The sequence below is a fragment of the Prosthecobacter sp. genome (genome assembly GCF_044227185.1).
GTDB lineage: Bacteria > Verrucomicrobiota > Verrucomicrobiia > Verrucomicrobiales > Verrucomicrobiaceae > Prosthecobacter.
Genome location: NZ_JBGAFO010000017.1, coordinates 1 through 115,343, shown reverse-complemented (window position 1 = coordinate 115,343; position 115,343 = coordinate 1). Strand labels below are relative to the sequence as shown.

Annotated in this window: 86 protein-coding genes, 1 tRNA gene and 1 pseudogene (1 of these 88 running past the window's edge); 45 read left to right on the top strand and 43 right to left on the bottom strand. The window is 62.0% G+C overall.

Annotation, left to right across the window (positions count from 1 at the left end):
- Positions 1-2,507, top strand: the final stretch of a protein-coding gene (locus tag ACILSQ_RS28915; RefSeq protein WP_395747179.1) for an autotransporter-associated beta strand repeat-containing protein. The gene continues 3,688 nt to the left of window position 1, outside the view; only the last 2,507 of its 6,195 coding nucleotides appear in the window; its start codon lies off the left edge, out of view; the stop codon is at positions 2,505-2,507.
- A gap of 418 nt (positions 2,508-2,925) precedes the next feature.
- Positions 2,926-9,132 (top strand): autotransporter-associated beta strand repeat-containing protein, encoded by a 6,207-nt coding sequence (locus tag ACILSQ_RS28910; protein WP_395747178.1) that lies wholly within the window; start codon positions 2,926-2,928, stop codon positions 9,130-9,132.
- A gap of 282 nt (positions 9,133-9,414) precedes the next feature.
- Here ACILSQ_RS28910 and ACILSQ_RS28905 read toward each other — a convergent pair whose 3' ends face one another.
- The 13 genes from ACILSQ_RS28905 to rph form a co-directional block, all read right to left on the bottom strand.
- Positions 9,415-10,551 (bottom strand): transposase, encoded by a 1,137-nt coding sequence (locus tag ACILSQ_RS28905; RefSeq protein ID WP_395747177.1) that lies wholly within the window; start codon positions 10,549-10,551, stop codon positions 9,415-9,417.
- Positions 10,552-10,698: 147 nt separating this feature from the next.
- Positions 10,699-13,935 carry a TlpA family protein disulfide reductase gene (locus ACILSQ_RS28900; RefSeq protein ID WP_395747176.1) on the bottom strand — a complete coding sequence of 1,079 codons (3,237 nt, stop codon included), beginning with the start codon at positions 13,933-13,935 and terminating at the stop codon, positions 10,699-10,701.
- Positions 13,925-15,013: a squalene--hopene cyclase gene (locus ACILSQ_RS28895; RefSeq protein ID WP_395747175.1), complete on the bottom strand. Its 1,089-nt coding sequence runs from the start codon at positions 15,011-15,013 to the stop codon at positions 13,925-13,927. Before ACILSQ_RS28895 ends, ACILSQ_RS28900 begins: the two co-directional genes overlap by 11 nt.
- Positions 15,014-15,049: 36 nt before the next feature.
- Complete coding sequence (locus ACILSQ_RS28890; protein ID WP_395747174.1) at positions 15,050-17,401, bottom strand: hypothetical protein; 2,352 nt, start codon at positions 17,399-17,401, stop codon at positions 15,050-15,052.
- Positions 17,398-20,748, bottom strand: a complete 3,351-nt coding sequence (locus tag ACILSQ_RS28885; protein ID WP_395747173.1) for a hypothetical protein — start codon at positions 20,746-20,748, stop codon at positions 17,398-17,400. Before ACILSQ_RS28885 ends, ACILSQ_RS28890 begins: the two co-directional genes overlap by 4 nt.
- A 54-nt stretch (positions 20,749-20,802) precedes the next feature.
- The gene (locus ACILSQ_RS28880; protein WP_395747172.1) at positions 20,803-23,007 is read right to left on the bottom strand and encodes a hypothetical protein; all 2,205 of its coding nucleotides are present in this window, start codon (positions 23,005-23,007) and stop codon (positions 20,803-20,805) included.
- A 107-nt stretch (positions 23,008-23,114) separates the two neighbouring features.
- The gene (locus tag ACILSQ_RS28875) at positions 23,115-25,106 is read right to left on the bottom strand and encodes a BatA domain-containing protein (protein WP_395747171.1); all 1,992 of its coding nucleotides are present in this window, start codon (positions 25,104-25,106) and stop codon (positions 23,115-23,117) included.
- The gene (locus tag ACILSQ_RS28870) at positions 25,103-25,786 is read right to left on the bottom strand and encodes a hypothetical protein (RefSeq protein ID WP_395747170.1); all 684 of its coding nucleotides are present in this window, start codon (positions 25,784-25,786) and stop codon (positions 25,103-25,105) included. The genes ACILSQ_RS28875 and ACILSQ_RS28870 overlap by 4 nt, the downstream gene beginning before the upstream one ends.
- An 11-nt stretch (positions 25,787-25,797) precedes the next feature.
- Positions 25,798-26,700 carry a DUF58 domain-containing protein gene (locus tag ACILSQ_RS28865; RefSeq protein WP_395747169.1) on the bottom strand — a complete coding sequence of 301 codons (903 nt, stop codon included), beginning with the start codon at positions 26,698-26,700 and terminating at the stop codon, positions 25,798-25,800.
- A complete protein-coding gene (locus tag ACILSQ_RS28860; protein ID WP_395747168.1) occupies positions 26,693-27,151 on the bottom strand; it encodes a four helix bundle protein in 459 nt (152 codons plus the stop codon). The genes ACILSQ_RS28865 and ACILSQ_RS28860 overlap by 8 nt, the downstream gene beginning before the upstream one ends.
- A 63-nt stretch (positions 27,152-27,214) precedes the next feature.
- Positions 27,215-28,222: an AAA family ATPase gene (locus ACILSQ_RS28855; protein WP_395747167.1), complete on the bottom strand. Its 1,008-nt coding sequence runs from the start codon at positions 28,220-28,222 to the stop codon at positions 27,215-27,217.
- A 103-nt stretch (positions 28,223-28,325) separates the two neighbouring features.
- Positions 28,326-29,267, bottom strand: a complete 942-nt coding sequence (locus ACILSQ_RS28850; protein WP_395747166.1) for a histone deacetylase — start codon at positions 29,265-29,267, stop codon at positions 28,326-28,328.
- Positions 29,268-29,380: 113 nt separating this feature from the next.
- The gene (gene rph, locus ACILSQ_RS28845; RefSeq protein ID WP_395747165.1) at positions 29,381-30,166 is read right to left on the bottom strand and encodes a ribonuclease PH; all 786 of its coding nucleotides are present in this window, start codon (positions 30,164-30,166) and stop codon (positions 29,381-29,383) included.
- A gap of 152 nt (positions 30,167-30,318) precedes the next feature.
- Here rph and ACILSQ_RS28840 point away from each other — a divergent pair, with 152 nt between their 5' ends.
- Positions 30,319-30,999 carry a hypothetical protein gene (locus ACILSQ_RS28840; RefSeq protein ID WP_395747164.1) on the top strand — a complete coding sequence of 227 codons (681 nt, stop codon included), beginning with the start codon at positions 30,319-30,321 and terminating at the stop codon, positions 30,997-30,999.
- A gap of 12 nt (positions 31,000-31,011) precedes the next feature.
- Here ACILSQ_RS28840 and ACILSQ_RS28835 read toward each other — a convergent pair whose 3' ends face one another.
- From ACILSQ_RS28835 to ACILSQ_RS28825, 3 genes are all read right to left on the bottom strand, one after another.
- A complete protein-coding gene (locus ACILSQ_RS28835) occupies positions 31,012-32,505 on the bottom strand; it encodes a hypothetical protein (protein ID WP_395747163.1) in 1,494 nt (497 codons plus the stop codon).
- A gap of 584 nt (positions 32,506-33,089) precedes the next feature.
- Complete coding sequence (locus ACILSQ_RS28830) at positions 33,090-33,986, bottom strand: potassium channel protein - like protein (protein ID WP_395747162.1); 897 nt, start codon at positions 33,984-33,986, stop codon at positions 33,090-33,092.
- A 41-nt stretch (positions 33,987-34,027) separates the two neighbouring features.
- Positions 34,028-34,699, bottom strand: coding sequence for a response regulator transcription factor (locus ACILSQ_RS28825; protein ID WP_395747161.1), 672 nt, complete (start codon positions 34,697-34,699; stop codon positions 34,028-34,030).
- Positions 34,700-34,829: 130 nt separating this feature from the next.
- Here ACILSQ_RS28825 and ACILSQ_RS28820 point away from each other — a divergent pair, with 130 nt between their 5' ends.
- Positions 34,830-35,825 carry a serine hydrolase gene (locus tag ACILSQ_RS28820; RefSeq protein WP_395747160.1) on the top strand — a complete coding sequence of 332 codons (996 nt, stop codon included), beginning with the start codon at positions 34,830-34,832 and terminating at the stop codon, positions 35,823-35,825.
- Positions 35,826-35,827: 2 nt separating this feature from the next.
- Here ACILSQ_RS28820 and ACILSQ_RS28815 read toward each other — a convergent pair whose 3' ends face one another.
- Together ACILSQ_RS28815 and ACILSQ_RS28810 are read right to left on the bottom strand one after the other, a co-directional pair.
- A complete protein-coding gene (locus ACILSQ_RS28815; RefSeq protein ID WP_395747159.1) occupies positions 35,828-36,988 on the bottom strand; it encodes a hypothetical protein in 1,161 nt (386 codons plus the stop codon).
- Positions 36,985-38,292 (bottom strand): APC family permease, encoded by a 1,308-nt coding sequence (locus ACILSQ_RS28810; RefSeq protein WP_395747158.1) that lies wholly within the window; start codon positions 38,290-38,292, stop codon positions 36,985-36,987. The genes ACILSQ_RS28815 and ACILSQ_RS28810 overlap by 4 nt, the downstream gene beginning before the upstream one ends.
- A gap of 457 nt (positions 38,293-38,749) precedes the next feature.
- Between ACILSQ_RS28810 and ACILSQ_RS28805 the strand changes: the two genes are divergently transcribed.
- The 10 genes from ACILSQ_RS28805 to ACILSQ_RS28760 all read left to right on the top strand — a co-directional run bounded on the left by ACILSQ_RS28805 (position 38,750) and on the right by ACILSQ_RS28760 (position 49,605).
- Positions 38,750-39,004 carry a hypothetical protein gene (locus ACILSQ_RS28805; protein WP_395747157.1) on the top strand — a complete coding sequence of 85 codons (255 nt, stop codon included), beginning with the start codon at positions 38,750-38,752 and terminating at the stop codon, positions 39,002-39,004.
- A 129-nt stretch (positions 39,005-39,133) separates the two neighbouring features.
- Positions 39,134-39,400, top strand: a complete 267-nt coding sequence (locus ACILSQ_RS28800) for a GreA/GreB family elongation factor (RefSeq protein ID WP_395747156.1) — start codon at positions 39,134-39,136, stop codon at positions 39,398-39,400.
- A 102-nt stretch (positions 39,401-39,502) separates the two neighbouring features.
- Positions 39,503-39,871 carry a hypothetical protein gene (locus ACILSQ_RS28795; protein WP_395747155.1) on the top strand — a complete coding sequence of 123 codons (369 nt, stop codon included), beginning with the start codon at positions 39,503-39,505 and terminating at the stop codon, positions 39,869-39,871.
- Positions 39,872-39,948: 77 nt separating this feature from the next.
- A complete protein-coding gene (locus ACILSQ_RS28790; RefSeq protein WP_395747154.1) occupies positions 39,949-40,305 on the top strand; it encodes a PqqD family protein in 357 nt (118 codons plus the stop codon).
- Positions 40,306-40,338: 33 nt separating this feature from the next.
- Positions 40,339-41,442, top strand: coding sequence for a biotin carboxylase (locus tag ACILSQ_RS28785; RefSeq protein WP_395747153.1), 1,104 nt, complete (start codon positions 40,339-40,341; stop codon positions 41,440-41,442).
- A gap of 63 nt (positions 41,443-41,505) precedes the next feature.
- A complete protein-coding gene (locus ACILSQ_RS28780; protein ID WP_395747152.1) occupies positions 41,506-42,945 on the top strand; it encodes an alanine racemase in 1,440 nt (479 codons plus the stop codon).
- A 279-nt stretch (positions 42,946-43,224) separates the two neighbouring features.
- Positions 43,225-45,504, top strand: coding sequence for an urea transporter (locus ACILSQ_RS28775; protein WP_395747151.1), 2,280 nt, complete (start codon positions 43,225-43,227; stop codon positions 45,502-45,504).
- A 22-nt stretch (positions 45,505-45,526) separates the two neighbouring features.
- Positions 45,527-46,189, top strand: coding sequence for a tetratricopeptide repeat protein (locus ACILSQ_RS28770; protein ID WP_395747150.1), 663 nt, complete (start codon positions 45,527-45,529; stop codon positions 46,187-46,189).
- 582 nt (positions 46,190-46,771) lie between these two features.
- Positions 46,772-48,097, top strand: coding sequence for a phenylacetate--CoA ligase family protein (locus ACILSQ_RS28765; RefSeq protein ID WP_395747149.1), 1,326 nt, complete (start codon positions 46,772-46,774; stop codon positions 48,095-48,097).
- A complete protein-coding gene (locus tag ACILSQ_RS28760; RefSeq protein WP_395747148.1) occupies positions 48,094-49,605 on the top strand; it encodes an urea transporter in 1,512 nt (503 codons plus the stop codon). The genes ACILSQ_RS28765 and ACILSQ_RS28760 overlap by 4 nt, the downstream gene beginning before the upstream one ends.
- Here ACILSQ_RS28760 and ACILSQ_RS28755 read toward each other — a convergent pair.
- Entirely contained in the window at positions 49,558-50,424 is an 867-nt protein-coding gene (locus ACILSQ_RS28755; protein ID WP_395747147.1) for a hypothetical protein, read from the bottom strand. The genes ACILSQ_RS28760 and ACILSQ_RS28755 overlap by 48 nt on opposite strands.
- A gap of 31 nt (positions 50,425-50,455) precedes the next feature.
- Between ACILSQ_RS28755 and ACILSQ_RS28750 the strand changes: the two genes are divergently transcribed.
- Genes ACILSQ_RS28750 through ACILSQ_RS28740 form a run of 3 tightly spaced genes read left to right on the top strand, consistent with a single transcriptional unit; the run spans position 50,456 to position 52,337 of the window.
- Positions 50,456-51,754: a PQQ-binding-like beta-propeller repeat protein gene (locus ACILSQ_RS28750; protein WP_395747146.1), complete on the top strand. Its 1,299-nt coding sequence runs from the start codon at positions 50,456-50,458 to the stop codon at positions 51,752-51,754.
- 50 nt (positions 51,755-51,804) lie between these two features.
- A complete protein-coding gene (locus ACILSQ_RS28745) occupies positions 51,805-52,068 on the top strand; it encodes a hypothetical protein (protein WP_395747145.1) in 264 nt (87 codons plus the stop codon).
- On the top strand, positions 52,062-52,337 hold the full coding sequence (locus tag ACILSQ_RS28740) for a type II toxin-antitoxin system RelE/ParE family toxin (RefSeq protein WP_395747144.1): 276 nt from the start codon (positions 52,062-52,064) through the stop codon (positions 52,335-52,337). Before ACILSQ_RS28745 ends, ACILSQ_RS28740 begins: the two co-directional genes overlap by 7 nt.
- Positions 52,338-52,399: 62 nt before the next feature.
- Here ACILSQ_RS28740 and ACILSQ_RS28735 read toward each other — a convergent pair whose 3' ends face one another.
- The gene (locus ACILSQ_RS28735) at positions 52,400-53,530 is read right to left on the bottom strand and encodes an SGNH/GDSL hydrolase family protein (RefSeq protein ID WP_395747143.1); all 1,131 of its coding nucleotides are present in this window, start codon (positions 53,528-53,530) and stop codon (positions 52,400-52,402) included.
- 75 nt (positions 53,531-53,605) lie between these two features.
- Positions 53,606-54,184: a hypothetical protein gene (locus ACILSQ_RS28730; RefSeq protein WP_395747142.1), complete on the bottom strand. Its 579-nt coding sequence runs from the start codon at positions 54,182-54,184 to the stop codon at positions 53,606-53,608.
- A gap of 210 nt (positions 54,185-54,394) precedes the next feature.
- Here ACILSQ_RS28730 and ACILSQ_RS28725 point away from each other — a divergent pair, with 210 nt between their 5' ends.
- Positions 54,395-56,917 (top strand): hypothetical protein, encoded by a 2,523-nt coding sequence (locus ACILSQ_RS28725; RefSeq protein WP_395747141.1) that lies wholly within the window; start codon positions 54,395-54,397, stop codon positions 56,915-56,917.
- Between the two features lie 45 nt (positions 56,918-56,962).
- Here the strand turns inward: ACILSQ_RS28725 and ACILSQ_RS28720 are convergent, their stop codons facing one another.
- Entirely contained in the window at positions 56,963-57,214 is a 252-nt protein-coding gene (locus ACILSQ_RS28720) for a hypothetical protein (protein WP_395747140.1), read from the bottom strand.
- 331 nt (positions 57,215-57,545) lie between these two features.
- On the opposite strand from ACILSQ_RS28720, the gene ACILSQ_RS28715 reads away from it, so the two are divergent.
- The 3 genes from ACILSQ_RS28715 to ACILSQ_RS28705 are packed head-to-tail and all read left to right on the top strand — an operon-like array spanning position 57,546 to position 62,783.
- The gene (locus ACILSQ_RS28715; RefSeq protein WP_395747139.1) at positions 57,546-58,331 is read left to right on the top strand and encodes a hypothetical protein; all 786 of its coding nucleotides are present in this window, start codon (positions 57,546-57,548) and stop codon (positions 58,329-58,331) included.
- Complete coding sequence (locus tag ACILSQ_RS28710) at positions 58,328-59,269, top strand: CsgG/HfaB family protein (RefSeq protein ID WP_395747138.1); 942 nt, start codon at positions 58,328-58,330, stop codon at positions 59,267-59,269. Before ACILSQ_RS28715 ends, ACILSQ_RS28710 begins: the two co-directional genes overlap by 4 nt.
- 4 nt (positions 59,270-59,273) lie before the next feature.
- Positions 59,274-62,783: a hypothetical protein gene (locus tag ACILSQ_RS28705; protein ID WP_395747137.1), complete on the top strand. Its 3,510-nt coding sequence runs from the start codon at positions 59,274-59,276 to the stop codon at positions 62,781-62,783.
- 10 nt (positions 62,784-62,793) lie between these two features.
- Here ACILSQ_RS28705 and ACILSQ_RS28700 read toward each other — a convergent pair whose 3' ends face one another.
- Together ACILSQ_RS28700 and ACILSQ_RS28695 are read right to left on the bottom strand one after the other, a co-directional pair.
- On the bottom strand, positions 62,794-65,013 hold the full coding sequence (locus ACILSQ_RS28700; RefSeq protein ID WP_395747136.1) for a DUF1549 and DUF1553 domain-containing protein: 2,220 nt from the start codon (positions 65,011-65,013) through the stop codon (positions 62,794-62,796).
- Between the two features lie 70 nt (positions 65,014-65,083).
- Positions 65,084-65,650 (bottom strand): single-stranded DNA-binding protein, encoded by a 567-nt coding sequence (locus ACILSQ_RS28695; protein WP_395747135.1) that lies wholly within the window; start codon positions 65,648-65,650, stop codon positions 65,084-65,086.
- A gap of 87 nt (positions 65,651-65,737) precedes the next feature.
- Here ACILSQ_RS28695 and ACILSQ_RS28690 point away from each other — a divergent pair, with 87 nt between their 5' ends.
- On the top strand, positions 65,738-66,631 hold the full coding sequence (locus ACILSQ_RS28690; protein ID WP_395747134.1) for a site-specific tyrosine recombinase XerD: 894 nt from the start codon (positions 65,738-65,740) through the stop codon (positions 66,629-66,631).
- On the opposite strand, the gene asd is transcribed toward ACILSQ_RS28690, so the two are convergent.
- Entirely contained in the window at positions 66,616-67,518 is a 903-nt protein-coding gene (gene asd / locus ACILSQ_RS28685) for an archaetidylserine decarboxylase (protein WP_395747133.1), read from the bottom strand. The genes ACILSQ_RS28690 and asd overlap by 16 nt on opposite strands.
- Before the next feature lie 105 nt (positions 67,519-67,623).
- Here asd and ACILSQ_RS28680 point away from each other — a divergent pair, with 105 nt between their 5' ends.
- Positions 67,624-69,513, top strand: a complete 1,890-nt coding sequence (locus tag ACILSQ_RS28680) for a hypothetical protein (protein WP_395747132.1) — start codon at positions 67,624-67,626, stop codon at positions 69,511-69,513.
- Between the two features lie 155 nt (positions 69,514-69,668).
- Here ACILSQ_RS28680 and folP read toward each other — a convergent pair whose 3' ends face one another.
- The gene (gene folP, locus ACILSQ_RS28675) at positions 69,669-70,517 is read right to left on the bottom strand and encodes a dihydropteroate synthase (RefSeq protein ID WP_395747131.1); all 849 of its coding nucleotides are present in this window, start codon (positions 70,515-70,517) and stop codon (positions 69,669-69,671) included.
- Positions 70,514-71,326 carry a histidinol-phosphatase HisJ family protein gene (locus ACILSQ_RS28670; RefSeq protein ID WP_395747130.1) on the bottom strand — a complete coding sequence of 271 codons (813 nt, stop codon included), beginning with the start codon at positions 71,324-71,326 and terminating at the stop codon, positions 70,514-70,516. The genes folP and ACILSQ_RS28670 overlap by 4 nt, the downstream gene beginning before the upstream one ends.
- Before the next feature lie 70 nt (positions 71,327-71,396).
- Between ACILSQ_RS28670 and ACILSQ_RS28665 the strand changes: the two genes are divergently transcribed.
- Positions 71,397-72,050 carry an HAD family hydrolase gene (locus ACILSQ_RS28665; RefSeq protein WP_395747129.1) on the top strand — a complete coding sequence of 218 codons (654 nt, stop codon included), beginning with the start codon at positions 71,397-71,399 and terminating at the stop codon, positions 72,048-72,050.
- Positions 72,051-72,165: 115 nt separating this feature from the next.
- Complete coding sequence (locus tag ACILSQ_RS28660) at positions 72,166-72,990, top strand: L,D-transpeptidase (protein WP_395747128.1); 825 nt, start codon at positions 72,166-72,168, stop codon at positions 72,988-72,990.
- A gap of 302 nt (positions 72,991-73,292) precedes the next feature.
- On the opposite strand, the gene secD is transcribed toward ACILSQ_RS28660, so the two are convergent.
- Genes secD through tgt form a run of 3 tightly spaced genes read right to left on the bottom strand, consistent with a single transcriptional unit; the run spans position 73,293 to position 77,253 of the window.
- Positions 73,293-75,719 carry a protein translocase subunit SecD gene (secD, locus tag ACILSQ_RS28655; protein ID WP_395747127.1) on the bottom strand — a complete coding sequence of 809 codons (2,427 nt, stop codon included), beginning with the start codon at positions 75,717-75,719 and terminating at the stop codon, positions 73,293-73,295.
- Positions 75,720-75,763: 44 nt separating this feature from the next.
- Positions 75,764-76,114, bottom strand: coding sequence for a preprotein translocase subunit YajC (gene yajC / locus ACILSQ_RS28650; RefSeq protein ID WP_395747126.1), 351 nt, complete (start codon positions 76,112-76,114; stop codon positions 75,764-75,766).
- Entirely contained in the window at positions 76,111-77,253 is a 1,143-nt protein-coding gene (tgt, locus tag ACILSQ_RS28645) for a tRNA guanosine(34) transglycosylase Tgt (RefSeq protein ID WP_395747125.1), read from the bottom strand. The genes yajC and tgt overlap by 4 nt, the downstream gene beginning before the upstream one ends.
- A gap of 98 nt (positions 77,254-77,351) precedes the next feature.
- Between tgt and ychF the strand changes: the two genes are divergently transcribed.
- Positions 77,352-78,467 carry a redox-regulated ATPase YchF gene (ychF, locus tag ACILSQ_RS28640; protein WP_395747124.1) on the top strand — a complete coding sequence of 372 codons (1,116 nt, stop codon included), beginning with the start codon at positions 77,352-77,354 and terminating at the stop codon, positions 78,465-78,467.
- A gap of 63 nt (positions 78,468-78,530) precedes the next feature.
- On the opposite strand, the gene ACILSQ_RS28635 is transcribed toward ychF, so the two are convergent.
- Positions 78,531-79,079 (bottom strand): hypothetical protein, encoded by a 549-nt coding sequence (locus tag ACILSQ_RS28635; protein ID WP_395747123.1) that lies wholly within the window; start codon positions 79,077-79,079, stop codon positions 78,531-78,533.
- A 78-nt stretch (positions 79,080-79,157) separates the two neighbouring features.
- On the bottom strand, positions 79,158-79,829 hold the full coding sequence (locus ACILSQ_RS28630) for a hypothetical protein (protein ID WP_395747122.1): 672 nt from the start codon (positions 79,827-79,829) through the stop codon (positions 79,158-79,160).
- A gap of 145 nt (positions 79,830-79,974) precedes the next feature.
- Between ACILSQ_RS28630 and ACILSQ_RS28625 the strand changes: the two genes are divergently transcribed.
- The 6 genes from ACILSQ_RS28625 to ACILSQ_RS28600 all read left to right on the top strand — a co-directional run bounded on the left by ACILSQ_RS28625 (position 79,975) and on the right by ACILSQ_RS28600 (position 89,787).
- Positions 79,975-81,354, top strand: a complete 1,380-nt coding sequence (locus ACILSQ_RS28625) for a DUF1501 domain-containing protein (protein WP_395747121.1) — start codon at positions 79,975-79,977, stop codon at positions 81,352-81,354.
- A 43-nt stretch (positions 81,355-81,397) separates the two neighbouring features.
- Positions 81,398-83,590 carry a DUF1549 domain-containing protein gene (locus tag ACILSQ_RS28620; protein WP_395747120.1) on the top strand — a complete coding sequence of 731 codons (2,193 nt, stop codon included), beginning with the start codon at positions 81,398-81,400 and terminating at the stop codon, positions 83,588-83,590.
- A 13-nt stretch (positions 83,591-83,603) separates the two neighbouring features.
- Positions 83,604-87,212 (top strand): c-type cytochrome domain-containing protein, encoded by a 3,609-nt coding sequence (locus ACILSQ_RS28615; protein WP_395747119.1) that lies wholly within the window; start codon positions 83,604-83,606, stop codon positions 87,210-87,212.
- A 22-nt stretch (positions 87,213-87,234) separates the two neighbouring features.
- Complete coding sequence (locus ACILSQ_RS28610; RefSeq protein ID WP_395747118.1) at positions 87,235-87,942, top strand: hypothetical protein; 708 nt, start codon at positions 87,235-87,237, stop codon at positions 87,940-87,942.
- A gap of 132 nt (positions 87,943-88,074) precedes the next feature.
- Positions 88,075-89,448 (top strand): Gfo/Idh/MocA family protein, encoded by a 1,374-nt coding sequence (locus ACILSQ_RS28605; RefSeq protein ID WP_395747117.1) that lies wholly within the window; start codon positions 88,075-88,077, stop codon positions 89,446-89,448.
- 102 nt (positions 89,449-89,550) lie between these two features.
- Complete coding sequence (locus ACILSQ_RS28600) at positions 89,551-89,787, top strand: hypothetical protein (protein WP_294398876.1); 237 nt, start codon at positions 89,551-89,553, stop codon at positions 89,785-89,787.
- Between the two features lies 1 nt (position 89,788).
- On the opposite strand, the gene ACILSQ_RS28595 is transcribed toward ACILSQ_RS28600, so the two are convergent.
- Positions 89,789-91,039, bottom strand: coding sequence for a glycoside hydrolase family 71/99-like protein (locus tag ACILSQ_RS28595; RefSeq protein ID WP_395747116.1), 1,251 nt, complete (start codon positions 91,037-91,039; stop codon positions 89,789-89,791).
- Between the two features lie 52 nt (positions 91,040-91,091).
- Between ACILSQ_RS28595 and ACILSQ_RS28590 the strand changes: the two genes are divergently transcribed.
- Positions 91,092-92,141, top strand: a complete 1,050-nt coding sequence (locus ACILSQ_RS28590) for a serine hydrolase domain-containing protein (RefSeq protein ID WP_395747115.1) — start codon at positions 91,092-91,094, stop codon at positions 92,139-92,141.
- A gap of 10 nt (positions 92,142-92,151) precedes the next feature.
- Here ACILSQ_RS28590 and ACILSQ_RS28585 read toward each other — a convergent pair whose 3' ends face one another.
- On the bottom strand, positions 92,152-93,531 hold the full coding sequence (locus ACILSQ_RS28585) for a DUF4038 domain-containing protein (RefSeq protein WP_395747114.1): 1,380 nt from the start codon (positions 93,529-93,531) through the stop codon (positions 92,152-92,154).
- An 84-nt stretch (positions 93,532-93,615) separates the two neighbouring features.
- On the opposite strand from ACILSQ_RS28585, the gene ACILSQ_RS28580 reads away from it, so the two are divergent.
- From ACILSQ_RS28580 to ACILSQ_RS28570, 3 genes are all read left to right on the top strand, one after another.
- Positions 93,616-94,056, top strand: a complete 441-nt coding sequence (locus ACILSQ_RS28580) for a RidA family protein (RefSeq protein ID WP_395747113.1) — start codon at positions 93,616-93,618, stop codon at positions 94,054-94,056.
- A gap of 222 nt (positions 94,057-94,278) precedes the next feature.
- On the top strand, positions 94,279-95,637 hold the full coding sequence (gene miaB, locus ACILSQ_RS28575; protein WP_395747112.1) for a tRNA (N6-isopentenyl adenosine(37)-C2)-methylthiotransferase MiaB: 1,359 nt from the start codon (positions 94,279-94,281) through the stop codon (positions 95,635-95,637).
- The gene (locus ACILSQ_RS28570; RefSeq protein WP_395747111.1) at positions 95,634-96,143 is read left to right on the top strand and encodes a GNAT family N-acetyltransferase; all 510 of its coding nucleotides are present in this window, start codon (positions 95,634-95,636) and stop codon (positions 96,141-96,143) included. Before miaB ends, ACILSQ_RS28570 begins: the two co-directional genes overlap by 4 nt.
- 127 nt (positions 96,144-96,270) lie before the next feature.
- Here the strand turns inward: ACILSQ_RS28570 and ACILSQ_RS28565 are convergent, their stop codons facing one another.
- Positions 96,271-97,197 carry an FHA domain-containing protein gene (locus ACILSQ_RS28565; RefSeq protein ID WP_395747110.1) on the bottom strand — a complete coding sequence of 309 codons (927 nt, stop codon included), beginning with the start codon at positions 97,195-97,197 and terminating at the stop codon, positions 96,271-96,273.
- 205 nt (positions 97,198-97,402) lie between these two features.
- On the opposite strand from ACILSQ_RS28565, the gene ACILSQ_RS28560 reads away from it, so the two are divergent.
- Together ACILSQ_RS28560 and dnaE are read left to right on the top strand one after the other, a co-directional pair.
- Positions 97,403-98,134: a hypothetical protein gene (locus ACILSQ_RS28560; RefSeq protein ID WP_395747109.1), complete on the top strand. Its 732-nt coding sequence runs from the start codon at positions 97,403-97,405 to the stop codon at positions 98,132-98,134.
- 54 nt (positions 98,135-98,188) lie between these two features.
- Positions 98,189-101,710, top strand: a complete 3,522-nt coding sequence (dnaE, locus tag ACILSQ_RS28555; RefSeq protein WP_395747108.1) for a DNA polymerase III subunit alpha — start codon at positions 98,189-98,191, stop codon at positions 101,708-101,710.
- On the opposite strand, the gene ACILSQ_RS28550 is transcribed toward dnaE, so the two are convergent.
- The gene (locus ACILSQ_RS28550) at positions 101,707-102,360 is read right to left on the bottom strand and encodes a vancomycin high temperature exclusion protein (RefSeq protein WP_395747107.1); all 654 of its coding nucleotides are present in this window, start codon (positions 102,358-102,360) and stop codon (positions 101,707-101,709) included. The genes dnaE and ACILSQ_RS28550 overlap by 4 nt on opposite strands.
- A 97-nt stretch (positions 102,361-102,457) precedes the next feature.
- On the opposite strand from ACILSQ_RS28550, the gene rlmB reads away from it, so the two are divergent.
- Both rlmB and ACILSQ_RS28540 read left to right on the top strand, forming a co-directional pair.
- Positions 102,458-103,036: a 23S rRNA (guanosine(2251)-2'-O)-methyltransferase RlmB gene (gene rlmB, locus ACILSQ_RS28545; RefSeq protein ID WP_395747106.1), complete on the top strand. Its 579-nt coding sequence runs from the start codon at positions 102,458-102,460 to the stop codon at positions 103,034-103,036.
- A 38-nt stretch (positions 103,037-103,074) separates the two neighbouring features.
- The gene (locus ACILSQ_RS28540; RefSeq protein ID WP_395747105.1) at positions 103,075-103,740 is read left to right on the top strand and encodes an NAD-dependent deacylase; all 666 of its coding nucleotides are present in this window, start codon (positions 103,075-103,077) and stop codon (positions 103,738-103,740) included.
- Positions 103,741-103,747: 7 nt separating this feature from the next.
- Here the strand turns inward: ACILSQ_RS28540 and ACILSQ_RS28535 are convergent, their stop codons facing one another.
- The 5 genes from ACILSQ_RS28535 to ACILSQ_RS28515 form a co-directional block, all read right to left on the bottom strand.
- Positions 103,748-104,542, bottom strand: a complete 795-nt coding sequence (locus ACILSQ_RS28535; protein ID WP_395747104.1) for an intradiol ring-cleavage dioxygenase — start codon at positions 104,540-104,542, stop codon at positions 103,748-103,750.
- Positions 104,543-104,646: 104 nt separating this feature from the next.
- Positions 104,647-105,984: a sugar porter family MFS transporter gene (locus tag ACILSQ_RS28530; RefSeq protein ID WP_395747103.1), complete on the bottom strand. Its 1,338-nt coding sequence runs from the start codon at positions 105,982-105,984 to the stop codon at positions 104,647-104,649.
- Between the two features lie 54 nt (positions 105,985-106,038).
- Entirely contained in the window at positions 106,039-107,769 is a 1,731-nt protein-coding gene (locus ACILSQ_RS28525; RefSeq protein ID WP_395747102.1) for an endo-1,4-beta-xylanase, read from the bottom strand.
- Between the two features lie 35 nt (positions 107,770-107,804).
- Positions 107,805-108,857, bottom strand: a complete 1,053-nt coding sequence (locus ACILSQ_RS28520) for a formylglycine-generating enzyme family protein (RefSeq protein ID WP_395747101.1) — start codon at positions 108,855-108,857, stop codon at positions 107,805-107,807.
- Positions 108,858-108,933: 76 nt separating this feature from the next.
- Positions 108,934-109,353 carry a c-type cytochrome domain-containing protein gene (locus tag ACILSQ_RS28515; RefSeq protein WP_395747100.1) on the bottom strand — a complete coding sequence of 140 codons (420 nt, stop codon included), beginning with the start codon at positions 109,351-109,353 and terminating at the stop codon, positions 108,934-108,936.
- Positions 109,354-109,466: 113 nt separating this feature from the next.
- Here ACILSQ_RS28515 and ACILSQ_RS28510 point away from each other — a divergent pair, with 113 nt between their 5' ends.
- The 5 genes from ACILSQ_RS28510 to ACILSQ_RS28490 all read left to right on the top strand — a co-directional run bounded on the left by ACILSQ_RS28510 (position 109,467) and on the right by ACILSQ_RS28490 (position 114,823).
- Positions 109,467-109,811: a nucleotide pyrophosphohydrolase gene (locus ACILSQ_RS28510; protein WP_395747099.1), complete on the top strand. Its 345-nt coding sequence runs from the start codon at positions 109,467-109,469 to the stop codon at positions 109,809-109,811.
- Positions 109,808-110,854, top strand: coding sequence for a 16S rRNA (cytosine(1402)-N(4))-methyltransferase RsmH (rsmH, locus tag ACILSQ_RS28505; protein WP_395747098.1), 1,047 nt, complete (start codon positions 109,808-109,810; stop codon positions 110,852-110,854). The genes ACILSQ_RS28510 and rsmH overlap by 4 nt, the downstream gene beginning before the upstream one ends.
- Positions 110,855-110,885: 31 nt before the next feature.
- Positions 110,886-111,146, top strand: coding sequence for an antitoxin (locus tag ACILSQ_RS28500; protein ID WP_395747097.1), 261 nt, complete (start codon positions 110,886-110,888; stop codon positions 111,144-111,146).
- On the top strand, positions 111,133-111,564 hold the full coding sequence (locus ACILSQ_RS28495) for a type II toxin-antitoxin system VapC family toxin (RefSeq protein WP_395747096.1): 432 nt from the start codon (positions 111,133-111,135) through the stop codon (positions 111,562-111,564). Before ACILSQ_RS28500 ends, ACILSQ_RS28495 begins: the two co-directional genes overlap by 14 nt.
- A gap of 79 nt (positions 111,565-111,643) precedes the next feature.
- Positions 111,644-114,823, top strand: coding sequence for a LamG-like jellyroll fold domain-containing protein (locus ACILSQ_RS28490; RefSeq protein WP_395747095.1), 3,180 nt, complete (start codon positions 111,644-111,646; stop codon positions 114,821-114,823).
- 2 nt (positions 114,824-114,825) lie between these two features.
- On the opposite strand, the gene ACILSQ_RS28485 is transcribed toward ACILSQ_RS28490, so the two are convergent.
- Both ACILSQ_RS28485 and ACILSQ_RS28480 read right to left on the bottom strand, forming a co-directional pair.
- Positions 114,826-114,900 (bottom strand) — tRNA-Val (locus ACILSQ_RS28485).
- Positions 114,901-115,022: 122 nt separating this feature from the next.
- A pseudogene (locus ACILSQ_RS28480) lies at positions 115,023-115,343 on the bottom strand (hypothetical protein); the annotation flags it as partial.

Here is a 115,343-nt window from a genome sequence, read left to right as displayed (position 1 = left end):
CCACCTTCTCTGGAGTGATGAGTGGAACGGACAGTTCCATCTTCACCAAGACAGGAACCGGCAAGCTGACGCTTTCGGGAGCCAGCACCTACACCGGGACGAGCAACTTCAACGGCGGCAGCGTGGATCTGACGGGCAGCCTGGAGAGCAAGGTGGTCAATGTGGCCTCCGGCGTGATTCTGGACAGCAAGGCAGGAGGCCTCTCCGCCTCTGCCGACCTGACCAACAACGGCACCATCAACCTTGGGTCCACCGATGACACGGTCAAATCCTACACCAGCACCGGCACGATCAACGGTCCCGGCACGCTGAACGCGTTGAACTACAACCTCAACGATGGTTCGGTGGTGCATGCCAACCTGGGCGCGGGCACGATCACCACCAACGGCACGGTGGATCTCTATGGCACGAGCGCGGCGGCAACGATTGTGGTGAATGCCTCAAGCGTGCTGAACCTCAAGGCTCCTGAGCTGATCCTGAACTCCGCCAGCGTCACGGTCAACGGCACGCTGAACCTCGACTACACGCCGGCTGGCACGGAAACCTTCCAGACTCTTCTGGGCTCCGGCATCATTCATACCAACGGCAATGCGCTCATCGTGGCGGACGGCGGCAACTTCACCGGCACGCTGGACGCTGCCGGCGCCACGCTCACCACGGGCGGCGGCAGCGGTGGCGGTGGCGGCGGCGGCGGGCTGACCCTCGGCGGAGGCGTGACCACCACGCAGAGCACCGAGATCGACAGCGGCCTCACCATCAAGAGCGGAGCGACGCTGAACAGCACCACGATCACCATCGCCAATGGCAGCACGCTGGACCTCAGCGGCGGCGGCACGATCACCTTCACCACCCTGACCAGCGTGAAAGGTGACGCTCCGGCCATCATCAACATCGGCTCGAATGACTTCATCATTCCGGTGGGTTCCACGCTGCAGGGGAACATCATCTTCGTTGGCACCGGGCACGTGATCAACAATGGCACCATCGCGCCCGGTTTCTCCCCGGGCTTCACGGTGCTGCCGGGCGGCGCGCAGGCTGACAACGGAGCCAGTATTTTCAATGTGCAGCTCGCTGCAAACACCGGCGTGGACGGCGTGGATTTTGACCAGAAGCGCGTTCCTGGATCTCTCACCGTCGCTGGCACGCTGAATGTTTCCGGCACCAGTCCTGTTCCGGGTCCGGCCTTCCAGCCTGCGCAGGGCAACTCGTTCCAGGTGATCTCCACCAACACGGCTGACCTGGCCGGGCACTTTGGCTCGATCGCTCTCACGGGCAGTTTTGCCACGGTGACATATGATCCCACCGGAACAGGCGTCGTGAACCCGAACGCCGCGGGTTTTGTCTTCGACCTGAACACGGGTAAAATCACCACCACGGGTCTCAACGGCCCCACCAGCAGCTACGCTGATCTGGGAAGCAACGACAACCAGAAGGCTGCCGCGGCCGCCATCTTCGCCGTAGCAACGGCGGGACACCAGAACCAGATCAACTCGTCCACAACGGAGGGCAAGCTGGCGCTGCAGATCACGGACTCCATTGGCAACTCGGCGGGCGACCTGGCCAAGTACACGCCGGATTACTACGGCTCCCTGGCGGACTACGCCTTCATGGGCAACCAGGTGCTGGTGCGCAGCATCCAGGACCGTGTGTCGCCGATGAACTATATCCCCGCCGAGATCGGCGAGGACAGCCTGAGCCAGGTGCCGGAGACGATGTCGGTGTTCATGGGCTACACGTATGCCAACCTCAACACGGCGGACGCGGCGAAAGCCACGCGCAACGACTACTATGCGGGTGTGAACCTGCTGGCGTCGGAGGACTACGTGTTTGGCATCGCCGGCAGCATGAGCCAGGGCAGCATTCATGCGGCGCTGGGCAGCGCGACCTCCACCGGCTGGGGAGCGATGATGTTCGGCCGCTATGTGGTGGCGAAGAGCTTCACGTTCTTTGGCAGCTTTGGGTTCAACCAGCAGAGCATGGACCTCAAGAGGCAGACGGTGAACGGGACGGTGACGGGCTCGACGGATGTGACGAGCTACGTGGGCTTCCTGGGGGTGCAGTACAAAGGGTGGAAAGTGGGCGGGGTGTCGATCGCGCCGCGGGTGTCGCTGAGCTACTCGAACTCGCGGGTGGGAGGGTTCAACGAGACGGGGGCGATTGATGCGCTCAACGTGGGAGGCTACCACAACAACCGTTTCATGGCGGAGGCTGGTGTGTCGGCGCTGTGGAGCACGGAGCTGGCGGGGAGAGGGTTCAACCTGGAAGTGTCGGCATCGGTGCAGCAGTACCTGCAGAACACGAAGAGCCAGATGGCGGTGAACGTGGCGTCGGTGCCGTCAGCAAGCTACGGGGTGAACTTCGCAGGGACGGGGAACACGCAGGCGGTGGCGCAGGTGAACGCGAGCTACGCGATCGCGAAAGCGGTGACGGCGTATGTGGGTTACGAAGGGCACTTCGGCAACCAGAGCATGCAGTACGCGAAGGCGGGCATCCGCATCAACTTCTAAGCGGTTTGGAAGCTTTCCGCCGCCCGGCTGGATGACCGCCAGTCATCCAGCCAGTGGCGGGGAGCAGCTCAGACAGCTTTGATCCACAACAGGCGCGACCTTTTCATGGGGGTCGCGCCTGTTCCATGTACGGGAAATGGCTTATCCGAAAGGGGGGGTAGGGGGCTTTGCACGCTTCCAGTGCAGGCCGCTCCTGTCCTTAAAACCGGCCACCACGGGAGCCTTCATCACCATTGAACCCCAATGGGTTATCTTTCATTTTTGGGCGCGACCCGAAGGCGTGAGCGGGGGAGTTTTTCCGTCTCTGCTCAAAGCTATGACGCTAAGCCGAGCCTTACGGGATGATGAATTTTACATTTATTAGCAAGTGTTAGAAATGTCAACAATTGACATATTCTCAATATCAAACACACCAAACATGAGAAGGAAATACTCGCACCTCAAGAAAATCCCGCAAGCGGCGCTTGCGGCGGTTTTATCGCTCCATCTAGCGCTGCCGCAGAAAACGGTGGCTGATGTCGTGCCAGGAACAATCCTGACCGGCACCCACAGCATCACCAGTGCCGATGCGGACAGCAACGGCATCATCGATGGCAACAGCAGCACCGGCTACTTTGTGAGCTCGGGAACCTTGAACATCAGCGACGTGACGCTGCAGAACTTCTCCACGCATGGGGGAGACGGCAGCGGCGGCGGAGCGGGGATGGGAGGCGCATTGTTCATCAACACGGGAGCGACGGTGACGCTGAACAACGTGAATTTTCTTTCCAACACCGTCCAGGGGGGCAACGGGGGCGTGGGGCAGTATGGCGGCTCCCTGAACAATCTCTTCAACAATGGGGCGGCGGCCGCATCTGGCAGCAACGGCTACACGCCGCCGTATGACATGCTGGCGGACATCAACGGCGCAAACGGCAGCCGCGGCGGGAACGGGACCAGCAGCGCCGTGGGATTCGGCGGTGCCGGCGGAAACGGCAGCGACGGCACGCATGGTGGCAGCAGCAACCCGCTGCTGCTGGCGGCGGTGGTGGCGGCCACGATCGACCTGACAGCAGGCACGACAGAAACCGCGGCAGACGCGGCGAACCCGCTGACCGCAAACGTGGCAGCCGGTGATGCCGCCGAAGTGGCGGTGAAAGTGATCAACCTCGCGTCCGCGATCACAGCGGTGGTGACTTTTGACACCGCGCTGGCAGCGGGCCAGATCGGCTATGGAGGCACGGCAGGCTCCGGCGGCCAGGGCGGGAACAGCGCCTTTGGCTTTGGTGGCGCGCCCGGTGGCAGCGGTGGCGATGGTGGCGCAGGAGGGCAGCCGGGAGTGGGCTCTCTGCTGGCTGGAGTGGGTGGCGCGGCTGGTGGTGACGCCGGCAATGGCGGATCCGGCGGCATGGGCGGGTTTGGAGCTGGTGGCGGTGCCGGCGGTGCCGGCGGTACAGGCGGCGCGGGAGCGAGCTGGGGTCTCCCTTCCGCCCTTCTTCCGGTGTCTGGCAACCAGGGGTCTGTCAGCACGACACCCGCCTACTATGACCAGGTGCAGCGTCACGTGGGTGAAGATGACCAGGGCAACCCGGTGCAAAACACGGATCCCCAGGGAGCGAACTACAATACGACGGCGTCCTTTTATACCGAGCGAACGGTCAACGGCACGTACCATCCGGCAGTGACCACGGTCTCTGATCCCACCCCGAGCTTCTCCGGATGGAGCGAGCTTTCCGGAAGCCGTCCGGACGGCCTGGATGGCAGCGGTGGGAGCGGGGGAGTGGGAGGCTTTGGCGGCGGTGCCGGAGCCGGCGGCAGCGGCTATAACACGGTGGCCGGCGGTGGTTCTGGCGGCTCGGGCTTCGGCGGAGCCATCTTTGTGCGTTCGGGAGCCACACTGCACATCACGGGAGACGCGTTGTTTGACGGCAACGGCGCACGTGGCGGGCAGGGGCAGGCAGCGAGCGGTGCCAACACGACGGACGGTGTGAGCGGGATCGGAGTGGGAACGGACATCTTTCTGATGACCGGCGGCACGCTGCTGCTGGATCCTGGCGCGGGACATACCATCACCTTCAACGGGAATCCGTACAACACCTCGATCGCGGATGACAGCGCGTCGTCCATCATTCCCTCCGGCGGCACGAGCAAGATCCCCTCGGGTGCAGGCGCGGATGTGCACATCATGAGCGGGCTGGTGCAGTTCAACGGCGCCAATGTGTACTCCGGACAGACGATCATCCAGGGCGGCACGCTGCAGGCGACAGACGGCTCCGGCATCTACTGGGACAGCAACATCAACCTGGCGGGCACGACGACGTCTGACGCGGTGCTGATGGCGGACGGGACGGAAGGGAGCATCACGCGCTTTGTGGGAACCCAGAGCAACCGCCTGCAATGGACTGGCAGCGGAGGTTTTGCCGCCGTGAACGGCGACCTGACGGTGAATCTGAGCAACGGGCAGACGATGAAGTGGGCGGCGAACAGCTTTGTGCCGAACAACAACGCGCTGGTCTTTGGCTCCGTGTATGCCACGAACAAGGTGCTGTTTAACAACAACATCAACCTCAACAACGACAACCGTACGATCCTGGTGGTGGCGAATGATGCCACGCTGAGCGGAACGACCGCCAATGTGGACTATGCGGTGCTGAGCGGGGTGATCTCCAACGGCTCTCTGACGCTGGGGGATGCCACGCACAAGGGCACCGTGGTGCTGACGGGTGCGAACACCTACACGGGTGCGACGACGGTGAACGGCGGCGGACTGGCGCTGGCCTCAGCGGGCTCTCTGGTGAACACGATGGCGCTGACGCTGGCGAACGGAACGAGCTTTGACATCTCGGGTCTGATCGCCACGGGACAGACGCTGGCCTCCCTGACCGCAGGAACGAGCACCACGGTGAGCCTGGGTGCGAAGAACCTGACGGTGGGCGACAGCAGCAGCACCACGGTGGCGGGTGTCATCAGCGACGGCGGCATCTACGGTGGAACCAGCGGATCGCTGACGAAACAGGGCAGTGGCACACTGACGCTGACAGCCGTGAACACTTACTCGGGCGGCACGACGATCAGCGCGGGCACGCTGGCGCTCACTGGCAGCGGCTCGCTGGCGGCTGCATCTGCCATGAACATCACGGGGGCGGGCGGGACGTTTGACATCTCTGGCATCAACGCCAGCGGCGAGACGATCGGCTCGATCGCGGGAGTGAGCGGATCGAAGGCGGTGCTGGGCAGCAAGAACCTGACTGCGGGCGGATCGAGCGACACGACGATGGCAGGTGTCATCAGCGGCAGCGGCGGCTCCTTCACCAAGACCGGCAGCGGCAAGCTGACGCTGACGGCGGCGAACACCTACACCGGCGCCACGACCGTGGCCGCAGGTACGCTGGCGCTTTCCGGAGCGGGATCTCTGGCAGACAGCACCGCGGTGAGCCTGACGGATGCAAGCAGCAAGCTGGACATCTCGGCCATCAGCGCCGGCAGTGAAACGGTGGCCTCTCTCGCCAGCGTGGCGGGTTCCTCCGTGGTGCTGGGCGCGAAAAACCTGACGGCGGGTGACTCCAACAACACCACGGTGGCGGGCAGCCTCAGCGGGACGGGCGGGTCCTTCACCAAAACCGGCAGCGGCACCATGACCTTCACGGGCGCAAACACCTACACCGGTGCCACCACCATCTCTGATGGAACGCTGGCACTCTCGGCGGGCGGTTCGCTTTCGGATTCCAGCGCGGTGAATCTCTCCAGCGCCATGGGCGTTCTGGACATCTCCGGCATCACCGCCGATGGCGAAACGATTGCGTCGATCGCGGGCGTGACGGGTTCCCAAGTGTTCCTCGGTGCGAAGAACCTCACGGCAGGCAATGACGGCGACACGACGATGGCGGGAGTCATCAGCGACGGCGGCATTGTGGCGGGAACGGGCGGTTCACTGACCAAGCAGGGCAAGGGCAAACTGACGCTTTCCGGAGCCAACACCTACACGGGCGACACGACGGTGAACGCGGGCACGCTGGCCACCTCCGGCAATGAGCGCATCGCCAACGCCTCGGATCTCATTGTGGCCTCGGGAGCCACCTTCCTGCTTGGCGGCAATGAAACGCTGAGCAGCATTTCGGGCGCCGGCAGCATCAACCTGCAGTCCAACACGCTGGCCACGTATTCCAATGTGGACAGCACCTTCTCCGGCGTCATCAGCGGCACCGATGAATCGATCCTCAGCAAGACGGGCACCGGCAAGCTTACGCTTTCGGGAGACAACACCTACACGGGCATCACCAACTTCAATGGCGGGAGCGTGGATCTGACCGGCAGCCTGGCGAGCAAGGAAGTGAACATTGCCTCCGGGGTGACCCTGGACAGCAAGGCAGGCGGGCTTTCCGCAATGGCGGCGATCAGCAATGACGGGACGATCAACCTGGGCTCCACCGACGACACGGTGAAATCCTACACCAGCACGGGCACGCTCAACGGGCCCGGCAAGCTGAACGCGCTGAACTACAACCTGAATGACGGCTCCGTGGTGAACACCAGCCTGGGCAGCGGCACCCTCACCACCAACGGCACGGTGAACCTGTATGGCAGCAGCGCGGCGGAGACGGTGGTGGTGAATGCCGAGAGCGTTCTCAATCTGAAGGCGCCGGAGCTGATCCTGAACTCCGCCACCGTGACGGTGAACGGCACGCTCAACCTGGACTACACTCCCGGGGGGACGGAAACCTTCCAGACGCTGCTGGGCTCCGGCACCATCCATACGAATGGCAACGCGCTGATCGTGGCGGATGGCGGCAACTTCACCGGCATCCTGGATGCTCCTGACACCAACCTCACGGTGGGCAGCAGCGGCGGCAGCGGTGGCTCATTCACGCTGGGCAGCGGCACGACGACCACACAGAGCACGGAGATCGACAACGGCCTGACGATTGGCAGCGGCGCCACCCTGAACAGCACTACGATCACCATCGCCAACGGCAGTGTCCTGGACCTGAGCGGCGGCGGCACGATCACCTTCACCACGCTGACCAGCCTGGATAAAACCGGCGGCGTCATCAACATCGGCAGCAATGATTTTGTGCTTCCCGTGGGCTCGACGATCGCAGGGAACATCACCTTCATCGGTACTGGAAAGGTCATTATCCTGGGGACATTGTCTCCCGGCTTCTCGCCTGGCGTGACCGACCTGACTGGCGCGGGCCCCGCCCCGACACTCGGCGGTGTCTTTAATGCGCAGCTCGCCGGCCTCGGCGGCGTGGGCGGCACCGACTTTGACCAGGTGCGCATCGCCCCCGGTGCGACGCTTACGATTGGCGGCACGCTGAACGTGCAGGGGTTTGGAGGCTTTGTGCCGAAGCAAGGCGACGCATTCCAGATCATCTCCGGTCCCCTGGGCACGGTGCCCATCCTTCCTCTCGCCGGCACCTTTACGACGGTGACATTTGACCCGACAGGATCGGGCCCGGTGAATGCCAATTCGGCCGGCTTTGTTCTCGACGTGAACACCGGCCTGCTGACCACCACGGGGCTGAACAGCTCCACAAACACCTTTGCGGACCTCGGCGCCACCGACAATCAGCGCGGCGCGGCAGCGGCGATCTTCAACGCGGCCTTTGTGGGCCAGAACCAGATCGACTCGTCAAAAACGGCAGGCCAGCTGGCTTTGCAGATCATCGATGCCGCCGGCGGCTCCTCGGCCGACCTGGCCAAGTACACGCCGGAGTACTATGGCTCTCTGGCGGACTACGCGTTCATGGGCAATCAGGTGCTGGTGCGCAGCATCCAGGACCGCGTTTCGCCGATGAACTACATCCCCGCCGAGATCGGCGAGGACAGCCTGAGCCAGGTGCCGGAGACGATGTCGGTGTTCATGGGCTACACGTATGCGAACCTCAACACACCGGATTCGGCGAAAGCCACGCGCAATGACTACTACGCGGGGATGAACCTGCTGGCGTCTGAGGACTATGTGTTTGGCATCGCCGGGAGCATGAGCCAGGGGAGCATCCGTGCGTCTTTGGGCAGCGCGAGCTCGGAGGGCTGGGGAGCGATGGTGTTCGGCCGCTACGTGGTGGCGAAGAGCTTCACGTTCTTTGGCAGCTTTGGGTTCAACCAGCAGAGCATGGACCTCAAGAGGCAGACGGTGAACGGAACGGTGACGGGCTCGACGGATGTGACGAGCTATGTGGGCTTCCTGGGGGTGCAGTACAAGGGGTGGAGAGTGGGCGGGGTGTCGATCGCGCCGCGGGTGTCGCTGAGCTACTCGAACTCGCGGGTGGGAGGGTTCAACGAGACGGGGGCGATCGATGCGCTCAACGTGGGAGGCTACCACAACAACCGGTTCATGGCGGAGGCTGGTGTGTCAGCGCTGTGGAGCACGGAGCTGGCGGGGAGGGGGGTCAACCTGGAAGTGTCGTTGTCGGTGCAGCAGTACCTGCAGAACACGAAGAGCCAGATGGCGGTGAACGTGGCGTCGGTGCCGTCAGCGAGCTACGGGGTGAACTTCGCGAGCACGGGGAACACGCAGGCGGTGGCGCAGGTGAACGCGAGCTACGCGATCGCGAAAGCGGTGACGGCGTATGTGGGCTACGAAGGGCACTTCGGCAACCAGAGCATGCAGTACGCCAAGGCGGGCATCCGTGTGAACTTTTAGTGGTGTGTAGCTTCCCCGCCGTCTGTGTGGATGAAATGCGAGTCATTCATGCAGCGGCGGGGACAGCGCTCGTTTTTTGAGATTAAGATTGAGATTGAGATCAACGCAGGCGCGGTCTTCCTGAATGAAGATCGCGCCTGTTTTATTTGGGAGTGTTCTACATGGAGGAGGTGTAAAACAGTTCGGCGCAGCGCGCTTTGATTCATGCGGACGTGCAAGTGCAAGTGCCTGGGATGAGCTTTGCGAATCGCCAGGGCTGCCGTGTCGTCTTTTGCCTGGCAATCATTCCACGGGTCGCAGCCGCAACTGTCGCAGGGAGTAGAAGGGAGCGTGTGATTCTGGGATACGGTGACTGCCGTGTTTGCGCTTTGGACCGAAACGATCCCGCTGGGTCTGGAAGATGTCTTCGACGAACGCCTTGCTGCCGAGGACGAGGCCGTCGGTGAAGTAGCGCACGCGGAGGCGAACGAGCTCGGCGGGGCTGAGTTTGCCTTTGGCGGCGAGCACGGCGCGGGCGGATTCGGGGGTGATGCCGCGGCGCATGACGGTTTTGTTCTGGGCATCGCGCACCTCGCGGCCCTCATCGTGGAGGAGGCAGCGGTAGGCTTCGGCGGCACCGGCGGAGCGCCAGCCGTCCACGGGTTTGCCGAGGGCCTTGCACAGGCCGCGCTGGGCTCGGCGACTGCCGCTGAGGGCTTCGGCGTAGCCGCACCAGCGGTAGTCCTTGGGATCTTGGCACAGGCCGGCGCGGACGGGGTTGAGATCGATGTAGGCGGCCATGGTGCGGAGAGGCTCGCCTTTGCCTTCGACGAGCACGCTTTTGAAGCGGTCCATCCACAGCGTTCCCTTGCGTTCATGGCGCTTGTTGTACCAGCGGCTGAAACGCTCTTTGATTTCTTTGACGAAGAGGGAGAGATCGCAGAAGCGCTTTTTGAGGGCGGCGATGCGCTGATCGGCGAGGACGGTCAGGCCGCGGGAGCGGAGATCGGAGAGTTCCTCGCGGAGGAGGGCGAGGTAGGCACGGCTGTAGAGGATGGCGAGATGATCGAAGAGCTTCACCTCGCCGTGGGGACCTTCAAAGCGCTGCAGCCAGGTCTGCCGGTGGGGCACCTCGGCGAGGAGGTGGAAGTGATTGCTCATGAGGCAGTAGGTGACGACCTTGATGCCGGAGAACTCCGCCATGCGCCAGATGACGCGGCGGAGGGCTTCTTTTTCGATGTCGTCGAAATGAACCTCGCCGCCGCAGGTGCGTGACATGACGTGGTAGCAGTAGGATTCCAGGGGACCTTTGCCAAGGATGCGGTGGCGGCCACCGGACCAGGAGCGCGCGCCGGGATAGAGGCCGGTTTTGGCATTCACGCCGACAAGCTGCTCTTCGAGCGGGGGCGACTGGGGATGAGGGGATTGGGCGGGGCGCATGGGGCGGAAGATGGAAGGAAACGTGGCGGCGGCAACAACTAAATGCCTGGCATTATGTTTTTACAGACGAGGGCTGCGCGATCAATAACTAAATGCCTGGCATTATGTTAGGTGCCGACAACGCGAACCGGGAGCTTTTCGTGAGGCCTATTTCTGCAGGAGTTTCTTCACGGTTTCCGTGACTTCTTTGGCGCCTTCGGGGTCGTAGCCGGATTTGACGTAGGCGACTTTGCCGTCGGGGCCGATGACGACGGTGTGAGGGATGCCTTCGACGCCGAAGTTCTGGCCGACGCGCTGATCGGCATCGAGCGCGACTTCAAACTTCCAGCCGCGGGTTTCGAGGAAGGTTTTCACGGTGTCTTTGTCTTCGGCCTGGTTGATGCCGACGAAGCGGACTTGCTGCTTATCAAAGGCCGACATTTCGTCGATCATCTGAGGAAGCGACTTGATGCAGGGGCCGCACCAGGTGGCCCAGAAGTCGAGGACGATCACTTTGCCTTTTTCTTTGGCGAGATCAAAATCCCCGCCGCCGAGCAGGGGAAGAGTGAAGGGCTTTGCATCCTGATTGAGCAGGGGGGAGCTCTGGCCGCCGGAGGCGGGAAGCACGGGCTCGGGCGCGAATTTCAGCTTCCATTCCCGGAGGGCCACCATGGCGGCATTGTCAGGAGGCGTGGTGGTGCGGATGACATAAATCTGGGTGAGAGGCACGCGGCAGTCGCCGAGGAGGGGATGGGTGCCGAAGACCGCGTCTTCAGCGAAGCGACTCACCTTCAAGCCAAGACGACCGCCGTTGTTGAGCAGCAGCCAGTGGGTGATGACGGGGGGCTCGTCTTTCTTGTCGAGGGCGACGAAGGCGGCACTGACGGCGTCCGCGGGCTTGATGAGCCAGACGGCGGCTTTCACGCGGTCGCGCGGGACTTGAATGGTCTCCATTCCGGAGCGGACGGCAAAGTGATCCGCGGTGGCGGCCTCGATCACCCCGCGCAGCAGGTCTCCGTTTGCGGCGAGCAGTGCGTGCCGCGGCGGGTCTTCCTTGCGGAAGCGGGGGACGGTGAGGGCATTCTCCCGGGCGCGTGCATCGACGACGGGAACGGCCACGCGGCCGGGCGCAATGCGGGCGCTGAAGGAGGTGATTTTCACGGGGCGTTCGCCATTTCCCCAGAGGCTGAAGGGCTCGATGATGATGCCGCTGCCGGAGCGCATTTTGGGATTGAGCACGATCTTGCGCGCGGAGACGCCATTGAAGAAGACTTCGACGGTGCCTTCCGTCATGGCGATGCGGACGGGCACGGAGCCGTTGGTGCGCAGGCGAAACTGCCGGTCCATTTGATCGCCATTGGATTCGAGGCCGAAGCAGACCTCGCTGCCCATGTGGCCGAAGAGGAGATTGGTGCTGGGCGCGGCGGGATTAATGCCGTCGCAGAACAAACGCATGCGCATGGCGCAGAAACCGCTGTTGTGGAGGGTGAAGTTGATCTCATTGACCTGCATGAAGGAGGGATGCCCCCATGAACCGCCGGCATTGAAGGAGACCTCCGCCTTGCCAATGCGCTGCACCTGGTCGGCACCGCCGCGCACACGCTGCCAGCCGGGATCCTCGAAACCGTCGAGGTTCAAAGCGGCTCCGCCGAATTGAATGGCCTGGAGCTTGTCGGCGGGGAGGTGTTTTACAGCCGCGACCTCGGAGTCGATGTCCACCCGTTTTGCATCGATGGCCCGCAGCCTGCCGGGGACCACATCGCCGTCGTTAAGATAGAACAGGGCCTCGCTGCGCATGCCCGCGGGCTGCTCTGCCACGGCGCGGGTGATCTCCATCTCGCCCGAGCTGACCATGGCGACGGGCTTGAGAGCGCCGAAGGGCTTCCAGAGGGGCTGCGCCCCGCCGCCGGCAGCGAGGGTGCCGTGCAGGATGTTTTTGTTGATGGTGAGGGTGTCGAGGGATTTCAGATCGGTCTTCTTTTCGTCTTTTTCGAAACCTTTGAACTCCATGTGGTGGAGCGTGGTGATCTTGAAATTCACCGGCGCCTCGGAGAAGGTGGTTTTGAAGGAGGCCGCGTCATTGCGCACCTGCAGCAGGGTGCCATTGATCCATTCTCCATCGGTGAACCACATCTCCGTGAGGGGCTGCGCGGCCTGGAAAAAGGGCGAGGCTTCCGTGAGCATTTCCACAGCCAGAACCTTGTCCCAGGGCAGGCTGGTTTCTTTGCCGTCCTGGCCGAGCACTGTGAGCGTGGCGGAGTCTGCGCGTACGGCGCGTGCTTTGAGATAATGCCCGTCGGTCAGTTCGATGCGCGGCCGCACGTCGGTGATGTCGGTGGGAAGCACGCCATCCCACGCGCGGATGCGCAGGGCCTCCAGAGTCAGATTGGGCCCCTTGTTGAGCAGGGTGAGGCCGGTGGGACTGACATCTGTCGTGTTGGAGGAATTGCGCGCCTGTTCCTGCGCCTGCGCCACGGCTTCAGCCCGGCCCTGGACGGCTCCCTTCACCGCGCCGAGCAGCGCGCCAAAAAGCCCGCCGCCGGCTTTCGGCGCGGGTTTCTTTTCCGCGGCTTTCGGCTGCGCTGCGGTTTCGGCGGCATCCACCGGCTCCTTGCTGGTTTCGGCGAGCTTCCGGCCGTCGGCCCCATAGATGGCGCACAGGCCTGTTTTGCGGTTCCAGAACAGGGTGAGCGTGATGCGGCGCGAATCGCTGCCGAGTTTTTGCACACTTTCAAACACGCGGCCCTGCAGCACCACGTCATCGACCCACGTCTCCACAATGACGCGCTCGTCATCCGCGGTCTTGAGCTCCAGTTTAAACTCAGGCCGCGTGCTGGAGCTGAGCGTGAAGTGCAGCTCCACCAGCTCCGGTGCCTCCACGGGAAGGGTGGCGCGGCGGTTCCAGCCCACCTGCTGCAAAGCCGCGCCCGGAACCATGCGCCAGAGTTTTTCCTTGGGAGCAGCGGTGCTGCTGTTCGGCGGGGCGGGCTCGGTCCAGCCGTGAGTGCCGGCGAGGGTGGAAAGGAGAGTTCCGGCGGCTTTCAGGCGCTGCACGCTGACGACGGCCTCGCGCAGCACCTGGATGCTGCCGAAGCGCGCGGATGTCACGCTCAGGGTCCTGGCATCGAGTCCTGTGACGGAGCCAAACAGGCGGCTGCCATCGGCGAGGCGGATGCTGAAGGCTTCGTCTGTCTGGGCGTCCGTCTTGAAGCGGTTCACGCGCTTCAGCACGTCCACGCTCACCCGGAAGTTCTCGCTGAACATGGGCGTGCGCCAGATGGCCTGGCCGTTTTCGAAACCGACGAAATCACCGCCGATCCACTCGCCATTCTGCCAGTGCAGCTCGGAGCCGGGGCAGGTGATGCCCGCCAGCATCAGGAAAGCGACGAGATGTCTAGCGTTCATAGATGGGCAGGAAACGATAGTTTAACCCCAGGGCCAGAAGGGACATGCCGGTCTCATAGGCGCCGCTGCCAAAGCTGCCGTCCGCGGACTGGCTTTCCCCGAGCACGCGCGCGGTGGCGGCGTTCCATTTTTGCCAGGAGACGTAGTCGCCCTGGAACAAGGCCTGGGCCATGTAATAGCGGAAGTACTCCTTGTAGCCGCCTTCGGAGTGCTCCAGGCGGTCGGTGATGTGCTTGAGGGTGGCCTTGAACTCCTCGCTGTCCTTGTGCTTGGAAACGGCGGCCACGAGGGTGGCGATGGCGCTGCGGTTCATCGACTCGCCGAAGCCGCCGAAGCCGCCGGAATAGGCGACGCTGCCGTCCTTCCCGGTGCTGCGCCGCATGTATTCCAGCGCGGTGTTGACGACTTCATCGGGGACGTCCATGCCGGCATTGCGCGCGGCGAGGAGGCCCATAAGCACGGCTCCGGTGACGGAGGTGTCCGCATCGGTCGAGTTGGGCATGTACCGCCAGCCGCCCCAGCGGTTGGCCTTCTGTGAAGTGGAGGCGCAGCGGATGGCGAGATCCAGCGCCTGGCCGATGGAGCGCACCGGCTTGCCGCCCTCCCAGAGAAGCGACTCGTCCACGGCGCCATAGGCTTCGGAAAGGGAGAGCATGGCAAAGCCGTGATGGTACATGCTGTTGGGGAGGTAGCCGCTGGTCGCATCCTGGCTGCGAATGATGGCACGCAGCGCGCGGCGGATGTTTGGCGCATAGCGGCCGAAGTTTGGATCTTCACCGCTGGCGAGAAAAGCCATGAGGCAGATGCCGTCGATGCCGGCGCCATCGTGGCCTCCCTGCCAGCTTCCGGAGTCGCTCTGTTTGGAGGCGAGCCATGCGAGACCGCGCTCGTAGACGGTCTCCACCTCCTGGGGGATGGCGCCGCCGAAGCGGAGTGAGGGGTCCTGGGCGAGGGTGCTCAGCGTGAAGAGAAAGGTGCAGAGCAGAATGAGGAATGACGAATGGCGGATGACGAATGGCGCGGCGCTGTCGTGCGGGACGGCAGGCCGCGGTTTTGTCGTGGAGATTTCGTCATTCATTCGTCATTCCTCATTCTGGTTTCGCCATTTGATTTGTCATTGATCAAACATGATGCCGCCGTTGATGATGATCTGGTTGGGGTTGGCGCGTCCGCCCTGCTTCATGCGCTGCTCGTGATTGTTCTGGATGCCCTCCCAATACTGCACGGCGTCAGGGAGATCGCGTTCCTTGCAGAGCTTCCACTGCTCCGGTGTGAGGATCTTCTGCATTTCCTTTTCCGCGACGCCGGCCACGGGAACGAGGGCATAGTAGTACTGCAGGTACCACTGGAAGGACATGTAGCGCTCGATGTCCGGCAGATAGTCGGCCAGCACGCGCTGGATGGCGTCTTCGATCCTGGCGCATTGATCCGCGGAAAGCCTGCGGCGGCGGTCGAGCTCGGAGGCGCTCATGGCGGCCATGGCCTTGAGGCGGTACTGCAGGCGTTCATCGGACGCCTGCTGGAGAGTTTTCTGCTGGGATTCGGTCAGAGTGGTCTTGAGGGCGGTTTTCCAGATGTCGGTGTTTTGCGGCTGGATTTCATTGCGGCTGAAGCTGGCGCGCTCCGTGCCCGCCAGCGCCTGCATGACGTTTTTCGGCGTGGCGTTCTGAACGCTCTGGCGGATGAAGTTTTCCGCAAACTGGCGCCAGTAGGCCAGACTGGACTCCACCGCGCCTTTGGCCGCGGTGGTGAGGCGTGCGACGACCGGCCCGGGCAGGGAGAGCAGGCGGGAGGCTTCCTCGACCTGCGGCATCATCGCCTCGAGTGCCCGGCTGCGCTCCGCCACAAACATCTTGTAGAGGTGCTGCGAAATGGCCGCCTCCATGTCAGGCACCTCGGCGAAGGAGCCGTTCGTGTCCGGCATGGAATTGCGCGAGGTGGAGCCCTTGGAAAAGATCAGCTCCTTCCAATGAGCCCACTGCACGTCATCCAGAATGGCGCGCACCTTTTCCTCCTTCACCTTGCCCGCGTTCTGAAAAAGCTGGGCGGTGTTGTAGCTCCAGTACTGCTGACGGCGCTGATCGAGAAGGGGCTGCATGGTCTCCGCGAGGAGGGGCTCAAGCTGTGAGCGCTGGACCTGGCTGAGGCACACCAGCTTGTCCATCTCGGCAAGGCAGGCGCGCGCGATGGCCTGGCCGGTGCGCTGCTCGCGCAGCTTGTTTTCAGACGTCATGCGCGCGCGCTCCTCCTCGGTCAGCAGTTTTTTGACCCCCTGCGTCCAGATGGGCAGCTTCATGGCCTGGATGTCCTCGTTGATGCCGAAATACACGTTCCCACGGACGCGCTTGCGCTCGCTGGAGGAGTAGTTTTTGGCCTGCTGCAGCCAGCCCTTGCGCGCCTGCCGCAGGGACTCCTGGATGGCCTGTTTCGACAGCTTCTCCAGCGCGTCCTGGCGCTCCTTGCTTAGATTCAGAGACAGGACCATGCCGTCGATCTCCGCGCCCATGGCCATTTCCATCTGCTGCTCGGCCTGCTGTTCGGAAGGCTTGATCATGTCCGCCAGCTCGGACTCCGCCTTGCCGCGCTCCTCCTTGTCGGTCTTCTGCCACTGGGTGAGCATGTCTGAAGACAGGACCTTCGCCGCTGCTTCGTCCCAGGTCTTGTCCCACACCTCGCCGCGCGGCCGGTCAAAACGGATGGAGAAGTAATTGCGGCGCATGATGTTTTCCCGGGCCGCCGGCGGGAGAGTGCGCAGCATGCCGGTGGCGCGCTTTTTTTCGGCGCTGCTGAGCCGGTCCAGCAGGTCGTCCGCCGTCTTGTTCAAAGCCTTGACCTGGGCATCCGAGAGCGAGAGCTTTTGCTTCATCAGATCGATCCTGGCGCGGAGGTCTTCATTCATGGGCCCGCGTGATTCACGCACCCAGCGCTCCAGATGGGCGGAGATTTCCTTGTCCGTCTGCTGCTTCGCCTTCTCATCCGCCTCATGCCAGGTGGTGTAGCGGGCGGCGCCGAGCGTGGCCTGCACCGCGGCAAGCCACGCAGGGTCTTCATCGGGCGGGGTCCAGTCCTCCACGGGTTCATTGGGGCCTGCCACGTCCGGCTTCCACATGCCGATGTGGCGGATGGCGGCGGCGTCGGAGGTGCGTGAGAGATAGGTGCGCATCATCACCAGGGCGAGCGGCTGCCACGTTTTGACCGTGGCATCCACGGCCTTGCCGGACTCCGTCTGCAGCCTGGTTTTTTCCTCCGGGGAGAGCTTCACCGCTGTGTCGATGGCCTGGATGACGTCCGCCATCTGCGCGGTGAGCTGCTTGTGCTTTTCAGGCACGCATGACTGCACAAAATCCGCCAGCACCTTCTCCACCGCTGGGGAAAGAGGCTTCTTCAGCTCGGCGCGTGAGGGGATCTGCGCGCGGGTTTCGCCTCCACCGGCGATGACGAGGGCCACCAGCAGCAGCTTGATCATTTGCCAGCGCCTCCTGCTTCCAGCTTGTTGAAATAGGCGTCCAGCCCGGTCTTGAATTCTTCGGGCAGTTCGCGGCCGGCCTTGCCAGTGGCCTGGCCCACCGGGCGGGCGTTGACATTGGTCTCGGCATCGGATCCGGGGCCGAGATCTGAAAGCGCGGCCACGGCGCTCTCCGCGCCCGCGGTGCCGCCGCCGCCCGGATTGGAGCCCCCGCCGCCGCCGCCCTTGCCCTGGCGCTTGGCCTGCAGCAGGAGCTCGATGGCTTCCGTCTCCGCGGCGATGGCTGGTGCGCCGGTGTCCGGTTTGTCGAGAATGCCGGCGGCTTCATCCATCACATGCATCACGGCATTGAGCAGCTTGAGCTCCTTGCCAAATTTTTCATTCCCCTGGGGCAGACGGAGGATGTCATCAAACGCACCGCGGGTGCTGGCCTGGATGCCAAACTGCTTCGAGGCGAGGATGGCGGATTTTTTTCCGTGCTCTCCTTCCTTGAGGGCGGCCTTCGCGTTTTCCAGCTCGCGGGTTTCTTCGCGCAGTTTCATTTCATCGCGCAGAGACTGCATGACCTTGAGCACGATCTCCGGAGGCAGGCTGTCCGCGCTGCAACTGCTGCAGGATTTGCACTCGCTGGCCGCCACCATCTCCTCCGCCCAGCGGTCCAGGGTGTCCGCCCAGAATTCGGCGCCCGCCATGCTGTTGCCGCTGAGGTTCACCGCGGCCTGGTCTCCCAGGTAGGTGAGCATTTTCACCACCTGGGTCTCCTTCATCTGGCTGATGATATTCTTGAAATGCATGTCGGGCTTCCGTGCGAAGTAGGCCTCGAGGTCGCTCTGGATCACGCGCACGACTTCGCTCTGGGACTTCTCATTTTCGGCGATGGCGGCCGCATCCTTCACCGGCTTGCGCTCCAGGCCGAAGGCGCTGAGCGTCTTGGTGTTGAGATCCTTGGAGACCACCAGCTGCTGGCGCGAGGCGGCTTTGAGCCGTTTCACAAAAGTGCTGGCCTCCAGGCTCGCGAGGATGGAGCCCAGTTCATCCGAGACGCGCGCAAATTCGGCCAGCAGCAGCTTCTGCTCGTCGAGCGCATCCTGCATTTTCTTCTGCGCCTGGGAGGCCGGCGGCTGCTCCTGGGGCTTGTCCTCCGGCTTGTCATTCTTCTTGGCGCCGGGAGCCGCGGCCATCTGCGTGGTGGGCAGCTTCATGGCGCTGGGCTTGGGCGGCGAGGGCTTCGCGTTCGGGTCGGCCGGCTGCTGCTCGGCCTTGCTCATGGAGCCCTCCTTGTCGGAGATGCCGGGCATGTTGTCCTTCTTCTGCTCTTCGGTGGAGGCCTTGCCGCCCTGCGAAGCCTTGGGAAGGTCCGGACCGTTGGCAATCTGCGGTGCGCTGGGCTTGCTCTGACCGGCCTTGCCTTCGCCCGGCTTGCCTGGCTTGGAGGAAGACTGCTGGGAGGAATTGGACGGCGGATTGGCGGCGGTGGACTGGCTGGGTTTGCCAGCCTGCGCGTTGGAGCTCTGCTTCAGCAGGTCCGCCACACTGGGCATGCGCTTGGCGGAGATGTCCTGGAGGGACTTCAGCATGGTGGCCCAGGATTCGAGGCGCTTGGCGTCAAATTCGTCGTTGCGCGTGGCCTGCTCCACCAGGCTGCGGCCGCTTTGGTTCAGCATGCCAAGACGCGTGGCATTGGCATTTTCAGCGCTGGCCTGCTGGGCGATCTTGCGGCGGTTCTCCGGGCGGTCGAGCTCCGCGGGGCTGAGGGCGCGCAGCTCCTTGTTGGTGGCGTGAAGCTGCTGCTCACGCTCGTAGCTTTCGCGCGCGGCTTCGAGCCATTTGCCAAACTGCTCCGTGAGCCAGAGGGCGTGGTCGGTCTTGTTCAGCACGTGCAGCACGAAGGCGGTGGAGTAGGCGCGCTTGCGCTGTGGCAGATAGTCCTCCGCCCAGGCGCGGATCTCCAGGGTCTGAGGGGCCACGCCGTCACGGGTGGCGCAGAAGGTGGCCTTGGAGGACAGCATCTTCTTTTCGGGCTCGCCGGCGGCGGCAATTTTATCCCCCTTGGTCTTGTCATCATTGACGCTGCGCCATTCCAGGCCCGTGCGCTGGATGCCGAAGTCATCCTGCACATCGAGATCAAACACGACGACTTCGGAATCGAGCACCACCTGCTCCTGAGTTTCACGCCGTGCGGCCAGGCGCGGGGCTTCGTCTGCGATGGCGTTGATCTTTAACACAAGCGGTTCGCGTGGCGTGAGGCCGTCGCGGTCTTTCCACATCACATGCTTTTCAGCGTCGGCTGAGACCTTGTGGAAAGGGGTGGTCACCTTCGTGCCGGACACTTTTTCCGCTTCGCCATCCATCTCGGCCGAGGCGAGATCACGCGATGCGGTGGCTTCGAGGGAGGCCTGGGCTCCTTTCAGCACGCTCACCGAGCCGCCGCGTACTTCGATCATCGGCTCCGTCTTGTATTTCAAATAGTCCGGCAGGCGGGTGCGCACGGAAAGCGCGGTGAGCTCCGGCCGGGTGCGGGGCTGGACGCTCACGGTCTTGCGCACATCGCCCAGGGAGAGGGACAGGGCCGCATCTTCCTTTTGAGGCGGAAACGCCAGGGGATAGGCACCTTGCTTGAGGCTGCTCACCACGGCTGGCTGATCGCTGATCTGGGCCGTGGCCGCGGCAGGCGACCAGCGGGTGTCCTTGTTGAGCTGGACCTTGAGATCAAAGGGCTCTGCAAACGGCACCACCAGGCGGTCTGGCAGGGGCTCGATCTTCGCGAAGGTGAAGCGCTCCACATCCCGCCAGGGCGTGGCCCAGCGGGCGAGGGCGTTCCAGGCGGCGTCGGGCACGAGGGTGAGGGCCGCGACGGCGAGCATGGCGGTGATTCCGGCCGCCCAGCCCCACTGGAAATGTTTCGCCTCCGGCACGGCATGGGTGAAGTCCTTGTCCTTCACCGCATCGGCCGCCTGATCCATGGCCGCCTGCACCAGGCGCTCGCTGCGCCCGGCCGAACCCGCCTCGACATGCGCCAGCTCGACGATGCCCAGCAGTTGATCCCCGAGGCGTGGGAAGGTGCGCTTGAGCAGCCTCGCGGCGTCCTCCAGACTGCGCTGGCGCCAGACCCAGCGGTGCCACTTCAGCGGCAGGCCCAGCCCCAGCACGGCGGCGCCCGTGATGAGCAGCGTGGCGCGCAGCCAGACCGGCGTCTCCATCACGCGATCCAGCGCGAAGACCAGGATGTAGGAAAACACGATCCCGAAAGCGGCCGCCAGCAGCCCCTCGGTGAGTTTGACGATCCAGACGCGCTTGCGAAAATCCGCGAGCTTCGATTCGAGGATGACCGGCAGTTCTGTTTTCATAATCGGCGAATGTTATCCTGATGAAACGTCTCTGACGAGCTTTTGATTGGGGGATTAGAACGTTCCGGCGGCCTTTCTTCCTACCCAGAAAAGGCCCATGAGGAACACCAGCAGGCCCGCCCAGGCGGGGTGGGACCAGAGCTGCAGGCGGCGCTCCTGCACGGCGGGTTCGGGAATGGCGGAGATGGCGGCCAGGACGGCGGCGGGGTGGCTGGCATCCAGCACCTCGCCTTTGGTGAAGCGGGAGATCTCGCGCATGACGTCGAGCCGGGCCGGCTGGCCGCGCTTTTCACGGCTGGTGCCCTGGATGGAAATCTTGGTTTCCAGGGATGAGCCTGCCTCGGCGCAGCTGAGCTGCACCACGTGCTCGCCGGGTTCCACGGGGGTGAAGATGCCGTTAAACAACCCCCAGGCCTCCTCACCGGCGGGCATGAGGCGGATGCTGCTGACCTTGCCGCTGGGAGCGGCGATTTGTGCCATCACCACTCCTTCGCGCAAAGGCTCGCCGGTGATGCTCATGACGTTGGCGTTGAGCGTGAGGACGTCTCCGGTGCGGGGGCGGTCCGGGGAGTAGAAGAGGCGCATTTTGTCCCCGCTGCTCATGTTGCGCTGGTAGGCCATCCAGCGCACCACCTGGCCCCAGAAGCGGTAGTGGTATTTGTCCTCCACGCCTTTGCGCCAGCGCCAGGCGCCGTCCGTGCCCATGAAGAGAATTTTGCCCGCGCCGTAGGTCTTGGTGACGATGAGCGGCACGCGCCCAAACTGGTTGGACTCGGTGCCGTGGGTGGCCAGCACCTCGGTGCCGGCCTTGGGACGCAGGGCAGGGGCATACCACTGGAAGCCGGGGAGGCTGGCCCACACACGGGCGCTGGCCTCGTCGCTGTCTTCGAGCTTCGTCAGCAGGCTGTGACTGCCGGCCTCCGTGAGGGCAAACTTGCCCGGCGAGGAAGAGCCCCAGCCGCGGGGCTGTGCGGCGTCCCAGACCACCGGGAGGAGATCCGCCAGGGGGGTCTCCTGTAGCGTTGATTGGAAGCCATGAAAGCCCGGCATGAAAACCAGGCCGCCCGCCTGATCGCGCACGAGCTTTTGCAGGGCGGTGCACTGATCCGCGGTGAGCTGGCCTTTGGCGAGACCGACATCGCCGAGAAAGACCACGTCGTATTTTGTCAGCTCTTCTTCTTTGGGGAATGTTTTCAAATAACCGCGGCCTTCACCGACCTTGCCGAGGCCGGGATGCAGCAGCAGGCAGCTCACATCCACGCCGGGGTCGCGCTCCAGCGCATTGCGCAGGTAGCGGTACTCCCAGCGCGGGAAGGATTCGATGACGAGCACGCGGAGCTGCTCCTTGCGGATGGAAAGGGGCGCCTCCTGCGAGTTGTTTTCCGGGTAGCGCTCGCCGGGTGTCTTGGGAATCGTGAGCGTGAGCTTCACCTCACCGGGCTTGTCCGGCTTCCAGGCGATGGCGTCCTGAAAGCGGCTCATGGCCGGCAGCGTGATCTCCTTGGTGACGATCTCGCCGCTGGAGGATTTCATCTCCAGCACAATGGCTTCATCGCGCGGGAGCGAGCTGTCGATGGTGAAGGGAATGCGCAGCGGCTTGCCGGCGACGGCGAAGGTGGGCACGTCAAAGCTGCTGAGCTCCACATCCGGCAGGCGCGTCTCCGCGCCAGTGGGCACGGCAAACACGGGCACCTCGCGCATTCGCAGGCGGGTGGTGGCCTGGGAGGGCGCGACGCCGGTGTTCCAGTCGCCATCGCTGATGAGCACCACCGCCTTGAGGTTGGGCTGCTTTTCCAGGACGCCTGCAAGAGCCGCGTGAATGTCCGTGCCTTCAATCGGCGGTGTCTGCGATGACGAGAAAGGCTCGATCACCACGTCCATGCGCTGCTGCAGCGGCGCCCAGAGCTTGGGATCAATCAGGGGTTCGGCGAGTTCTTCGCGCGAGAGCGGCTCCGCAGTCGGCTTCGTCTTGTCGATGACGTCCTTGGTCGTCATGCTGCCCGAGACATCGTGCAGCACCGCGAGCGTGGGCCGCGTCTGCGGCTTGAAGGTTTCCAGCCACTCCGGCTGCAGCAGAGTGATGGCGATTCCGAGGGCAATGAGGAAGCGCAGCAGCTCCAGCCAGCCGATGATGGAACGGTAGCCACTGCGACGCCAGGCCATGAAGGCCAGGCCGCCCATCGCGACGACAAACGCCACCCCGACGCCAAAGGCGGCAGGCGTGGGATTGAAGACGAGCTGGGATGTGGTGGGGTTCATGAATAAATCTTTCTCCTCCTCCTCCTACTCATACTCTTGCTCCCCGGGAAGGGATGGATGGTGGTTGGAAATGAGCGGGCATGAAGTTTAGGGAGTAAGAGGAGGATTTAGTGGGTGGCAGGGATCTGTTCGCGCTTCGCCGGCATGCAAAGCAAAGCCTCGCCGAGCAGGGCGACGGCCATGATGAAGAGGAACGTGCGCCAGATTTCGCTCGCAAGGCTGGCGTTGTTTTCCACCTGGTCTTCGATGATGTGGTAGTCGAGGCCGGTGAAGAGTTCCGCGATGGCGGTTTTGCCCAGTGTTTCAGGAGAATCTTCGCTCAGGGGACGATTCAGCGCAACGAGGCGGTCCGCGTTGGTGACGATGCCGGCGCGCAGCGGCTGCTCGGAGGTGAGCACGGGCTGGCCGTTTCGCTTCCAGGCGCTCAGCTCGCCGCTGCCGAGGGAGGAGGGGCCGGCCTCGCGCTGCTGCGCTTTGCCGAGGCTGCGCGCACCCTCATTGAGCGCGCGGTGCAGCATCGCGAACATCACCACCCCATCACGCGCCAGGCTGGAGGAGCCGGACCCCGGCAGCGTGCCGAGGAACCACGCATTGCCATCGCCAGGAAGGTCCGCACGCATGAGCAGAGGGAGGTTGCCAGTCAGTCGCGCCAGAGGCGTGCCTTCACCTAGGATCTCGCAGCGCCGGGTGATTTCGAGATCGCCTACGGGCAGGGCCGTGCCGCTGCGGGTGTTGGCCAGAAGGCCAGTGTCATTGCGCCACCATTCCACGCTGGCGGGCTTGCTCTCGGTGGTCCACGCCCCCCAGTGCAAGCCGCCAAAAGCCTCCCCAGTGGCGGATTCAACGGGCAGGAAAAGAAGGCTGCGGCCGGTGGCGAGGTGGTTGGTGAGCTGCTTCGCGATCAAGTCATCCGCCTTCGGCAGAGGGGCATGCCAGATGATGAGCGCGACATCATCCCAGGGAATCTCCGCGGCGCGTGCGGCTGGCAGCACGGTGGCGGCGTATTTGCGCGTGGGGTCGGCGGCGGCTTCCAGCGCTGCCTGCAGCGGCGCGGCCTCGGTTTCATCATCGCTCACGATCACGGACTGCAGCACGGCGGGTTCATCAAAGACGAAATGATAGACGTTGTCCGCAGGCGAGGTGTCGGCGGGAAGTTCCACACGGCCCCAGCCACGCTTGGTGGTCTTGTCGATGGGAATGGCGTGGCCCTGCATCACGAGCTGGGAGTCTTTCATCTCCACCTTGATCGTGGTGCTGACATCATTGATCACAAAGCGCAGCGGCAGCTCCAGCGGGTCGTGTGAGGAGGCATCACGCGTGATGCGGAGGTCCAGCAGCACCTCGGCCTTCCCGGCGGTTTCATTGCGCATGACGCGCTGCACGGAGACGGCAAGGTTTTGCGCCGGCGGCTGCGCGTAGGTGAGCAGGTGAAGACGCAGCCCCTTCAGCGTGGTGAAGGCGCTGCGCAGCGCCTGCCACCGTCCGCTCGCGGCGTCCCAGTCGCTCTGGCGCAGATCGCTCAGCACCCAGACATCCGTGCGGCCGGTTTGGTTTTTGGTGATGTAGTCCAGCGCACCCTGCAGCAGCGCCGGCACATCGGCCGCGGTGTCCGTGGGGCCTGTGAGAGGCAGGTCGATGAGCGACTCCGGCTTCTCCAGCAACTGCGGCTGCAGGTGGCCGTTTTCGATGAGCACAAGCTTTGAGCGCGTGCCCACCGTGTCGCGCAAGGCCTGCGAGAGTTTGGCAATGCCAGCCGTGCGTTTGCTGGTGCCGGTGGCGAGGTTTTGCTGCTCCATGCTGGCGGAGCGGTCCAGAAGGATGATGATCGTGTCCGGCACGCCGCCCGTGAGGCCGAGCAGCCCACCGGCCATCGGGCGGGTGATGACAAACAGAATCGCTGCCACGGCCAGCACACGAAAAGCGAGAATGAGAATCTGCCGCAGCCGCGAAAGGCCCTTGTTCATCCGCTGCGCCATGTGCAGAAACATCATCGCCGCCCACTTCACCTGACGGCGCCGGTACAGGTGGATCAAATGAATGATCACCGGCAGCGCCGCGAGCGGCAGGGCGAAGAGCAGCGCTGGAACGAGGAAGGTCATGGGTTGTGCTGATCAGGAACCAAGGACCGCAGGTGCTTCAGTTGCCGGCGAACCCTCCATTGAACGAGACCCGTGGCTAGAAATACGAGGCTGATAAACAGCAGAAGCCAGAAGTCTTGGGGCTCCGCCAGGAAAGCCAGACTGAGCAGCCCAAAAAATCCCGCCATCAGCGTTATCACCATGGTCGTCAAAACAAACTTGTCTGAATGGCGCATTTCACGCTGAGCGCGTGCGAAGGCTTTCTCAGGCATCATCCCTTCTTCCGTGGTGAGGTGTGAGGAGTCGGGCTCTGCAGCTCTGGCGGATTGCTGTCGATGATATATTTCCTCCGCAATCATGAACGCCAGGATGAAGGCGGCCAGGAGTGACGACGTCATCGGCCACCGGGCGCCCTCCTCCTGAGCCCGCCACTTCAAGATGCCTTCGACCAGGCTCGCCAGGTTCTGCACAAAGATGCAGGCAAGCAAGGTGGAGCGTTGTGTGCCTCGCCTTCGCCAGATCAGGCATGCACAGACCATGCCTCCAATGATGGTAATGATTCCAGCCGGGACGTAACCGACAAGGCCCGGGTTATCCCAGCCGAAACCCAGCATCATGCCGCCTGAGGCGAGCAAAAGAATCACCAGCAGCATTTCGAAGAAATTGAACCAGGCGAATGACGAGGCTTTGGGCGGTGACATCCTTGGGTTCATCACCGTCCCCCTTTCTTCTGAATGCGCGCCAGAAGAAATCTGGCGAGCACGTCATCATACTTTTCGTGCAGCTTCACGCGGTGGTAGTCCATCCCGGTGGTGCGCACGAGTTCGTCGATGTCGTGGATGTACTGCCGCACCGCCTCACGGTAGTTGCGCGCGATGAGGCTCGGGTCCGCCAGCACCGCTTCACCGCCTTCCATGTCGATGAAGCGCGCGGGGCGGTCGAAGTCGAAGTCGAGCTCCTGCTGGTCGAGGAGGTGGAAGACGGCGATGTCGTGTTTGCGAAAGCGCAGGTGCTGGATGGCGGACTTGAGCTCGGCGGGCGGCACGAAGAGATCCGAGAAGACGATGACGAGGGCGCGCTGGCGGATTTTTTCAGCGGCGTCGTGAAGTGCCGTAAGCAGCGTGGTGCCGCCGACGGGCTGGAGGGTGGACATCTGGTCCAGCACCAGACCGAGGTGCGAAGCCCCGCGCTTGGCGGGGATCTCGACGGGTTTTTCCGCGAGGCTCCAAAGGCCCACGCCATCACCCTGCTGCGCGGCGATGTAGCCCAGCGTGCCGGCGAGCTTGCGGGCGTACTCAAAGCGCGTGGCTCCAGCCGGGCCGTAGTTCATGCTGCCGCTGGTGTCGATGAGGAGGCAGAGGCGGAGGTTGGTGTCGGCCTCGAATTCTTTGATGTAGAAACGGTCGCTGCGGCCCCAGGTGCGCCAGTCCAGGCGTCGGATGTCGTCGCCTGGGACGTATTTGCGATACTGCGCGAATTCCAGCGATGACCCTCGCACGGGACTGCGGTGCTTGCCGGAGACGCCACCGAGCATGGCCTGGCGGGCGTTCAATGGCAGCGCCATCAGGCGGGAGAGGACCGCCGACTCAAGAAAGGAGCGAGAAGCCTCAGCCATGATCGCCACCCTCCCATTTCGTCCTCGTCCTCCTACTCGAACTCGTCCTCGATCCTTGCGCTCTCGCTACACCCGATGCGTCATCAAATCGATCCACCAGCTTCGTCAGCATGCTCACAATCCGCACCAGCATCGCCTTGCCTTGCTCGATTCGCTTCGACCCACACGCTCGTTTGGCCACAAGCGCATCTAAACAAGCGGCGCACTCAGTCGTCGAACCTCTCGCATCGTCGAAAAATCGGGCGCGAAGCTGACTGACTCGTTTGCCGTTTCCCTCGGCGGTGTTGAGAAGCTGGGAAAGACTGGCGCGGTCAAGCTGATCGAGCACTTCAGTGAGCCGTGCCGTCTTCTTCTCGCGCAGTTCGTCAAAGAGATCTGTCAGCCACGAGATAAACTCGAGTTCGAGCTGATAGACATCGAGCTTTTCGTGGTCAAAGAGGGGGGCAGACATGGCGGGGCGGATTGATCGAGGACGAGTTCGAGTAGGAGGACGAGGACGAGTCTGCAAAGAAAATTACCCCGCCTTCGCCAGCTCATCCACCAGCCTCTTCGCCACATCCCTGCTGCTCACCCCGTCGCTCTCCGCCGTAAACGTCGTCATCACACGATGCCTCAGCACCGGCTCCGCCACTTCCATGATGTCCTCCAGCCGCACCATGTAGCTGCCGTACAACGCAGCGCGCGCCTTGGCACCCAAAATCAAATACTGCACCGCACGCGGCCCGGCGCCCCAGCTCACCAAAGGCTTCAACCACGCAGGCGCCTCGCTGCTCGCAGGTCGCGTTTTGCGCACGAGATCGACGGCAAACTCATAAATATGATCCGGCACCGGCACGCGGCGCACCAGATCCTGGAAGGCAATGACCTTGGGGCCGTGGAGGATGTGCTCCAGTTTCGGCAGGCTCATGCCCGTCGTGCTGCGGGCGATGGCGATTTCCTCGGCGCGGCTCGGGTAATCCACCCCGATCATGAACATGAAGCGGTCGAGCTGGGCTTCCGGCAGCGGATACGTCCCCTCCTGCTCGATCGGGTTCTGCGTCGCCAAAACAAAGAACGGGCTGTCCAGCGTGTACGTGCGGCCGGCCACTGTCACCTTGTGCTCCTGCATGGCCTCAAGCATGGCCGCCTGGGTCTTGGCGGGCGCGCGGTTGATTTCGTCGGCCAGCACGATGTTCGCAAACACCGGGCCTTTGGCGAACTCAAAAGCGCGTTTGCCGCCGGGCAGCTCCTGCAGGATGTCGGTCCCGGTGATGTCCATCGGCATCAGGTCCGGGGTGAACTGAATGCGGCTGAAGCTGAGGGACATCGTCTCCGCCAGGCGGGAAATGAGCAGCGTCTTGGCCAGGCCGGGCACGCCCATGAGCAGGGCATGGCCGCGGGCAAAAAGACAGATCGCCAGCTGCTCGACGACCTTGTCCTGGCCGACGATGATTTTCTTCAGCTCCTCGCCGAGCTGGACGTAAACTTTGCGAAGCTCATCAATGGCGGCGACGTCGTCTTGCGGAAGCGGAGTGTTGGACATGGTGATTTTTTAGGAATGCTGCCACATGGCACCAGAAAAGCGGTGCTCTGACAAGTGCGGCGTGTGTAAATAAACTATCAACGCCGCAGAAACTTGGGCTTGTTTATTCCCGCAGCAGCGTCTGCACATGGTGAGTCACGGCGCTCGCGAGCCCCTGAATGTTGTAGCCGCCCTCCAGGATGGACACGAGCCGGCTCCCGCTGTGGGTTTTGGCAGCTTCGAGCAGGAGCTTGGTCAGCGCCACAAAGTCCTCATCGGTAAGCCGGAACTGGCCCAGCGGGTCGTCGATGCGAGAGTCAAAGCCCGCGGAAATGAGGATGAGATCCGGTTTGAAGGCGTCGATGGCGGGCAGCACGAGGTCGGTGAAGGCGGCGCCGAGGGTGCTCATGCCGGTGCGGGCGGGGAAGGGGAGGTTCAGCGTGCAGCCCTGGCCCTTGCCGCTGCCGGTTTCGTTGGCGTGGCCGGTGAAGGGGTACAGCGGGCTCTGGTGCGTGCTGCAAAAGAGCACGCTGCCGTCTTCATAGAAGATGTCCTGGGTGCCGTTGCCGTGGTGTACATCCCAGTCGATGATGGCCACTTTCTGCGCCCCATGCTTCTGCTGCGCATGCCTCGCCGCGATGGCGATGTTGTTAAAAAGGCAGAAGCCCATCCCCTGCGCAGGGCGGGCGTGGTGTCCGGGCGGCCGCACCGCGCAGAAGGCGTTCGCCGCCTTCCCGGCAAACACCGCATCCACCGCATTCAAGACACCCCCCACCGCCTGCACCGCCACGTCATAGGACCTGGCACAAATGGAGGTGTCCCCGGTGCTGAGATCGTCCAGGCCGGACTCGACGTCCTTTTTGGCCGTGGCGATGTAGCCCCGGTCATGGCATAGCGCCAGTTCATCCACGGTCGCCGCACGCGGCGCGATGACCTGCGTCCTGCCCACCAGCCCCGAATCCGTCAGCGCCTTCGTGACCGCCACATGCCTCGCGATGCTCTCCGGATGCCCCGGACCGGGATCATGCTGCTGGTAAATGGGATCGAGGAGCAGGGCCGTTGGCATGAGTTTACAAGAGTTGACGATTGTTGACGATTGTTGACGATGCTTGGCAGTGGTTTGCCAAACAACTGCAAACCACCGCCAACCATTGCAAACAATCGCAAACTTCCCCCCCCTCAGCGTTTGCCAAAGAAGGCGGCCAGATTCTGCAGGTCCCTGCCTTCAGCCGGTTTCATGGCGCTGGTGATGGCGGCGTCCTGGATGGCGATGAGCTCTTTGATGCCTTTGCGCCCGTGCTCAAGCATGGAGTGAAGCTGCGCCTCGGTGAAGGTGGCCTCTTCCCCGCTGCCCTGGATTTCCACGAACTCGCCGTCTTCGGTGAGGACGAGGTTGCTGTCCACATCCGCGGCGGCGTCCTCGGTGTAGCAGAGGTCGAGCAGGGTTTCGCCATTGACGATGCCGACGCTCACAGCGGCGATTTTCTTTTTGAGCGGCTGGCGGGTGATCTTGCCTTTTTCCAGCAGGCGGTTGAAGGCCACGGCCACGGCGATGCAGGCGCCGGTGATGGCGGCGGTGCGGGTGCCGCCGTCGGCCTGCAGCACATCGCAGTCCACGCAGAGCGTGCGCGGCCCCAGTTTTTCCAGATCCACCACGGCGCGTAGGCTGCGGCCGATCAGGCGCTGGATCTCGGTGCTCCGGCCATCCGGTTTGCCGCGTGAGCTTTCACGATCTTTGCGTTCCAGGGTGGAGTAAGGCAGCATGGAGTACTCGGCGGTGAGCCAGCCGCCTTTGACGTTCTGCACCTTCATCCAGCGCGGCACTTCTTCATTGATGCACGCCGTGCAGATGACGCGGGTGCTGCCAAAGGCAATGAGGACGGAGCCCGCGGCGTGCGGGGCGACATCCAGTACATAATCGATTTTGCGGAGCTGGTCGGCGGTACGGCCGTCGGTTCTGGGCATGGCTTTGCTTAGCACGAAGCCGCGGTGCGCCAAAGCCTTTTATAAGCTTGTGCTGAAGCGATTGAACAAACGCCGGAGAGGTCCCGTCGAAAGGTACAACTCAATTGGCATTCGATATGCTAAAGGCAGATGACAGTTCAAACTTAATCTCCATGACGCGCTTTCCCCGCCCTGGCTGCTGGTTCCGTTTCACCCCGACGGATTGGAATTTCATTCGAGACACCCTGGCGCTGACGGAGCGCGGACGAGAGGGCTTCAATGCGATGATGGACGACCCCGAGGCGGTGCCGATCATCCTGGACAATGACAAGCTCTTTGACGCGGCGATCCTTTCGCGCAAGGCGGCCATGCTTTCCCCGGAGCTCTTCTTCTTCATCGTGGTCCGGCATTCGCTGAAGGAGTTTGGCATCAAGGAGCTGGCGGTGGCGGACTACATGGCCGTCGTCTGCGCGGACTTCGGCTGCTCGCCCACGAAGGGGCCGGATGACATCAACCACAGCATCGACAGCCTGTACAGCGTGGACTACCTGGAGGCGATTGAGAACGCGAGCCGCCATCACAAGTTCTTCCTGCACGTGCAGTGCGCGAACCAGTTCCTGGTGCTCACCTGCCTCTACCCAGACTTTCTCCACCGCCGTGCGGAGCGGCGCGGCGCCCCGGATGTGGACTACTACGAGCAGGTGGTGGTGAGCCATCTGGACGCCGCGCGCAAGCACGTGCTGGCGGATGAGTTTGCCATGGAGGAGACTTTTGAAAAAGTCGCCGAGTGCTTCCCCCCGGCCCGCAGGGCGCTGAACCACACCGTGCGCGAGTACCTGAGCCTGGGCCAGTAGGCCACTCCCGCACTACAGAGACGTGGTCTTGCTGGGCTCGATCCGCGGCGGAGCGGGAGAGGTGGTGAGCATGATGGCGATGTCCTCACGCCCTTTCCAGGTGCTGCGGCACCACTTGTTCTGCATCCCGCGCATGATGTCGGCCGCCACCTGCCGGCGGCCGATGGTCACGGCGAGAAGGCCGAGGTCGCTGCGAAGTTCGTAGCTGTCAGGCCACTGCACCACGGCGGCACGGATGGCGCGTTCCACAGTGTCGAGATTCAGGCGTGGCTGGATGTCAGGGAAATCGCCGTCGGCATAAATGTGGCGCAGCATCTGGGCCGCGAGCCCGCCTTTGTTGCTGGTCTGCAGTTCTTCGACGATCGAGGCGCAGATCTGCCGGCCCGTTTCGCCGCCTTTGACGAAGCACTGGCCCAGGACGATGGCGAAGGGGGCGTAGTCGGGGTATTTGCGCAGCCCCTCTTGAAACACAGGCGCGATTTCCTCGGGCGGACGGCCGGTGATGGCCTGCAGACGCAGCATGGTGTCATACCAGGCGGGGCTGGTCTTGGGAATGTCCTGCATCAGTTCCAGGCCCCGGTCAGCCGCCTGGCGGATGGTCGCAAAGGAGCCGCCGTTGTAGGATTCGAACAGGGCGTAGTGAAAAAGGAAACGAGCTTCCGCGAGCCGGGCGAAGGTGGAGCTGGGTTTTTGCTTCTGCCAGAGGCGGATGGCGTCATGAATCTCGCGCCAGGCGCTTTCGGATTTGGCATCCTGGTCCAGCGGGCACATGGCATCCATGATGATGTTCAGCGCCCAGTCACCGCCGGAGGTTTGCAGCTCGCTGCTGTTGATGGCGTTGAAGAAGTGCTCCAGCCGTTCAATGTTTCCTTCGCGCAGGCGCAGCACGGCCATGTGCTCGATGGCCTTGCGCTGCTGCGGGCCGTCAAATTCATCCCGCTCATGCGGGAAGTGGGTTTTCCCCACCACCTTCAGGCTCATGGCGGCGTAAAGCATGCAGCAGTGCTCATGGTAGCGCAGGTTCTCGCGCACCCAGGTCATACCGCGATCCTCCGCCAGCATCATGGCGTAGGGAAACTGGGTCTCGATGAGCTCGATGGCAGGCGCGGCTTTTTTGACGTCCCCATAGTAGAGGCAGGTGTAGGCCTTCGCCAGCAGCACCGCTCCCGCATCGTGGTAGGCCTTGTACTTCTGCGCCTGCTCCCAGGTTTGAAAATTGGTGATGGAGGCGGAAAGCCGCGAGCCTGCGGGAATGGCCGTCTTGAGCGCGTCATCCATGTCCTCCAGGTGCTTGGGGTTGCGGCTGGCGTACCAGTATTTGGCCGCGGCCTGCAGGTTGTCATGCTTGGCCCGCTGATCTGCGGTCTTGGATTCACGCAGCGCCTGCTCAATCACCTGCGACGGGAGCTGTTGGGAAAAAGCACTGGAGACCCCTCCGAGCGGCAGCAGAAGACAGGCACGGAAGAACAAGCACGACAGGGCCGGGGGAAAAGCCAAAACGTTCATTATGGAAATTATATAGCCTCCATTGAGCCTGTCAATCCACGCGGGCTTTAGACAGTGTTTGAAATCCTGCTGCAATGGCGGCTCAAAACGCCTTTGGAGCGCGGGCCTCCGAGCCCGCAGCACTCCGCTGCATGCAGCCGCTCCGCTTTTCCTTTTCATTTTCTCACAGTCCCTCCAGTGGCGCCGCTCAGCGCACTCTTGCTTGCCTCCTGGCTGGAGCCACCGCCTGCCTCCGGGCGTCTGCGATCTGCTGAGAGCTCGGAATCCCGCGCTTGATCCCAGAGGGATCACAGCCGGTAGCCAGGGATAAGCTCGCGTAGTTAGCGCCATCCCTGGAAAGGAGCGTCCTTTCCGGAGAGCAAACCCATCGCTTTCTTTGCACACCGCGCCCTCCAGCAGCGTCTCACCGCCCCCGCCGCAGAGAGCCTGTGCCTCCGCCACGCGCAACACACACCTCTGCCTGCACAGCACCCCATCCGCAGCAGTCGATCAAATCACCCTCAATAATCCATCGAACCCTAAGAGGCTAAACAAGGGTCACCGGCTCTCACACACCCGTTTTCAATATCCGTGGTTTGCACCCCTCACTCCAGACCCGTTTTCCCACGCTGCTCGGCTAGCTTGCCCTTCAGCGTGGCAAGCTCTTCTTCCAAATCGCCGATCTTCTTCTCCAGCACAGCGCAGTACTTCGCGGGATCCCGCTGCTGCAGCCGCTCGAGGAGATTGAAAAGCAGCACGACCCGCCACACCCGGGTCCAGAGACCGCGGAGGCGGTAGGCGCGCAGCAGTTTGCCCGCGCGCAGCATGCGGGTAAACCGGAAGGCATTCAGCACCCGCAGGAAGGCCACCAGCGGAAGCAGGATGATGACAAGATTGATCCAGTTCTTCAGGCAGTAGCTCAGCTTGTCCGGCGCGGCGGCGACCATCCAGAGGAACTCCATGGTGAAGCCGATCCAGATGACGCAGGTGGTCAGGTGCGTGGCCAGGGCCATGCGGGGATGGTTCTCCAGCGTCTCTCCAGCGGTGAGCTCGGCGCCGAGAACGGGCAGCACCAGCAGGGTGAGAACCACCATGGGCAGTGCCAGCTTCTGCTCCAGCCGCTCGGAGGTTTCCTCGCCTGTGGGCTGCCAGCCGACGCGAGGCAGCCACAGCCAGCCCTCAGGTTTGCTGCTGGCGGTGATCATGCGCAGCGGAGGCAGAAATACGGTGAAGAGCAGCCGCCTGAGACGATCTGGCAAGGCATCCGGGGTGGCGGAGAAGCCCGCGATGCCTTCAACGACAACGATGATCCAGAGGGTGATGAGCAGCGGAACAAACAAGGGCCGGGCCATCAGCCAGTCGCGAAATTCCACGCCGCTGTCGCCATGCGGCAGTACCAGGCCCAGCAGGACGAGAAAGGCGGTGGCGACGACGAGCATGAACCCCTGGCGGAAGGCACTGCCCTGGGGAGCCGGGCTGGAGATGCTCGATGCTGCGCTCATGTTCGAGACAAGATAGAACCAGCCGGAAGAAGTTGGCAAGATCAGGCGCCGCCCAGGGCGTAGCCCACGCCACGCACGGTGCGGATGAGCTTTTTGTCGCGGTCCTTGTCGATCTTGGAGCGCAGGCGCTGGATGTACACCTCCACAAGATTGGTTTCGGGGTCCATGTTGTAGCCCCAGACATGCTCGTAGATCTGCATGCGGCCAAACACGCGTCCGGGGCTGCGCATGAGGTGCTCCAGCAGTTCAAACTCACGCGTGCTCAGCTCGATGTCCTCTCCGCCACGGCTGACTTTGCGCTCAAGCAGGTTGATGCAAAGATCATCCACCCGCAGCAGGTGGCTGGAATCCCCGGCCTTCCGGCGCACCACCGTGTGGAGGCGGGCGGCCAGCTCTTCGACGAAGAAGGGCTTCGTCATGTAATCATCCGCGCCGAGGTTCAGACCCTCGATTTTTTCTGGCAGCGTGGACCGGGCGGTCAGCAGGATCACCGGCACATTGTTGCGCTTCTCCCGCAGGCCGCGCAGGATGCTGAGGCCGTCTCGCCCCGGCACCATGATGTCCAGCACCAGCGCATCATACGGCACCGTCGTTGCCATCTCCCAGGCCTCATCGCCGTCGTCAATGGCGTCCACCTGGATGCCCTGCTCCTCCAGCCCCTTTTTGGCAAAGGAGAGCAGTTTGGCCTGGTCTTCGACGAGAAGGATGCGCATGCGCCGGACGATGCGGCTGGATGGCGGCTTGTCCACCGGCAGCTCTCAAAATGAGGAATGAGTAAATCCGAATCACGGGGGAATGACGAAGGCTGAATGACAAAACGTTCCCTTTCTGCTAGTCATCCCTATGACGCCGCTGCTGGCATTCCTGCATTTTTTCTCTTCGTCGCCCGCACCGGCGGCGCTGCCTGCGCAGGGAATCCAGGCTGCCGCTGCGTATTCAGCCGCGCACGGAGGGCATGCGTTCCTGGTCAAACAGAACGGCAAGATCGTCCATGAGGCCTACACAAACGGGCACACCAAGGGGGAGCCCCACCGCATCTACAGCGGTACCAAGGCCTTCTGGGGCCTGACGGCCTTCGCGGCGGAAAAGGACCACCTGTTTTCCATGGATGAGCGGGTGTCTGACACCATCACCGAATGGCAGGGAGACAAACGCAAGAGCCAGATCACCGTGCGGCAGCTTCTCGATTTCAGCCATGGGCTCGAGCCCATGTTCAGCCTGCATGAGAACACATTCAAGGACCGCACCGCGGCCTCCTTGAAGGCGGGAGCAGTGGCCACACCGGGCCGCTCCTTCATCTACGGCCCCGCCGCATTGCAGGTCTTCCATGAACTCCTGGCCCGCAAGCTCCAGCGCAAGCAAACACCCACGCGCTACCTGGAGCGCAAGGTCCTGGGCCCGCTCGGCCTCGGCTCGCAGCGCTACCTGCCGGACCAGCAAGGCGCCCCGCTTCTGGCCGCCGGCTTCATGCAGACCGCACGCCAGTGGTCAGAGCTCGGCACCTGGATGCTGAAGCACGAAGACGTCCTCATGAAGCTGCAGGGCAGCAGCGCCAACGCAGCTTTTTCGTTCGGGTTCTGGAACAACCACGCCGCAGGCTCCAAATCATGCCGCGAGGTGGATGCGGAGGCCACGCTCGATAAAAAATGGCAGCAGCAGTCCTGGCGCAACGCCTGCCTCTGCCGCGCCGCCCCGCCCGATCTCATCGCCTGCATCGGCTCCTACGGCCAGCGCCTCTACATCGTCCCGTCCATGAAGCTCGTCATCGTACGCCTGGCAAAGGATTCCAAGCCAAACGACGCGCAGCTCCTCCGGCTGCTCTTTGCACCAGGAAACTGACCTCACCGCCCAACAGGAATCGCGGCCGGTACAGCCCCAGGCGCTCCAGGGCCGGCGTTGGTGGCGTCCTCCGGCACCGGAATCGCCTTCCGGATCATCGTCTTGGACACACCGTAAATGAGCGTGCTCTGCTTCGGCCGCCACTGGTACCCGATGCCAAAGGGGATGATCGGAACCTCATGCGTGCGATAATATTCGGCCAGGTCAGCCTGATAGTGCTGCTTGAACAGCGCGATCGGGCCGGGGTACCACCCGAAGGCCTTCACATCCCACGTCTCCTTCGGAAAATCCTTCCACATGATGCCGGAGTCGTCCTGCGTCATGGTGTGGCAGTGGGTCAGCAGGTAGTCCCGGATCGCGTGAAACTCACTCAGGTGCATGAGGTAGGAGGCGGATTTCGTGAATCCGTTCATCACACCCAGTCCGTCGCAGAATCGGAGAAAGGAGGCGTCCTGCTTGAGCGCCCAGTCGGCGATGTTGGTGGAAAAATAGTACAGCGTCTGCTGCTTCCCCTTCGAGCCAAGGAAAGTGATGCGCGCCCCGGCCGTCTTGGTCGGCTTGTCAGTGACGACCTTGCCCGCGCCATCCAGCCAGATGTTTTCCACATTTTGAATGTAGCACCCGCAGCGCGCCAGGAAGACATACAGCACGGGCAGCGTCCCGGTCAGCTTCGTGGCCTGCAGGTCCTTCTTCATGTCCGCGGTGATGAAAAAGCTGAAGCTCAGCGAGGCATTGAGCGTGGTGCGCAGATTGCGCAGGGAGGAGCCCAGCTCTCCTTCGCTCAGCTTCGTCACATCCGGCGGCAGGCCCACCGGCTCCACGGCCGCCAGCACATAGGTGGAGGCATTGGGGAAAAAAGTGTACGCGTGCAGGAAGTCGGGGCCGCTGAAGACATACAGCAGCGGCGAGGGGTCGCTCACAGCCTCCGGCAGGCCCAGCGGCGCCCATTCGCGGATGGGGCCGAGCTGCCGCTCCTCCGCGTCCGCCCAGGTGGCGTCGAGTTCTTTGGCGTGGGAGTTGAACTCCCCACGCTGCGCGAGTCCCGCGAGCGCGGAGCCTTCCTGCGGCAGACCGGCCAGGAAACGAGCCTGCTCATTGGGCGTGGGTGGCTCCGCAAAGGCGGCTTGAGCCAGAACGAGCAGCAGAACGAGAGTCTTTTTCATGGGGTGCGTGGAGTACGCGGTGAGACGAAATAAACAATCCAGCCGAGCAAAATTAGCGCCATTCCCGTCAGCGTTTCTTGCGGATGTTTTTTGGCCACGAAAATCATCATCCACAGGCTGATGCCGAGAAACAGGATGGGCGTGACGGGATAACCCCAGCAGCGGTACGGCCGCGGCAGGTCCGGGCGGCGGATGCGCAGCACGATCAGCCCCACCACCGTGGCAAACGAACCAAGCTGGATGCTGAACTGCACGCAGGTCAGCACCGTCTCAAAGCTCGCCGTGAGCAGCAGCGTCACCACGATGGCAAGCTGCACAAACAGCCCGGCCACCGGCACACCACGGTCATCGCTCACCGCCAGCGGGGCGAGGATGCGGAGATCCTGCCCCATCGTTTTCATCACCCGCGGGCCCACCCAGGTCATGGCGCTGATGCTCGAGACGAGCCCCAGGCAGATGAGGCCTGACATGATTTTCCCGCCGGTATGACCGAAGATGTGGACCGCGGCCACGTGCCCCACGTCCAGCTTGCCATCCAGCTCGCTCATCGGCGCCACGTGCAGGAAAACCGCATTGAGCCCCAGGTAAAGCGCTGAGACCAGCAGCGTGCCCAGCGCGATCGCCAGCGGCACGTTTTTCTGCGGTTCGCGGATGTCTCCCACGATGTAGGTCGCGGCATTCCAGCCCGCATAGGCATACATGACGTACACCAGGCTCACCGCGAAGGAGGTGCTGCCGAGGAGGCTCACATCCCCGGTCTGTGGCAGGAAATGCACCGGTTGGGATTTGCCAAACCAGAACCCGGCGCCGATGAAGACGACGATGAGCGTCACCTTCAGCCAGGTGGCGGTGTTTTGAAACCGCGCGGCGATGTGGATGCCGCCCACATGGATCAACGTGACGATCCACACCATGACGAGCGACCACGTCGCCGCGGGGGCGGAGGGGAAGATGCTGGCGAAGTATTTGCCAAAGGCCATGGCCGCCAGCGCGATGGGCGCGGCGAACCCCACCGTCACCGAAAGCCATCCGGAAAGAAAGCCGACCGCGGGATGAAAAATCTGGGAGAGGAAGTTGTACTCGCCGCCGGAGCGCGGCAGCGCAGCGGCCAGCTCGCCATAGCACACAGCCCCGCAGAAGGCGCAGACACCGCCCACGAGCCACAGCATCAGCAGGGCAAAGCCGGAGGGCAGGCCGCCCACCTGAAAGCCGAGCGAGGTGAAAACGCCGGTGCCGATCATGTTGGCCACCACCACCGCCGTGGCTGTGATCAGCGAAATGCCCTGGGTGCGTGGGGTGCTCATGGGGGCGATGGCTACGCGCTCGGCGGCGGGGCGTCAACATGCCCCTTTGAAGGACGCAGGGATTGCGGACCACTTAATGTTGCCTTTTCGGCGATTGAGCCGTAGTATGTTTTCGTGAAGCCGAACTCACGCCGCCCCATCTTTTCCGCCAACATGGCTGAAAGCAGTGTGATCAAGCCTCTGTACCACCGGCTGGCGGCAAGCCGAGCTTAAGCGGACAACCCCTCTGCAGGGATTGTCCGCGCTCTTCCGCAGGTGCCAGACCCTGCGCCCTTCATCTCCAGCCCGCGCCTTCATGGCGCGCAGGCTCCGCTCTGGCCAGCCTCCTCCCGGCATGCGCGTCGCGGTGTTTCACCCTGCGCCGTACCGTGGGCTGCCCGTCTGCGCACGCATGCTGCAGCCAGGCTCTTTTTCCCCTCCTCTGACACATTCACACACAAATCTCTTCTCTCTTTTTATGAAACTATTGGAACGAATTTTTAACCAGGATGACAAACCCGTGCGCGTTGGCAGCGCGCTGGCCTTTGAGCGGCCCACGTGGCTGGTCACCTGTGTTTTCAAACGCCACGAAATCTTCGGAAAGGTTTTCACCGAAGCCACTTACGAAGTGGCGGCGCGGACCGGGGAGTCGGCACGGGAGTCCGTGCGCTCCTACGTGCTCCGCACGCACCCTGAGGACTGCATCGAGTCCCTCCACGCCGTCCGGCAGTGACGCCCTGATGCCCCCTCTGTGACGCCGCATTCATCATGCGGAAGGCTCCTGCCATCCCCGGCAGGAGCCGCTTCCGCCTGCCTTCGTCACAGGCATTTCACCTCCATCCCTTTCTCCATTTTTTCCTCCATGAGCACTCTTTCCGTACATCACTATGACCACGTCACCCTGCGTCCTCTCAATGAACTCGCCACATTGCACGAGTTCGACATCACCATCCAGGTGGTGCCTGGACATGAGGCCGATGCTGACAGTGGCCGCATCTCCGAGGATGCGCCCCTCGGCAGGGCGGTCCTGCGTCGTACGGCCGGTGAAAAAATCGACCTTCAAGTCGAAGGCCGCAGCCTGGCGATGCTCATCCTGGCTGTGCAAAAATCAGCAGGCGGGGCCCGCTGAGCCAGGGGCAGTTCTGCGCCCAAAAGCAGGGCTTGCAGGGGGCGAAAAAAGGAATTCCTTTTCTCCATGAAGACGACATCCTCACAATTATTCCGGGGGGTGATGTTGATCGCCGCCCTGCTGGTGCCCGCCACCACCTGGTGGGCTGGTTTGCGCTGCTACCGTGCGCAGAAAAACGCTGAGAGCGCCCTCGTCGTGGAGAAAAACGCGCAGCAGCAGCCGGACGCCGCGAAACCCCGGCGTGAAGCACCCCCCATCCGGCTGGATTCAAACTCGGTCGAGTTTACGCAGATGCCGGTGCTGCGCACCTCATGGAACGGCCAGACCGATCCGGACAGCGTGTGGCATGACCAGCACCACCGCGCAAACCTCATGCTGGTGAAGCATGGTCTCCCTGCGCTGGATGTGTCGCGCCCCGTCCCTGACAGCCCCGCCCAGCCCAAAACCCTGCGCATCGGAGACGAAAAATAAACGCAAATTCATCTTTGCCCCCGCAGTGGTGTTAACCTGCCGGGTTTCTATGTGGTGTGATTCAATCATCCACCACCATGAAACTCGCGCCTCTTTCCACCCTGGCCGCTCCCCTGAGCCAGCCGCCCCATCTGGCGGCTCCCGGCGTTGCCGCTCCTGCCGCAGCTCCGAACACCGAAGCGGCCAGCTTTGACTTTCACACCGTCACCTGGCAGGCGGACGGGTTTGGTTTTGACGCCACCAGCGGCGAGTTTTTCACCGCCAGCCCCACCGCGCTCCTGGTCATGCAGTCCTTGAGCGGGGGGATGGCGCGCGCCCAGATCCTGGACCGCATCACCGCGCGCTTCGAAGTCGCCCGCAGCACCGCGGAGCGGGACCTCGAGCTCTTCCTCGCCGAGCTCGTCCACATCGGCCTCATCAAGGAGCCGAACTGATTTCTGTCCATCCCAACCCCGCTTCATCCTCCCATGAATGCCTCCCCTGTCATCGCCGTCACCGGGCTTCACCGCGGTGAAAATCCCCAGCCCGGCTCCGCCGTCATCCGCAGCCTGCGCCGCGTTTACCCCGAGCTGCGCATCGTCGGTCTCGTTTACGATTCGCTCGAAAGCGGCCTCTTCAGCGAAGAAGACGCCCCGGACGCCGCCTTCACCATGTCCTATCCAGGAGCCGGTGAAGAGGCCTTCTGGCAGCGGCTGGACGCCATCCGCGAGATCGAACGCTTTGATGTGTTGATTCCCTGCCTCGATGCCGAAATGGGCCCGCTGGTGGAGGCTCCTGAAAAACTGCGCGAGCGCGGCATCCACGCCTGCCTGCCCAGCGCCGCGAGCTTCAAATGCCGCGACAAATCCAGGCTGGCGGAGCTGTGCGAGCGCACGCACTGCCGCACACCGCAGACCATTGCCGTGAACGACGTGAATTCGCTGCACCAGGCGGCGATGACGCTCGGCGGTAATGTGTTTGTGAAAGGGCGCTTCTATGAGGCCAGGCATGCCATCACCCCCGCCGCCCGCGAGGCCGCCTACTGGCACATGCTGGAGCAGTGGGGCGCTCCGGTGCTCGTGCAGGAAAATGTGCAGGGGGAGGAATACAACGTCATTGGTCTGGGAGACGGCCGCGGCCGCATGCTCGGCTCCTGCTCCATTCGCAAGATGCTCCGCACCTCCATGGGCAAAGGTTTTGGCGGCATGGTCGTGCGTGATCCGCAGCTCGATGCCATCGCGCAGTCCCTCATCGCCGAGCTGCGCTGGAACGGCCCGTTTGAACTCGAGTTCGTCAAAGCCGAAGGCCCCGGAGGCGAGTACTGCCTCATCGAGATCAACCCGCGCTTCCCGGCCTGGTGTGACTTCCCCTCCACCCTGAACTGCAACCTGCCCGCCGCCGCGCTGGAGCTGGCCCTCGGCTGGCAGCCGCGCGAGCCGCTGCGCCACGCCATCCCCGGCAAGTTCTTCATCCGCCATGCCATCGACATGACCGGAGACATCCGCGACCTCGCCGCCCTCACCACCAGCGGCCAGTTCTTCCGCCAGCCCCGCGAGATCATCCCCCACCCGGCCTCGTCCCGCGGCCTGTGAGCTAAGTCATTCGTCATTCGTCATTCCTCATTCTGGTTTCCTCATTCCCCCCTGCATCCTCCCATGCACCCTCTCCAAACCTACTCCCCCCCGACGATCACCCGTCATCTCAGCGGCCAGAACAGCGCCGCCAACCGCAACCGCCATGCCCACGGCCTCAACAGCAACGTCTGTGAACGCATCGATGGCGTGCCCGTGGCGGACCTCGCAGCGCGCTTCGGCTCCCCGCTCTTCGTTTTCTCCGAGCGCACCCTGCGGGAAAAAATCCAGCGCGCCCGCGAAGCCTTCGAAAGCCGCTATCCAAACACACGCTTCGCCTGGAGCTACAAGACGAACTACCTCAACGCCATCTGCCGCGTCTTTCACAGCGAAGGCTCCATCGCCGAAGTGGTGAGCGAGTTTGAGTATGAAAAAGCGCGCCGCAACGGCATCGCGGGTCGCGACATCATCTTCAACGGCCCGCATAAGACCCGCGCGGGCCTGGAGCTGGCCATCAGCGAAGGCTCGATGATCCAGGTGGACAACTGGGATGAGCTGCTGCTGCTCGACACGATTGCCAAAGAACAGAACCGCAGCATCGACATCGCCATCCGCTGCTGGCTTGATGCGGGCATTCAGCCGGTGTGGAGCAAGTTTGGCTTTGGCGTGGAAAACGGCGAGGCCTGGCGCGCCATCCGCCGCATCGCCGAGAGCAAAGGCCGCCTTCGCTTGCAAGGACTCCACACCCACATCGGCACCTACATCCTGGAGCCGAACGCCTACAAGGTGGCGGCGGAAAAGCTTGTCACGCTCATGGAGCGCTGCCGTGAGAGCCACGGCTGGTCCTTGCGCTATCTGAACCTCGGCGGCGGATTTCCCTCGCTCAGCACGCTGCATTACTCCTACCAGCCTGCCGAGCAGGTCGTGCCGCCCATCGAGAAATACGCCGAGGCCATCGCCGGTGTGCTGAACACACTGCCACGCGATCGCCGCCCGCGCCTCTACCTGGAAAGCGGCCGCGCTCTGGTGGATGAAGCGGGTTATTTGATCACGAGCATTGTCGCGGTGAAGCAGTCGAGCACCTCCGGCCCGATCACGCTCGCGGGCAAGGCCGCGAAAGCGCCCGCCTACATGCCGGAAGCCACGGGCGCCGCCTATGTCATCGATGCCGGCATCAACCTCCTCTACAGCGGCAACTGGTACCGCTTCAACGTGAAGCCCGCCAGGGCCCAGCGTGAAAGCGCGCAGCAGCCCATCAAGCTCTACGGCTGCCTCTGCATGAACATCGACGTCATTCGCGAGCAGGTCTCCCTCCCCGCCATGACCACCGGAGATCATCTCGTCATGCATCCCGTGGGCGCCTACAACATCACCCAGAGCATGCAGTTCATCACCTACCGTCCCGCCGTCCTCATGATCGGCCTCGACGGCCGCGTGGACATCATCCGCGAACGCGAAGACCTCGACTACGTCCAGCGCCTCGAACGCATCCCCCCTCATCTGCTATCCCCCTCGCACACCTAATCTTCCTCTTCCTCCTACTCCTCCTCTTCCTCCCTTTCCGGCTCCCCTTTCGTCCTCGTCCTCCTACTCGAACTCGTCCTCGATCCAGCCCCTCCGCACCCCTCCCTCGCCCCGCATCACCCAAACCCTCCGTCCCTCGCGCCAGCGTCCCCGGACTGCGGCGCTTCAGCGCCGCTCTCGCCAGCCCCCCCACCCTCTCCCACCCACGCACCCTCGCCAGCCCCAGCCACCTCCCTCCCCATTCGTCATTCGTCATTCGTCATTCTCCTCCCACCCACCATGAACCCCGAATCCCCATCCACCCTCCCTGCGATGGTCATTCTCGAAGACGCCGCCCTCTGCCCTCCCTCCGCCAAGGAGCGGGCTGTCGCCACGGCCTCGGCCCTCGCCAAAACATTGCGGCCCCATCTCGAAACCCTCGCAGCGCCCCTGCTTGAAGTCGCGCGTGCCGCCAGCTCCATCTTCCTCTGCGGCAGTTGGAAAACCGGCGTGCTGCTCTGCGCCACGCTGCTCTTCATGCCGCAGTATTTCGCCTTCGCCATCAGCGCCTGCCTGCTCGGCGGCTTCCTCGCGAAGCTTCTGCATCTGCCCGCGGCCATGTGCAAAGACGGCACGCTGCTCTACAATGTTTTTCTCAGCGCGCTCGCCGTCGCATGGATCACCCGCGGCTCTGACCTCGCCGCACCGGCCATCTGGGGCATGCTCGTCGTCGTCACTGTTTACACCCTGCTTCTCTCCGCGGCGCTGTGGCATTGGTTTCCCCTGCGCGCGGGCTTGCCGCCGCTGAGCGTCGCCTTCGTCGTCACCTTCGGCACACTCCTCACCTTCTTCCCCCACTGGGCTGCAAACACCGCCTTGCTGGACATGGGACTGCCAGAGGAGCCAGCGCTGCCCTTCGTCGTCACCGCCTTCCTGCGCAGCATGGGCACCATCCTCTTCCTGCCAAACGTGTGGGCCGGCCTCGCGGTCACGCTCGCCATCCTCGTGTGGTCACGCGTCGCCATGATCAACGCCCTCGCCGGTTACGCAGGCGGCATTCTCATCGTGAAACTGCTGGAAGCCTGCGGGCTGCAGTGGCTCGGCTGGTTTGCCGGGCACAACTACCTCCTCGCCGGCATGGCTCTGGGCGCGGTGTATTTCGTGCCATCCTGGAGCAGCCTCGCGCTCGCGTTCATCGCGGGTGCCGTCGCCGCATTGCATGTGGCCGCGGTGCAGCATTTCCTGCGCGGCTCCGGCTGGGAATATCTGCCGCTGCCTTACCTGCTGACGATCTGGAGCCTGCTTTGCTGCCTGCGGCTGCGTGAGAAGCCCGGCTCGCTGCTGCCCTCCACGGGCGTGTTTGAAAATCCTGAGGCCGCGGCGGCTTCACTGGCGCTGGCGAATGCGCGCTTTCCCCACCGCAACGAAACGCACGTGCTGCTGCCCACCGCTCGCGAGGTCACGGTGACGCAGGGTTTTGACGACAAGCTCAGCCACCGCGGCGAGTGGAGGCACGCGCTCGATTTCGAAGTACATGACGCGGCGGACAACGCCTGCCCGCCCGGCTGCGACGACGATTTGAGCCGCTACTACACGCAGGGGCTTGAGGTGCGTGCTCCCGGCACGGGGGAGATCGTCCGCGTGACCGATGGCGTGGCCGACAATGCGCCTGGCGGCTGCAACTTTGCCCACAACTGGGGCAACCACCTCATCCTGCGCCTGGACTACGGCGGCATTGTGAAGCTGGCCCACTTCATGAAGAACGGCATCCTGGTGAAAACCGGCCAGCGTGTCAGTGCCGGCGATCTGCTGGGCTACTGCGGAAATTCCGGCCGCAGCCCGGTGCCGCACATTCACCTGCACAATCAGACCAGCACCGAGACCGGTGCGCCGACCACGCCTTTCTGCCTTGCGAACTACTTCACGCGCACCAGCGAAGGTGTGCGGTGGAACTTTGCCAGTGTGCCCAAAGTTGGAGCCCGCATCGCCCCGGCGACGGTCTCCACCACCGTGCTGGGCACGCTGGCTCATTTTGCCCCCGGGGTGGCCACCTACCGTGTCTGCAGCGCGGGAGTGACCTCGTTTGAGACGGTCGCCATCACCCTCGATGAGTCCGGCTGCTACCGTTTCAGCAGCGGCAAAGAATCGCTCACGGCGGTTCTCGGCCTGCACGCGCTGCAGATCACGCACAGCAGCCTCAGCGGCCGCTCGCAGCTCCTGCGCTTCCTTTCGTTCGCCATGCCCACCGTGCCATTTGCTTACCAGAGCGGCATGATCTGGGAGGATAGTGTCGCTTTGCAGTCAAAGCTGCACGGTCGGGCATTGGCGGGCGTTCTTGCGCCCTATGCGGGCTTCCCCGCCCAGCGCGTCGTCAGCCGCCACTCGCTGCATCCCACGCCGCAGAGGCTGCATCTCACCACCGCGCTCGCCGGTGCCGGAGCTGGCCTGCCGGCGGAAATCGAGTTCATCCTGGAGCCCGTCCGCGGTCTCTCCCAGCTCACGGCACACTTCAAAAGCCACGACAGCATCTTCACCCAAACCAGCTTCACACCCACCCTGCCCAATGGTGACGCCGAATAAAAACACGCCTCTCCTCTCAACCATGAAAACACACATCCTCATTCTTGCCCTGGCCTTTGCCAGCGCTGCGAACGCCGCCGACAAGCTGCCTGCCATCTCCGCGGCGTGGCAGGAGTCCCTCAGCGCTGAAGCCAACGGCGACTACGCCGGTGCGCTGCAAAGCGTGCTGACCTTCAAAAGCGCCGGCGGTGAAACCTATCTGGCGGCCGTGCGCGCCGGGTGGCTTTCCTACCTCAACAAAGACTACACCAAGGCCGTCCAGTACTACACCACCGCCGCCAGGCAGGAGCCGCGCGCCATCACACCGCACCTCGGCATGATGAATGTGTTTCAGGCACTGAACAAACCCGATGACGTCCTTCGCGCAGCGCGTGAGGTTTTGAAAATCGACCAGTTCCATCGCTCGACGCTGCTCGTCGCCGGAGAGATTCTTTTCAACCAGCAGGACTATCGGAAGGCCGAGGTGTACTTTGAGCGCGCCTACAAGCTCCAGCCTGAAGACCCCATTGGCATGAGCTGGTTTGGCTGGTCACTGATCAACCAGGGGCAGGGCCGGATGGCTGCTCCTTTGTTTGAGAAGCTCATGCAGATCAATCCGGACGGCTACATGGTGCAGGACGGATTTGCCCTCACCCGCTCCGGCCCTCCCGGCCAGCCCCCCGGCCCACCCCCAGGCCGCCCTTGATGCATGACCCCCGGAGCGCGGGCCTCCGAGCCCGCAGCACTCCGCAAGCGCCCACCGTCCCGCATTTACAAAGGACCGTTGCGTCTAATGCCGAACAGGCTCTCAAACCAAACGCAGCCCCGCTCCGGGGCTGGAGCGCGGGCCTCCGAGCCCGCAGCACTCCGCAAGCGCCCACCATCCCGCATTTACAAAGACCGTTGCGTGTCATGCCAAACTGGTTCTCAAACCAAACGCAGCCCCGGAGCGCGGGCCTCCGAGCCCGCAGCACCCCGCAATCACCCACCATCCCGCATTTACAAAGGACCGTTGCGTGTCATGCCAAACAGGCTCTCAAACCAAACGCAGCCCCGGAGCGCGGGCCTCCGAGCCCGCAGCACCCCGCAATCACCCACCATCCCGCATTTACAAAGGACCGTTGCGTGTCATGCCAAACTGGTTCTCAAACCAAACGCAGCCCCCGGAGCGCGGGCCTCCGAGCCCGCAGCACTCCGCAAGCGCCCATCGTCCCGCATCCCAAAGACCGTTTTGCGTGTCATGCCAAAACTGGTTCTCAAACACCGCCTGATAGAGAGAAGCAACCCCATGCACACGCCTTCCCAGATCCGCAGCCAGGGACGGCGCCTCCACGCCGCGCTGGACCAGGTGATCGAACAACGCGGCTGGAGCACCCCCAAACGCCGCGCTCACCAGTGGCGCATGCTTCGCTCGCTCGTGCAGCATGCCCATGCGCACGTTCCGCTCTACCAGCGCCTGTTCGCGCAGGCCGGCTTCATACCCGCGATGCTGGATGACTGGGATGATCTCTCCAAAATTCCCTTTCTTGCCAAGGCCGACCTGCGCAGCGCCGCGCGGGAGGATCTGACCGCCAAAGACCCCCGCGGTGACATTCGCTGGCTGGCGTCCTCCGGCTCCACCGGCATTCCCGCCAGCATGGCGCGCACGGAGGAGTCGCTGTGGCACTACATGGCCTGCAACACAGCTTTGTACCATGACTGGTGCCACGGCCAGCCGCTGAGCCACGGGCTTTACTTCGTGGACATGGCGCGGGACAGCATTGACTTCGCCGCCGCAGATCTGCTGCGCACCACGGTGCCGGATTCGCGCATTTTTTCCGTGCACGAGCCTGTGGACAAACTCACGCGCGAGCTTTTGAACGCCGCGCCGGAGTTCATTTCGTCCTATCCATCAACGCTGCGTGCCATCGCGCTGGAGCTGCGTGCGAAGGGCCGCGAGATGAAAAAAACGCGGCTGATTCACCTCACCTCCGAGATGCTGGACGCCCATACGCGGCGTTTGCTGGCGCAGATCTTTCCGAATGCACGGCTCATCGAGACTTACACCAGCACCGAGGGCGGGCTGGTGGCCTGGCAATGCGTGCAGGACTCGCGCTGGCATGTCGCGGAGGCCAATGTCCTGTGTGAGATCGTCGATGACGAGGGCCGGCCCACCGAGGGTCTGGGCCACATGGTCATCACGGATCTGACCAACACCGCCACGCCGATCCTGCGCTATCGCGGACTCGGGGACCTGGCGCGCTGGGAGACGGAGCCCTGCCCCTGTGGCAGCAGTGCGCGCAGCATCCGGCAGATCGAAGGCCGCAGCGCGGCCATGCTGCGCACGCGCGGGGGCGGCTTGGTCTCGCCGTATGTCATCACCAATGCGATCGAGGAAGTCCCCGGCCTGGCGCAGTATCAGGTGGTGCAAAAGCAGCCGGGCATGCTGGAGGTCCGCGTGGTGGCGGAAACGGGTGCCGCGCGCCACGACGTGGAAAAAGGGGTGCGGGGCGCGCTGGAAACCGCGCTGGACCATGCCGCGGATTTGCAAATCACCTTCGTCTCCACGATTGCCGCACCTCCAGGATCGCATAAAGTGCCGCTTGTGATTTCCGAACTGCCCCCCGCTGCATGAAACGCCTGCTGGACCACACTCTGCGTGGTTACGGGCAGATGCTCGTGGCGAACAACCGTGACACCGGTGTGTGCGTGCTCCTGGGCTTGTTCGTGCTGTCAGTCGAGGCCGCGCTGATGAGCCTGGCCGGGGCGCTGCTGATTTCCCTCTTCGCGCAATGGCGTGCGCAGGATGACACGGTGCTCAAGACGGGCCTCTTCAGTGTGAACGGCGCGCTGCTGGGCGCCCTGTGGTATCTTTTTCCCCAGGTGCCGCTGTGGGCGCAGGCGCTGACCACCGCGCTCGGCTGCGGGGCCATGGCTTTTTTCTTCGTGCCGGTCGCCGAGCGGATGCATGAGGCGAAGTCGCCCTACGTCCTCTTCAGCCTGCCCTATGTCGCCATCGCATGGGCGGCGCTGACGGCGCTCATTTTCTTCGGCGTGCATGATGCGGAGCTCACGCGCGGCTGGCGCGCGCTGCTGACGAACCGTTTTGAAAAGGCCGAGAAACATTTCCTCAACACCGAGGTCAGCACCGACATGGCGGAGGCCTACCGCTGCGCGGGTCTCGGCTGGAGTTTGTACCGGCGCGGAGATCAAACTGGGGCGCAGACGGCTTTCTCCCGCGTGCTCTCGCTCAAGATCGGCGTGGCGGATGCCTATGACGGCCTGGGCTGGAGCCGCTACCGCCAGGGCCGCTATGACGATGCGGAGCTGGCGTTTCGCCGGGCCGTGGCGCTGGATTCCTTTTTTGCCGACTCCTGGGATGGCCTGGGCTGGTGCGCCCTGCAGGCGGGCCGCCCCGATGAGGCGCGCCGTCACTTCACCACGGCGGCGCTGTGCGCGCCGCTGTTTGCAGACGCCTACGCCGGATTTGCCGCCACCCTCACCGGAGGCGAGGCCAAACAGCGTGCCCAGGCGTGCAGCACCTTTCTGGCCGGGCATCTCAGTCTGGCGGCGCAGTTTACCTCCACACGCGTGCTGCTCTGCTGGCTGTGGTTCTTCATCGGCATTCTCTGGCATTCACGCACCAGCGCGCTGGTGGCCCTGGCCGCGCTGCTGGCCTGTTTCGCAGGCTCTTTGTGGAAGCCGGTCTTTGGGGATCCCGCCTTTGCGATGAATGTCGTCATCCTGGCGCTGGCTCTCGGCGGGCATTACCTGCGGCTGAATGTGCGTACGGTTCTGTGGATGCTTTTCGTCACGCTGGCCCTGGCGCTGCTTTGGGAGCCGCTCTCAGAGGCGCTGCTGCGGCTGGCGCTGCTGCCGCTCTGCCTGCCGTTCAACATCGCGCTGTTGGGCAGCATCGCCTTTTTTGGCTGGCTGCATCGCCGTGGCCTGCGTGATGAGCGCATTCCCATCGACTGGGCCTCCAACACGCCGGCGGAGATCCGCGTCTTCATCGCCCAAAAAGAAGTGGCAGACGCCTGCTGGAACAAGCTCAAAAAGGCCGAGCCGGAGCAGCCGCAGCCCAGGACGGAACGCTCACTTCAGCTTCCGGCCAAAGTGGACCTCAAAGTAAACGCCGAGTGACTCCGCCAGCGCCACGGCAAAGCGCCGCTGGTTTTCGGGAGTGTCACGCACATTGTTCCAGGGACACTCCACCTGGATGGCGCTCACAGTGCCGCCGCTGCGTGAACCGTGGGCGGTCACATCATACACGCCGCTGAAGTAGCCGGCCAGGAAGGCGGGGTTCGCTTTCGAGGGACTGGGCAGACAGCGAAACCCGCGGTACTCCAGCAGCCCGCCCAGGCTCTGCGGGCCGCGCAGCAGTTCCGCGAAGCTCACGGGCGAGCGTTTGTCCAGGTCACGAATGCAGGTGGAGGCGATCAGCGCCGTGTCCGCGTTCAGTTCAGCATCCGACTGCTTCAGGAGGTCGGCCTTCACCAGATAGCCCAGCTCCACGCGCTGATCCAGATGGCGGTGGCCGTGAATGTCCAGCAGCAGGCCCATGCCGCTCTTTTTCATCACGGTGTCACAGGCCTTTTGCGCGCTGTCGTGAAAGCGGTGCCAGGCCGCCACGGCGGTGGGGTCTCCCTGCGCCGCTTCTTCGAGATCACGATTGGGGTCCAGCTTGGACCGGTGCAGGCGGGAGATGATGGCGTGAGGCTTGCCGCCATAGCGCGCCGCGAGCTCCTCGCTGATCATCTCGGCCAGCGGGATGGTGTTGGAATCGGTGCCCGTGACTCCGTAGCGACGCGCCAGCACATTGGCCGGCTTCAGCATGCCGCCATGAGGCACGGTGAGAATGACGGGCAGCGTGCCGGACCGCACCTCGATGAACGATTCGAGCTCCCCTGTCTGGGCCCGCAAAACGGTGGCGAAAGCAAAAAGAAAAAGCAAGATGCGCATGGTCCCTGCCAGTGAAAGACAGTTCTTGCCTATGATCCACCGCATTCTTTTCCCGCTTCTAATTCTCGCCTCGTCGTCCCATGCCGGCAACTGGCCCGAATGGCGCGGTCCCTCAGCCCAGGGGCATGCGAACGCCTCCGGCCTTCCGGAGACCTGGAGCGAAACCAGCAACGTCGCCTGGAAGACCGAGATCCCCGGCCGCGGCCACTCCACCCCCGTCATGTGGGGCGATCACATCTGGCTCACCACCGCCATCGAAAAACCCGCCACTCCAGAGGAGACCAAACGCCGCCTCGAATCCAACACCGGAGACCAGCCCCTGACAGTCCTGGGCTCGGTAAGCCTTCACGCCCTATGCGTGGACCGCAACAGCGGCAAAATCCTCCACGACATTGAGCTCCTCAACGTCAAGGAGCCGCAGTGGGCGCATCAGCTCAACAGCTATGCCTCGCCCTCCCCCGTCCTGGAAAAGGACCGCCTCTATGCTCACTTCGGTTCCTTTGGCACCGTCGCTCTCGACACCAAAACCTTGAAGGTGCTCTGGAAAAACGAAGAACTCCACGTCATGCACGAAAATGGCCCCGGCTCCACCGCCGTGCTCCATGGGGACCGGCTGATCGCGCATTTCGACGGCAGTGATCAGCAGTTCATTGCCGGATTCGACACAATCAAAGGCGCCGTCGCCTGGAAAACACCCCGCACCGGAGACATGGACCCCCGCCCCCAGCAGCGCAAAGCCTACGGCACCCCGCTTGTCGTCACCATCAATGGTCAGCCGCAGGTGGTCAGCTCCGCCGCCAACAACATCTACGGCTACGATCCCCAGACCGGCGCGGAGCTGTGGAAGGTGCACTACGGCGAGCTGGGCTTCTCCATGTCCACCGTGCCGGTGGCGGACGACCAGCAGATCTACTTCAGCACCGCCTTTGGCAAGTCGGCCATGGTGGCGCTGAAATATGCCGGGGTGAAGACGCCCGAAGTGGCCTGGCGCAACAACAAGAACGCGCCGAAGATGTGCTCTCCCGTGCTGGAGAAGGGGCTGCTTTTCTACGTGGATGACGGCGGCATCGTGAGCTGCGTGGACACAAAGACCGGCGAAGCCTTCTATCGCGAACGCATCGGCGGCAAGTACAGCGCCTCGCCCATCCTGGCAGACGGCAAACTCTACTTCTGCAGCCGCGAAGGTGTGGTGACGATTGTGAACGCAGCCAAGGAATTCAAGATCATCTCTCAGAACACGATGGATGGCGCCATCATGGCGAGCCCGATTGCCGATGGCAGCGCCCTGTTCATCCGCACGGACAAGGCGCTGTATAAGATCGGGAAGTGAGGTGTGATCGAGGGGCTTGCGTTGCGCCCGGTGATGCATAACTTTCTGCTATGACGACGCTCGCTCAAATTGAAGACTCAATCCGTGCACTGCCTGTGGACAGCTTCATGGAATTGTTCGAGTGGATGAATGAGCGCCACGATGAGGTGGTTCGGGAAGATGGTTATGAATCCCCTGAACTCGAAGCGGTCATGCTCAAGGCGTTGGACAGCCCGCGCCAGCCTATCAATGAAGAGCTTTACGAAGGCATTCGGCAGCGCTGGCGTGATAGAAAGCGTGCTGAGGCAAATCAGACGTCATTGCAGCCATGCTGACGGCCGACATCCGTTCGGATGCGTTGCTGGATCTTGATCTGCAATATGAATGGTATGCAGATGTGGCCGATGAAGATCTGGCGGAACGGTATCTGGCTGCATTTAACGAGACGAAAGAACAACTCTGTCGTCATCCAGAAATCGGCCACATCCGCAAATTTAGAGACCGGCGTCTTGCGCAGTTGAGGTCATTCCGGATTCACGGTTCCTTTCACAGGCATCTCATTTTTACCGTGTTGAGGACGACACGCTGGTCGTATTTCGCGTGATTCAGGGCATGCGTGACCTTCCCCGGCGATTGCTGGAACCGCCGGGGTCGGAGTGAGGCGGACTACTTCAGCGCCTTGCGCAGCACTGGCTCAAAAATTTCCGCCTGACGCAGGAAGCCGAGGTCGGTGCCGTGGGAGGCGTCGTTGGAGCCTTCGGCGTCGGTGCCGTAGAGGGCGTCGCCGCCGATGTAGTGGAGGTTGGCGACCTTTTCCTTCTTCAACTGTTCGTAGGCGGCCTTGAGTGCGGCGTGATTTTCGTCATGGAACTTGGCTTTGGCGGGGGTGATCCAGGAATTCGTGAAGCGGCGGTCTTCGACGAGGATGATCGGGATGGTGGTGTGCTTGCTGCGCAGTTGCTTCACCAGCGGCACGCATTTGGCGGCGACGTCGGCAGGGCCCATGTTCGGGAGGCAGTCGATGACGATGACGGCGGGATCGAGCTCATTGAGAAGATCGCCAACGGCGGCGTCCATGCGACCGTTGCCGGAGAAGCCGAGATTGATGACAGGGCGGTCCAGATGACGGCCGAGGATGGCGGTGTGAACCATGCCGGGGCGGGAAGCATTGGCACCATGCGTGATGGAAGTGCCGTAGAACACGACGGGCTTCTCGCGCGGCTTCAGTCCTTCAAATTTCGCGTTCGCAGGCACGCCGATTTCGAGTTTTTCAATGCCATTGTAAAGCGGCAGGTAGGCGGCGAATTCGTGCTCGCCGGGGGCGAGATCGCTGATCATCACGGCTTCGATGTGCTGAGCGCCCGGCTTCGTGCAGGTGACCCATTTCCACTGGCCTTTGGCATCACGCGCATACAGATCGAGGCCGCTGACGCCGGTGGCAGGCATGGCGGGCATGGCCAGATTGGCCTTGAAGAGATCATAGCGGCAGTAGATGGCCTTGGCGTCGGTCTTGAAGCGAACCATCATGCCCGCGCTGTCGCGGCTCAGTCCCCACACCGCAGGCGTGACGGTCTTTTCCGCTTTGGCGGGCAGGCGGTCAAACCAGCGCAGGCGCTCCTGATCTCCCCAGCCACGGCCTTCGACGCCCCAGGTGGTGACATCGTGCCACTGCGCGTCGGCTGGAATGGTGGGGCCTTTGGGCTTGGCGGCGGGTGCGGGTGCCGGAGCTTTCGGTGCGGCGGTTTGAGCGAGCAGCGAGGTGCTGACGAAGAGAGCAAGGAGAAGAGCTGGTTTCATGAGAGCGCATCAGTACGTCAGTCACTGAGGCGTTCTCACTTCAATTGCAGCGCGGCCGAGGTCCGGTGCCCGCAATCAGCCACGCACTTTGGCGAGCGCTTTCTTCGTGGCCTCATAAGCGGTCTTTTCCCAGGTGGAAAGAGAAGCGCGGGCGGTGGGGTTTTTTAGCGGAGGGTTGGGGCCATGCGCGGTGGCGAGGTCGCTGGAGACAGGCTTGCCGCTGCGGCCATGGGCGAGAAGCCCGACGGTGACGCTTTGATGTTTGAGACTGGGCGTGACCCACACGCGGACCACGGCCTCAAGACGATTTGTGGAGGCGAACTTTTTGACCTCGGCACGCTCGTTGAAGGGGTTCAGATGCTGCGGCACTTCCTTCATCTGCGAGAAGGGGATGTAGTGGAAGGCGCGGCTGTCGTCCAAAGCGCGCTCCACACCGCGGCGCACGGCCTGATGCACGCGCAGTTCTTCAGGGGACTCGGGTTTGAGCCGGAGCGAAGGATGATCACTCGGAAGGCTTCCAGTGGGGCCGATGCCAATGGCACCGGTGCGCACATTGCGAAGGCGGCTGAGGCTGCCCTCCGTACAGGAGGACAGGGTGACGACGGCGAGCAGGCCGGCGAGGAAGAGGGTGAGGCGGGGATGGGTGGTGTTCATGCTTTGATATGCCACGCAGGTGCGGTTTTGTCATGCGGGAAGGGGCCGGATCCAGGACTGAACTGCGGACTCGACTTTGCTGCGACGGTCAGGCATTCTGGGGGAGTGAACTCGCTAATGACCGGGCTTGTGTGCGCTGCGGTGCTGTTTTGGACAGCGCATGCTTTCGGTCAAGCAGCAGGCAAGCTGTCCGCGAAGGGGAGTGAATTTTTGCAATGGCTGGAAGAGGCGGAGCACGCGCAAAGTGTGGCGGACCGTGTGCAAAAGCAGACGCGTGCCTTGGAGGCGATTTTGCATGCTGACAGCGATCTGCTGGGGGCTGCGCTTGATGTGTGGCTCAAGAAGGGCGGCAGCAATGTGTTTGTGCGGGCGGCCTGGAGGCGGCTGACGCAGAAGGACGAGGCAAGAGCACTGAAAATGCTGGAGAAGCCCCGGCGTTTTTCCGGATTCGATGAAGCTGCGTATGCTGTGCATGGCTACATGGCTCATTCGCATCCTGACCATGTCTATGAAGAGGTTCAGAGGCTCTGCGGGCCAAAAAACACCTGCCACTGGTATGCGGAGGCGATCCTGACGGAGGTGGGGGGCGAGTGGCTGCGACGGGAGCATCTGGGAGCACTTTCACGGCTGAACTCCCCCACGCTCTCCGCACCCATGAGGGCGGCGGTCTTTGAGGGGTTCGTCGAGGCTGCCTCCACGGTGGACGAGCGGCTGGCACTGCTGGAAAGATTCGTGGGAGACGAGGAGCCAGCGATTCATGAGCAAACCCGAGAACCGTATTTTTGTGATGCCCTGGTGGAGGCGTCAGCCAGGGAGGACCTGCCCAAGACGCGCGCATGCATCGAGAGATTATTTCCTCCGGGCACAGCGCGTGTGTCTGACTCCTGGAAGGCCTGGAACATCAGGTATGTGCGCCATTCATTGTTCCGTTTCTGGGCCAGGGCAGATCCCATGGCTGCCGCCGACTGGCTGATGGCGCAGCATGGGAAGGACGATCCGGAGGCTGCTGGCTCGCTGCAGAGCTGTGCTGCCGCCATCGCTGGAGAGGATGAGGAGAACATCACTGAAGCGCTGGGCTGGTTGCAGACTCAGTCCCGAAGAGACGGGGTGAAGGCTGCCGTGGTCAGGTGGTTTGATCATCCGGCCCGAAGCAAGCTTGAACGAGAAGGCCGTCTCGTCATTGGCCGCTGGCTGGCCGCCCTGCCTGCCGGCGAACGAGAGGCCGCCCTGATGGCCGGGTTTGAAGGCTGCTCCTATGGCGAGAAGCCCTTTCAACTACGGGCCGATGATCCATTCATGACGCTGGTGTTTCCTGAAGAGGAATTGCGACAACAGGTGGTTCAACGCATGAAGCTGGCGGCGGCAGAGCCGAAAGCAGAAGAGACTCCTGTCAAAGCGCCAGACACCGCGCCGTTTTCATTTGAGATGGTCGCGGAGGATAATCCTCCGTGGGGCACGAAGGGGTTTGAAGTGCCGGTGGACCACGAACCTTACACGGCGACGGCCCAGGACACCCAACGCAGCCGTGAGCTGGCGCGTGAGCACCGCCTGACGTGGCGCTCTGATGACGCGGCGGAACGTCTTGCGGGATTGAACGCGCTGCAATGGATGATGGACGCTGCTCCCGCGGAGCTGAAGGGAGTGCTTCTAGCGCATCTGCGGCAGGAGAAAGGGGGGATGACTCTTTTCGCGAATGATCTGATTGAGTGCTGGGCGGTGCGTGACTGGCGTGAATGCGAGCGTTTTGTCTGGAAGGCAGATCTGCCGCCCGCCACGCGGCGGGAGATGCTCATTCAGTTGTTCAGTGAGGCCGCCTTGCGGTTTCCAGACGAGGTGTTGCAACGACTGCGTGAACTCATCGATACGGGCATGCTTGCGCAGGATGCCCTAAATGCTGATCTCGGCGGCCAGCGTTCGCGACAAACTCTTCACCATGACAGCCATGAGATCACTAAAAATCTGGCCTGTGGATGGACGCTGGAAAATGATGCCGAGGCACTGCGCAAGATTCAAACGCTGCCGCTGAAATGGCAGCCCATGGCTTTTCGGGGGTTCCTGGAATCATTTACCACCACCGAGGCCGGACTGGCCATGCTGGATCTTATTGTGGAGCGTGATGTACGCAGACAGTCCGCCGAAGCAGCGAAGCAAGAAAAGCACGGCGGACTGAAATCGGATTCCTGGGCTTATGCCCTGGCGGTTTTGGGCAGGCTGGCCCGTACCTCATGCTCTGAAGCCAGGGCGTGGCTGGAGGCCAGGCCTGAAAGAATGACCGACAGCGGCAACAACTATGATGATGGCGTGTGGGTGGTGTACCAGGTGTGGCGTGAAAAAGAGGCAGATGCGGCTGATGAATGGCTGTGGCGGAATCGTCCGGGGGAGATCGCCCTGCACCGTATTGTGAAGCATTTTTTGGATGACGAGGAGACAGAGCATGCCACCGTCTGGCTGGAGAAGCAGCGTGACCACGAAGGCATTAACGGTGGTCTGGCGGCGTTTGCCGACCACTGGAGAAAGACCCAGCCGCAGGAAACCGCGCGTTATGTTTTGCAGATGAAAGGACAACTGCGGCAAGTGTATGCCATCGATCTGATGCAATCGTGGCGGGAGGCCGATGCTGGAGCGGCGGCAAAATTTATGGATCAGGCCTTTCCACCTGGAACGTCGGAGCGGAAGGAGGCCGATGCGGAGAGCAAACGCATGGATGAGCTGATGCAAAACAGACCCCAGTGATGACGACCTGCAGGTGATGGCGTTTCAGCGGAGGATGGCAAAGGGTCAGTCGTCGTTGGCCAAAGAGCCATTCTTCGTGTGGGCAAAGAAGAAGTAGAACAGACCTTTGGAGAAGAACCACAGGCCATAGACGGAGGCGGCGGCGTTTAAAACAAGGAGTGAGCGAACGATGCCGCCCATATATAGAAATGCTCCGCCGACGCCTGTGAGCAACAGGAGGCCAAACCCGAGAGCCGCCTTCTTGATCGAATCGGACCTGATCATCGCCATTCGTTCGGCACGGGCTTTGGCGTACATCTGCTGTGCCGCCTCCTGGGGGATGCCATTGACTTCCAGCCGATGAAAACATCGTCACGGGATTCGTCCCAAATGACCATGCGCCGGACGCCTTCGTAGATCCGGGCTTTGCGCTCCTCTGTCATGAACCCCGAGAGTTAAAGCGGGGCGCATTTAACGGCAAAGCAAAAACGCTTTCGCATTCGAGAGGCCTCAAGTAATTCCTTCGATGGCGGAGCATGGCCGGTTTCATAGAAAGCAGCTCTTTTTGAATGTTATCCAGCTCCAGAGAGATATTAGGCTTGCAGCCTAACCCGTAAGCCTGCTATTAAATTTACTCACGTCATCGTTCATGAAATTCTGGTTGTTAACCGCTGTCTTCCTTACCGCCTGCCTGCCTGCTGCTGAGCCGTTGCGGATGCTGGCGTTGGATGGTGACCTCGAGCATGGGGTTTCCGAAGTCGTTGAGCGAATTCTCGGCGCCGATGCGACGGTGAGACTGTCTTTTTTGCAAAACAAAGAGCTTGAGGGCGAATTAAGCGCGGACGTTTATTTGGACGGTGGAAGCATTGGAGCGCCGATGGCAAAAGATTTGCGTTTTGCCCGAGAGCCAGCGCCCACGCATCCTGCTGTATTGGAAGGAAGCTTCACGATCCCTGCTCCAGACACCTCCAAGCCGGTATCTCAAATCGTTGTGATCAACTTCACCGAGAATGGGAAGCGCAGATCGCGGGTAGCGACGTTTCACCTGCAGTGGACATCCCTGGCGGCAGTTCAGGCGGCGCTGAAAGATCTGCCCAAACTGCATGTGTTTGGCCGTGCAGCAGGTCTGCGTGAGAAGTTGCGGACTTGGCGCATTCCTTTCGATGATCTTGGCGCTGAAATGCCGCTGCACATTGATCCCCAGGCATTCGCCGTGGGTGAAGTCACTGCCGATAGTTCGACGCAGCTTCCGTCTCTAGGTGAGCAGTCCTCCCTGCTGATGGTGCAAGCGAAGCCGGTCAGCATGCTCGAAGTATCGTACCAAGATGTTGGAGGCAAACGTCTGACCCTTGTGCATCTGCCGGGTGCTCCTGACTGGCAGCGCGATGCATTTCTATATCGAATTCTGCTCAAACACCTCGCTTCCATCCCATGAAAACACCTCTTCTTTGCCTATGTCTGTCAGTCCTTTTGGCGGCAAATCTGCAAGCTCAAAATACTGCGCCACAGCCGCCGCTGACCGTCGCTGTCCTGCCGTTTGAAGGCCCGGATGAAAGAGGGCAGACGAAAGCTGGTGAAGTCGCCACGCTGGTGGCAGCCCAGCTCTCCACCAATGCCGATCTTTGGATGGTGGAGCGTGCTGACATCGATAAACTGCTGGGCGAGCATAACCTAAAGCTCTCAGGCCTTGCTGACCCCGCTGCCGCCACCCAAACAGGCCGCATTTTGGGAGCACGCATCCTTGTGACCGGACGCATCATTCCGACCGGTGACAATGTGTTGCTGGTCGCCAAGGTGATGAGTGTCGAGACTTCACGTGTGTTTGGTGAGAAAGTCAGCGGACTGGCATCCGCCTCCTTGGAAAAACCCGCCAGTGAACTTGCCGACAAGGTGGGCAAGCTGATTGCAAAGCAACATGCAGCATTCACTCCAGTGTTTGTGACCCGAGAAGAACGGCTGGCGCGAATGAAAAAGGCGATTGAAGGCAAGATGCTTCCCAGTGTTCAGGTCAGCATTCCAGAACAAGCGATCAGGCAGGCCGTGCCTGATCCAGCAGCTGAGACAGAAATGAAAAATGTGCTCCTGGCATTGGGTTTCGAGGTCATCGATCCCAAAACACCGGCCAAGCAACCCGATATTGTGATTACCGGTGAGGCTTTCAGCGAAAGTGGTGTGCGCCGCGGACAACTCATCTCTTCCCGGGCGCGCATTGAAGTGCAGGCCCTTCGCCACAAGGACAGCAAGATTCTGGCAGTGGAACGTGAAACAGGCGTTGCCGTGGATATCGCTGAAGCCGTGGCTGGAAAGACGGCGCTGCAAGAAGCAGGCTTCACATTGGTCGAGCGTATCGCGTTGAAGCTTGCAACGCCTTGAATCCATGTCCGACAAACTCATTGAGGATGCTGGCTCCTGGCGAGAGCTCTGGGTGTGGCCAAAATTGGCCGTCCTGGCGTTTGTTCTCGTCTTTGTGCCCGCAGTGGGACATGCGGCCAATGATGGCATTCCGCGTGTGGCGATTGTGGCCGCGAATTCAGCCCAAGCTTTTGCAGATGTGCTTAATGCGTCACTGAGCCAGGAATCTGCCTTCGTTTTGGTTGAGCGCGCTGAACTGGCCCGTCTGGCAGCCGAGTCTTCGCTGAGCGCTCTTGGAGTAACGGAACGCTCCTTCGCGCTCGCACGTCTGGCTCACGCAGACGCAATGCTGTTCATCAGTGTGGATGCAACGGACAAGCTGCACCCTCTGCTCTTGCTGCGGCTTACCAAGGTGTCCGATGCCAGTGTCCTGCATGGCTTGGTGCTGCCCTGGCTGCCGGATGAACTGGAAACGAATGTGAAATTTGCTGCTGCCCAGTTCATGGCGCCTCTGAAAAGGATTGGAGAATCTGGCGGCACAACTCCGCTGAAAGTGTCGCTGCTCGGACTACGTGCGTCGGTTGACAATCCGAAGCTTCGTTCTTTTGAGACCACCTTGAACCTCCTTCTTGCGCATCGTCTGGCAGATGAACCCAGTGTGGCTTTGATGGAACGCTGGCGGCTAAACGATGTGGTGTTTGAGCACTCGCTCATGGCTGAAGATTCTCGCATGCCTGCTGCAGGTGCGCGGTTGGTGGACGGTTCATTTCTTGAAAACGAGGGCAGATTGCAAGTCCGCCTCAGAGTGAAAATAGCGGGCAGTGAGGCTGGAGCAGACGACAACATCCAAGGCTCGATGGAAGATCCGGTTTCCTTGGTCAACGACATTGTTAAGCGAATCGTAAAGCAAGACCGTAGCAAGGGGGAGCCTCCCGCATGGCAGCCGGCGCTGGAGGCCCATGCCTATGCCGAGATGGGAACCTGGCTGCTCAAGCATTGGCTGACATCTCAGGCGGCGGAGGCCTTTGAGTCTGCGATCGCTCTAGGAGACAAAGACCCGATGAGTTTTGCGGGAAGAGTGCAGGCCTATACCATGAGCGCCTACCCCAACGATTTGCGTGTCGAAAATGGCGGTGGTGGCGGGAATTATCCGGCCGATAAAATCAAACCCGATCATCTCCCGTTTCATTTAGAAGCGGCAATCCGGGCAGCAGGGTTTGCGGCGGACTACATGGAGTCAAACGCCCATGCTGCAATCCCCAGGATCAGTGAACATGGCCTCCTGAATCCGGTCACGCTGAGACGCCAGGTGTTTTACTCGGCAGTGCGCACGCTTCAGGCGGTGCATGAGGCTGGAAAGCACGTGGCACATCGAGAACTGGTCAACCATTTGCGCATGGCGATACATCGTCTGGTGACGTGCATGAATGACCCGGCCGAGGACATCAATCATGATCATGAATATACGCTGAAAAAGGTCTGCTTTGCCGCCTATTGGTGCAGAACTCCGCAGGAAACGCTGGCTTACTACACGAAAGTTTTTGGACCGGAATTTGGCGGGCCGACAAGTGAGGCGCGTCATCAATGGCAAAGCCGGCTTCGCACCACGATGGCTGGCTTTGGGAGCGGCCCTCTTTATGGCCCCTATCTTGAAGAGAGAGCGCTGGACCATGCCTTGGTGCGAAACAATCAACGTGGCAACTTTCGCCTTATTGACTGGGATGAAGCCGGCTCACAGAATGCCGCAAGATTATGGCGTGAGTTCATTGCCACGCTTCGGGCATCACCATCACCGCAGGCGCAGGCTGATGGGTTGTACCTGGAGATTTCCAGCAGTCAACAGTTGGAGACAAGACTGCGGCTGCTGCATGAAAGCGTCGAACTGCTCTGGAAGCACCGCTTGCTTCTCCCGCAGGAAGAGGGCGAGGTTCTATTCGCCGCTCTGCATCCGGAGTTTCCGCATGAGAAAAGTGAGTTTCTCAGGTCGCTTAAGACCTATCGCTTATTTCTTGCGCTATGCTGTGATCTCTTCGAAAAGGAATCTTGGGTGCCGGACGAATGGTTGATGTCGCCACGTGTTTTCAGTGGATTCTTTGCGAAAGACGTTCTCTCCAGGGACGAAACAAAAAGATTGCTCACGGCGATGACCGGCTATCGAAAGCGCGCTGAAGGAGATGCCAGGTTGTCCAAGATGGTTGGATGGGCAGGTCAGCCATATGCCAAAGTTTTCGAAGATGCTTACACTAAGCTGTCAGAGGAATGGCCGGGTTTGGTGGAGAAAAGTGTCTCTGCTCCGCCGGTTGCTGAAAGACTCAAGGTGACTCGTTACTGGAATCTTTTCCGGCAGATGCCGATGGATCAGGAGTTTCGAACATGGCGGGCGCAGCCCAAACAAATTTCGTGGCATAACACAAAATATCTCAACACAGACGGGACGCGTGTCTGGCTCTCGCACGAGAAGGCGGGAATCATCAGTTTCGATCCCAGGACTTATCAAACAGAGTCATTCGGGAAGCCGCCGGGTGAGACAGGGGATCAAATTCAGCAAATCGTTGCCACTAACCGGGAAGTTTGTGCGGCAAATGTCCACGCCCTGTGGCGCTACGACCGCACCACACGCCAGTGGGCAAAACTGGATGTGCCAGATGCAGCTTATTCCATTGGAACGACTGACAAAGGAGTGCTTGCAGCTTATGGCAGTTTAGTTGTTGGTGAAGCAAGCAAGAGTTCCGGCGCGGGCATTGGCTGGTTAACCGCGGGAGGTGTTAGCTGGCTCGTATCCACTCGGCGCCGGCCTGCGGAGCATGCTTTGGATACCATTGATGTCGCGAAAATAGATGGCGTCTTTGCCGGGCCCGGGGGCGCTCCATGGGTGAGCTTGGGGCAATTTGGACAAGCGGACAAATCTCATTTTTTTTCATGCAAAGTGTATGATCTCAATGATACCAGTTCATCGAAAATACCGGTCAATGGGATGTTTGAAGTCTTCCATTGCGGAGATAGAACTCTTTTGTGGCAAGTCTTGACCATGAGAAACGCGGATGGTCTGAACGCTCAAAAATGGCATGCTTGGTGTGTGCGGCCGTCAGCCGCAGAACCGGAACTGCTCATGCTGTCTGATAATATCAAGCTGAGACTCCCTGCAGGCCTTTCACCGCGCTGGAAGACGCCTGCCATTCTAGAGGCTCCGCGGCCTGCAACATATGGCATCTATGTCTGCCCTACATTGCATGGCGATGAGCTGTGGATTCTCCATAAACAGGATAAAGAGGTGAGGTTGATCGGGCTGCTGCCCGGCCGGGAGAAGCCTGTTCAAATACCGCTAGGTTTTGTTTGGAGCGCGGAAGATCGTGCTTCCACGCCAGCCGTGTTTCAACAAAGTGAAACCGAGGGCTTCGTGGAATTTTTCATGCAAAAAAATGGTTTGGTCTCCACCGAACACGCGTTGGCACTCTGCAGCGCGATAGGGCATGGAGTTTGGATTCTTCCATGGCAGGATATTCGTCAGTGGCTGGCGGAGCATCCACAGCCATAAAAACTTTGGACTAACGGCAAAGCAAAAACTCCTTCGCGTTCACGAGGCTCCAGGCGATGTCTTCCAGGGCGAGGCGGCGGTCTTTGGCGGAGGCGAGGAGGGATTCGATGACTTTGGATTCGTCGCCGGTGGGGGCGCGGGTGAGGAGGGACCAGTAGAGATCGCGGGTGACGGCGGCGTTGTCGGGGTTCTTGAGCAGCGAGTAGAGGTGGTTGTATTTCTGTGAGACGACGCTGCTGACGATGGGGCCGCTGATGAACTGGAAAATCTGGCCGATGGAGGTGTCGGCGCCACGTTCGCATTCGCAGCTCAGCTCGCGTTTCGGGCGGCCGAACTGGACGAGGAAGGCTTCGGGGGACATGGGATCTGGACTGCCGCGGCCATTGGCGGGGCCGGGGATCTGGCCCGCACGGAGGCCGCGGTCCCAGTCTTTGAACTGCGGGGTGACACCAAGTGAGGTGTAGAGCGAATCGATGAGCTGCTCGGCGCTGAGGCGGCGGGGCAGGTGATGGGAGTAGTTGGCGAGATCGGCGGCGTTGGTTCCGTTGGGCGCGCTGTCGAGCTGATAGGTGCGGCTCAGCATGATGGTGCGGATGAGATGGCGCAGATCAAAGCCGCTGCGGACGAGATCGTGGGAGAGTTCTTCCAGAAGCTGCGGATGGCTGGCGGGGTTGGTGAGGCGCATGTCATCCACGGGATCGACAAGGCCGCGGCCCATCAGGTGGTACCAGATGCGGTTGGCCTGCGCCTTGGCAAAGAGCGGGTGCTGCGCGCTGGTGAGCCAGCTCGCGGCGGCCTGGAGCTCGTCTTCTTTTTCGGCGAGCTTCGGCATGTCGGCACCGAGGAAGCGGGCCTTTGCCACATCGCCGGTGCGCGGGTTTTCGATGTTCAGCTTGGCATTGAGGAAGACCACCTGCTCGCCGTTGAACTCATGCTTGTCGCTCTTGTCGCGGGGCTTGATGTTCTCGAGGATCTTGTAGTCCACCTGGGCGAAGACGGCGGACCAGTTGTAGTAGTCGTCCTGCGTCCAGCGGTCGAAGGGATGGTTGTGGCATTGCGCGCACTGGAGGCGGGTGCCGAGAAACACCTGAGCCGCCGTGGTGGCGCGAAGTTCGGGCGTGCGGTTGGCGCGGTAGAAATTCGTTTCGGGCTCGTGATAGGTGCTGCCGCGTGAGGCCAGCATGGCGCGCACCATTTCGTTGATGGGACGGTTCCGCGCGATGCAGCCGCGAATCCAGCCGTGGAAGGCTCGCAGGCCTTTGGTGTCCAGCGTGCGGGATTCGACCTTGAGAACGTCGGACCATTTCAGCGTCCAGAAATCGGCAAACTCGGGGCGCACCATGAGGCGGTCGATGAGACGCGCGCGTTTGTCGCGGTGCGTGTCTGCGGCAAAGGCGCGGGCTTCATCGGCGGGCGGGATGATGCCGCAGAGATCCAGCCAGGCGCGGCGGACGAAGACCTCGTCGCTGCACAGGGCGCTGGGGTTCATGCGCAGGGTCCTGAGCTTGCCGAAGATGTGGGAGTCGATGTAGTTGTCGCGGCGCGGATTGCTCCAGGCAAAGGCGGCATTCGCTTTCACAAAGGTCAGGCGCACCGTGGCGGATTGGTTGAGGTAACGCACGAGCACGCCCGGCTCGCCAAACTGCAGGCGTTTCACCAGGCCGCCGCGGCTCACTTCGACCAGGCCGTTCTGCAGCGGCTCATAGATGGCGCGGTCGGTGATGTCGCGCTTCGTGCCATCGGCAAAGGTGGCTTGAACAGTGATTTGTACCTTGTCTTGGGGTTCGTCCAAGACGCGTTCGGTGGGCGTGACGGTGAGCTTGGTCAGCTTGGGGGCGGTGCTGTCATCGCGCGGCAGGCCTGCGGCGATCCAGCTCCGCAGCACCTGATACTCCCAGTTTTTCGGATCGAGCTTCTTGCCGCCCTCATGCGCGATCTGGTTGGCGCCTTTGACGAGGATCAGGCTGCGCTCCGGAGCGAAGAGATCCACACGGCGGCCGGCGGCATCGCGGGCGAGGGCCTTGAAGTCGAAGTCCGCATCCTGGCCGCGGAGGGAGAGCTTGAAGCCGCCTTTGCCCGTCGCATTGCCATGGCAGGTGCCGAGGTTGCAGCCGGCTTTGGAAATGGCGGCCATCACATCATTGCGGAAGGACACAGTCTCGGCGGCAGACGCCGACGACAAAGCGACGGCGCTGAGTGCGCAAACCAAGCTGGGTACGAAGCGATTCACGGGGCCGCAGATAACGGCCTGGGAGCAGGTTCTCTTCCAATCAAGCAGGGCAAAACGCCCCGCTCAGCTCTTAAAACGGAATGTCGTCGTCTTCCATGCCGTCGGTGATGGGGCCTTCACCGAAATCATCATTCTGGGGCGGGGGAGCAGGGCGCTGGGCCGGACGCTGCTGCTGGGGGGCTGGGCGCTGGGCCGGACGCTGCTGCGGACGGTTGTAACCACCGCCGCCACCACCACCACCACCGCCGGAGTAGCCGCCTTCGTCATCGCCACCTCCGCCGCCACCTTGATTGCGGTCGCCGCCGGGGCTGCCGAGGAACTGCATCTGCTCGCCGACGACGCGCATGCGGGTGCGCTTCTGGCCGGTCTGCTTGTCCTCCCAGGAGTCCATCTGCAGGCGGCCTTCGATGAAGACAGGGCGGCCTTTGTGAAGGTATTTGCCGGCGAGTTCCGCCATCTTGGCCCAGAGGACGACGTCCACGAAGGTTACTTCCTCCACCTTTTCACCGCTGTCGGAGGTGTACACGCGGTTCACGGCGAGACCGATGTCGCAGACCGCGCTGCCTTTGGGCGTGTAGCGCACTTCGGGGTCGCGGGTCAGATTGCCGATGAGCATGACTTTGTTGTAGGAGGCCATAATGGGGCATCTTTGCCGCCCCCGGTGCCTGAGGGCAAGAATTTTGTCATTCTCCTGACGCTGGAATCCGTGCGATGGTGAAGGCTGATGCAGGAACTTATCGATGGCTTCATCCTCCACCTGGCGACCGAGCGCGGCCTGTCCGCGAACTATCAGCTTCTGGTGCGCCGGGTGCTGGAGGCGTTTGCCTCGTGGTTCCAAACGAAGCATGACTCCGCCAGCGTGGCCGCCGTAACGACGGAGCATGTGGGAGGCTACCTGGCCCAGCGGAAAAAGGACGGCATCGCGGCGTCCTCGGCGCGAGTGGAGCTCATTGCGCTGAAGATCTTTTTCCGCTGGCTCACAGCGCGAAGAAAGATCGCTGTCGATCCTGCAGACCCCATTCTGCCACCGAGGCAGGAGAAGCACCTGCCGGATTCTTTGAACGAGCAGGACGTGCAGAAGCTCGTCGAATCCGTGAATGGCACCGCGCCGCTGGACCGGCGGGACCGGGCGATTTTAGAGCTGTTTTACGCCAGCGGGGTGCGCCTGTCAGAGCTGGCGGACGCGCGGCTGGAGAACCTCAGCCTGGAGGAGGGCTGGATCCGTGTGACGGGGAAAGGCTCGAAGACACGGCTCTCGCCAGTGGGCGGCGCGGCGCGGGAGGCCATCGCGGCCTATGTGAAGCATGCGCGGCCAGAGCTGGTGGGGCCGAAAACGCAGAGCCACCTATTTATTTCACGCAACGGGACCCAATTGACGACGGCGCGCATTCAGCAGATCGTGAAGGAACGGGCGGAGCTGTGCGGGCTGGATCCGGCGCGGGTGCATCCGCATTTGCTGCGCCACAGCTTTGCCACCCACCTGTTGAACAACGGGGCTGACCTGCGGGTGATTCAGGAAATGCTGGGCCATGCGGACATCTCCACCACGCAGATCTACACGCATGTGGATCAGGCGCGGCTGAAGGAGGTGCATCGGAAATTTCACCCGAGGGCGTGAGCGGCCACCTCGCCCATGCGGGCATAGACTTCGCGGCCTGCGCGGCTGTGCTCCACCAAATCGTCCGCGAAACGGATTTTCCCGGGTTCGAAAATCGTGATGAAGCAGGAACCGCCGAAGCGGAAGTAGCCTTTTTCGGCGCCTTTCTCGACGGGGACGCCAGGCTTGTAGGTCTGGATGATGGAGCCCACGCAGGTGGCGCCGACTTCGAGAAGAAGGACATCACCGAGGGCAGGGGTGCGCAGCAGGGTGATCTCGCGCTTGTTTTCCCAGTGGATGCTGGCGCGGCGGCGCAGGGCGATGGGGCTCACCGAATAGAGCGGGCCATTGATGAGGCGGGCGGGCCCCGGCGTGCCGGCGCATGGGAAATGGAAGCGGTGGTAGTCCACCGGGCAGAGGCGGGAGATGAGCATGCTGCCGCGGGCGAAGCGGGTGGCGAGGGAGTCGTCCCGCAGGAGGGCGGCAAGGTCAAAACGGGTGCCTTTGACGAAAAAATCGGTGCAGGAGGCGATGTCTGGCAGCACGAGGTGACGGCCGTCAGCGGGGAAGGTGATGACGTCATCCCCCGGAGCGATGGGGCGGGCCTGGGGCTTGAGCTTGCGGTAAAAGAATTCGTTGAAGGTGCGGAAGGAATCCGGGGCTTCGGCGAATTCGCTGGTGTCCAGGCCGTAGGTGGCCAGAAAGGGGGCGATCTTGGCCCGGCTGGCGGGAGCGTCCATGCGGCTGCCGTACCAGCGGGAGAAGGCGGAGCGGGTCACCAGCGCATGCAGGGGGAGGGAACCGAGGGGATTTTCATAGGTAAAGCGCAGGAAACCCTCCCCGTACACCGCCTCCGTTTCGAGGCGCTGGGTGAGGCGGTTGAAGAAAGTGATGGGTTCGGCTGGCATGGGGACTTGTTCACATAATGCCAAGCCAAGAAAACGCCACACGAACAAAAGTGGCGACAAATCCGATTCGAGGCATAGTCGCGGCCCCCTTCCAGCCTGAAAAGTATGACCGAACCCGAACCCATCACCGACAGCCAGACGCCAGAAAACAGCGGCCTGGTTGACCTTTCCGATTTGAAACTGATGCCTGCGTGGGTGGGCGAGTTCGGCAAGGAAGATAAAATCAAACAACGCTATGCCGATGCCGAAGACCGCCCGCAACGCGGTGGCCGTGACGACCGCCGTGGCGGTGGCGGCGGCTTTGGCGGCCGTGATGATCGCCGGGGCCCGCCTCCGCGCCGTGATGGCCCTGGCGGTGGCGCTCCGCGTCGTGATGGTCCTGGTGGCGGCGGATTCCGTCCGCGTGGCGAAGGCGGCCCCCCGCGCCGCGATGGCGATGACCGCCGTGGTCCGCGCCGGTTTGGAGATCGCGACCGTGGCGGCCCGCCGCAGCGTGAGTGGGTGGAGATTCCGAAGGACGTGCAGGTCACGATCTTCCCTGACGACAAGTCGGTGGACGCCCTGGCCGCGCACGTGCGCCAGACGGGTCATGCCTTCAGCATGTTTGACGCCGCACGGCTGGTGCTGGCGGGTGGCGACCGATTCATGGTGCGCTTTCGCTGCGCGGAAGAGCGCGCCACGGGCCTCTACCATGTGCCTGCGGACGGCAGCCTTTTCCTCTCACGGGATGAAGCGCTCAATCATGTGCTGCGCAGCGCAGCGCTGGATGAGTTTTACCGGGTGGAAGAGATCGAGCTCGAGGCGCCGAAGGGGGAATTTGCCTCCGTGGCCGTCTGCGGCATGAGCGGCGAAATCATCGCCCCGCCGAGCCATCACAGCTATCAGACAGGTGTGATGCGGCTGCATCGTGAGCGGTTTTCCAACATGTCGCTGGAGGATTTCAAACGCCGCATTCGCGTGGAGGCCAATCCGGAGCTCGTCGCGAAGTGGAAGGAAAACATGAGCAAGGGCCGCCGCTGGGTGTGCCTGAAGGGCGAGGTGCCGGAGGGCGGCGAGCCGCTGGCGCTCAACTCCCGTGCTGACATGGAGGCGCATTTCCGCCGCACCTTTGGCAATGACGCCGTCATCGAAGTGCGTGACGCCACGGTGCCGGGGAACATCGACAAGCAGAAGCTGGCGCATGTGTTTTTCATCATGCTGCGCCAGGCGGTGGACGCCGCGCGGAAGCATCTCTTTGAGATTTCGCAGAAGCTCGGAGCCGGGCTGGAGCGCCGGGGCATGAAGCTGTTCAAGCGCCGTGCGGGCAAGCAGTTCGTCTGCCGGGTCAAGCCGCGTGCCATCGAGCCGGGCATGGTGTTTTCAGACCGCCTCGCGCTGATCGTGGAGCACCTGAAGACCAGCCATGGCATGCCCATGCAGAAGCTGGTGGAGTCGATTGTGCCTTCACCTGAAGCTCCGGAGGGCACCGACCCGAATGCGCCGAAGCATCCCACGGACGAGCAGATCGCGGTGATCAAGGACATCCGCTGGCTGGCGAATGAAGGCTACGTGATCGAATACAGCGACGGCATGGTCTTCCTGGGCGTGCAGGGTGAACCTGCGGGCGCGAAGAAGGAGGCCCCTGCTGCGAAGGAGGCGGCGGAAGCGGCCGCTCCTGCGACTGAGGCGCATGCTGAAACCGCGGCTGAAGTGGAGGAAGAGCTGGCGGAGCCGCCGTCTGACGTGGCGCCGGTGGAGGAGTCCATGGCCGAAGAACTGATGGCCGAAGAGGCCCAGGCCGCGCTGGCGAATCCCCAGGTGGAAGAACCTGTGAAGGCTGAAGCTGCTCCCGAAGCGCCTGCGAAAGAAGCCGAACCCGCGCTGACGAGTCCTCCCGTGGAGGAGTCGATCGCGGAGGAAGTGCTGGCGGAGGCGGCCGAAGAGAAGCTGGCGGAGTCGTCGCAAGACGAAGCTGCTGCTCCCGAGGCTGAGAAGGCGGAAGAAGGCGCGGCTTGATTTTCATCATCGAGAACCTTCGGGTGCTTTCGAATGTCTGCTGATATTCGGAAGCATTCCGGCCTGCGGAAAGCGGCAGCTGCGCTCATTCTTCGCTTCGCGACCGCACTCCAAATCTGCCTGAGTGGCGGTGAGCGTGCGCTTCCCAGAGCGAGCTAGAGCCCGCGAGTACTTTCCACGGCCCAGAGCATCTTCACGGTCTGCACGGCGGCCTTGACGTTGTGAACGCGGAAGAGCTGCGCACCACGCTTCATGCCGGCGGCGATGCAGGCCTGGGTGGCGGCATCGCGCTCCAGGGCGGGAATGCCCAGGACGTCTCCAATGACCGTCTTGCGTGAGACGGGCAGGAGGAGAGGGCGCTCGAAGCGATGGAGGCGCTGCAGCTCGCGATAGATCGTGAGGTTGTCGTCCTTCTGCTTGGCAAAGTCGATGCCGGGGTCGAGCAGGATGTTTTCGCGTGGCAAGCCCACGCTTTCCGCCAGCACGAGGCGCTGCTCGAAGAAGTGGTCCAGCGTGTCCATGATGCTGTCATACTGCACATGGGTGTGGGGCACCTTGGGCTGGCCCACGCTGTGCATGATGAGGAGCCCGGCGTTGTGCTCGGCACAGAGCTTGGCGTTGAAGGCGTCCGGGAGGCCGCTGATGTCATTGATGAGGTCGCCGCCCTGCGGCAGCACTTCGGCGATGACGTCGCTGCGCCAGGTGTTGATGGAAAGCAGCGGGGCATTGAAGCGGGAGGCGAGCTCCGGCCATTTGGCGAGGAAAGGGAGCAGGCGGTCGATCTCCTCCGAGACGCTGATGGCCTCGCGGTTGGTGCGGGCGCTTTCCGCGCCAATGTCGATGATGTCCGCGCCCTCCTGAAGCTGCTGGCGCGCCTGGGCCAGCGCCAGGGTGGGATCCAGCGTGCCGTCTCCGCAGAAGGAGTCGTCATTGATGTTCACGATTCCCATCACCAGCGGGCGGCGGGGAAACTCGATGCGGTGCTGGCGAGCCTGGAGGATCATAACGGCCACTTTTCTGGAAGAGGAACCACCTTCCGCTGGCGTTTTTCAAAGCGCACGGTGGTGGTGTAGCCGACGCTGCGCACGAGGTCGAGCGCCTGGTTGAAATCCAGGCCGACGTCGGTGGGGACGTGGGCGTCTGAATTGATGACAACGGGGACTTTGGCGGCAAAGGCCATCTCCAGCATTTCGCGGGCAGGGTAGATTTCACGCACGTCCTTGCGCAGGCCGGCGGTGCTCACTTCGAGAATGCCGTTTGTGTCCACCAGAGCCTGGATCACGGGCTCGTAGTAGTGGCGCAGATCTCCTTCGGGGCGCAGGCCAAAGCGTTTGGCCAGGTCCGGGTGGGCGTGGAAGTCGAACTGCCGGGTGCGGATCATCTGCTCGTAGAGCTTCCAGTACATGCCCCACATGTGCTCGATGTCGGAGGCGGTTTTCCAGCGGGAGACGTGCTTGGGATCGTCCACGGCGATGCCGTCGTGGATGTAATGCACGCTGCCGATGAGGTAGTCCCATTCAGCCATGGAAGTGGTGTCATCGATCCACTTTTGATGCCCCTCGATGTGGTCGCACTCGAGCGCGAGACGGATGGGAAAGTCTGGCAGCGCGGCGCGGGCTTCCTCCACCAGCTCAAAGTAGCGCGGCAGATCGGAGAGAGGCATGCGCCAGTTGTCATAGATCTCCGGCATGGGGTTGTGGTCTGACAGGCCGATCTCCGCGAGGCCGATGCTCCGGGCGTGCCGCGCGTAGTCCACAGGGTTTCCCTCCGCATGCAGGCAAAGGGGGGTGTGGGTGTGGTAGTCGGTGAGCATGGGAGTTTTTCGCTGCATTGGGCGCGCTGGCAAGTTGATCGCGGCGTCATTTGCGGCATGGAAAGAGATCATGCCCACCCTCAAAGCTTTCATTTTCGACCTCGACGGCACGCTGATCGACTCACTGGCGGACATTGCGGAGTCGATCAACCGGATGCTGGATGCGCGGGGCTACCCGCGCTGTGAGAAGGAGGTGTTCAAGCAGATGGTGGGGGACGGCATGGAAAAGCTGGTGGAGCGGGCGCTGCCGGAGGCGGTGCGGAGCGAGGAGCTGATCAAGGTCTGTGTGGAGGAGTACCGGGCGCAGTATGACCTGCTGTGGCAGGAGCAAACCCGCCCGTATGAGGGCATCGTGGAGATGCTGGCGGAACTGAAGGGCCGGGGGGTGAAGCTGGGCGTGATCTCGAACAAGGCGCACCGTTTTACCGTGCCGATGACGGAGCATTTCTTTGGCGCAGCGGTGTTTGACCACATCCTGGGCCAGCGCGCCGAGGTGCCGCGCAAGCCGGATGCGGCGGGGGCGCGGGAGATGGCGGCCTCTCTGGGTCTGCAGACGGAGGAGATGGCCTACGTGGGGGATTCGGGGATCGACATGCGCTTTGCGCGGAACAGCGGCATGCGGGCGGTGGGGGTGCGCTGGGGGTTCCGCAGCGAGGCGGAGCTGGTGGAGTGCGGAGCGGAGGTGCTTATTTCACGGCCTGCGGAACTGTTCGATCTTTGCTGAAAATATTGTTTCCGCTGGTACTTGAGGGCGGGAAACAGGCCCCTTAGTGTCCGGCGCTGTGAAATTAAACACCTCCCTGTCTTTGACGCGCGCCGGGCTCATGCTTGGCGCTGTATTGCTGACCCCATCCTGCCAGCTCTTCCGCAAGAAGCCGCCAGCGCCGCCCCCCGAGCCTGTGAAGGCGGAGTGGAAGTATCCCGGAGAATGGACCGGCGGCAGCAAGCCCATCACACGGATCGTTGCCAACGTGGACGTGCAGCGCGCGACATTGTACAGCGGCAACGACGTCGTGGGCTGGACCTATTTTGCCAGCGGCATCCCCAGCTTCCCCACGCCCACGGGTGACTTTAAGATCCTGGAGAAGGTGAAGGACAAAGTGTCCAACCTCTACGGCAAGGGCTTTGATAAAAGTGGCAAGCTGGTGAACTCGGACTTCAAGCAGGGCCGAGACCTGCTGCCGGAGGGCGGCCATTTTGAACCGGCCAAGATGACCTACTTCATGCGTCTCACAGGAGATGGCGTGGGCATGCACATCGGGCCGATTCCGAAGCCTGGGCGCCGTGCCTCGCACGGCTGCGTGCGCCTGCCCTCGAAGATGGCGCCGATCCTCTTTGAGCACACGTCCGTGGGCACGCCGGTGACGGTGACGGGCAATGGGCCGGACTACCAGACTTACCTGAAGCAGTCCGCCGAAAAGGCGAAGGCCAATGCGGCGAAGCTGGCGGCTTCGAAAAAGAAAGCCGCGGAAGCAGCCGCGGCGGCGGTCGCAGCCACGACGCTGGCTCCGGATGATCCCAATGGTCCGAAGGGCGGAGTGGTGACGCCGGCGGCGGGAACGACACCTCCGCTGGGAAGCCCCCCTGGCACCCCGGCTTCACCGCCCGTCGAAGTGAAACCCGCGGAGCCGGCCAATCCAGCGCCGCCACCGGGGACCAACTGAGTGGAATGATCTTATGTCAGAGGGGCGGCTGTGATGGCCGCCCCTTTTTGCAGCCATGGCTGCGTGGTTTCCTCCCATTGCGCGCGCGAGACGGAGGGCTTCGCAAGGAAGGAGGATTTGCGGACTGCGAAACGCCTGGGGTGCGGGGTTGGCGCCGGGCTCATCTCGCGGAGCGAGATGGCTCCTTGCCGCGGGAGGCCTCGAATGACGCGTCGTTGGCATCCACAAAAAGGCCCGGCAAGCATCGAAGCCTGCCGGGCCATGAAGAGTGCGGACTCGAACCGCCTGCCAGGAGTGCCTGGTTACTTTTTGCCGCCGGCGGCTGCCGCGGCCGCGACGGCCTGGTCTGCCTTCAGGCGTTCGATTTGAGCATCGAGCACCTGGCGCTTGAGGCTGGTGCCGGACTTCTTCGCGTACCAGAGCACGAGCGGGGAGGCGATGAAGATGGAGGAGTAGGTGCCGAGCAGCACGCCGATGGTGATCGGCATGGCGAACTCCAGCATGGCCGGATTGCCGAGGAAGAGCAGCACGATCATCGGCGCGAGCGCGGTCGGGCCCGTGAGGAGGGTACGGGAGAGAGTCTTGCAGATGGCCTCGTTCATCATATCGCGCATGCTGCCGCCGGAGCCCTTCTGAATGGTTTCGCGGATACGGTCAAACACGACGATGGTGTCGTTGATGGAGTAACCGGCGATGGTGAGCAGGGCGCCGACATGAATGACGCTGAGCTCCTGGCCAAACAGCACGCACAGGCCGGGAACCATGAGCACGTCATGGAACAGGGCGACGATGGCGCCGAGGGCGAAGGCCACCTCGTAGCGCATGAGCAGATACACAAAGATGGCGACGAGCGCGGCGAGCATGGCCCAGAACGACTGCACGGCGAGCTCGTCCCCGATCACGGAGCCGACGGTGGCGATGCTGGTGCCGGCGACGACGTCGCTCTTCCATTTGCCGTTGATGGCGTGCTGAATCGGGGCGCCGCTGTGCTCTTCGCAGCGGATGCTGATGTTCTCCGCGCCGGTGGCGTCGCTCTTGCGCTGGATGTAGTAGGTGCCGATGTCCGTTTTGCCGTCATCCTGCTTGAGCCCTTTGAACAGGGCGTCGAGCGCGGAGTCCGGGATTTCCTTTTCCTTGTCCTTGACCACGGTCACGTCCACACGGCTGCCGCCGCGGAAGTCGATGCCGAAGCTTGCGCCGCCCTTGTAAGCCAGGGTGCCGAAGGAGATGGCCGTGACGACGAGGGAGGCGATGATGAACTTGGGAGCGGAGGAAAGGATGTCGAAGACCTTGTCCGGAATGATCTTGGTGGTGTGGATCTTGTGAAGGATGCCCTTGTCCACCACCCACATGAAAATCACGCGGGTGACGATCAGCGCGCCGATCATGGAGGAGATCAAACCGACCATGAGAGTGACGGCGAAGCCTTTGACCAGGCCGCCGGAGATGACGAACAGGATCACCGCGGAGATGAGGGTGGTGATGTTGGAGTCGGCGATGGCGGAGAAGGCCTTGTCATAGGCGGCCTCCAGCGCCCCGACGAGGGTCTTGCCCGCCTCCATTTCCTCACGCAGTCGCTCGTAGATGAGCACGTTGGCGTCCACCGCCATGCCGATGGTGAGCACGACGCCGGCGATGCCGGGCATGGTAAGGGTGAAGCCGAACAAGGCCATGGCGCCGAAGAGGATGGCGATGTTGATGACCAGGCCGACAATCGCCACCAGACCGGCGAGGCGGTAGATGAACATCATGAAGCAGGTGGTGATGACGAGGGCGGCGATGCCGATCCACTTGCCCTGGTCGATGGAGGACTGGCCGTAGGCGGAGGAGACCGAGCTCTCCGAGAGGATCTTCATCGGGTTTTGCAGCGGATTGCTCAGCAGGGTGGCCAGGGTGTCCGCCTCCTGGTCGGTAAAGCCGGCGGCGCTGCCGCTGGAGATTTCCGCGTGTCCGCCGTACTGCCTGGCCTTCAAGACCGGTGCGGAGTGGATCTGACCGTCCACAATGATGGCCATTTCTTTCTGGAAGTGCACGGCGGCCAGTTCATCGAAGAGCTTGGCGCCCTGGCTGTTGAACTGGAGGGCCACCTTGTTGCCCTGGGCATCGACGGTGCGGTAGGCTTTGGAGACGTATTTGCCTTCGATATCCGGTGTATCGCGGACGAGTTCGGACCGTTTGATGACGTTGCCATCCTTGTCGGTGGTGGGGGTGTAGGGCATCTCGACCCAGCCTGGCTCCTTGAGGCCGCCGCGGGCCTTGATCTGCTCCAGCTTGGCCTGGCTGTCAGGATGCACCCGGCGGAACTCGAGATGCGCCACGGTCTGAATTTTGTCGCGCACATCTTTGATCTCTTCCTCGGTGATGCCGGGCATCTGCACCACGATGCGGTCATTGCCTTCCGGCTGAAGGGTCAGATCCTTTGAAGCGTCCGGATTGAGGCGCCTTTCCAGAATTCCAATCGCCTGCTGCACATCGCTGCGGGTCACGGCCTTGGGGCTGCCATCGTCATTTTTGCCCGGAGAGAGCTGAACCACGAACTCGCTGCCGCCCTGAAGGTCGATGCCGAGCTGGAGCTTCATGGCCTTCACCGTGTAGATGGCGGCAAAGGCGGTGAGAGCGATGAGGAGGGTGCCCACCGAACGTTTCGTCTTATGCACCGCGGTGCCGACATAGGCGAGCAGCAGCATGAGAAGAGTGGCACCGACAAAGAAGGTGGCGAAGGAATTCATGGACAGGTTGGCTGGTGGGTTGGGAAAATCAAAAAGGGGGCCGCTCAGGCGGTGGTCGCTTCCACGACGTCAGATTTTTTCGCCACGGCGGCGATCTTGACGCGCTCAAACTCAACTTTGACGTTGTCGGCGATTTTGACCATGACGGTGCGGTCTTTCACACTGGTGAGGATGCCGTGGACCCCGCTTTCCATGACGACGTGGTCGCCCACGGAAACGCTGGCGATGAGCGCCTGATGCTCCTTCATGCGCTTCTGGCCCGGGCGGATGGCCACGAAGTACATGATGACGAACATCAGGATCATCATGATCATGGGATTGCCAAGCGGGCTGGCGCCTGCGTCTCCTGCCTGTGCTAGAAGAAGAGGAGCGATTTCGAGGGAGAGTAAGGTCATGATTCGGTGGCTGCGGTGGGGGACTTGTATTTCGCGATGACCTCTGCCCGGAACTCGGCGAAACAACCCTGTTCGATCGCTTGACGTGCCCTGGACGTGAGGGACGCGTAGAAATGCAGGTTATGCAGAGAAATCAACCGCAAACCCAGAATCTCCTGGGCCTGAACCAAATGGCGGATGTAGGCCCGTGAAAAGCCCTGGCAGAGGGGGTGGGTGTCTTCGGAAATGGGGCGGAAGTCCTTCGCGTAGCAGGCATTCCGCAGATTCATCATGCCCTCGTGGGTGAAAGCGGTGCCGTTCCGTGCCAGGCGGGTGGGCAGCACGCAGTCAAACATGTCGATGCCGCGGGCGATGAGCTCGATGACCTGGGGCGGGGTGCCGAGGCCCATGGCGTAGCGGGCCTGACCGGCCGGAAGGTGGGGGGTAACCCATTCGGCGATGCGCATCATGTCCTCCTCCGGCTCTCCCACGCTGAGGCCGCCGATGGCGTAGCCGTCAAAGCCCATGGCCACCAGCTCCCGGGCGGACCTTTCGCGCAGCTCCTTATAGACACTGCCTTGTACAATGCCGAAGTGCTGCTGCGCGCCGCCGCCAGTCTGCGGACGGTGTTCGTCGATCCAGGTGCGGCAGCGCCGCGCCCAGCGGAGGGTCAGGTCGAGGCTCTTTTCCGCCTCTTTGGCCTCGCAGGGGTAGGGGGTGCATTCGTCAAAAAGCATGGCCACATCGGAGCCCAGGGTGGCCTGGATCTCCATGGAGGTCTCCGGGCCGATGAACATGGGGGTGCCATCCAGGTGGTTCTGGAAGTGGCAGCCCTCCTCTTTGATTTTCCGCAGTTTGGCCAGGGAGAAGACCTGGAAGCCGCCGCTGTCTGTCAATATAGGGCGGTCCCAGTTGGCAAAGGCGTGCAGGCCGCCCGCCTCCTTCATGATCTCCATGCCGGGGCGGACAAAGAGGTGGTAGGTATTGCCGAGGATGATCTGAGAATTGAGCGCTTTCAGCTCGTCCGGGTGCATGGCCTTCACCGTGCCCTGGGTGCCCACGGGCATGAAGACGGGGGTCTCCACCACACCATGAGGCGTCGTCAGCCGGCCGCGGCGGGCGTGGGACGAGGGATCGGTGGCGAGGAGTTCAAAAGACATGGGTTGGCCGGAAAAAGGGCGCGGAGTCTCGCCGATGTGGGGATCGGACGCAACGTCGCCTTGCTCATTTCTCATTCCTCCCTAATCTCGCCGCCCTTATGCTCAGAGCCGGTATTGTAGGCCTTCCCAACGTTGGCAAATCCACCCTTTTTAATGCTGTCACCCGCACCCGCAAGGCGGAGGCGGCCAATTATCCTTTCTGCACCATCGAGCCGAACACCGGCGTGGTGACCGTGCCGGACGAGCGGCTTGCCGTTCTTTCGAAGCTTTCCGGCTCGCAAAAGCTGGTGCCAGCGGCGATCGAGTTTGTGGACATCGCCGGTCTGGTGAAGGGCGCGGCCCAGGGCGAAGGCTTGGGCAACAAATTCCTCAGCCACATCCGCGAGGTGGACGCCATCGTCCACGTGGTGCGCTGCTTTGAGAACGGGGACATCACCCACGTCAGCGGCACGATTGACCCCGTGGCGGACATTGAAGTGATCAACACGGAGCTCATCCTGGCTGACATGGAGGCCGTGCAGCGCCGCAAGGAGAAGAGCGAGAAGAAGGCCAAGAGCGGCGACAAGGAGGCGAAGGCGGAGATCGCCCTGTGCGAAAAGCTCATCCCCCACTTTGACGCCGGCAAGCCTGCCGTGACGCTGGAATGCACGGACGACGAGCGCAAGCTGATGAAGACCTTCTTCCTCATCACCTCCAAGCCCTGCATCTTTGCCTGCAACGTGGCGGAGAACGATCTGGCGGCCGCCTCCAATGATCCGGACAACCATCCCTTCGTGGGCAAGGTGCGTGAATACGTGCGCCATGCGCATGAGGCGACGGCAGTGGTCGTCAGCGCGGCGATCGAAAGCGAACTCATCGACCTCAGCGATGAAGAGGCGAAGGCCTACCTGGCGGACATCGGCGTCACGGACAGCGGCGTGTCACGCCTGATCAAAGGGGCCTACGATTTGCTGGGCCTGCAGACCTATCTGACCACGGGCGAGAAGGAAACGCGCGCCTGGACCATCAAGAAGGGCATGAAGGCTCCGCAGGCCGCGGGCGTCATCCATGGTGACTTCGAGCGCGGCTTCATCGCCGGTGAAATCGTGCATTTCAACGACCTCGTGGAGCTCGGCTCCAACGCGAAGGCGAAGGAGAAGGGCAAGTGGCGCATCGAAGGCAAGGAGTACGTCATGCGCGACGGCGACGTGGTGGAGTGGCGCTTCAACGTGTGAGGCGGGCGTTGCCCGTGGTTGTGGACCGGACGGAGCGCGCCCGGTTCACCCCTTCCTCTCCTATCACTGGGGCTCTTTCCACAGGCGTCCCTGGCCGGTGCGGAAGGAACGCTCCAGGCTGCCAAAGAGTGAGTTCAGTGTCTTTTCGTCCTTGAGTGAAAACTCGATGGTGTGGGCGTGGGTGGAGGCAGGGTAGTTCTTCACCACTTTGGGAGTGGCCAGGTCCGGGGAGACGCGCCCGGCCGCCTGCTCAAACAGGCCTTTGGCTTTTTCCAGCGCCTGAGTGCCCGCGCCTGCCGTGCTGCTGCCGGATTCTGGCTTGTAGGGCTCCAGGAAATAGAAGCGGATGATCTGTGCGGAGTTCAGCGTCAGGTTCACCTCCACCACGCGGGCCACGCCGTCGGAGATGTATTCGTGCTTGGAGAGGGCGATGATGGAATTGCAGCGCACGATGTAGTTTCCCCCCTTCAGGCGGCCGTCCCACAGGCCGTCCTGCGTCACCGTATCCTGCGGCGCGGTCTGGCCGTTTTGGCCGGTCGTCTGACCGCTGGAGCTTTGCGCATGGAGGGAGACAGTCAGAAGCAGCGAGAGGGTGATGAGGAGTGCTTTCATGAGGATGGGAGGAGGGGAGATTAGCACGAGCGTGGCGGGAAAGGACAACCCTTTCTTTGGCGGAATGTTTCCCGCTGCTCATGGTCGAAGGCGCGGCAGACATTGTTTTAGACAGGCGATTTGATCTGAGGATAAACCAATGCCCGGGCGGATATCACGCAAGACGGTCAAGCCCTCATCGATCCCGCCGGCCTCTCCGCGATGCAGCAGCAGAGCCAGTGCGGCGAGGCCGGTGCGTCCATGACCCTGGGCGCAGTGGATGAACACATGCTCATCAGGCTTCAATCCGCAAATGGCAGAGAGCAGCGCCTCTGGAGTGGGTGCGGAGGCATCCAGGGTCGGGAGGGCGATGTACCTTATGCCGTTTCGCACGGCCACTATCTCGGGAAATTCGGCGGTCAGGTCCAGAATCGTGGTGATGCCGTTGGGGCGCTCATTTCCCACCAGCCTGCGACCGACCGTGAGCCTGTCATTGATCTGGTGTGTTTTGGGTTCTGGCAGCCAAGTGCACAAGCGCCACATTCCCCAGGTGAAAAGCAGGTAGGGCAGGAAGAAGAGAACGCGTTCTGGTGCCAACGTGCCATCCGACCGCTTGCCAAACACCGAGGCATCACGCCGCGCGTAAGCGATGCTGAGCGCCAGCATGTCGAGCGCAAACCAGAGGACCAGCCAAGTCCAGCCGCCCTTATAAAGCCACGGCGTCAGGCTCAGCAGCATTCCCAGGACGAAAAAAAGCGCGGCGTGCTTCATGCGGCGACAAACTTAACGAAATCCGTCCGGCGCGGCAAGCCGCCGCCCGCTCGAACTTGCCAAATTCAAAGTGGCATCGTCCATTTAGAAGAGGTCACGAGTCGCGTATATGTATGTGGAAGCAGTTCATACCCTTACGCGCACCATGTTCAAGTTCTCCGGTCAAGGCTCCATCACCAATTGCGACGGCATCACGCGTCGTGATTTCCTGCAGGCAGGCGCCCTCGGCGCCATCGGGCTGACGATGCCTGGATTTGCCAAACTGCGGGCTGAAGGGCGGGTGGACGCCAAAAAAAGCAACAAGGCGTGCATCATGATCTTCAATCTCGGTGCGCCGAGCCAGCAGGATCTGTGGGATATGAAGCCGGATGCGCCGAGCGAGATCCGCGGGCCCTTCAAGCCCATCCGCACCAAGAGTGATGCCTTTGAGATTTCCGAAATCCTCCCTCTGCATGCAAAGATCGCGGACAAGTTCAGCCTCGTCCGCTCCTGCTACCACACCGCCGCCGCCGTGCATGACACGGGGCACCAGATGATGCAGACAGGCCGTCTTTTCACCGGGGGCGTTAACACGCCGCATGTGGGCAGCGCGCTGGAGTTTCTGCAAGGCCGCCGCAGCGACCTGCCGGCGCATGTGATCCTGCCGGAGACGATGGGACCGACGGGCGGCAACATGCCGCACGGGCAGGACGCGGGATTCCTCGGCAAAGCCTACGACCCCTTTGTGCTGAACGCCGACCCCGCCGTGAAGGATTTCAAGGTGCCGGATTTGCTGCCGCCCAAGGAGATCGGCGAGGTGCGCCTGGAGCGGCGCCGTGAACTGCGCGAGCTGGTGGACAGCAGTGTGCGCAATTTTGAGTATAGCGAGCAGGCGAAGCTGATGGATTCAAACTTTGAGTCCGCCTACCGCATCATGACCAGCTCGCAGGCGCGGGAGGCTTTTGATCTCACCAAGGAACCTCTCAAAGTCCGCGAGCGCTACGGCTTGAACCGCTTCGGCCAGAGCTGCCTTCTGGCGCGGCGTCTGGTGGAACGCGGTGTGCGCTTCGTCACCGTCAATACCTTCATCACCGTCTTTGGTGAGATCACCTGGGACATCCACGGCTCGAAGCCCTTCACCAGCATCGAAGGCATGCGCGACATCGTGGCACCGATGTATGACCAGGGCTACAGCGCCCTCATCGAGGATCTCTTCCAGCGAGGCATGCTGGATGACACCATGGTCACCTGCCTCGCCGAATTTGGCCGCACGCCGAAGATCAACCCCGCCGGCGGCCGCGACCACTGGCCGAACTGCTGGACGGTGAACTTCGCCGGTGGCGGCATCAAAGGCGGCCATGTGGTGGGCAAGAGCGACGACATCGGCGGCTACCCGACGGAGCGCCCCGTCGCGCCCAAGGAGATCGTGGCCACGATTTATCAGGCGCTGGGCATCGACCTGACCACCGAACTGCCAGGGCCGCAGGGCCGGCCGTATCCGGTCGTCGATTTCGGCACGCAGGCGATCAAGGAGCTGTTTGCGTAGTTTGAGCAGCCTCTCCGCCAAAACCTTTCCTCACGTTTCATCCATGATGCTTCGTTCCTTCATTGTCTTTGCGGCTCTTTCTTCCGCAGGAGCGGCGGAAGTCCCGTCCTTCCGCAACACGATCCAGCCCATTCTCACGCGCTACGGCTGCGCGATGGGCGCGTGCCATGGTGCTGCTGCGGGGCAGGGGGGCTTTCGTCTGTCGTTGCGCGGGTTTGATGATGAGGGAGACTGGATCTCCGTGACGCGCAGTGCGAACGGTCGCCGTCTGACGCTGGAAGATCCGGCGCGCAGCCTGCTGCTGCTGAAGGCTGTGAAGGCGGTGCCGCACAAGGGGGACAAGCGTTTTGAGGTGAACTCGCCGGAGTACAAGGCCATTGCTGACTGGATCGCCGCGGGTGCACCCGGGCCGAAGGCTGATGATCCGCGTATCATCGCGCTGGATGTGGAGCCGAAGCAACTGGTGACAAAGCCGGGCGTGACGCTGCCGCTCAAGGTCACTGCGAAATTCAGTGACGGCCACAGCGAGGACGTGACGCGCTGGACCAAGTACAACGGCGTGAATGCCAGTGTGGCGACCGTGGACGAAAAGGGGGTGGTGAAAACAACCGGGCGCGGTGAAACGGCCATCAGCGCGTGGTATTTGAGCCGGCTGGCGGTTTCAACGGTCATCGTGCCGAATGATGGGAAGGTGGATGAACCGGCATTTGCGCAGATGAAGCCGCGCAATTTTATCGACGAGCAGGTGCTCACGAAGCTGCGCGCGCTGAACATCCCACCCTCTGGGCGCGCCGAAGATCACGAATTTCTGCGCCGGGCGTTTCTGGATACCATCGGTGTTTTGCCCTCGCTGGAAGAAACGCGCGCCTTCCTGGCTGACAAGAGCGCGGACAAACGTGACCGTTTGATCGAGGCGCTGCTGCAGCGGCCTGAGTTTGTGGATTACTGGTCGCACCGCTGGAGCGATTTGCTGCTGGTGAATGGCGACAAGCTCATGCCACAGGCCATGTGGTCCTACTACAACTGGATCCGCCGCAATGTGGCCGCGAACACGCCATGGGATGTGATGGTGCGTGACCTTCTCACGGCGACGGGCAGCACGCTGGAAAACGGCGCGGGCAATTTCTTCATCCTGAATGACGAGCCCACCAAGTGTGCCGAGACCATCAGCGTGGCCTTTCTCGGCACATCCATCGCTTGCGCGAAGTGCCACAACCATCCGATGGAGAAATGGACGAACAACGAATATTTCGCCTTTGCCAACATGCTCTCCCGCGTGCGTACCAAGAACGGAGCGCAGACCGAGGAACGGGTGCTGTTCTCCGCCGCCGATGGCGAACTGGTGCAGCCGCTCACCGGCAAACCGCAGCCGCCGCACCCGCTGGATGTCACCACGCCGGTCTCCATGACCTCCACCGAAGACCGCCGTGTGCCGCTGGCGAAATGGCTCACCGGTGCGGACAACAAACTCTTCCAGCGAGCGATCGTGAACCGCGTGTGGGCGAACTTCTTCGGCTCCGGTCTTGTGGAGGCGGTGGATGACCTGCGCGTGACGAATCCCGCCAGCAACGAGCCGCTTTTCGCGGCGGCGTGCGAGCATCTGGTGAAGGCCAAGTTCGATCTGAAAGCGCTCATGCGCACCATCTTGCAAAGCGAAACCTACCAGCGCAGCAGCGTGACGCAGCCGGAGAACATCACCGATCTGCGCTACGGCTCGCACTACGTGCCGCGCCGTCTGAAAGCCGAGGTGCTGCTGGACACGGTGTCCCAGGTCACCGCCGCGCCCACCACCTTCAAGATCGACAAGCGCAATGCCAACCGCGGCACCAGCGAGAGCTACCCCATGGGCTTCCGGGCGCTGCAACTGCCGGACAGCAACATCGCCAGCTACTTCCTGAAGAGCTTCGGCCGCGCCGACCGCATGGCCACCTGCGAGTGCGAGCGCACGAACGAGCCCAGCATGGCCCAGGCCCTGCACATCGCCAACGGAGACACGCTGAATCAGAAGCTGGCACAAAAAGACAACCGCCTGGATGCGCTGCTAACTAGCAAGCTGAGCAACGAGAAGATCATTGAGGAGGCCTACCTCATCGCGCTGACGCGCCTGCCCACCGAACGTGAAACCACCAAGGCCGCCGCCATGCTGGCCAAAGCCTCAGGGGATGACCGCCGCACGACCCTGGAGGACATCTTCTGGGGGCTGATGAGCTCGAAGGAGTTTTTGTTTAATCATTGATAGGAACGCCCCCATGAATTTCACCCGTTCTTTCCTCTTTTTGGTGGGGTTTGTCGCCACCGCCCGCGCCCAGACCGTGGACTACACGAAGCAGATCGTTCCGCTTTGGGACACCTACTGCATCGACTGCCATGATGACACGGATGCGGACGGGGAGTTCCGTTTGGACACGTTTGCGAACCTGATGAAGGGTGGCAAGGAGGGGAAGGCGATTGTGGCGGGGAAGGCGAATGACTCGATGCTGGTGAAGTTTCTCGAAGGCCATTCCGGACGCGGCGGGAAGAATGAGTTCATGCCGCCGGGGAAGCGCGAGAAGCTCAAGGCGGAGGAGATTGCGCTGATCAAAACATGGATCGATGCAGGGGCAAAGGGGCCGGCCGTGGCGGAAGCGAAGCCGATGCCGCGTGAGGTTGTCACTCAGCAGATCACGCCGACGGTACCGCTGAAGCGTTCGATTCAGGCGGTGGCGTTTTCACCCAAGGCACAGTTCATCGCCGTGGGGCGCTACGGTGAGGTGGAGCTGATCAATCCGGTGACTCGTACCGTGGTGCGCAAGCTCAGCGGATTCAAGGGCAAGGCCAATGCAGTGGCGTTTTCTCCGGATGGCATGACGGTGTATGCCGCCGGTGGCGAGGCAGGCATCGTGGGCATCGTGAAGAGCTGGAAGACCAGCGATGGCGCGCCACTGCAGTCCTTTGACGGACATCTGGATGCTGCTTATGCGCTGGCGGTTTCGCCTGATGGTAAGATGATCGCCACAGGAGCTTACGATCAGAAAATCCGTCTGTGGGATGTGGCCACGGGCAAGGAGATCGCCTTGCTGAAGGGACACAACGGCGCGGTGAATGGTCTTTCATTCCGTGCTGATGGCAAGGTGCTCGCGAGCGCCAGTGCGGATCGCACGGTGAAGCTGTGGAGCATCCCGGCCGGGCAGCGGCTCGACACGCTTTCGCAGCCGACCAAGGAGCAAACCAGCGTGGTCTTCAGTGAGGATGGCAAACACCTTTTTGCCGCCGGCGGGGACAACCGCATCCGCCAGTGGAGCATCAGCGCCGATGCCAAGGAAGGCACGAACAAGATCATCACCAGCCGATTTGCGCATGAAGGGGGCATTTTGAACCTCGCGCTGTCCGCTGATGGCCAGATGCTCGCCTCCACCTCCACAGACAAGTCGCTCAAAATCTGGAGCACGGCCGACCTCACGGAAAAGGTGCCGCTGGAGAAGCAGCCGGACTGGTCGCCCGCGCTCGCTTTCACTGACAAGGCGCAGCTCGTGGCAGGTCGTGTGGATGGCAGTCTCAGCGTCTATGAATCGGCCACCGGCAAGGTGGTGATGGCTCCTGCGGCTGCAAAGCCGGCCAAGGCGATGAAGCCCGAGCTTGCGCGAGTCACTCCACGAGCGGCACGCATTGGTGGCGAACTGATGGTGAACATCGCAGGCAAGGGACTCACTGCGGACACGCAGGTGATGGCGTCGCATCCCGGGCTGAAGCTGGAGCTTGTCAAAGGCAGCGTCAAACCCACCACGGCAAGCGTGAAGATCACCGCCAGCGCAGCGGTGCCGCGTGGTGCGCATGAGGTTTGGCTGAAGAGCGTGGCAGGGGAGTCTGCACGGATCAAAATCTATGCCGATGATCTCACGCCCATCATTACGCAGGCGGCTGACTTCAAAGCGGCGCCCGTGAGTGTCGCGCAGGTGCCCGCCAGTCTGTGGGGCACGCTGACGGAGACCGGCCAGCACGACGCGTACTCATTCAAAGCGAAGGCGGGTGAGGAACTCGTGCTCGATCTTGCCGTGGCGCAGGTGGGCAGCATGGCGAAGGCTCCCACGCTGGAGATCATGGACATGAATCACACCGTTCTGGCGGTGAACCGCGGTCTCGACAGCGGGAGCGATCCGTTTCTCGCGTGGAAGGCCCCCGCAGATGGCGAGTATATCGTGCTGGTGAGCAATACGACCATGGACGGCAGCGCGGACCACGCCTATCGGCTCACTCTTGGCGCGCTGCCCTATGTGACAGCCTGGTCGCCGCTCGTCGCGCAGATCGGCAAGGAGACGAAGGTCACGCTCATCGGGCATCACCTCGGGGGCAAAGCCACGGTGATGATGAAGCCAGGGCAGGAAGACAGGATGAACGTGCCGCTGGATGACAAAGCATTGCGCTTCCGCTCCATGCCCGTGCTGCGTGTCAGCCCGCTGGCGCAGGTCGAGGAAGTGGCGGGAAATGACAGCATCGCCAAGGCGCAAAACATTCCGGCGCCGGCCACGGTGAATGCGTGCATCTCCAATGCCGGCGACATCGATCACTTTGCTTTCGAAGCCAAAAAGGGCCAGACCTGGATCATCGAAACGCTGGCAGACATGGCGGGCTCGCCTGCTGATACGAAGATCGAAGTGCTGCATGCCGACGGCAAACCCGTGCAGCGCCTGCTGCTGCAGGCCGTGCGGGACAGCTACAACAACTTCCGCAGCGTGGACGCCAACAACCCGGACATCCGGCTGCAAAACTGGGAGGAGATGGAGCTGAACGAATTCGCCTATTTCAACGGCGATGTGATGAAGATCATCCGCATGCCACGCGGGCCGGACGGCGGCTGCTTCTTTTACACCGTGCGCAACAAACGCCGCGCCTATTTTGACACCACGGCCAATTCCCACTCGCTCGACGAGCCTTGCTACATCGTCGAGCCCAAGCCTCTCGGCAGCCAGATTGTGCCCAACGGCCTGCCGGTCTTCACCCTGAACTACACCAATGACGACAGCGGCGACCGCAAGCTGGGCAGCGACTCACGCCTGACCTTCACCGCGCCTGCAGACGGCCGCTACATCATCAAAGTCACCGACACCCGTGGCTGGGGTGGCGAACGTTATGTTTATGCGCTCACTGTGCGCGAGCCAAGGCCGGATTTCAGCGTGAAACTGGCTGGGATGAATCCCACCGTGATGCCCGGATCTTCCGTCGGCTTCTCCTTCCGGGCTGAACGTGTGGATGGTTTTGATGATCCCATCCAGATCGACATCACCGGTCTGCCTGCGGGCTATTACGCCTCTTCCCCGCTGCTCATCGAAGCCGGGCACGATTTGATCAGCGGCAGCTTGCGTGCCGCACCCGATGCGGCCGCGAATGCCGACTGGAGCAAGGTCAAGATCGCGGCCAGGTCCAAGGGGCTGGCGCATGACGGAGGGACCTTTGGCAAAGTCATGCTCGGTACAGCGCCGAAGTTCATCGTGGTTCTCGAACCCTATGTCGGGGGCAAGCCCTTCATGCGCGAGATTAAGGATGAAACGACACCTCTCGAAATCACCCTGGCCCCTGGGCAGACAGTGAAGGCCTGGATTCGTGCCGTGCGCATGGGCAATGACGGGCTCCTCAGCCTGGATGTACATGGCCTGCCGCATGGCGTCATCGTCGATGACATCGGCCTCAACGGCGTGCAGATCCGCGAGAAGGAGAACGAGCGCCCCATCTTCTTCCGCGCCGCGAACTGGGTCAAAGACCAGGACAAACTCGTCCACGCCGCCCTGAGCTCCGCGCGCAATGAGCACGACAGCGCGGGATTGCAGACAAGCTTCCCCGTGCTGATGAAAATCCGGAAGCCGGCGGGTGTGGCGGGGAGGTGAAATCTGGGTTGGATAAGCGCCAATGATTCAATTTTTGGTTTCCATCTTTTTAACTGTCTGTTTGGGCGCGTGCAGCCTCAGCAAGCCGCCGCCCCGGCGCGAGGATGACGATTCTCCAAACAGTCCCGCCCGGCTTGCAGCGTACAAGGCCGAATATGCCTCAAAGCATGCGATGTACCGGTGTGACCAAAGCGAGCTTCCCGCCGTCCAGATTCATCCGTTTAATACGAAACGTATTTGCCCGCTTGCTTTGTCGCGTGGGTTAGTGCTGCGGCTAAAGCTGGGAAGGAAAATAGAAAAGCCGGGAGCCACCTCCTACCGAACGATGTCAAAGTACGTCCTGTCCACTGCGGCTGGGAATGAACTTGCCCGGGCTGAAAGCATGATGTGCAAGCTGGAATCAGAAGGATGTGATGGTGAGATCAAAGTCTTGTTTACCCCTTCTGAAAACTGCGTGCTGGTTGAAGAGGAGACCTTTGGAGCCGGCAGTACGATCAGGCATGTCGTTTTCATTCCGGCAGCGGTTCAAAAATCAGGCCAGGCGCCCTTGGCCTGGCGCGCCTTTCACCTGGACCTGCCTGAACGGGGGTTTGGCGTGGGGGAAGGAGAGCACGTAGGCACAGTGCATGGAATCGCGGGAGGAAAAATTTTTGTGGAAATGGACGACGCTTTTTATGCCTTTCCGCTGGAGAAATTTGTCACCACCGAACTTGGGGTTTCGAACGGCTAGAAGGGTGCGTCTGAGCTGGCTGGAGAAAGCCTCATGACAGCTTAGCCTGCCACAACCGTGGTGTTTTCCGAGGTGGACCTGCATTGCCGATTTCCACGCTACAAAACACCGTCCATCCGCGTTCCTCTCCTCATGAACCGCCGCCATTTCCTCCAGAAGTCACTCGCATCTGCCGCCTATGTTTCAGCGCCCGCCATTCTGCGGGCAAAGTCGCCGAATTCCATGTTTCAGGTGGCGTCTATCGGCGTGGGCGGAATGGGCGGCAACACCATGATGAGCGTGCTGCAGCATCCAAAAGTGCGCCTCGTGGGCATGTGCGATGTGGATGCTAAAACTCTGGAGATCGCGCGCGGTGGCAATGCGACGCGGCGGAAGGAGCTGCAGGACCCGGATGCGGCGAAGCGGCTGGAGGGCGCGGCAGTGTATCGTGACTACCGTGAAATGATCGCCAAGCTGGGCGACAGCGTGGATGCGGTGACCATCGGCACGCCGGACCACATGCATGCGGCCATGGCGGTGGCGGCGCTGCGGGCGAAGAAGCACGTTTATTTGCAGAAGCCGCTGACGCATCACATCCACGAGGCGCGGATTTTGGGAGCGGAGGCGGCGAAGGCGGGCGTGACGACGCAGATGGGCACGCAGGGGCATTCCAGCATCGAGACCTCGCTGGCAGTGGATCTCATCAAAAGCGGAGCCATCGGCAAGGTGAAGGAAGTCATCTGCTGGGAGAACAAAAAGGCGGGCTGGTGGCCCAAGGTGACCGAGCGCAAGGCGCAGGCCGATCCCGTGCCGGAGAACTTGGACTGGAACCTGTGGCTGGGCGTCGCAAACGAGGTGCCGTTTCTCGACGGGGCCTATCATCCCTCCATGTGGCGCTCCTGGGTTGACTTTGGCGTGGGCATGATGGGGGACATGGGCTGCCACTACTTCGATGTCGTTTTTGCCTGTCTCGGCCTCGGGGCGCCAACCCGCGTGCGCTGCGTGGACGAGGGCAGCAAAGGCGATCTCTATGCGCAGAAGAGGCACCTTGAGCTTGAGTTTCCCGGCACGCCGCTGACTGCCGGAGACAAGATCAAGATGACGTGGACGGACGGCGGCTATGCCTACGACTCGCGCGTCATCAAGCCCAGCGTGCTGACGAAGGACACGCCCAGCGGCATCTTCTTCATTGGCGAGAACGGCGGCATCTTCAAACCGCACTCTCAACGCCCCTGGCTGGTGCCGGAGGAGAAATTCACCGGCTACGCCTACCCGAAGACGCGAGTGGCAAACCACTACACCGACTGGGTGGACGCCTGCATGAAGGGGGAAAAAGCCGCCGCCGACCTGCCCACCTACGGCTGCCCCGTGACGGAGGCCGTGCTGCTGGGGGTGCTGGCAGAGCGCAATCCGGGAGGCTGGATCGAATGGGACGCCGCTGCAGGCAAAGTGACGAACCAGCCTGCGCTGAATGCCCAGCTCACCCGCAAATACCGTGACGGCTGGAGCGTGGAAGGGCTGGGCTGAGGGGTGCTTAACCCCCGCAAAGCAAGCACAAAATACAGTTCAAGTTGTTCATTACCGACGTTGCACTCGTCCAATGTCGTCGTAGCATCGTAGAGTTCCTTAATGAGCGCGCATGAGCACAAACCAGACTCACGTCTGAAGCAGGCCGAGAAGATCGCCACCCACCCTGAACAGTACAAAGTCTGCGAAGGCTGTGGGTCCATCGTGGTCACCCGTGCCATCACCTGCCCGAGCTGCCATGCCTACCTGTTTGACGCCACCTCCGTGCGCGTGATCGCGCAGGCCAAGGAGCTGGCGCTGCGGGCGGCCAATTCGGTGCTGGCCTCGGATCTGTCGTAAGTCACGGTTTGCGCAGGGGCAGGGCGTCCGGCGTTTCTCCACGCAGCAGTTTGCCCAGCATGCCCGTCAGCCAGAGGTAATGGTCGTTCGGCAGGTCAGGCTCGGCCAGGAAGCGGCTTTCGCCCACAGGCGGGTGGTTGTCGGTTTTAAAGATGGCGGTGCCTTCGTCCATTTCGTCAAACATGGCCACGTAGAGCATCTGGGCCCCGGCCTGTCTGGCGGCGAGCGCCTGTGACCAGAGAAACTCTCCCTTGAGGCGCGGGATGGCATCAAACTTGGCCGGCTGGTTGCGCGACTTGGAGAGATTCGTCCAGCTAAAGCCGGGGAAGAGGACGGGCAGATAGTCCACCTTGTGCTCCGCGCACCAGGCGATGTCGGGCTTTAAAATTTTGTCCCCATTGCTGGCGGCTTGTTTGGGGGTGCCGAAGCGGCCCACGGCCCAGGGGCTGACGATGTCGGCACGGGCGATGAGCTCGTGCAGTTTGGGGTCTTGGATGGTGTCTCTCTTGGTCTCCAGCGAGCGCCAGTAATAGGGCACGCCGAGCATGATGGCGCAGCCGCCGAACTCCGGATCGTCGCGGAGAAAAGTGATCAGCCGGGACCATTCTTCAAGCATGGGCGGCCGGTCGTTGAAGCCGAGGCCCCACAGCGCGACGAGAGGCTTGCCGTGGTGTTTGAAATAGCTGGTGCTTTTAGGATCGAGACGCTTCTCGGTGATCAAGCGTTTCCAGTCGTCGATCACCAATTGAATGTCGCCTTCCTTGATCCCGCTGAGGTCATACATCAGCGTGATGCCGCGCCCATTTGCTGTTGCTGCGGTCTGGCAATGAGCCAGCACCCGGTCCATCGGCTCGCGAAAGCGCTTGTCGCGCGTGGTGGTGGCGAAGCGCTGGATGAAGGCACCGTCGATGCCGTAGTCGCGCATCCATTTGAAATGAAGCTGGATGACGGCGGGATGCACGGAGCTGAAGACCTCGGCGGTGCTGCCATCCGCATGTTTGAAGGGGGTGGGCACACGGGCCTCTTTCGGCAGCTCGCTCACGTCCGGCCACATCTCGATGTGGGCATGCCCTGGCTCGAGGATCTTGCTGCCTGCGGCGTAGTGGTGCCAGCCGTTGTCGCTGCCATCGCCTTCGCAGCGGAACCAGCCCTGGTAACCGCAGACGACTTTGCCCGTGAGCGTGCTGGTGTCCACGCTCTGGGCATGGGTGCTGAGGGCGAGCAGGGCAGGGAGAATGACAAGGCGGAGCATGCGGGATGTTTTCATTGACGGCGGGGAAGCGTCAAGGTGTGATGTGGTCCGCATGAAACGACGCGCCTTTGTGAGTTCGCTGGCCGCATGGCCTGCATGGGCGGTGGCGCTGCCACTGTCCGCAGAGCAGAAGATTCGCACCATCGCTGAAGGGTTCCTGCGTGAGCATGGCATGCAGGGCATGAGCATCGCCTATGGCAGGGACGGAAAAATCGACTTCGAGGCAGGCTACGGCTTTGCCGATGCGGACGCCACGGAGGCCGTCACGCCACAGCATCGTTTCCGCATCGCCAGTGTTTCCAAGCCAATCACGGCCACGGCGGTGATGCAGTGCATCGAAAAAAGACTGCTCAAGGCTGACAGCAAGGTCTTCGGTCCGCAGGGCATCCTGGGTGGAGACTACAGCGGAGACGTGGCGGCGGTGACCGTGGATCAGCTGCTCACCCACACCAGCGGCGGCTGGGCCAATGACAAGAACGACCCCATGTTTAAAAACCCGCGCATGAACCACGCGGAGCTCATCGCGTGGACACTGGCAAACCAGAAGCAGACCCACAAGCCGGGCGAGCACTTCGCCTATTCAAACTTCGGCTACTGCGTGCTGGGCCGTGTGCTGGAGAAGGTGCACAACCTGCCGTATGACAAGGTGATCGCCCAGGAGGTGCTGTCCAAGTGCGGCATCACTTCCATGGACATCGCCGGCAACACTTTGGCGGAGCGGCGGCCGCGGGAGGTGATGTATGTCACGCCCAAAGCCGGTGCTGCCTACGGCATGAATGTCTTCCGCATGGACTCGCACGGCGGCTGGATCGCCACGGCGGGGGACTTGGTGCGGTTCGCCTCGCAGCTTTCGCTGTTGCTCAATCCAGATTCCCTTCGTGCCATGACCACGCATGGAGTCAGCGAGAGCTACGCACGTGGCTGGAACGTGAACAAGGCGCCCAACTGGTGGCACAACGGCTCCCTGCCCGGCACCACGACGATCATGGTGCACACCGCCGGCGGCCTGTGCTGGGCCGGTTTGCTCAATGGTCGCAAGGATGGCCTGGGCCTCGCGCTGGACAAGCTGATGTGGCAGATAAGCAGAGCGCTGAAGGCTTGAGCTTCGTTTGTCAGGGCTGCTTCTTTCGAATCAGAAAAACCCAGTCCTTGCTACGGGAAACGACGTTTCCCGCAGCATCCTTCGACTCGGTGCCCGCGCCAAATACGAACACGCTGGCGGTGAAGGAGAAGTGGCCCATGGGTTTGCCAGTGGCTGGATCCATGCTGGTGGCCTCCATGTCAGCCGATTTGAAGGACAGCTTGCTGAAATCAGGCGCGATGCTGGTGGTATGCGTATCGGGCACGTAAACGACAGCGAAACTCCCATCCGTGGCGACAGCGCACATCGGCGGATTGATGTTTGAGTGGCTGTTCACCAGGAAGTCATCATCCCGCCGCAGCTTCGTCCAGTCGAGCCCCTCCATGAATTTCTTCATCACGCCCATCTGCGCTGCGCCGGGCAGATCCAGCGCCTGCTGCCACGGCGTGCGCGCGTCCGTCTGCGCCTTGCGTTTGGTGAGATCATGAAACTGCCAGATGCTGTGCGTGCCATAGACGTGGCCGCAGGCGCCACTGAGGACGCTCCACCACGCGGCGCGGCGGACATCGTAGTCGTCAAACCATTCGGTGGGCTTCTTGTCCTTCATGAGGGCGCGCACGGGGTGGTCTTCGTAGCAGGGTTCGCCATCCAGCGTGGGCTTGAGCGCGGGCAGGGCCAGGTTTTTCGCGTTCATGTCGTAGTTGGCCTTGGCGCGCTGGGCGTGGCCGCTTTGAAACATGTGGAAGTCCAGCCAGGGTTCGTCCGGCCAGTAGTCGGAGGAATTGGCGCCGCCCTTGGGATGAAAAGTGATCAGGTGCCTGCCGCCATCGCCTTTCTTCAAACCGGCCGCCATGGCGCGGATGATGGCACGCTGTGCGTCGTTATCCACGGAGCGGTCGCCGCCAAGAATCCAGATGATGGGTTTGTCCTTGTAGCGCTTCGCCAGCCACTCGCAGTAGGTGGCGGCGTTCTCAGGCGTGAAGATCTCCGGTCCCTTGCCCCACTTCTTGTTCCACTTGTCTCCCCAGGTCGGCAGCATGGCGGTGTAGAGGCCGAGGGATTCAGCCTTGTTCACGATCCAATCGACGTGCTGGAAGTAGGCCTCACGCGGCTTCGTCGGGTCGTTGTTCTCCAGCGGCATCTCCCCGTAAGCGTTCGGTTGATCGAATTCATACTCCGCCAGCGCCACGGCCAAGACGGTGTTGAACCCCTTGTCGGCGCGGTTTTTCAAATACAGCTCCGCTTCCTCACGCGTGAGCCGGTGGAAGAGCTCCCAGGCGGTGTCGCCAAGGAGGAAGAAGGGCATTCCATCGGCGGTGGCCAGATGGCGGTGGTCATCGGCGACTTTGAGGTCAGGGAGCGCAGCGCTGGCGGTGAAGGCGAGGGCGGACAAAAGAATGGCGAGGCGCATGCCGAAGATATTGGCAGAAGAGCGCGCCCAATTGCCAGTTTTCGTTTTCCAAATCGTATTCTGCATCCACTTCTCACTCCCACCATGACACCCCAGCAAAAAGCAGAATCCCTCGGCCTTGTTTTCACCAAGCAGCCCCCCGCCTACCTGAACCTCTGCATCCGCAGCGGCAACCAGCTCCTCACCTCCGGCCATGTGAGCGACCTGAAGGGCAAGCTCGGTGCCGGCGTCTCCACCGAAGACGGCTACAAGGCCGCCAAAAACTGCGCGGAGAAAGTGCTGCGCTCCGTCTGGGACACGCATGGCACCTTGGACGGCCTGAAGGTCATTAAGGTGCTCGGCTGCGTGAACTCCACCCTGGAATACAGCGACCAGCATCTGGTCATCAACGGCTGCTCCGACCTGCTGCACGAGATCTTCGGCAAGGAAGGCGACGGCTACCACGCCCGCAGCGCCCTGGGCTTTGCCCAGCTCCCCACCGGCGCGGCCGTGGAAGTCGAGGCGATCTTTGAGATCAAGGCCTGAGGGGAATGACGAAACCAGAGCCGAGTGCAGCGAGACAGACGACTGAAAGGAGCCCCGCAGGGGTGAATGAAATGAATCAATGAGGAATGTCGAATGGCCCGGATTTCGGGTTTCGTCATTCCACATTCGGATTTCGTCATTTGGCCGTGGCCGGTCTAGGTTGCGCAGGGTTCTTGCTGGAGGTTGTCTTCCGGCCACATGCGAGTATGCTGCCTGCCCCCAATGCCCCGCGTCCACATCAAAACCTACGGCTGCCAGATGAACGAACGCGACACCGAGCAGGTGTCGCAGATGTTCGTGGAGCGCGGCTACACCATGACGGCGCGGGACGAAGACGCCGACGTGGTGCTGATCAACACCTGCTCTGTGCGCGATCAGGCGGAGCAGAAGGCGCTTGGGAAGATGGGCATGGTCCGCCGCCGGCGCATCCCGCTGGTCACCGGCTTCATGGGCTGCATGGCGCAGAGCCGTGGCAGCGAGCTGGTGGACAAGGCGAATGTGGACCTCGTGGTCGGCACGCAGAAGTATCACCGTGTGGTGGATTACGTGGACGAGATCATCCGCGCCAAGGAGGCGAAGCAGATGGACGACGAGCGCTTCTCCATCGTCGATGTTGAGGAGGAGGCCGCCTCCCAGAACACCATCCGCGACCACACGCTGAAGGAAAGGCAGGCCAGCGCCTTTGTCAGCATCATGCAGGGCTGCAACATGAAGTGCACCTTCTGCATCGTGCCTTATACCCGAGGCGGCGAGCGCGGCAGGCCCATCGCGGACATTGTGGAAGAGGTGAAGCGCCTCGCAGATCGTGGGGTGAAGGAAGTCACCCTGCTCGGCCAGATCGTGAATCTGTATGGGCGGCATGAATTCCCAGCCGTGGAGGGCAAGAGCCCCTTTGTGCAGCTTCTGGAAGCGGTGCATGAGGTGCCCGGCATCCAGCGCATCCGCTTCACCAGTCCGCATCCGATTGGCTACAAGAAGGATCTCATCGAGGCCTTCACCTATCTGCCCAAACTCGCCGAGCATGTGCATCTGCCCGTCCAAAGCGGAAGCGATGCGATTTTGAAGCGCATGCACCGTCCGTACACCACGGCGAAATTCACCGAGCTCGTGCAGCGCATTCGCGCAGCGCGGCCAGACATCGCGGTGACGACGGATGTGATTGTGGGCTTCCCCGGCGAGACCGAGGAGCACTACCTGGAGACGCGGCAGATGTTTGAGGACATCCAATTCGACAACGCCTTCGTGTTTCGTTATTCCAAGCGGCGCGGCACGCCCGCCGCGGAAATGGAAGACGCGATCCAGGTTCCGGAGCGTGTGAAGGAAGAGCGGAATCAGGACCTGCTAGGCGTGGTGAACCGCATCGCACTGCCGATGTATGATGCGCTGGTGGGCAAAGAGGTCGAAATCCTCTGCGAAGGCCCGAGCAAGACCAATGAGCAGCGCCTGACGGGCCGCACGGGTTCCAACCGAATTGTGGTCTTCGACGGCAATCCCGAGCGCCACATCGGCGAGATTTTCAAAGTGCGTGTCGCCGAGGCGGGCCACTTCACTCTGTTTGGCGATGCTGTGCTCAATGCATGAGCGCGGGTGTGAAGATCGAGCTGCGTCCGCTCACGCGTGAGCACGCGCCGGCATTCTGCCGGCTGGTCATCGCACTGGCTGAGTTTGAGAAGCTGCCGCCGCCGGACGAAACCGCGCAGGCACGACTGGTGGAGGACGCACTCGGTGCAAAACCGCGCATTGAGGTGTGGCTGGCTTTCATTGACCAAGACATCGCGCCCTGCGGCTACATGATCCTGGTGGAGACGTACTCCAGCTTTCTGGCGCTGCCGACCTTGTATCTCGAAGACCTCTTCGTCCTGCCGGAGCGCCGCAAGATGGGCGTGGGCGGCGCGTTGCTGAAAAAGGTGGTGAGCCTGGCGCACGAACGCGGCTGCGGCCGCGTGGAATGGACGGCGCTGGACTGGAATGTGAACGCCCAGCAGGTCTATGAGCAGCGCATCGGCGCCAAGAAAATGAGCGAGTGGTTGCTCTATCGCATGACGCGGGAGGACATGCAAAACCTGCTGGACCGCGAAGCGAGGTAGTCCTCTTGCTCTGCGAGAGGTGCCGAAGACATCCGCCGGAGGAGAACGTCTGCGGACTACGAGAACTCAGATGAGCGGTGTGAGCGCTGGGCTCATCTCGCGGAGCGAGATGAGTACTTTTCCGGTCCTAGAAGGACATCGTCGGCACGTCGATCAGCGAATAGACCTCTACAGGATCAGGCTGGCCCTTCACCGGATGAATGCCGGCGTTTTGGTAGAGCTGCAGTCCCTCCGCCCAGCCGCTGAGAAACGGGGCCCCGGCGAGCACCGGGACCTGCAGCTTGCGGGTCAGGCTTTCGATACGGAAGGTCACGTTCACGGCTTCACCCACGGCGGTGTTCACCCCGCGGCCCATGGCTCCCAGGGCCACGTCGCCGATGTTCAGGCCGATGTGGCAGTGAACCTCCAGATTCATGTTTTCCTTCAGCCATTTGCGCTTGGGAGACTCGCTGTAGTCGGGGCTGCTGAGGATCTTGGCGGCCTCGGTGGCCTTCACACGTGAGCTGATGTCATCTCCCGGCCAGTAGGCAAAGACGCCGTCGCCAATGAATTTGTCGATGATGGCGTCGCGGGTTTTGAGAACTTTTTCGCACTGCGCATACCACTCGCGCAGCATGGCGGCCACCTCCTCGGCGCTGAGCTGCGCGGAAATGGTGGTGAAATTGCGCAGATCACCCACCAGCAGGGTGGCGCGCACCGTTTTCACCGGCAGGGCAATGGTGTGAAGCGACTGCGTGCTGACGTTGCTGGTCTCACTCGGCGGCCGTTCCTCGTCCTGGCTGTCAAAAATGAAGGTGCTGGTGCCAAACTGCACCCGGTCGCCATGCCGCAGCGCCCGGGCCGTGGTCACGGCCACGTCGTTGACGAAGCTGCCGTTGGCGCTGCCGAGGTCAGAAACCCAGAAAAGCTGCCCGTCACGCCGGATGGTGGCGTGCTGGCGCGACACCCCGCCGTCCACCAGCCGGATGCTGGCGTCCGGGCTGCGTCCGACCAGATTGAAGTCCTCGAGGGTGATCTCGAGTTCCTTCTCCAGTGATTTGAGGGTGGCTCCCATGCGGGTGTTAAACGAAATGTTCTTTTCTTTTGAAGCAATTTACACGCCGTAAGTCAAGCGCGGTCATCTTTCAGCTACAAAGTTTTTCGCAGGTTCTTTCCAAAGGGCTGGAGCAACCTGAAAATCAATTCCTATGATCCTGTCGGGTTTCGGGCCGGGGGCGACGATATATTTGCCATCTCCCCGGGCATCTCCACCATGGGCGATGATGGTCCGGATTTTTTACAAATGGGTTCCGAAGGCGGTTTTTTCGGCGCTTCTGGCGGTTTCCGGGGCGGCGTACGCCCACGTGGTGCCCGATATGACGGCGGAGGCGGAGTTCGGCACCACCGGGGAGTACACGCTGCGCATCAATGTCGATCCCCGCACCTTTCTGGCCTCAGATCCCACCTCACTGCCCCCGGTACCCGCGTCCTGGTACCGTGACCAGACGCCCGCCCAGGTGGCGGCGACCCATGAAAAGACGCAGCAGTACCTCGCCAGTGCCCTGGGACTGCTGATCAATGGGAAAAAAACGCCGCTGCCCGCCTGCAAAATCCAGGCCATGGACGGCGCTGACAACACCCCCCTGAAGGCCGAGACCCAGGAGGTCCATCTGCTGGCCACCGCCAGCGGTCGGCTGCCGGCGGATGCAGCCACTTTTCAGGTCGATTTTGCCAAAAATGCCAATACCAGCCTGATCCTGCTGCACAGCCAGGCCGGGGCGGCCGAGCTCCGCCCGCAGGTGGTGTTCCCTGGGGAGACGAGCCGCCCCTTTCAGCTCAAAATGACTCCGGCGGCGGCGGCGGGCAGCGCGCCGCCCATGAAGACCGGTCAGGTCTATCTTCTGGTCGTCGCTTCGGTAGTGAGCATCGTAGTATTCATCGGCTGGCTCCTGCTCAGTCGTTACCGTCACCATCATCGCGCCCACCGCAGACCGGGTGATGGAGAAATGTGAACAACTCGCACTTGTTCACCCCTTCCATGAGGGGTTAATCCTGTCCCCCGCCGCATGTCAGATTCCTTCGTCCACCTCCATCTTCACACCGAGTACTCCCTGCTGGACGGCGCGGTGCGCATCGATGCGCTAATGAAGCGCGTGAAGGAGCTGAACATGCCCGCCGTGGCGATGACCGACCATGGCAATCTTTACGGCGCCATCGACTTCTACATGGCCGCCAAAAAGGCCAAGGTGAAAAGCATCATCGGCTGCGAGGCCTACCTGGCCCCCGGTTCCATGATGGACAAAAACGAGGTCGCAGGCCGGAAGCGCTCCTCCCACCTCACGCTGCTGGCGGCGAGCAATGAGGGATTTGAAAATCTTTCCAAGCTGATCACGAAGGGGCACCTGGAAGGCCAGTGGTACAAGCCGCGGGTGGACAAGGAGGCGCTGCGGGAATACTCCAAGGGCCTCATCTGCCTCAGCGGCTGCATCAATGGGGAGATCAATGAGCTCCTGCTCTCCGACCGCAAGGACGAGGCGGAGAAAAGCCTGGTGGAGTTTCGCGACATCTTCGGCCCCGAAAACTTCTACCTCGAAATCCAGGACCACAACATGGAGGCCCAGCGCAAGAGCGCCCGGCAGATGATCGAATGGGGGAAGCAGTACGGCCTCAAGACCGTGGCCACCAATGACGTGCATTTCCTCAACCGCAGCGATCATGAGTCCCATGACATCATGATCTGCATCGGCACGGGCGCGAGCATCTACGATCAGAACCGCATGACCTACTCACCGGAGGTCTATTTCAAGACCGCTGAGGAGATGCGCGCCCTCTTCTCCGAGGTCCCCGAGGCCTGCGATGCCACGCTGGAAATCGCCGAACGCTGCGATCTGAAGATCCACCTCGACTCCACCAGCATCGAGCGCTACCCGCAGTACCCCATGCCGGACGGCGGGGATCGAAATGAGTATCTGCGCCGGCTGACGATGGAAGGGCTGGAACGCCGCTATGGCCGCGACCGCTCACTGAATGACGAAGTGCTGCATCAGCGCATGGAGGTGGAGCTGGCGCTGCTCAAAGAGAAGAACTTCACCAGCTACTTCCTCATCGTCTGGGATTTCATCAACTGGGCGCGTGAGCATGACATTCCTGTGGGCCCGGGCCGTGGTTCCGCCGCAGGCTCGCTCGTGGCCTTCTGCCTCGGCATCACGGACATTGATCCGCTGCGCTTTGAACTCGTGTTCGAGCGATTCCTCAATCCCGAGCGTGTCAGCCCGCCTGATATCGATATCGACTTCTGCCAGACACGCCGTCCGGAGGTGATCCAGTACGTGCGCGAAAAATACGGTGATCTGAGCGTCTGCCACATCATCACTTTTGGCACCATGGGTGCGAAGTCGGTCATTCGCGATGTCGGCCGCGTTCTTGGCTGGAGCTATGGCGACAGCGATGCGCTGTCAAAGATGATCCCGAACGAGCTGAACATCGACCTGGAGGAGTCGGTGAAGAAGAATCCCGATCTCGCCGCGAAGCTGGAGGCGGACGGCAATGCGCAGGAGCTCTGGAGGCATGCCACCTTCCTGGAAGGACTCACACGTGGCACGGGCGTGCATGCGGCGGGTGTCGTCATCGGCGACCGCCGGCTCGACAACTTCATCGCGCTCACGCGGGACAAGGAAGACGCCATCCTTTCGCAGTATGCCATGAAGCCGCTCACCGAGCTGGGCATGCTCAAGATGGACTTCCTCGGCCTCAAGACGCTGACGGTGATCCACGAAGCCGAGTACTGGATCCACAAGCGTGTGCCTGGCTTCAAGGTGGCGGACGCGCCACTGGACGACCTCAAGACATTCGAGCTCATCAAACGCGGCGAAACGGTCGCGGTGTTCCAGATGGAATCTGGCGGCATGGTGAACACCTGCAAGCAGCTCGGCCCCGACACCATCGAGGAAATCATCGCTATTCTGGCGCTGTACCGCCCGGGCCCGATGCAGTTCATCCCCGACTACATCAAACGTAAAAAGGGCGAGGAGGAGGTGGAGTATCCGCACCCGCTTCTCGAAAAGATCGCCAAGGAGACCTACGGCATTCTGGTCTATCAGGAGCAGGTCATGCAGGCGGCGAACCTGCTTGCCGGCTTCTCGCTCGGACAAGCTGACTTGCTCCGCCGTGCGATGGGTAAAAAAGACGCGGCCGAGATGGCCCGCCAGCGCCTCATCTTCGTGGAAGGCTGCGACAAGACCAACGGCATCCATGTGAAGCAGGCCAATGCGGTCTTCGACCTGCTCGAAAAATTCGCGCAATACGGCTTCAACAAGTCGCACTCCGCCGCCTACGGGATCGTGACCTACCGCACGGCCTACCTGAAGGCGAACTTCCCCGTGGAGTTCATGGCGGCGGTGCTCAGCTATGAAATCAGCAATCCGGACAAGATCGCCAATTTCGTCAGCGAGTGCTTTGAGATGGGCATCAAGGTGCTGCCGCCGGACGTCAACAAGTCCTCGCTGAAGTTTGCCCCGGAAAGGTTTGAAACCGAAGGCGAGGAGCCGAACGCCATCCGCTACGGTCTCAGCGCCATCAAAAACGTGGGTGAAGGCGCCATGGAGGCCGCCATTGCCGAGCGTGAGAAGAACGGACTTTTCACCAGCCTGGAAGATTTTGCCGCCAGGCTGGACAACCGTGCGGTGAACAAGAAGCTCATGGAGTCGCTCGTCAAAGCGGGAGCCTTTGACTTCACCAAAGAGCCGCGCGCCGTGATGTTTGCCAAGCTCGAGCAGGTGCTCGCCTCGGCGGCCTCGATGCAGAAGGACAAAAAGGCGGGCCAGGGCGGTCTATTTGATGACTTTGATCTGGCGCAGCCCAAATCCAAGAAGAACGAAGCCGCGGCCCCCGCCGCAGTCTGGAGCACCGATGAGGTGCTGGCCTTTGAAAAGGAGCTGCTCGGCTTTTACGTCAGCGGCCATCCGCTGGACAGCTACCGTGGGCATTTTGATTCGCCCAAGCTCACCAAGATCGCCGCCATCGAGGAGATTGACACCAAGGAGAAGGCGCAGACCATCTCCATCGCCGGCATTCTCAGCCAGCTCGAGGTGCGCTATTCGAAGCGCGACAACCGGCCCTTCGCCACCTTCCGCTTTGAAGACTTCACGGCGCAGATCGAAATGATGTGCTGGAGCGACGACTACGAAAAGCTCAAGGACGTGCTGGCCAACGGAGCCGTGCTGGCCCTCCGCTGCCGTGTCAGCAAAGACCAGAAGACGGACGGCAACCGCGTGACGCTGAACAATGCCGCGCCGCTCAAGCCCAAGGCGGCGAAACCTCGCAATGCCAGTGATCCGGATCCCTCTCTGCCACCGCCGCCCAAGCCGCCCGCTCCGCCAAAGCCCATCGTGATACGGCTTAACACCAAGCAGCATGACGAGACCGATCTCGAGCGCATTCAGGAGGTGCTTCTCGCTTTTCCCGGCACCCTGCCCGTCTTTCTCGAAATCTCCCAGAACGGCCACAAAGCCCGGCTCGAACTGGATGAATCATTCCGTGTCACTCCCGGTCCGGATTTGCGCCGTGCGCTGACTGTCTGGATGGGTTAGTCCAGGGGCACGTCCACCTTCTCGCCGAGAAACTTAGGTTTCGTGCCGAGCACATTCACATCCAGCACCGCCTTCACACAGGCCAGCTTTTCCCGGATATACGTTTTCACGGATAGCGCCACCGGCACGTCCTTGGCATCCAGGCCAAAAGCCTCGATGCCAGAAGCCTGCGCCAGATAAATCGCGCGCGCATTGTGAAATCGCTGTGAAACGAAGATGACGCGCTGTTGCCCAAACACCTCTTTTGCGCGCACCACGGAGTCCAGGGTGCGAAATCCCGCGTAGTCGCACAGGATCTTTTCCGCCGGCACGCCCATCTGCATCAGCATGCTCTTCATGTCGGTGGGTTCGTCATAGCCCTGGGTGCCGTTGTCGCCGCTGACGATCAGCGCCTTCACCCTGCCGGCTTTGAAGAGCGCCGCCGCAGCCTCCATGCGTGGGCGAAAGAACAGATTCGCCCTGCCATCCGCGGCTCGTGGGGAGGTGCCCAGCACCACCGCCACCGGGGCGGCGGGCACCGTTTCCACCGCATCAAAGCAGCGGCCTGCGGCGGCTCTTTCGATCCACGCTTCGCAGCCAAACATGGCGCCCAGCGCCAGCACGGCCAGAAGGGCCGGGCAGAGCCACCAGCGTTTGCGGATTGTCTTCATGCCAAAACTCCTCCCGCCAGTTCACACAGCCTGCAAGCAGGGCTTCTATCATTTTGCCAAATCGCATTCCCGGCGCACTGTCCCGGGACACACACAAATGCGCCCGAACCGCCCAGAACAACCCGTCGCCCGCCAGAACCGCCACGCCCGCTCTGACAACCAGGTGCGCGTCTATGAGGAAGGGGACATCCCCGCAGTGCTCGAAGGCAAGGAAAGCCCGCTGGTTCTGATTCTCGACTGCGTGCAGGACCCGCACAATCTCGGCGCCTGCCTGCGCACCGCGGATGCCGCCGGCGTCTGCGCGGTGATCATGCCCAAGGACAAAACCGCGCCCATCACCGAGACCGTGGTGCGCGTGGCCTGCGGCGGCGCGGAAAACATTCCGCTCGTGCGCGTGACGAACCTCGTCCGCGCCATGGAAAAGCTCAAGGAGCTCGGCATCTGGCTCGTCGGCACCGCGGATGAAGCGACGAAGAGCCTTTACGATCTCGATCTCAAAGGCGGCATCGGCATCGTCATGGGTGCGGAAGGCCCCGGCATGCGCCGCCTCACCGGCGAGCATTGCGACTTCCTCGTGAAGATCCCGATGGCCGGCAAAGTGGAGTGCCTTAACGTCTCCGTGGCCACGGGTGTGTGTTTGTTTGAGTGCGTCAGGCAGCGGCAGCCCAAGAAATGAACAGGGAAAAGAACATCGTCATTCTCACGGGGGCAGGCATGTCTGCCGAGTCTGGCGTGCCTACGTTTCGCGGTGAGGATGGCCTCTGGGAGGGGCATCACATTGAGATGGTGGCTTCACCCGAAGGCTTCGCGCGTGATCCCGAACTCGTGCATCGCTTTTACAATCTGCGCCGCGCGGCCCTGAACACCGTGGAGCCCAATGCGGGGCATCTGGCCCTGGCACAACTGGAGCGTGAGTGGCACGGCCGGTTTCTGCTGGTCACGCAAAATGTGGACGATCTGCACGAGCGCGCCGGCAGCGAGAAGCTCATCCACATGCACGGCGAACTGCGCAAGGCGCGCTGCGAATGCTGCGGCGCGGTCTTCTCATGGAGCAAGGACCTGGCATCCGGTACGCGATGCCGCGCCTGTGGCGAGGTCGGCGGCATGCGCCCGCACATCGTCTGGTTTGGTGAGTTCCCCTTCGAGCTGGAGGCCATCATGAACGCTCTGAAGAGCGCGGACATCTTCCTCTGCATCGGCACCTCGGGCGTGGTTTACCCGGCGGCCGGGTTTGCACGGCAGGCCGCGGAACGCGCGAGCTGCCATCTCATTGAGATGAACATTGAGCGCACCGAGATCTCACGGCACTTTCACGAACACATTGTCGGACCCGTGTCCGTGGAGCTGCCCAAGCTGGTGCAGCGGCTGCTGTCTGCATGATCCGGCCTCAGAACGGCCCGGGCCCAAAGAGTACGTCTTTGATGTCCTGGTCGTTCGCAGCGCTGTCACGCCGCCGCGGCGGTGGTCCGCCCGGACCTCCCGGTCCCGGACCGCGGCCGCCGCGCTCCGCATCTTCTGGAGTGCTGCCGATGACGATGTCCCAGGTGCCCACCAGCTCCTTGCTGTCGCTGCTCATCGGTTTGAATTCACGAATCACGGAAAGGCGCTGCTGCTCCGTGCCCATGCCGCGCAGGATGCCATCGCGGTCATTCTGCGGCACCCCCGCGATGAAGAGCTGCGTGGTGAGCATGCTTTTTCCATTTTGCTTCACACGGACGTGCCAGTGGATGGTGCGCCCGGTGTAGAGGCCCGGCTTGATGGTGCGAAAGCGGTATTCACCTTTAGCGTTTGTTTCGATCTTCCCGAAGCCCTGAAACTGCGGGTCCTCCTCCTTGCCCTGCTGGGCGCCGCGGCTGTGGATGTAGCAGCCGTTGTTGTCAGCCTGCCAGAGTTCGATCACCGCGTTTTGCACGGGCTTGCCATCTGCATTGAGCAGGCGGCCGCCGAATTCCGTCACGACTCCGCTCGCAGGGGCCTTTCCGCCGGTGATCATGGTCAGGTCATTGTCCTGATCCAGCGGCAGGTGATCCGGGTAATACGGGCCTTCCGTCGCGCGCGGTGTGAGTGTGAGAGCCTCGGCATGCACGCTGCCGGTGATGATGCCACCGGTGGTGAGAAGCAGGCTGTGCAGCAGCCTGCGGCGGCTGAGCGGGATGTGAAAGGGATGGATCGTGGCAGTCATGAGGGAGTGTTGATGAAAGTCGAACCAACGCGCCTCATGTTGGTTGCGCGGGATAAAAAAGATTCGCGCAAATGACTGCGGCGGCGAACCCGGCATGCGCTGGCTTACACGATGCCGAGCTTCTTTTGAATGTCTTCCAGCGGGATCCCTTTCGTCTCCGGCACCATCAGCCGCACCCACACGAGCTGCAGCACCATCATGCCGCAAAAGAAGGTGAACACCCAGCCGGGAGGAAAGGCGGAGACCATTTTTGGAAAAAACGTCGTGAGCAGTGCGGCAAAGATCCAATGGGTGAAGCTGCCCAGCGACTGCCCCTCTGCACGCTGCTGGTCCGGAAAAATCTCCGCGATGAACACCCAGATGACAGCGCCCTGGCCGACCGCATGTGCGGCGATGAAGGCGAAGATGCACACAGGCACGATGGCAAAGTGCTGCGTGAAAAACGCCCATGCACAGAGTCCGAGCGAGGCAATGTAGCCAAACGAGCCGATGTAGAGCAGCGTGCGTCGTCCGAGGCGGTCGATGAGCCATAGACCGACAAAAGTAAAAATAAGATTCGTGATGCCAATGCCGACCGACTGCAGCAGCGCAGCCTTGGCTCCCAGGCCGGTCAGTTCAAAGATGCGCGGCGCGAAATAGAGGATGGCATTGATGCCGGAGAGCTGGTTGAAAAACGCGATGAGGAACGCCAGCAGGATGGGCACGCACAGCCGGCGGTCCCAGAAGCCGTGTGTGGCGGCGCTGGCTGCGTTTGCTGCCTTCAGCAAGTGATCGGCCGTGGCATGGATCTGCTCCTCGCTCGCGGCAGGCTGGATGAGTTTCAGCACCGCGATGCCCTGGGCGCGGTCATGCCTGCGTGTGAGCAGCCAGCGCGGGCTTTCTGGAATGCCGAAGCACAGGACCAGATAAAGCAGCGAAGGAAAGGCCGCCACGCCGAGCATCCAGCGCCAGGCATTTTCACCGATGCCGCCGAGCAGGTAGTTCGACAAAAACGCGATGACGATGCCGAAGACGATGTTGAACTGGAACATGCCCGCGAGCCGTCCACGGTTCTCAGGCGGCGCGATCTCCGCGATGTACAACGGCGCGGCGATGGTGGAGATGCCGATGCCCAGCCCACCGATGAAACGCGCGATGATGAGCGACCACACCTCAGGAGCGAGGCCTGACCACACCGCCGAGATGAAATACAGCACGCCCACCCAGATGAGCGTCACCCTGCGGCCCCAGCGGTCCGTTGGCCAGCCGCCGACCACCGAGCCAATCACCGTGCCATAGAGCGCCGAGGCCATGGCGACCCCGTGCAGTGTGTCGCTCAGCCCCCACAGTGTCTGGATGGTTTTCTCCGCTCCGGAGATCACCACCGTGTCAAAGCCGAACAAGAAGCCTGCCAGCGCGGAGACGAGGGACCAGAAGAAGATGCGTGAGGTGGTTGGTTTCATGGCCGGTGCGGTGATGAATTCGGAGAAGGAACGTTGCGGAGCAAGGCACGATCTTCACCAGGCAGGTCTGGCAACGACCGGCTTCTGGCCTGCAGCCTGAACCTCGTACCAGCCCGGGAAGCCGCGCCATTTCACCCGGCCTTTGGCGTTTGTCTGCAAAGTGACTTCGGTGTGCCACCGGCGGCCGATCCATTCTTCCAGCACCTCTCCACGTTTGCGGATGCTCCAGTCCTTGTTCCAGGAGCCGGCCTCGGGTTTCCAGTGCGAGCCTTCCCAGAATCCCCACAGCAAAAAGCTGGTGTAAGCCGGATGGCTGAACACCGAGATGAGCACATCGCGCGTGTAGTCCGCCGCGAGCTCCTCATCCTCCGTGGTCACAATGTCATACTCCGTGATGCACTGATGCGGCACCACCTCGGCAAAACGATCCGTCACCGCAAGCAGATGCTCGGGTGAAGGCAGGTAGCTCTCATGAAAATGCGCCTGGTTGCCGAGGCCATGGACGGTAAGCCCCGCCTCATTCAAAGCGCGGATGTAGGCGAGCGTGTCATCGCACTGCGGTCCGGGGCGAAACACCTGGTCTTCATTCACGCAGAAAGGCAGTTGTGTCAGCGACCGCGCCAGCGTGAAGACCTCGCGGTCCAGATGCTCCAGGCCCGGGCGCTTGTTCAGCATGTCCGCTCCGCTCCAGGCGATGGGGTGGTTGATCACATCCCACTCGATGACGCGGTCCTTCACAAACTCCAGCCGCTCCTTCACGCTGGCGAGCGTGCGCTCCCGGATCACCGCGCTGTCTTTGACATCGTGCAGATTGAAGGGCGTGGCCACCTGCATGAGGTAGTGCCCGCGCACGGGAATGTGGCGCTCCGCCAGCCAGGCAAAGGCCCGGTCCAGCTCCGCATTGCGCTGGGCCTTGCGCTTCCCGTCAAAATCTGGCGACCAGTTGCCGTCCTTCAGATCATTCTCAAACACCACGATGCTGAAGAGGCGGTCGATGATCTCGCGATAGCGCTTGTCATCTTCGCTCTCACTGCTGAAGCGCTTGGCCACCACGGCGGAGCCAAACTCGAAGGCATGGCGGCGCAGGCTGAGCTTCACCTCGGCATTCGCCAGCGGCTTGCCGTCGTCCCCCTTGATGATCATGGAGAGATCCGCCTTGCGGTACTGCTCGATGCGCTCCAGCGCCGCCTTGCGCCAGGGCGCATCCGGCTCACGACCGGCATAGCTGCGCTTGATCAATCTGGCGCGCGGGAAGCTGCTGACCTCCACGGTGGCCGGATACTTCAGCACCCGGATGCTCTCCACCTCGATGCTCTGCTCTTTCTGCCCGCACAGCAGCACCACCGCCGCTTTTCCTTCCGGAACATCCGCGTCAGCAGTGAACACCACCGGCTGCTCCGTCCATTCACGGAAAATGGCGATGCCAAGCGTGCTGCCAAACGAGGTGTAAGGTGCGGCGCGCAGTTGCAGCTTGGCCAGAACTTCGCCTGACTCCGCGCCGCCCACCACGCGCGCCTTGATGATCGCCAGTACCCGCTCGTTTTTCGCGATGCCGCTGGTGACGGGTGCTGTGAACTGCGCGGAATAGGGCTTTGCGGCGTCCGCCTGCGTGATGGTGATGCGCTGCCCGGGCTTCAGGTCCTCGGCCTTGCCTGCTGCGGCGGATGCGGATGCCGCCAGCGCGGATTCCCCGCGAACATCCGTGCCTCCAGGCGGGACCTCCAGCGCGTGCAGGCGGCAGACGGCGGTGAAAAGGAGGAGGGTCAGGCAGACCGGGAGTTTCATGATGGTGCGGCATCTACCTCCGGTCACGGCAGCGCTCAAGGATTCATCGCAATCCGGAAGCCCACCGAGTGATACCCGCCGCTGCGGGCGCGTCCCTCGCCGGTGCAGAGGCTTTGTCCGCTGCGGGCCGTGGAGTACCAGCTCCCACCGCGCACGTCGTTCACCTCTCTGCCACGCTCCGCGCCGTTCGTGGCGACGATGATGCTGCTGGTCCACTCGTAGGCATTCCCCGCCATGTCGTAGCAGCCGTAGGCGCTCCTGCCGTTTTCATACGTGCCCACGGGCGTGGTGAAGCCGCCATTGTTGACGAGATCACGGTAGATCTGCGTATTCACAAAACCCGTGTTGGTGTTGTGATCAATCCAGCCGGCCACACCACCGTCGGGCGTCAGGCTGAAGACCTGGCCGTTGCTGGTCATGATGTCCTCCACCCGGCCCTGTTTGCCTGCCTCCTGGGATTTCTCCACATAGCTCGTCAGTGTCCTGGCCTCCTTGTCCAGCATCCAGGCGGTGCAGACGGCGTTGTAGTTGAAGTGCGTCTGCAGTTTTCCATTGCTGTAGTGGCTGTCCTTGTCGTTTCCCCAGGGATAGAGAAAGGCCTGCGGACCGCGCGCCGCCTTCTCCCACTGCTCGGCGGTGGGCACCACCACCCTCCAGCCTGTTTCCTGGCTGACCCACGCGCAGTAGGCCTCGGCATCCACCAGGGAGACAAACAGCACAGGATGACTGGCCTTGCCTTCAGGGTACACGCCGTTCTTCCAATAACGTGGCACCCCGCGATGCTGCGTGGCTTCAATGAAGGCCTTGTATTCCGCATTCGTGACTTCAAACCGCGCGATGGCGTAGCCAGGAAGTTCCCGAGTCTCGTTTTCGCCAAAGGTGAACCGGCCCGCTGGCACGTACACCATTCCCGCCGGGATCTGAATCGTCTGCGTTCCCGCTTTCACCTCCACCGTGGTCTTGTCGATGGGAGAAGGGATGGGCATGCCATTGCCAGCCCTGGCAATGGGGTCAGCCGCAAAGACACTGACCGTGGCCAGAACAAATTGAGCAATCACCAGGGCAGAACGAAAAAGGGGCGGCTTCATAGGATGCCAGCCATGAACCCCGCATGTGCCGGAGCGTTGCTCGCGGCAGCTAAATTTCACCGCACTCTCTGATCTGCTACTTCCCAGATTTTTTGTGCTGGGGGGTGATGGCCCCGTCCCTGCCTTCTGGCCAGGCTGCTCCCTCGCTGATCCATTGCCGGATGAGGTTCATCTCATCTTTTGGAATGCGGTGGCCGGTGGCTGGCATGGCCTTTTTGTCCTTCGGCGGCAGGGTCAGTACGAGGTAGAGCATGCTCTTGTCAGCATTCTTCGGCACGATCACCGGTCCGGCCTTGCGCTTTGCAAAGGCCAGGGCCCGCGTCTGCAGATTGAGCTCGCCCAGCAGCGTCTCGGAGTTATGGCATTCCACGCAGCGGTCGGCGAGGATGGGCTTGATCTGTTTGATGAAGTCCACGGGCGCATCATCCGCGGCCTGGAGGGCGGTGGCGATTGTGAGAAGACACACGGCGAGCACGGTTTGGCGGCTGGTTTTCATGGGGAGATCATCCTTGATTTGCCTGCGCGCGTCTCGTCGTGGCTTGCGAGTGAATGAGCACTTCTTGTCGCGTTCCCGGTTGCTCCTCCCGGGACGCTCCTGCATCATGCCCCATGAGCATTGAACAAATCACCGCACGCATTTGCGATTTTCGCGACGCCCGGGACTGGATGCAGTTTCACAGTCCGAAAGAGCTCGCCATCGCCATCACGGCGGAGGCGGGTGAGCTGCTGCAGCACTTTGTCTGGCAGCAGCCCGGGCAGATTGAGCAGCGGGTGAAGGAGAAAATGCCGGAGCTGAAGGATGAGATGGCCGATGTGGGAATCCTGCTCTTCGAACTTGCGCACAATCTCGGCGTCGATCTCGGCCAGGCCATGCTCGACAAGATCGAGCGCAATGAAGCACGCTATCCGGTGGCGAAGGCCCGCGGATCCAACGCCAAATACAACGAGCTGTGAGCGAGTCCGAGGCCCCAACACCGCATCGCCGCAGGCCGCGCTATTCTGGCAAGAATCCGCGGCGCTTTGAGGACAAGTACAAGGAGCTGAATCCGGAGCGCTACGCCGAAACCATCGCCAAGGTGCGCGCCTCCGGCAAGACACCCGCGGGACAGCATGTGCCGATTTTATTGGATGAGATCATGCGCATTCTCGCACCCCGCCCGGGCGAGCGTGCGGTGGACTGCACGCTGGGCTACGGCGGACATGCCGGCGCCTTGCTCAAAGCCGTGCAGCCGGGCGGCACGCTGCTGGCGCTAGATCAGGACCCTATCGAAATCGTACGCACCGAGGCACGGCTGCGCGCAACCGGCTGCGAGGAAACAGCGCTCGTCGTGAAACGCATGAACTTTGCCGGGCTGTCCCGCGCTCTTGGCGAGCTCGGCTGGAGCGATGGTGCCGACGTGCTGCTTGCCGATCTGGGCTGCTCCTCCATGCAGTTCGACAATCCCGCCCGTGGCTTCAGCTTCAAGCACGAGGGACCGCTCGACATGCGCATGAATCCGCAGCGCGGTGTTTCCGCGCGGGAGCTGCTGCAGAAGCTCAGCCCCGAAAAACTCACGGCCATCCTCAATGACAATGCGGACGAACCGCACGCCAGGCTTCTCGCTCAGGCGCTGGCGGAGACTGACTACGCCACCACGCGCTCGCTGGCGGAGGCGGTGCGCCGCGCATTGCCACATCGTGTGAGCGATGAAGACCGCGAGGCCACCGTGCGCCGCGTTTTTCAGGCCCTGCGCATCGCTGTGAACGAGGAGTTCACAGCGCTGGACACCTTTCTCCGGCAGCTCCCTGCCTGTCTGCGGCCGGGAGCACGCGTGGCCATCCTCACCTTCCACTCCGGCGAAGACCGCCGCGTGAAACATCTCTTCCGCGAATGCCTGCGCAGCGGTGTTTTCAGCGCCACCAACGACGAGGTCATTCGCCCTTCCTCACAGGAAACCCGGGACAATCCACGTGCGGCTCCGGCAAAGCTGAGGTGGGCGGTGAAGGCGGTGGCTTGACAGAAAGCTGGGAAACCAGCAAACTGGGCGCATGAAGACAACTCTTGATCTGCCCGGTGATCTTGTGCGTGAGATCAAGCTGCGGGCTGTGCATGAAGGCAGCAAGCTCAAGGACACCGTGGCTGAACTGCTGCGCCGGGGATTGCGGGAGCAACGCGCCAAAGGGGGGGGCAGGCCCAGCCGGGTGAAGCTGCCTCTCGTGCATTGCCGCCGGGCTGCTGTGCTGACCCCTGACGAGGTGGCCGCCGCATTGCTCAAACAGGAGACGGAGTGGCACCATGACTCTGCCTGACACAAATTTGTGGCTGGCCCTGGCGCTGTCCAAGCATTCGCATCATGCCGCCGCCATTGAATGGCTGGAAGAGCAGGACGAACCCGGTGACATTTGTTTTTGCCGTTCGACCCAGCAGTCCATGCTTCGGCTGCTGACCACCGCAGGAGTCATGTCCATTTATGGAAATGCCCCGCTGAGCAACAAGGAAGCATGGGCCGTCTATGAGTCCTTCATCTCGGATGACCGCATCCGGTTCCTGGCTGAACCGCCCGGGCTGGACGTCATTTGGAAGAAAATGGCGGCTCGTCGGACAAGCTCACCCAAGCTGTGGATGGATGCCTACCTCGCTTCTTTCGCGATGGCGTCCGGTGCGCAGATGGTGACAACCGACAAGGCATTTTGCCAGTTTCCCGGTCTAGATGTGCGGGTGATTTAGAATGTGGAAAGGGGCTTCATGGCAATGACTTCGCATGTTGCTTGAAAGACCAGACACAGATCGAAGCTTTTCTCCAGTCATGCTCCAGCCCGCCCGCGTCATTCTTTTCTGCCTTCTGTGCGTTCCTTTCAGCCATGCCGCATTGCAGGAGACCTGGGAGACGGGTTACACCAAAGCGGACGCCACCGGGCCGCACGTGCTCGGATATTGGAAGTTTGATGGTGACTCGAAGGACGTGACCCTCCATGGCGCTGTTTTGAATCCGAAAGGAAAGTTTGGCGGGGCCTTGGAGTCGTTTCCCGGATTTCCCGTGGAAGACAAACGCCATGCGGCGGTGGTGGAGGTGAAGGCTGTCAAAGGGGCCTTCACGCTGGAAATGTGGATCAAGCCCAAGGCGGCCTTTGAGCCCCGGCTGCGCTGTTTCCTGCTGGACAAAAAGTACGTCGATCACACGGACTACCAGTGGCAGATCGGCGACGCGGACAAAGGCGGCCTGCGGCGCATGTGGGTGACGCTGGGCTTTGGCGCCGAATCAAAGACGATCTACTCGCTGCCGTTCAAGCTGGAGCCTGACGTGTGGCAGCATGTGGCCTTCACGTATGACGGCGCTGGCGAGGGGAAGTTCTACCGCGATGGCGTCGCTGCAGGCGGCGCAAAACTCGAGGGTTATCAAGCAGTGAGGCCTGGAACAAAGCCGCTGAGCATTGGTGACCGCCTGGGCAGCAACTACGGCGGTTTCCCGGGTTTGATCGACGAAGTGCGCGTCTGCGAGGGCGTGCTGAGCTTTGAACGTGTGTCGATGCAGATCGTATCCGGTCGCAGCGTGTGGCGGCGCATGGAAACCGCCAAACCACTGGAGATCGTCTGCACGAATCTGCAGCGCGACACCTTGAAAGCCGCGAAGCTCAAAGTGAGCCTCGGAGGGCGGATGGAAGACTTCATCGTTCCTGATCTGACGGCAGGAAAGAGCTTCACAGCCAAATACACGATGAACACCGCGCTGAAGGCGGACGAGTATGAATTGAGGGCCAGGTTTGAAACGGGAGAGTATGCCACGGAGCAGGCCGCTGTTTTGAAGCTCGTGCCGAGAATTCCGGAGCGCATGCCGGTGATCATGTGGGGCGCGAATGGGGAGGAGATGGCCCGCCTAAAGGACATTGGTTTCACCCATTTCATCGGGCTGGGAGCAAACTACGGTGAAATGTGGAATCAGAAAAAGATCGTCCCGCCAGCGAAGCCGGAGGAGATCTCGAAGAACCGCGCGATGCTGGACAGGGCGCTGGAGAATGGGCTGGAGGTTGTTGCCAGTCTGTCGCCAGCGCGCGCCCTGGAGTCGGAGACGAAAAATCTGCGCGTAGGCCGTGATGGCAAACCCTATGCACGGCAGGACATCTGTGCATCACTGCCCGATTTCTCCTCTTTCTTCCAGGTGGTGGGCATGAGCGTGGCGAAGGCCTATGGCGATCATCCCGCGTTTACCACGGCGCTGATTGATTCTGAGGTGAGAGACAACAGCCAGGTGAGTTTCAATGCGGTGGATGTGGAGGCGTACAAGAAATTCGCCGGCACAGACATCCCCGCCGAAGTGACGGCGAAGTGGGGAGTGGACTGGACGAAGCTGAAGGATTTCCCACAGGATCGGGTGATCGCGGATGACCATCCCATTCTGAAATACCTGCGCTGGTTCTGGACGGTGGGTGACGGCTGGAACGGACTGCACACCGCGCTGCACAAGGGCGTGAGGAGCAGCCGCGTCTGGACGTTCTTCGATCCCGCCGTGCGGCAGCCGAGCATCAGCGGTGCGGGCGGCGGTGTGGATGTCATCTCGCACTGGACCTACACCTATCCGGATCCGCAAAAGATCGGCATGTGTGCCGACCAGCTTTTCGCCATGAGCGCAGCCACGGGCAAAAACCAGCGGGTGATGAAGATGACGCAGCTCATCTGGTACCGTTCCCAGACCGCGCCCATCGGCAGCAAGGCCCCCGGTGAGGTGGTGGCGTGGCAGGATCATGATCCTGAAGCGGCCTATATCACCATCGCGCCGATGCATTTGAAAGAGGCGCTGTGGACGAAGATCTCGCGACCTGTGCAGGGCATCATGTATCACGGCTGGCAGTCGCTGGTGCCCACGGGCAGCCCGGGAGGGTATCGCTACACCAATCCGAACACCGCGCCCGTGCTCAAACAACTGCTGCATGACGTCATCGAGCCGCTCGGACCGGCGCTGATGGCCATCCCCGATGAACGCAGTGAGGTGGCCTTCCTGGAAAGCTTCACCTCGCAGATGTTCGCGCATCGCGGCAGCTACGGCAGCAACACGGACTGGGCGGCGGATGTGTGGCTGGCGCTGCAGCATGCGCATGTGCAGACAGACATCCTCTACGAGGAAACCCTCCTTAAAAGCGGCCTCAGCGGTCGCAAGGTGCTCGTGATGCCTTTTTGCGATGTGCTGACCAAGGCGGTGGTGGCACGCATCCAGGACTGGCAGAAAAAAGGAGGCAAGATTGTGGCCGACGAATTTCTCTGCCCCGCGCTCAAAGCCGACTTCACCCTGGCCAGCTTCAAACGCGTGAAGAAGGCTGACGAGGACAAGGCCAGAGTGCTGGAAATGGCGCGAACCCTGGGCGGCTTTGCGCTGCCGCAGAAAGCCCTGTGCGACAATCCCGAGATCATCGTGCGCACGCGGAAGTTTGGAGATGCCACCTATGTGTTTGTGGTGAACGACAAACGCGAATTTGGCAGCTACGTGGGCCAGCATGGCCTCGTGATGGAAAACGGGCTGCCCTCCACCGGCGTCGTGAGTCTGAAAATGGACTCCGCGAATGTGTACGAACTGACAGGCACGCAGTTCATCGTGCCAAAGCGCGGGGCTGATGGCGTGATAAGCTGGCCCGTTGATCTCGGTCCCTGCGACGGCCGCATCTTCATGGTGACACCCAAACCCCTGCTGGGCCTGAAGCTGGACGTGCCTGAAAACGCCCTGGTGGGCAACAGCGCAAAGGTCGCCATCAGCATCACCACCACCCAGGAGGCTCCCACCAAATCCGTGATTCCCGTGCGCGTGGACATTCACGATGCAAGTGGCAAAGCCACTGAAGGCAGCGGCTTTTACGCCGCCGAAAACGGCATCGTGGAGTTTAGCCTCGATCTCGCGCCAAACGAAGACCCCGGCACCTGGGAAGTGCGCGTGAAGGAGCTGGCCAGCGGCATGGAAGCCCGCAAGTGGCTGCGGGTGACTTCAAAGCAAAATCCTTGAAGTGGTGCGCGGAGAGGGATTCGAACCCCCGACCAACTCGGTGTAAACGAGCCGCTCTACCACTGAGCTATCCACGCTTTGTTATTGATCCTGATTTGTTCATGGCGCAAAACTCGGCGTCGTCAAATCCTGTTGATACCGCTTTTTGCAAATCTGCATCTCCGCTCGCAATCGACAGGCGTCTGCACGGAGTGGCATTTTATCGCACCTTGTTGGTGGTGCTGGGCGGGACCGCGGGTCTCTTTGAGGAAGGGTTGGGCGCAGCCGGAGCGGTGATTGGAAGGGTCGGAAGCAGGGTGGATTCACTGGGCACGATCCAGAACACGGGCTCGTGGGCCTCTCCGGCCGCCTCCCGCATCGTGAGTTTCAGCAGCGGCGGATGGGCCTGCGGCGTGGGCATGCCGGCAGGCTGGACTTCCGACCAGAACGGCGCCCACTGGCGCGTCAGCGGGTGCAGCACGCTCCACTCACACTGCGTCAGGTTTTCAAACAGCACCACGCTGCCGCCGTCCACTTCAGG

Excerpts from the sequence above, each read along its gene's own strand:
- ACILSQ_RS28605 (WP_395747117.1), top strand. The coding sequence starts at position 88,075 with ATGAACCGCCGCCATTTCCTCCAGAAGTCACTCGCATCTGCCGCCTAT.
- ACILSQ_RS28775 (WP_395747151.1), top strand. The coding sequence starts at position 43,225 with ATGAACCCCGAATCCCCATCCACCCTCCCTGCGATGGTCATTCTCGAA.
- ACILSQ_RS28560 (WP_395747109.1), top strand. The coding sequence starts at position 97,403 with ATGATGGTCCGGATTTTTTACAAATGGGTTCCGAAGGCGGTTTTTTCG.
- ACILSQ_RS28535 (WP_395747104.1), bottom strand. The coding sequence starts at position 104,542 with ATGACTGCCACGATCCATCCCTTTCACATCCCGCTCAGCCGCCGCAGG.
- ACILSQ_RS28620 (WP_395747120.1), top strand. The coding sequence starts at position 81,398 with ATGATGCTTCGTTCCTTCATTGTCTTTGCGGCTCTTTCTTCCGCAGGA.
- yajC (WP_395747126.1), bottom strand. The coding sequence starts at position 76,114 with ATGACCTTACTCTCCCTCGAAATCGCTCCTCTTCTTCTAGCACAGGCA.
- dnaE (WP_395747108.1), top strand. The coding sequence starts at position 98,189 with ATGTCAGATTCCTTCGTCCACCTCCATCTTCACACCGAGTACTCCCTG.
- miaB (WP_395747112.1), top strand. The coding sequence starts at position 94,279 with ATGCCCCGCGTCCACATCAAAACCTACGGCTGCCAGATGAACGAACGC.
- tgt (WP_395747125.1), bottom strand. The coding sequence starts at position 77,253 with ATGTCTTTTGAACTCCTCGCCACCGATCCCTCGTCCCACGCCCGCCGC.
- ACILSQ_RS28905 (WP_395747177.1), bottom strand. The coding sequence starts at position 10,551 with ATGCGCCCCGCCCAATCCCCTCATCCCCAGTCGCCCCCGCTCGAAGAG.
- ACILSQ_RS28495 (WP_395747096.1), top strand. The coding sequence starts at position 111,133 with ATGACTCTGCCTGACACAAATTTGTGGCTGGCCCTGGCGCTGTCCAAG.
- ACILSQ_RS28490 (WP_395747095.1), top strand. The coding sequence starts at position 111,644 with ATGCTCCAGCCCGCCCGCGTCATTCTTTTCTGCCTTCTGTGCGTTCCT.
- ACILSQ_RS28800 (WP_395747156.1), top strand. The coding sequence starts at position 39,134 with ATGAGCACTCTTTCCGTACATCACTATGACCACGTCACCCTGCGTCCT.
- rph (WP_395747165.1), bottom strand. The coding sequence starts at position 30,166 with ATGCCCAGAACCGACGGCCGTACCGCCGACCAGCTCCGCAAAATCGAT.
- ACILSQ_RS28895 (WP_395747175.1), bottom strand. The coding sequence starts at position 15,013 with ATGAATGACGAAATCTCCACGACAAAACCGCGGCCTGCCGTCCCGCAC.
- ACILSQ_RS28690 (WP_395747134.1), top strand. The coding sequence starts at position 65,738 with ATGCAGGAACTTATCGATGGCTTCATCCTCCACCTGGCGACCGAGCGC.
- ACILSQ_RS28870 (WP_395747170.1), bottom strand. The coding sequence starts at position 25,786 with ATGTCACCGCCCAAAGCCTCGTCATTCGCCTGGTTCAATTTCTTCGAA.
- ACILSQ_RS28860 (WP_395747168.1), bottom strand. The coding sequence starts at position 27,151 with ATGTCTGCCCCCCTCTTTGACCACGAAAAGCTCGATGTCTATCAGCTC.
- ACILSQ_RS28530 (WP_395747103.1), bottom strand. The coding sequence starts at position 105,984 with ATGAAACCAACCACCTCACGCATCTTCTTCTGGTCCCTCGTCTCCGCG.
- ACILSQ_RS28815 (WP_395747159.1), bottom strand. The coding sequence starts at position 36,988 with ATGAAAAAGACTCTCGTTCTGCTGCTCGTTCTGGCTCAAGCCGCCTTT.
- ACILSQ_RS28705 (WP_395747137.1), top strand. The coding sequence starts at position 59,274 with ATGTCCGACAAACTCATTGAGGATGCTGGCTCCTGGCGAGAGCTCTGG.
- ACILSQ_RS28850 (WP_395747166.1), bottom strand. The coding sequence starts at position 29,267 with ATGCCAACGGCCCTGCTCCTCGATCCCATTTACCAGCAGCATGATCCC.
- ACILSQ_RS28805 (WP_395747157.1), top strand. The coding sequence starts at position 38,750 with ATGAAACTATTGGAACGAATTTTTAACCAGGATGACAAACCCGTGCGC.
- ACILSQ_RS28500 (WP_395747097.1), top strand. The coding sequence starts at position 110,886 with ATGAAGACAACTCTTGATCTGCCCGGTGATCTTGTGCGTGAGATCAAG.
- ACILSQ_RS28885 (WP_395747173.1), bottom strand. The coding sequence starts at position 20,748 with ATGAAAACAGAACTGCCGGTCATCCTCGAATCGAAGCTCGCGGATTTT.
- ACILSQ_RS28595 (WP_395747116.1), bottom strand. The coding sequence starts at position 91,039 with ATGCTCCGCCTTGTCATTCTCCCTGCCCTGCTCGCCCTCAGCACCCAT.
- ACILSQ_RS28900 (WP_395747176.1), bottom strand. The coding sequence starts at position 13,935 with ATGAACGCTAGACATCTCGTCGCTTTCCTGATGCTGGCGGGCATCACC.
- ACILSQ_RS28590 (WP_395747115.1), top strand. The coding sequence starts at position 91,092 with ATGAAACGACGCGCCTTTGTGAGTTCGCTGGCCGCATGGCCTGCATGG.
- ACILSQ_RS28715 (WP_395747139.1), top strand. The coding sequence starts at position 57,546 with ATGAAATTCTGGTTGTTAACCGCTGTCTTCCTTACCGCCTGCCTGCCT.
- ACILSQ_RS28720 (WP_395747140.1), bottom strand. The coding sequence starts at position 57,214 with ATGTACGCCAAAGCCCGTGCCGAACGAATGGCGATGATCAGGTCCGAT.
- ACILSQ_RS28730 (WP_395747142.1), bottom strand. The coding sequence starts at position 54,184 with ATGAACACCACCCATCCCCGCCTCACCCTCTTCCTCGCCGGCCTGCTC.
- ACILSQ_RS28550 (WP_395747107.1), bottom strand. The coding sequence starts at position 102,360 with ATGAAGACAATCCGCAAACGCTGGTGGCTCTGCCCGGCCCTTCTGGCC.
- ACILSQ_RS28780 (WP_395747152.1), top strand. The coding sequence starts at position 41,506 with ATGCACCCTCTCCAAACCTACTCCCCCCCGACGATCACCCGTCATCTC.
- ACILSQ_RS28740 (WP_395747144.1), top strand. The coding sequence starts at position 52,062 with ATGCTGACGGCCGACATCCGTTCGGATGCGTTGCTGGATCTTGATCTG.
- ACILSQ_RS28610 (WP_395747118.1), top strand. The coding sequence starts at position 87,235 with ATGATTCAATTTTTGGTTTCCATCTTTTTAACTGTCTGTTTGGGCGCG.
- ACILSQ_RS28825 (WP_395747161.1), bottom strand. The coding sequence starts at position 34,699 with ATGCGCATCCTTCTCGTCGAAGACCAGGCCAAACTGCTCTCCTTTGCC.
- ACILSQ_RS28565 (WP_395747110.1), bottom strand. The coding sequence starts at position 97,197 with ATGGGAGCCACCCTCAAATCACTGGAGAAGGAACTCGAGATCACCCTC.
- ACILSQ_RS28875 (WP_395747171.1), bottom strand. The coding sequence starts at position 25,106 with ATGACCTTCCTCGTTCCAGCGCTGCTCTTCGCCCTGCCGCTCGCGGCG.
- ACILSQ_RS28670 (WP_395747130.1), bottom strand. The coding sequence starts at position 71,326 with ATGCTCACCGACTACCACACCCACACCCCCCTTTGCCTGCATGCGGAG.
- ACILSQ_RS28750 (WP_395747146.1), top strand. The coding sequence starts at position 50,456 with ATGATCCACCGCATTCTTTTCCCGCTTCTAATTCTCGCCTCGTCGTCC.
- ACILSQ_RS28625 (WP_395747121.1), top strand. The coding sequence starts at position 79,975 with ATGTTCAAGTTCTCCGGTCAAGGCTCCATCACCAATTGCGACGGCATC.
- ACILSQ_RS28880 (WP_395747172.1), bottom strand. The coding sequence starts at position 23,007 with ATGAACCCCACCACATCCCAGCTCGTCTTCAATCCCACGCCTGCCGCC.
- ACILSQ_RS28520 (WP_395747101.1), bottom strand. The coding sequence starts at position 108,857 with ATGAAGCCGCCCCTTTTTCGTTCTGCCCTGGTGATTGCTCAATTTGTT.
- ACILSQ_RS28790 (WP_395747154.1), top strand. The coding sequence starts at position 39,949 with ATGAAACTCGCGCCTCTTTCCACCCTGGCCGCTCCCCTGAGCCAGCCG.
- ACILSQ_RS28665 (WP_395747129.1), top strand. The coding sequence starts at position 71,397 with ATGCCCACCCTCAAAGCTTTCATTTTCGACCTCGACGGCACGCTGATC.
- ACILSQ_RS28760 (WP_395747148.1), top strand. The coding sequence starts at position 48,094 with ATGAAACGCCTGCTGGACCACACTCTGCGTGGTTACGGGCAGATGCTC.
- ACILSQ_RS28580 (WP_395747113.1), top strand. The coding sequence starts at position 93,616 with ATGACACCCCAGCAAAAAGCAGAATCCCTCGGCCTTGTTTTCACCAAG.
- ACILSQ_RS28745 (WP_395747145.1), top strand. The coding sequence starts at position 51,805 with ATGACGACGCTCGCTCAAATTGAAGACTCAATCCGTGCACTGCCTGTG.
- ACILSQ_RS28785 (WP_395747153.1), top strand. The coding sequence starts at position 40,339 with ATGAATGCCTCCCCTGTCATCGCCGTCACCGGGCTTCACCGCGGTGAA.
- rlmB (WP_395747106.1), top strand. The coding sequence starts at position 102,458 with ATGCGCCCGAACCGCCCAGAACAACCCGTCGCCCGCCAGAACCGCCAC.
- ACILSQ_RS28735 (WP_395747143.1), bottom strand. The coding sequence starts at position 53,530 with ATGAAACCAGCTCTTCTCCTTGCTCTCTTCGTCAGCACCTCGCTGCTC.
- ACILSQ_RS28770 (WP_395747150.1), top strand. The coding sequence starts at position 45,527 with ATGAAAACACACATCCTCATTCTTGCCCTGGCCTTTGCCAGCGCTGCG.
- ACILSQ_RS28755 (WP_395747147.1), bottom strand. The coding sequence starts at position 50,424 with ATGCGCATCTTGCTTTTTCTTTTTGCTTTCGCCACCGTTTTGCGGGCC.
- ACILSQ_RS28855 (WP_395747167.1), bottom strand. The coding sequence starts at position 28,222 with ATGTCCAACACTCCGCTTCCGCAAGACGACGTCGCCGCCATTGATGAG.
- ACILSQ_RS28910 (WP_395747178.1), top strand. The coding sequence starts at position 2,926 with ATGAGAAGGAAATACTCGCACCTCAAGAAAATCCCGCAAGCGGCGCTT.
- ACILSQ_RS28840 (WP_395747164.1), top strand. The coding sequence starts at position 30,319 with ATGACGCGCTTTCCCCGCCCTGGCTGCTGGTTCCGTTTCACCCCGACG.
- ACILSQ_RS28820 (WP_395747160.1), top strand. The coding sequence starts at position 34,830 with ATGACGCCGCTGCTGGCATTCCTGCATTTTTTCTCTTCGTCGCCCGCA.
- ACILSQ_RS28515 (WP_395747100.1), bottom strand. The coding sequence starts at position 109,353 with ATGAAAACCAGCCGCCAAACCGTGCTCGCCGTGTGTCTTCTCACAATC.
- ACILSQ_RS28540 (WP_395747105.1), top strand. The coding sequence starts at position 103,075 with ATGTCTGCCGAGTCTGGCGTGCCTACGTTTCGCGGTGAGGATGGCCTC.
- secD (WP_395747127.1), bottom strand. The coding sequence starts at position 75,719 with ATGAATTCCTTCGCCACCTTCTTTGTCGGTGCCACTCTTCTCATGCTG.
- asd (WP_395747133.1), bottom strand. The coding sequence starts at position 67,518 with ATGCCAGCCGAACCCATCACTTTCTTCAACCGCCTCACCCAGCGCCTC.
- ACILSQ_RS28695 (WP_395747135.1), bottom strand. The coding sequence starts at position 65,650 with ATGGCCTCCTACAACAAAGTCATGCTCATCGGCAATCTGACCCGCGAC.
- ACILSQ_RS28865 (WP_395747169.1), bottom strand. The coding sequence starts at position 26,700 with ATGGCTGAGGCTTCTCGCTCCTTTCTTGAGTCGGCGGTCCTCTCCCGC.
- ychF (WP_395747124.1), top strand. The coding sequence starts at position 77,352 with ATGCTCAGAGCCGGTATTGTAGGCCTTCCCAACGTTGGCAAATCCACC.
- folP (WP_395747131.1), bottom strand. The coding sequence starts at position 70,517 with ATGATCCTCCAGGCTCGCCAGCACCGCATCGAGTTTCCCCGCCGCCCG.
- ACILSQ_RS28835 (WP_395747163.1), bottom strand. The coding sequence starts at position 32,505 with ATGAACGTTTTGGCTTTTCCCCCGGCCCTGTCGTGCTTGTTCTTCCGT.
- ACILSQ_RS28765 (WP_395747149.1), top strand. The coding sequence starts at position 46,772 with ATGCACACGCCTTCCCAGATCCGCAGCCAGGGACGGCGCCTCCACGCC.
- ACILSQ_RS28510 (WP_395747099.1), top strand. The coding sequence starts at position 109,467 with ATGAGCATTGAACAAATCACCGCACGCATTTGCGATTTTCGCGACGCC.
- ACILSQ_RS28525 (WP_395747102.1), bottom strand. The coding sequence starts at position 107,769 with ATGAAACTCCCGGTCTGCCTGACCCTCCTCCTTTTCACCGCCGTCTGC.
- ACILSQ_RS28795 (WP_395747155.1), top strand. The coding sequence starts at position 39,503 with ATGTTGATCGCCGCCCTGCTGGTGCCCGCCACCACCTGGTGGGCTGGT.
- ACILSQ_RS28680 (WP_395747132.1), top strand. The coding sequence starts at position 67,624 with ATGACCGAACCCGAACCCATCACCGACAGCCAGACGCCAGAAAACAGC.
- ACILSQ_RS28570 (WP_395747111.1), top strand. The coding sequence starts at position 95,634 with ATGAGCGCGGGTGTGAAGATCGAGCTGCGTCCGCTCACGCGTGAGCAC.
- ACILSQ_RS28710 (WP_395747138.1), top strand. The coding sequence starts at position 58,328 with ATGAAAACACCTCTTCTTTGCCTATGTCTGTCAGTCCTTTTGGCGGCA.
- ACILSQ_RS28830 (WP_395747162.1), bottom strand. The coding sequence starts at position 33,986 with ATGAGCGCAGCATCGAGCATCTCCAGCCCGGCTCCCCAGGGCAGTGCC.
- ACILSQ_RS28600 (WP_294398876.1), top strand. The coding sequence starts at position 89,551 with ATGAGCGCGCATGAGCACAAACCAGACTCACGTCTGAAGCAGGCCGAG.
- ACILSQ_RS28630 (WP_395747122.1), bottom strand. The coding sequence starts at position 79,829 with ATGAAGCACGCCGCGCTTTTTTTCGTCCTGGGAATGCTGCTGAGCCTG.
- ACILSQ_RS28585 (WP_395747114.1), bottom strand. The coding sequence starts at position 93,531 with ATGCGCCTCGCCATTCTTTTGTCCGCCCTCGCCTTCACCGCCAGCGCT.
- ACILSQ_RS28635 (WP_395747123.1), bottom strand. The coding sequence starts at position 79,079 with ATGAAAGCACTCCTCATCACCCTCTCGCTGCTTCTGACTGTCTCCCTC.
- ACILSQ_RS28890 (WP_395747174.1), bottom strand. The coding sequence starts at position 17,401 with ATGATCAAGCTGCTGCTGGTGGCCCTCGTCATCGCCGGTGGAGGCGAA.
- ACILSQ_RS28615 (WP_395747119.1), top strand. The coding sequence starts at position 83,604 with ATGAATTTCACCCGTTCTTTCCTCTTTTTGGTGGGGTTTGTCGCCACC.
- ACILSQ_RS28810 (WP_395747158.1), bottom strand. The coding sequence starts at position 38,292 with ATGAGCACCCCACGCACCCAGGGCATTTCGCTGATCACAGCCACGGCG.